We start from the raw sequence: 115,343 nt of genomic DNA on the forward strand, positions 1-115,343 counted from the left end.
TGAAAGGCGTTACTTTAAGAGCCTAACGGGTGTCTAAAATATCCGGGGCGATTCATGTTTATGGTGCGCGAGCATTACGGCGCGAAGATTGCCAACAAGATTGCCCGTATCATGGGGTTCCCCCGCATCGCGAAGGTGGATAGGCGTACTTTCACTCGCCACCTTCAAGCCTCGTCGCGTTTTCGGAACTATCTCATGGATTAGTCAAACGACGGTTTAAGCCAAGCTGTCGTTATATGTCCAGGAACAGCCCTTAGGACTATGTACCCAAGTGTTAACAGTAATAGCTGGAAAATGGCTGATTTCTGTGTGCCGGGCAGTGGCCGTTATGATCAGTAAACTTTACATAACACACATAGGCGGTCATGAGTCTGAGTTTTAAGCCCACGATTCGAGTCATACCGAAAACGTCTAGACTAAAGTAGTCCTGTCATACGTCCGATTGTTTGGACTAGCGAATTCAATGCAGATGAAGCATTTGTAACCGTGTTAAGGCGATCCCAGAATACGCTTTTCGTATCTTCACTCTGCACACCCTCTGGCTTAGACATCTCTTCAGTAAAAATTGCGATATCCGATGCTGCGGCCTGACGCTGCGCTGGCGTTAGGCTCTCATCTATCTCGATGCTACGGCGCAGCTCCGCCAAGACTGATTTTAGCTCGCGCTCAGCGTCAGAGCAGTAGGCATTAACATCCAGCGCGCGTATGTACCCATCCAAAGAGCTGTTGACGACTCCAACCTGACTCTGGATGAACGTTCCACCTGCCACTATATTTGTTACCGGTGTCATCGTCATAGCTACTCGCTGCTCATTGTATAAGTTAATCGCATATTCTAGGTCGTAATGACCGGTTGCTGGTTGATAAAATACGCAATCATGCTCTCGATTAAATAGCTCATGTTCTTGGATCTCATCGGTACGAAGTTCTGTACCGAGTTGCTGAATGAATTCTGGCCTTTCTGCGTAACAGTAAACTGCCACAAATGGAAATGGATCATTGCTCTCTCGGTCTATCACTAGTGCATGATTAAAAGCCTCAGCTTTTTCATCACCTCCAACCCGGGCGGCGAAAGCGATACGAGACTCACGGATTAACAACGAACATGTTGTGCACCTAACCATGGCATTACCTTTAAGTGAAGCAAGCTTAAAACTGAACCCACTTTTCTTTCTTGTAATGTGGCATCGGCAGCCCACTGCAACAAAAACATCGCTAAGATTTCAGACACCGAGGGTACTAACAGGCTCCTCTACTGTTCAACAATGCTATGCTGCGCATTTAAACAACAACGTCTATTTACCAGAATAGACTACGTGCCGAGACTGCGTAATTAATTTCGCATTTCGGCCGAGAGCGGATGCTGAGGAAATGCTGATATAACGTTGTGATGAACGATGATCCTGCTAGACAGCAACTCTACTTAGCACTCTCTCATAGTCATGGCTGAAACTAGAAAGGCAGTTCAAGTCATTTTCGAATTTTACCCTGAAGTCAGCAACCTCCTTGCTTTCAATTTCAAATGTTTTATGAAAATTGGATTCAGGAACAACAATTATTGGTGGTTGTTCATAACTTATAAATTGGTCCGCCGTAATATCAATAATTAAACCAGAATACGAGAGCCATACATGAGTTCGCAACTCTTCTTTACTTCCACCATGAATGCCGTGAACTCGATAGCTATCCTCATGTCCGTTGTCAGTAAGAAATGCTGCCAGTAATAGCGATGCTTCATCACAGCAGGCATGGGGGAAGTTTGTGCAGCCCAGACCTGTTTCAAATTCATTTTTAGGGACACTCACAATTGCATTTCTAAATGCTTTTGCAAGCTGAATAATTGGCTCAATTTCCATTTATGCTCCTTTGCCTAACGTCTTGAATAAGACGCCGATTGGAGCGGTAGCGAAAAATGGTCGGCTTGATTCATTCGTTAGCGCTTTTATGAAACATAGTGACTACTGAAAAATTTGACTCGTATTTTACTTCTATTTTTTCTACAGCCGACATCAAATCCTCGTTTGATATAGTCGAATCTTTTTCTGAAACGATTTTTTGCTCGATAACAACATCTTCACTTATCAACCGAAATCTGCCGTTTTCTATTCCTTCAACCGTACCAGTCAAAACCAAAATCGCCCCAACAACATGGCTTCCAATTGGTGTTGTGACCAAGAATATACACGCTGTCGGTTTTAATGGATCGTAACCACCCCCGTCAACATCAAACTCGACTTTAAACACACTTGGAGCGGCTCCAGAAATACTGTGCATTTGACATATCTGAGAACCATGTCGAGATATTTCTTCCAAAGATATATCAACAATATCATTGACTTCAAAATCGGACAGAATACTAACAGCACATTCTAAAGACTGAAGCTCATCTGAAAAGTCAAACTCCTGTCCGGAGCATCCGACTTGAAGCTCAAGTTTAGGAAGACTTTCGAATAAAAACTCAGCAAATAATTTCTTACCAGAAGAACCAAGCAGGTTTAGCAACTTAACAGCATCCCTAAACTTTTTAACTTCTAGCCGGACGCCTTCTCCTATTGAGAAAGAATAGCTTGCAAAGCCCGTATATGGATTAAAAGTCAGGTCAAAAAATTCACCCTCGACCCTCATCTTTTTTAAAGCATTCGGAACCATCGCATTAAATGGTGAGTTATATAGCTTAGCAATAAATGACAAACCAGGAGACAGCTTATTTTCTTTAAATCGTATCTTACCATCCGCTTTTGGTTTCACATTTGGCATCTCCAATCTTCCACCCTCAGAATCAACAAAAGGGCTTCTGCTTTTTATGCCAAACCGTGTATCAACACCTTTAAAACTTGAAATTTCAACTTGTTCCTCAATTCCCAAAGAGACATCAATTAATGTTTTTAGATTTTCCTCACCATCTGTAGTAAACGTCACTTGAGCGAATCCATTTTCATAACCAGTAGATTCAAGATGAGATTTCTTTGTGGCTATATAATCTTCAATACTGCCGCCAATATGAGATAAAAACCGCTCTTTCATACCTGCGCCATTCAACGACTCAATGGCGTGACTTTCATCATAACTTATAGTCATTTTTCGTTTATTAAAATTATTATCTCTCTCACTCTGGTCTACCTGATGCAGTCTTTTTAAGACCTTGGAAATCAGATTGTCATCAACATGGACAACAAACGCTCTCTGAGCGACCTCCTTCCCGTCGAATTCGATAAAGACAAAAAATGCGGGCATTTGCGCGGTAATCAGTCGCCTTAGATTTGATAAGGTTATGGGTAGTTTTCTTTGGTTCCTATCGGTTGCTTTGACCTGAACTTTGCACTCAAATGCTGACTTATGAATCTCATGAGTTGAGATTCCGGAGCTGAAAGGGAACTCGACAAAAAAATCCCACCCAGTCTTATCTATTTGAGAACCGTTTGGGATCAAGCCAACGTCAGCACACCAAAGACTGAAGGTGCTCTCTCCCATTAACCCTAAATCTCTCATAGTTTCCTTATGACGCTAACAGCGTATTAGACGGCGCGTTCTATGATTGAATGAACGCGCTGGCACTTTTTTCCGACAAATGCAGCCTGCCAGATTCTCCCAAGCCTGTGATCCTTCTGACTACTAAATTCCATTAGGCCGTATAGCCAAAATTCGCGCGCCTGCTGCATTTCCTGGCACGGTCACTTTGGGTCGTAAGCCGGTATTGCATATACCACTTCGCACAAGGCTCCCTCTCCCCTGTAACGCGACTTAGCCTTTCACGCAAAATATTCTTAGCCTTAACGCTAACAGATAAACCTCAGCCCCGTCATTAGTCATTAGCCGCGCATTGCGGTCTTCTGCCACGCCTAGAGCCTGTTCGCTCATAACGCCTTTTAGCTTCCCATCACCAAAGCAAAAAAGCCGATGCCGTGAAGCAACTGCTCACCTCACCTTCATTTCCTTATGCGGAACACGGTAAGCTTGGCGGCAACACCGCTGCTAATGGCTAAAAATCAACGATGACTTCCCATTGGATACTTGGCCCTGGGGCCATTGGTCGCCTGTTGGCGCATTCGCTTTCACCCTTCACTGACGCCATATTGATTGGCCGACGTGCGCTGCCTGAACAACAACACCTGACCACCCCTGAAGGTGAAGAGCGAATTCAGCGGCTGGCGAGCTTTACGGCTGCAGAGCTGACCTCTCACCCACTGCCCACGCCTGGGTTTGTACATATCACCACCAAAGCCATGGCCACCGAGGCGGCGCTTGCCAGCATTGCTGATGTGGTTGCGCCCACGACCCCGCTGGTGCTGTGGCAGAACGGTTTTTTGGCACAGCCGCGTATTACACAAACGTGGCCGGGGCCAGTGCTGTGCGCGACCACTACTCAGGGCGCTTATCTCACTGGAGATGATGGCGTGGTTCACGCAGGGCGCGGGCCGACTTTTATTGGTGATTTAGATAATCAGCACGCGGGATTGGAGAAGGCGTTAGCGGCGCTATTGAGTGAGGCAGGCTTTACCGCAACGGCGGTGAGCGATATACGCCAACGCTTGTGGCAAAAATTGGCGGTGAATGCGGCGATCAACCCATTGGTGGCGCTCAATGGCGTGCGCAATGGTGAGCTGCGCGGTGATGCTTATGCAGGCCGTTTGGCAGCGGTGGTCAAAGAGGTCGCGGCGATTTTAAAGCAGGAAAACATTGCACCACCGAATGGTGGCGAAGGTAAAAACGCGTGGTTGGCGCTGGTGTGGCAGGTGGTGGAGAACACCGCTAACAATAAGGCCTCGATGTTGCAGGATATTGAGGCCAGGCGTCCCACCGAGCGCGGGGCGATTTTAGGGCCGTTGATTGATAGCGCCGAGCGCCATGGCTTGCCGTGTGGGGTGTTGAAGGAACTTAATAGCGAATTGGCTAAATTGGAGGCGGAGTTTTAGGGAACATTTAGTGGCTGAATCATCGCGCGCTAAAGCGCCCTCCCAGAATATTAAATTGCCCTTATTTACTGTGCTGTCAGGGCTGTGCTGTGCCACTTACAACCGCTGCGCCGGTCTGCCATTGCGGGTGCGCTTCGCTTACCACGCACTACAAAATCCGTCTGCTCCATCGCGTATATGCCCGATAAGATCCGTGTATTGAGCCGTTTAGCAAATTGTAGCGCGGGTAACGCATGGCGAGGGACGAGCCATAAGGCACCCGCGATGGTAGCGCATCTCTTAGGCTGTCCCTTACAGACTAGCCAAACACTGCTGCGCCGGGTTGCCATTGCGGGTGCGCTTCGCTTACCACACACTACGAAACCCGTATGCTCCATCGCGTATATGCCCGATAAGATCCGTGTATTGAGCCGTTTGGCAAATTGTAGCGCGGGTAACGCATGGTGAGGGACGAGCCATAAGGCACCCGCGATGGTAGCGCAGCTCTTAGGCTGTCCCTTACAGACTAGCCAAATACTGCTGCGCTGGTCTGCCATTGCGGGTGCGCTTCGCTTACCACGCACTACAAAATCTGTCTGCTCCATCGCATAAATGCACGATAAAGCCCGTGTATTCTGCTGATTAGCAAACTGTAGCGCGCTAAAGCGCCCTCCCTTCATCAGGAAGGGCCGCTATCTACATCACGTTACAGGAATCATCACTACGTTCTGAAAGGCGGGGCGTTCTGCAAGCTGTTGGTACCAGCGCTCCAGGCTGGGGCGCCGCTGCCAGGTTAACCCAATGTTCCATAAATTATAGATAAAAGGCGCTAAGGCGATGTCGCCGAGGCCAAATTCATCGCCGGAAAACCAGGGTTGGCTTTGGTTTGCCAGCGCGTTATCTAGCAGTTCGAATGACCTTTCACAGGCTAGCATTCCGGCATCAATAGCATCGTTATCACGCTCTTCCGGCGGTGTTCTTACGAACCCCTGCAAAATAACGCGGTGCCTGGGCGAAAGCGTATTGTTCGCCCAGTCCATCCATTTCTCTGCCTGGGCGCGCTTGGCGGGGTTATCTACCCATAAGTTACCTTGGCCATACTGCGCAGCCAGGTAGCGGACAATGGTGTTGGATTCCCATAACACGCTATCGGTAGCGTCGTCTTTAAGTAGCGGCACTAGCCCATTGGGGTTCATGGCCAAGTACGCTGAGGTATTGTTGACCCCGTGCTGCATTCCTGCCGGAATTTGCTCAAACGTCAATCCGAGCTCTTCAAGTACCCAGCGTACTTTTTTGACGTTAGTCGAGTTATTGCGGCCCCAAAGCGTAATCATGGCAGTCCTTTTATCTGAGCATACATCTGAGAATAGTGAAGAGAATGAGTTTGCCCGCCCTTGAAGCCAGTGACAAGGGGCGGCTTATGCCGCCCTCTCGCGGGTGCCTCATGTTGATCGTTCCGCGCAAAACTCGTTACCACGCGCTACACCACCACTTGCTCCTCACCATTTTTCATTCACGCCTTAGCCTCACTCCTTATCTTGATAAAACTGCAGCAGGCTGGAGAAGTCGAGTTTGCCGTTGCCACCTGCTTTATGCAGGGTGAATAGCGAACGTGCGGCAGAGCCCATGGGCACTGGTGAGGCACTTTGCTGGCTAACATCCATGGCGAGACCCAGGTCTTTAATCATCAGGTCTACCTGGAAGCCGCCTTGATAGCCCTTCGAGGCGGGGGCATTTTCCATCACCCCTGGGTACGGGTTGTAAACGTTTAGCGCCCAGTTTCCCCCAGAGCTTTGTTTCATTATTTCGGAAAGCACCGCTGGGTCCAGGCCATTTTTCACGCCCATATTGATCGCTTCGCAGGTGCCCGCCATCAGAATGGAAAGCAGCATGTTGTTGCACACTTTGGCCACCTGACCTGCACCGTGGTCGCCGGCGTGGAAGATATTCTTACCCATCACCTCGAGCACGGGCTTAGCCTGTTCAAATTGTGCCGCGCTACCGCCCACAATAAAGCTCAATGTGCCGGCCTGCGCTCCGCCTACACCGCCAGACACAGGCGCGTCGACAAAGCCAACACCTTTCTCAGCGCCAGCGGTAGCCACGCTGCGGGCGGTATCCGCATCGATGGTCGAGCAGTCAATCACCAGAGCGCTCTTTTTGATGACATCAAACAGCGGCTCGTCGCCATCCACATACAGCCCACGCACATGTTTGCCTGCGGGCAGCATGGAAATAATAAAATCTGCGTCGGTGGCCGCTGCTTTTGCAGAGGCTGCTACTTTACAGCCTTGGGATTTAGCTGTTTCCAAGGCTTGTTTAGAAAGATCGAACGCGCGAACGTTAAAGCCCGCTTTCGCCAAGTTGGCCGCCATGGGGCCGCCCATATTGCCTAAACCGATAAACGCAACAGTGGTCATCTTTATTGTCCTTGTTAGAAAATTGATGGGGAAATGGGTTGAAGAAATAGCTTAGTGAAGATCCGCCAGAGGGCTCTTTTGCCACGGCGAAGCCAGCAGCTCATCGATAAAAGTTTGTTCGACGGACGCGACATCTGAGTATTTCCAGGCAGGCTTACCGTCTTTATCGACCAACAGCGCACGTACGCCTTCGGGGAACTCCTGATGGCGGCAACACTGCACTGAAAGCGCCAGCTCAAACTGAAACACCTCAGCCAACGACATGTGCTTGGCACGCTTTAGCTGCTCATCAATCAGCTTCACTGATACGGGGCTGCCGTGGGAAAGCGTTTTCTGCGCTTTGCTGAACCATTTGTCATCACTACGAACCGCCAGTACGGCATCCACGGCTTGCTCAACCGTATCGTGATCCATTAGCTCACGAATCAATGCGGCGGATTTTTGAACCGGCGATTCCAGCTCGGCGAATACCTCTTGAGACGCTTGTTCAAACTCGCGCAGCACGCGATTGACGACACCATGGGCGTCAGTTTGCTTTCCTTCTCCCCAGGTGGCATCCATCAGTTTTTGAGCAAGGTCTGCGCGGTAATGGCTAGCGATCGCACGATCAGCCAGGCCGAGATGAACGGCATCTGGCGCGTTTATTTGGCTGCCGGTCATGGCTAAAAAGCGTCCGGTACCATTTGGCAGGCGGTTTAAAAACCAGCTAGCGCCAACGTCCGGGTAAAGGCCAATCGTCACTTCTGGCATCGCCAGCCGAGAGGTTTCCGTCACGATTCGGTGGCTGCTACCGCTAAGCAATCCCATTCCCCCACCCATCACAATACCGCTGCCCCAGCAAATGACCGGCTTGGGATAGGTGTGGAGCAGGTAATCCAGGCGGTACTCGTGTTCAAAGAAGCGCTCAGGAAAATCTGGTTCGCCGTCACCTTTAATCGCTTTATACAGATTGACGACATCGCCCCCTGCGCAAAACGCTTTTTCTCCGGCGCTATCCAGCAGAACAGCAACAACTCGCTCGTCGGTTTGCCACGCTTTCAAGCGCGGCAGAATTTCTTCAATCATCTTTAACGTCAGGGCATTCAGTGAACGCTCGGCGTTAAGCTTGATCTCGCCAATAACATGGCCATCTTGGGTGGCGTGTTCAGCAAACAGTACGCTACTCATTCCATTGTCCTTGTAGTTGGCTACAGCTCAGAGGCACCATCAGAGAGCACGCGACGGGAAATAATCAGCCGCATGATTTCGTTAGTTCCTTCCAAAATACGGTGTACGCGAGAGTCACGCACATAGCGCTCCATCGGATACTCTTTAATGTAGCCGTTGCCACCATAGAGCTGCAGCGCCTCATCACACACCTTGAAGCCGACATCAGTCGCAAAGCGCTTAGCCATGGCGCAATAGGTAGTGGCATCGGGGTGGCCAGCATCCAGTTTTGTGGCTGCCATACGCACTAACTGGCGAGCCGCGACAAGCTCAGTAACCATATCCGCCATACGAAACTGAAGCGCCTGGAAGTCTGCCAAACGCTTGCCAAACTGCTTACGCTCCAGCATATATTCACGGGCTTTGTTGATCGCCTGCTGGGCGGTGCCGATTGAGCAAGTAGCGATGTTGATACGACCGCCATCCAAGCCTTTCATGGCAATTTTAAAGCCATCGCCTTCGTTGCCTAACAGGTGGTTGGCGGGAACGCGCACATCTTCAAAGGTAATCATGCGGGTTGGCTGACTGTTCCAGCCCATTTTGTCTTCCTTACGGCCGTAACTAATGCCGCTTGCTTTCGCATCAACCGCAAAGGCAGAAACGCCGCTGGGGCCTTCGCCCCCAGTACGTGCCATCACTACCAAAAAGTCGGTGCTGCCCGCGCCAGAGATAAACATCTTGCTACCGTTGAGTACGTAGTCATCGCCATCACGCTTGGCGGTGGTTTTAAGCGAGGCCGCATCAGAGCCTGCATTGGGTTCAGTTAAGCAGTAAGAACCCAGCAACTCGCCAGTGGCGAGCTTTTCGCCCCACTGTTCCACTGCTTCAGAGGTGCCGAAGTCAGCCAGCATCCACGTCACCATATTATGAATGGTGAGATAAGCGGTGGTTGAGGTACAGCCCATGGAAAGCTGTTCAAAAATAATGCTGGCATCTAGGCGGGAAAGACCAAGCCCGCCAACGCGCTCTGGCGCGTAAAGTGAACAAAAACCTAACTCCCCCGCTTTGCGGATAACATCAACAGGAAAGAAGGCTTCTGCATCCCACTTTGCAGCGTGGGGCTCTAACTCGTTCTGGGCGAATGCCCGAGCCATATCGGAAAAAGCGACCTGGTCTTCACTTAACTCAAAATTCATGGCGAATCTCCGCAGCATGCGTCGCTGAACAGCCTTTGAGCAGGCTGGGCAGCTTGGCGTTTGCTATTATCTTTATTAGCCGTTGGCGTTATTGGCAATTGTCTTTACTGGCTATCGTCTTTACTGGCTATCGTCTTTACTGGCAATGTTGACGTTTACGTTAACTTATATTCTTACTCTGACAGGTGCAACCGGCTTAGCTCACTACCTTTGGCGTAGAGGCGTGATTTGGGCAGAAAAAAGGGTGCCCTAGGGCACCCAATCATCGGACAGAACCGGTTATTTGAAATTTTTGCGATACATTTTGGTGAGCTCACCCACAATGCCGCTGCGGAAGCTAAGTACGCAGACAACAAAGATAATCCCCAGAATGACGCTTACCCAGTTACCCAACGGCGACTGTGCCAAAATGTGCTGCAGGCTAACCACAATGCCCGCACCCATAAGGGGCCCAAGCAGTGTGCCTACCCCACCCAGCAGCGTCATTAGGATAACTTCACCCGACATGTGCCAGTGTGCATCGGTTAACGACGCCAGCTGAAACACGACGGTTTTAGTAGACCCCGCTAACCCGGCCAACGCCGCAGAGAGAACAAACGCCAGCAGCTTGTAAGCATCAACGTTGTAGCCCAGCGAAATAGCACGCGGTTCATTTTCACGAATCGCTTTAAGCACCTGCCCAAAGGGGGAATGCACGGTGCGTTGGATTAGCGCAAAACCAAATATGAAGATGGCAAAAACGAAGTAATACATCGCCAGGTTGCTGCTCAAACTGATCACGCCAAACAAGTCACCGCGTGGCACGCCATGCAAGCCATCCTCACCACCGGTAAACGATGACTGAACAAAGACGAAAAACATCAGCTGAGCCAGTGCCAATGTCACCATGGCAAAGTAAATGCCCTGACGCCGGATCGAAAGCACCCCGAATAACAGCCCTAACAGGGTTGCCATTAAGGTGCCCGCAATAATCCCCACCTCTGGCGTTAGCCCTGGATAGCTTGCCAACAAGTAGCCGGTAACATAACCACCGGTGGCTAAAAATGCCGCGTGCCCGAACGAGAGCAACCCCGCATAGCCCAGCAACAAATTAAAGGCGCAGGCAAAAAGCGCGAAGCATAGAATTTTCATTAGAAAAACGGGATAGGCCAAAAAAGGAGCGACTAACCCGATGGCCAAGAGCGCTATATAAAACATGTTACGGCGCATTTTGGCCCGCTTCTGTCGCTCTTTTACGGCTGATGGCGCATTGAGTGCTTGAGAGTCTGCCATGGTTATGCCTCCTTACCGAACAGCCCAGCGGGGCGTAACATGAGCACCAATATCATCACCAAGAAGATCACGGTATTGGAGGCTTCGGGGTAATACACTTTGGTTAAGCCTTCGATGATCCCCATACCCAGGCCAGTAAGAATCGCACCTAGAATAGATCCCATTCCACCAATGACGACCACCGCGAACACCACAATCAGCAAGCTTGACCCCATGGTCGGTGATACAGGATATAGCGGCGCTGCCAACACCCCCGCAAAAGCGGCTAGCGCTACGCCAAAGCCATAAGTAAGCGTAATTAATAGCGGTACGTTTACCCCAAACGCTTGCATCAGCTGGGAGTTTTCAGTACCTGCACGCAGATAAGCCCCCAACCGGGTGCGCTCAATCATAAACCAGGTAAATAGACACATGGCCAGTGCCGCTACCAGCACCCAGGCACGGTAGGTAGGCAGGAACATGAAGCCTAGATTCAGGCCGCCTTGCAGTGCTTCAGGAGTCGCGTACCGCGCACCCGAAACGCCAAAGAAATTTACCAGCGTGCCTTCAAAAATTAGTGCCAACCCGAAGGTGAGCAGCAGTCCATAAAGATGGTCTAAATGGGCAATGCGACGCAGTAAAAAGCGCTCCATTAACATGCCGAAACCACCCACCACCAGTGGCACCAGAAACAGCGCCAGCCAATAGTTGATGCCTAAATAGCGAAAGCCTAGCAGTGCGGCGAAGGCTCCCAGCATGTATTGCGCCCCATGGGCAAAGTTGACGATCTTCAGTAGGCCGAAGATGACCGCCAGACCCAAGCTAAGCAGTGCGTAAAAGGCTCCATTCACAAGCCCAAGCGTTAGCTGGCCCATGAAAACGGCTAATGGCACGCCGAATATCATCGTCATTGTATGACTCTCCTCGCCGTCAAGCGGTTGGTGGCAAGTTGCCACCAACCAGTTCTAACGTCACTTGCGGTTGTTATTCGACTTAGTTTTGAACCAGTTTGCACTGGCTATCAGAGAGCGGACGGTAGGCTTCATCGGCAGGAATGGTGCTGAGGATTTCATACAGATCCCACTCACCGGTAGACTCTTCCGGTGTTTTCACTTGGGCAAGGTACATGTCATGAATCATACGACCATCTTCACGAATGGAGCCGTTACGCGCAAAGAAGTCTTCAATAGGCATATCAGCCATCTGGGCGCGTACAACTTCAGGGTCGTCGGTTCCCGCTGCTTCTACGGCTTTCAGGTAGTGCATGGTGCTTGAGTAGATACCCGCCTGAACCATGGTGGGCATACGGCCAACTTCTTCAAAGTAGCGCTCAGACCATTCACGAGACTCTTCATCCATGTTCCAGTACCAGCCAGTGGTTAGCAGCAGCCCTTGGGTGGATTCCAGGCCTAGCGCGTGAACATCGTTGAGGAAAATCAATAGGCCTGCTAGCTGCTGGCCGCTCTGCGTGAGACCGAACTGGCTAGCGGTGGTGATCGCGTTAACAGTGTCGGCGCCAGCGTTAGCCAAACCAACAATCTTCGCACCAGACCCTTGGGCCTGCAGGATGTAAGAGGAGAAGTCGCTTGTCGGGAACGGGTGACGCACGCCGCCAACAATCTCGCCGCCATTGGCTTCAACTACGTTGGTCACATCTGCTTCCAGCGCATGGCCGAACGCATAATCAGCGGTTAGCAAGAACCAGCTGTCGCCGCCCTGCTCTACGACTGCTTTTGCGGTACCGTTCGCCAGAGGGTAAGTATCGTAAACCCAGTGGATGTGGTTTGGCGTACAGTGTTCATTGGTAATGCTTGATGCCGCAGAACCCGACACAATGCCCAGGCCATTGTTTTCTTCAAGCACTTTAGTGACGGCAATAGACACCGAGGACGCCACTAGGCCACCCACCATGTCGACGTTACGCTGGTCGATCCACTCACGCACCGTGTTAGCACCGACGTCGGCACTGTTACGATCATCAGCACTAAAAATCACGATGGGCGAGCCGTTAACACTGCCACCAAAATCAGCAACCGCCATTTCCATGGCTGTTTCGCCACCTGGGCCAGCTAAGTCACGGTAAGTACCTGACATATCTGCCAAATAACCAATGCGTACCTCATTATCGCTAATTTCAGCGTGAGCGGTTGAGACTGCCATAGTAGAAGCGGCGGCAACGGCGATGCTGGCGGTCAGCGTTTTTTTCATAAAGGTCATGTTCGTCTCCTGGCCCTTGAGGCCTTTGTTGTTGTGTTACGACGTACGAATGAAATACTTACAGAGCGTTTAGTGTTGTTAATGCTGTAGTGCACATACTGCGAAGCTGATGCTGCGTTTATGATCTAGATTGGCGTTATACCCCCAGCATAGTGTTGAGATGGTCTCGACGTGACGGAAGCTGCTCAGCGCTAATCTCTTCAACAATTTGGCCGTGATCCATTACAAAATGGCGATCTGCCAGCGGCGCTGCAAAACGGAAGTTCTGCTCCACCAGAACAATGGTCATACCGCGCTCTTTCAGTTGAATAAGCACTTCGCCAAGTTTTTGCACAATAACGGGGGCTAAGCCTTCGGTAATTTCATCGAGCAGCAAAAGACGCGCACCGGTGCGTAGAATGCGTGCCATGGCAAGCATCTGCTGCTCACCGCCAGAAAGCCTCGTCCCCTGGCTTCTGCGACGCTCGTAAAGGTTAGGAAACATGCCGTAGATTTCATCTAGGCTCATTCCACCAGAGCGAACTGTCGGTGGAAGTAATAAATTCTCGTGCACATCCAAGCTGGCAAAAATACCGCGCTCTTCGGGGCAGTAACCAATACCAAGCCTTGGAATATGGTGCGCCTTCATATTCAGCGTTTCGTTGCCATTAATCACAATCGAGCCGGTGCGACGCCCGACCATATTCATAATGGACTTCAGGGTAGTACTACGTCCCGCGCCGTTGCGCCCCAGCAGCGTAACCAGCTCTCCACGCTTAACATCGAAGTTCACGCCGTGAAGAATGTGTGATTCACCATAGAAAGCGTGCAAGTCTTGCACTCTCAGCATTTCTAGCGTTTGGGAATCGGCTAGCTCGTTGGTTTCATAGGCTTCAGCGGTATTCATACGGCAGCCTCCTCTTCAGCAGCTTCACTGCCCATATAAGCCTCGCGCACTAATGGATTGCGGGAAACCTCTTCATAGTTACCTTCGGCCAACACCGCGCCGCGGGCTAATACCGTAATACGGTCACAAAGCCTGCTAACCACGCTCAAATTGTGCTCCACCATCAAAACGGTGCGCCCTTTCGAGACACGCTTAATCAGCGCGACGATACGGTCAACATCCTCAGCCCCCATGCCCTGGGTCGGCTCGTCCAACAGCATCATCGTAGGATCAAGCGCCAGCGTGGTGGCAACTTCCAGTGCGCGCTTACGGCCGTAAGGCATTTCTACCGTTAATGTATCGGCGTATTCACGCAGGCCTACCTCATCAAGCAGCTCTAACGCACGCTCATTAAGGTGATCTAGCGACTTCTCTGATTTCCAGAAGTGAAACGATGTGCCTAATTGACGCTGTAGCGCTACTCGGACGTTTTCCAGCGCCGTCATGTGCGCAAACACCGCTGAAATTTGAAATGAGCGCACGAGACCCAGCTGTGCGATCTCATTGGATTTCTTGCTGGTAATGGGCTTACCGCGATAAAGAATTTCTCCACGTGTAGGCGGCAGAAACTTGGTTAGCAAATTAAAAACGGTGGTCTTTCCAGCACCGTTGGGACCAATCAGGGCGTGAATATGCCCTTCCTGAACTTGAAGATTAACGTCATCCACGGCGGTAAAACCGCGGAATTCTTTGGTCAGCCCTCTGGTCTCGAGCACTGGCCCATTAAGAACATCGTCTGCACGCATGGAGTGGTAAGCCTCTTTTTGTTCTTGTGTTCGGGTGTTCTTGTATCCGGGTGTTGGGTGCTGACATTTCACCAACTGCGTCACCAAGTGAAACTCGTTAGCCGGCAACACACCCTTACCTGAACGTAAGGTGTAGGTGCAAACTAGCAATCACTTGAGGGGTATTACAATTACAACTTTGGTCTACGCTTCTTTAACGTTTCTTCACATTAACAATCTAAATTATTATTTTTCAATAGCTTATAAAAAAATCAAGGAAAACAAAAAAGCACAACTACTGCTTTACGTTAACGTAAACTTGTTTTAGCCTCATGGTCAGTGTTCCATAGGGACATTCCCCTATCGACGAGAACAATGATCATGAGCAAAACCTACACGATCAGTGAATTGGCCAGCGAGTTCGACGTTACCACTCGAAGCATTCGCTTCTATGAAGATCAGGAGTTACTCCACCCTGCTCGCCGTGGCCAAACACGCATCTACAGCAGCAAAGATCGCGTGCGTCTGAAATTAACGCTACGCGGTAAACGACTCGGCTTTTCCTTAGCAGAAATTCGCGAACTCTTTGAGCTGTGGGATGAAACCCGCAGCGGCAGCGAAAAGCAGTTGCATCTGATGCTAAGCAAAATCAGCGAGCGTAAATCGGCTCTAGAACAACAAATGAAAGACATCACGATGGTGCAGCTGGAACTTGAAAGCGCTGAAATTCGCTGCCGCCAGGCTCTTGAAGAACTCAATGAAAAACCTTCTTTAACGACGAAAAGCTCCCTTTAACAATGACAAGGTGATTGACCATGTTTTCACACTATTCAGAACTCAATTTCGGCCTCGACGATGAACTGAACATGCTGCGCGAGCAGGTCAATGCCTTTGCCGCTAGCGAAATTGCCCCGCGCGCTGCTGAAATCGACCGCAACAACGAATTCCCAAATGATCTGTGGAAGAAGTTTGGCGACATGGGTCTATTGGGGATTACCGTATCTGAAGAAGATGGCGGTAGTGGTATGGGCTATCTTGCCCACTGTATTGCGATGGAAGAGATTTCCCGGGCAAGCGCCTCTGTCGCACTCTCCTATGGCGCGCACTCAAACCTGTGTGTCAATCAGTTAAAGATCAACGCCAGCGCGGCACAAAAAGAGAAATACCTGCCCAAGCTGATCAGCGGTGACCACGTAGGTGCACTGGCAATGTCAGAGCCAGGTGCGGGGTCTGATGTCGTGTCAATGCAGCTACGCGCCAAGCTGGATGGCGATCATTACATCCTTAACGGCAACAAGATGTGGATCACCAACGGCCCTGACGCCGACGTATTAGTGGTGTATGCCAAGACCGACCCGGAAGCAGGCTCTAAAGGCATTACAGCGTTCATTATTGAAAAAGGCATGCCTGGCTTCACTACGGCACAGAAGCTCGACAAGCTGGGTATGCGCGGCTCTAACACCTGCGAACTGGTTTTCCAAGACTGTAAAGTACCGGTTGAAAACGTACTGGGTGAGGTCGGTAAAGGGGTTCGCGTTCTCATGAGCGGTTTGGATTATGAGCGCACCGTTCTGGCTGCTGGTCCCATTGGTATTATGCAAGCCGCCATGGACGTCGTGCTGCCCTACATTCATGAGCGCAAGCAGTTCAACCAGTCGATCGGCGAGTTCCAGTTGGTGCAAGGAAAAGTGGCGGATATGTACACCACGCTGAACGCTTGTCGCGCCTACTTATATGCCGTTGCCGGAGCCTGCGACCGCGGCCAGACCTCGCGTAAAGACGCAGCGGGCGTGATTCTTTACTGTGCAGAGAAAGCCACCCAAGTTGCCCTAGATGCCATTCAGCTGCTCGGCGGCAACGGCTATATCAACGAGTACCCCACCGGTCGCCTTCTGCGCGATGCCAAACTGTATGAAATTGGCGCGGGCACCAGCGAAATTCGCCGGATGCTGATTGGCCGCGAACTCTTCACCGAAACAAAGTAAGGGCCGCGCCATGAGCACACTCTCTACACAGATCAATCCCCGCAGCGACGTCTTTCAAAGCAACGCAGCATCCATGCTGGGGGAAGTTTCTAAGCTTCGAGAATTGACCGCTGCCGTCGCCCAAGGTGGCGGCCCCAAGGCGCGTGAACGCCACGAGAGCCGCGGCAAGCTATTTGTGCGTGACCGTATCGATCACTTAATTGACGAAGGCTCGCCATTTTTAGAGTTTTCCGCCCTGGCAGCCCATCACGTTTACGATAGCGACGTGCCTGCGGCAGGCGTGGTAACGGGCATTGGCCGGGTATCTGGCGTTGAGTGCGTGATTGTGGCCAACGATGCCACGGTAAAAGGCGGTACGTATTTTCCGCTAACGGTGAAAAAGCACCTGCGCGCCCAAGAAATCGCCCGTAAGCACCGTTTACCGTGCATCTATCTAGTCGATTCAGGCGGCGCATTCTTACCCCGCCAGGATGAAGTGTTCCCCGATCGCGATCACTTCGGACGCATCTTCTATAACCAGGCCACCATGTCGGCAGAGGGCATCCCGCAAATAGCGGTGGTCATGGGCTCCTGCACGGCTGGCGGTGCGTATGTACCCGCCATGGCGGATGAATCAATCATCGTTAAAGAACAGGGCACGATTTTTCTGGGCGGCCCGCCGTTAGTGAAGGCGGCCACGGGCGAAAACATTAGTGCAGAAGACCTGGGCGGTGCAGATGTGCACGCCAAAATTAGCGGCGTAGCCGACCACTACGCTGAAAATGATGCCCATGCTCTGCAGTTGGCGCGCGCTTGTGTGTCCCGTTTAAATTGGCAAAAGCGCGGCAAATTAGCCATGCAAGCGCCCAAACCTCCCAAACTCGATCCCAGCGAACTTTACGGCATTGTTGGCACCGACCTTAAAAAGCCTTACGACGTTCGCGAAGTCATTGGTCGAATTGTCGATAGCTCTGACTTTGATGAGTTCAAGCGCTACTACGGCGACACCTTGGTAACCGGCTTTGCACATATCCATGGCTATCCGGTTGGCATCGTGGCGAACAACGGCGTGCTGTTTTCAGAGAGCGCGGTAAAAGGCGCGCACTTTATCGAGCTTTGCGCTCAGCGCAAGATTCCACTGGTGTTCCTGCAAAACATTACTGGCTTCATGGTCGGCTCTAAGTACGAGCATGAAGGCATCGCTAAGCACGGTGCGAAGTTAGTAACTGCCGTAGCGTGCGCCAAAGTACCCAAGTTCACCGTTTTGATTGGCGGCAGTTTTGGCGCAGGTAACTACGGAATGTGTGGTCGCGCTTATGACCCCAACCTGCTGTTCATGTGGCCCAACGCGCGTATTTCGGTAATGGGCGGCGAGCAGGCAGCAGGCGTGCTCTCGCAGGTCAAACGTGAGCAGTATGAGCGCGATGGCCGCGAGTGGAGCAAAGAGGAAGAAGAGGCCTTTAAACAGCCCACTCGCGACCAGTACGAGCACCAGGGTCACCCCTATTATGCTAGCGCCCGCCTATGGGATGACGGCGTCATTGATCCACTTCAAACCCGCGACGTATTAGGGCTTTCTCTAGCCGCGGCCATGAATGCTGAAGTAGAAGAGACGCGCTTCGGCGTGTTCCGGATGTAAGGGCGAACACTATGGCTTACTCAACGCTACTGATCGAAGAAGGCGTGGCGCGCCTGACGTTAAACCGCCCAGAGGTGCATAACGCCTTTGACGACAGCCTGATCGCTGAACTAAACGCCCATCTAGACGAACTGCACGCGCTGGCCAACGCCGGTGACGTTCGGGTGGTGGTGCTTGGCTCTGAAGGTAAGAGTTTCTCTGCTGGCGCTGATCTCAACTGGATGAAGCGCATGGTCGATTACGGCTTGGAAGACAACCTAGCGGACTCACGCAAACTGTCAGCGCTTATGTTCGGGTTAGACACCCTGCCTTGCCCTACCGTTTGCCGAGTTCAGGGAGCGGCCTTTGGTGGCGCGGTGGGTCTAGCCGCCTGTTGCGATCTGGTAATCGCTTCAGATAAAGCTAAATTCTGCCTGTCGGAAGTCAAAATTGGCCTATCGCCCGCGGTGATTAGTCCCTATGTTCAGCGCACGCTTGGCGAACGCCAAATGCGCCGTTACGCACTCACTGCTGAAGTGATGGATGCGCCAACAGCGATGGCGCTCGGCTTGGTTCACCAAGTGGTGGAACACGATGCCTTGGATAGCGCCGTAGACGCCATGCTCGACACCCTGCTGGGTGGCTCTCCACAAGCCCAACGGGCAACCAAAGCACTGCTGGCAAGCGTGGCTCAGGCACCCGACAGCGACGCCACCCGAGAACACACCTGCCAAGTGATCTCCAAACTGCGGGTGAGCCAAGAGGGTCAAGAGGGCTTAGCTAGCTTTTTTGAAAAGCGCCGCCCTGCCTGGACGCAACCGTCTGGCCTTCAAGAACCCAACACTGCTGCGGAGCCACGCTCATGACGCTTGACCTTACTAAATTCGACACGTTGCTAGTGGCCAACCGCGGTGAAATTGCCTGTCGCGTAATGCGCACCGCCCGCCGCATGGGGCTGAAAACGGTTGCCGTTTATTCAGATGCCGATGCCACGGCTCGCCATGTACGCGAGGCCGATGAAGCCGTTCGCTTAGGCCCTGCCGCCGCCCGCGAAAGCTATCTTAATGTTGATGCGGTTATCGATGCCGCCAAACGCACTGGCACTGGCGCCATTCACCCCGGCTACGGCTTTCTTTCAGAAAACGGTGGGTTTGTTAAAGCCCTTGAGCAAGCGGGCATCATCTTTGTTGGCCCCCCTGCGTCGGCAATTGCCGCGATGGGCGATAAATCTGCCGCGAAAGCGCGTATGGCCAATGCGGGCGTACCGCTGGTGCCTGGCTATCATGGTGACGATCAGGATGATGCGCTGCTGCGCAGCGAAGCCGATAAAATCGGTTATCCGGTGATGTTGAAAGCCAGCGCCGGTGGTGGTGGTAAAGGCATGCGCGTGGTTGAAAGCGGCGAAGGCTTTAAAGCAGCGCTTGATGGCTGTCGGCGCGAATCCAGCGCCGCTTTCGGCGACGACCGTATGCTGATTGAGAAATACCTAGTGCAGCCTCGTCACGTCGAAGTACAGGTATTCTGCGACCGCTACGGCAACGGCGTGTATCTATTCGAGCGGGATTGCAGCGTGCAGCGCCGCCATCAGAAAGTCATAGAAGAAGCGCCCGCTCCTGGCATGACGCCCGAACTGCGCAGTGCGATGGGCGACGCTGCCGTTCGCGCGGCAAAAGAAATTGGCTATGTGGGCGCAGGTACTGTGGAGTTTCTGCTCGATGCCGACGGCTCGTTCTACTTTATGGAAATGAATACGCGCCTGCAGGTTGAGCATCCCGTTACTGAAATGATTACCGGCCAGGATTTGGTCGAATGGCAGTTGCGCGTTGCGATGGGCGAACCACTCCCCTGCACACAAGACGAGCTCACCATCACCGGCCATAGTTTTGAAGCGCGCCTGTATGCCGAAGACCCGGAGCAAGATTTCCTACCGGCTACCGGTTTGTTGACTCGCTTCGCCTTGGATTTAGAAGGTGCCGACTTAGATAGCGATCGGGTGCGTTTAGACAGTGGCGTGGAAAGTGGCGATGTGGTTTCCATGCACTACGATCCCATGCTGGCCAAACTGATTGTTCACGGCGCTGACCGGGATGCGGCGCTGGCCACTCTCAACCGCGCTTTGGCGGCGCTGGATGTACAGGGCGTGGTGACGAACCGCGCCTTCCTGCAACGCTTGGCAAATCACCCCGGCTTTAAAAACGTCGAGCTCGACACGCGTTTTATCGAACGCAACGAAGCCACCCTGTTTGCTCCGCGCAGCTACTCTACCGAAGCGTATGCCAGCGCCGCGCTGATCGGCCTGAACCAACTGGCCCAAGAGTGCGAGAGCGACTCTCCTTGGGATCGCCATGACGGCTTCCGCTTGAATGCCCCCCATACCATTCGTATTGCGCTATGTGACCCGGCAAGTGCCCAGGCAGCCGACAGCGACGCAGCGGTGGTGATTGTTGAAGGTAAGCGCGAAAGCGGCGAATCGCTGTGGAATCTGACCATTGGTGATCAAACGTTGACCGCTAGCCTACAATCGCTGACAGGTGATGCGGTCGCCGTCACGCTAAATGGCCACCGCCGCCGTCTACAGGCACGCCGCGATGGCCATATCGTGGTGATGGCTGAACCCAGTGGCGAAACACGCCTCTTCTGGCGACGCATCGATGCCATTGACCACGGTCACCATGAAGCGGAATCAACGCTGACTGCCCCCATGAATGGCACCGTTGTCGCGCTGCTGGTAGAGCCTGGCGCGGCGGTCGAGAAAGGCATGCCGTTGATGGTCATGGAAGCGATGAAGATGGAGCACACCATGACCGCGCCTGCCGATGGTAGCGTGGAGACGTTCCACTTCCAGTCGGGCGATACCGTGAGTCAAGGTGACGTGCTACTCGACTTTGCCCCCAACGAATAGGAGCTAACCGATGGCACTGCCGACGTCTATTAAACTGTTTGAAATGGCCCCCCGCGATGGCCTGCAAAACGAACCGGGCACCCTAGTGCCCACCGCCACCAAAATCGAACTGATCGAACGGCTGGCGAATGCTGGCCTTACCCATATTGAAGCCGCCAGCTTTGTCTCGCCAAAATGGGTACCACAAATGGGCGATGCCAGCGAAGTTATGCGCGGTATTGCCCGCAAACCCGGCGTGGTTTATTCGGCGTTAACGCCTAACCTGAAAGGCCTGGAAGGAGCACTGGCAGCCGGCGTTGAGGAAGTAGCGGTATTTGGCGCCGCTTCTGAGGCGTTTTCTCAGAAAAACATCAACTGCTCGATTGCTGAGTCGCTGACACGCTTTGAGCCAGTGCTTGCGCGAGCCAACGAAGCAGGTGTGCGGGTGCGTGGCTATGTGTCCTGCGTGCTGGGCTGCCCTTATGAAGGGGATATTTCACCGCAAAAAGTTGCCGAGGTAGCCAGCGCACTTTATGAGATGGGCTGCTATGAAATCTCTCTGGGTGACACCATCGGTGTCGGCACGCCGCTAGCCGCTAAGCGGATGATTGAGGCTGCCCGTCAGCAGGTGCCTATCGAGCATTTAGCGGCCCATTTCCATGACACCTATGGCATGGCGCTAGCTAACTTATATGCCGTAATGGAAGAAGGCGTGAGCGTGATTGACGCAGCGACTGCAGGGCTTGGTGGCTGCCCCTATGCCAAAGGTGCATCCGGCAATGTGGCCACAGAAGACGTACTTTACCTGCTGGAGGGGCTGGGCATTAAAACCGGCATAGACCTCCAGGCAGTGATTGATACAGGCGTCTGGATCACTCAGCAGCTTGGTCGCAAGCCCAGTTCTAAAGTCGCGTTGGCCATAAGTACGGTTAGCTAATAATAAATATAGAAGCCAACTGCTTTCTTCCCGTTGAGACAAAAAAAACAGTTCGGAGAGACATCCATGGCATCACCTGCACACACCCTACCTAGCTACACCAGCAGCACCGCAGATAAGCCGCTGCTGGGCATGACCATTGGCGATAAATTTGATCAAATCGCCGCACAGTATCCCGACAACGACGCGCTAATCGCCCTTCATCAGAACATTCATTGGAGCTACCGCCAGCTTCAGGAAGAAGTTAACCGTTGCGCACGTGCGTTGCTGGCCATTGGCGTAAAAAAAGGCGACCGGGTTGCCATCTGGGCACCAAACTGCTGCGAATGGACCCTAACCCAGTTTGCCACCGCCAAGATTGGCGCCATCTTAGTCAACATTAACCCCTCTTATCGTACTCATGAGCTGGATTACGCGCTTAATCAATCCGGTGCGCGCTTTTTAGTCACTGCCAATCAATTCAAAAGCTCTGATTACACCGCCATGCTGTTTGAGCTCGCGCCTGAGCTAAATAGCAGCGCAGAGGGTCAGCTAAAAGCACAAAAGCTACCTGATCTTGAGTGCATCATTAATCTGAGCACTGACAAGCATAGTGGTATGTGGCGCTGGGAAGACTTCATTAACGAAGCCAACAAGGTCAGCCAGACGGATGTTGATGACCTGCAGGCCACGCTACAGTTTGATGACCCGATCAATATTCAGTACACCTCGGGCACAACGGGCTTTCCGAAAGGCGCGACGCTCTCTCACCACAACATCCTCAACAATGGCTTCTTTGTTGCCGAAAGCATGGGCTTTACCAGCGAAGACCGCTTGATCATCCCCGTACCGCTCTACCACTGCTTCGGCATGGTGATGGGTAACCTGGGCTGCATGACCCATGGCGCGGCGATGATTTATCCGGATGAAGGGTTCGACCCCGGTAAAGTGCTAAAAGCGGTACACGAGCAAAAAGCCACCGCGCTTTACGGCGTACCCACTATGTTCATCGCCGAACTAGAGCACCCCGACTTTGCCACTACTGATTTTTCCACGCTGCGCACCGGCATTATGGCGGGTTCTATTTGTCCTGCTGAAATCATGAAGCAGGTCATCGAAAAGATGAACATGAAAGGCGTACAGATCGCCTACGGCATGACAGAAACCAGCCCGGTTTCCACCCAAACCGGCGCTAACGACACCATTGATAAGCGCGTTTCCACCGTTGGCCGCACCCAACCCCACCTGGAAAGCAAGATCGTCGATCCTGGCAACGGCGGCATTCTGCCCCGTGGTGAAATTGGCGAGTTATGCACCCGTGGCTACAGTGTGATGCTAAAGTACTGGAACAATGACAAAGCCACGGCTGAAGCCATTGATGAAGCCGGTTGGATGCATACGGGCGATCTTGCCACGATGGACGAGGAAGGCTACATCCAGATCGTTGGCCGCATTAAAGACATGGTGATTCGCGGCGGTGAGAATGTATACCCTAAAGAGATCGAGGAGTTTTTATACGCCCACCCTGCGATTTCAGAAGTACAGGTCACCGGTGTTCCGGATAAGAAGTATGGCGAAGAGTTAATTGCTTGGGTGAAACTCAACAGCAGCGCAGGAGAAGTCACTGGAGAAGACCTGCGCGAGTACTGCAAAGGCAAAATCACTCACTTTAAGATTCCTCGCTACTTTAAATTTGTTGATGAGTTCCCGATGACGGTAACCGGTAAAATTCAGAAATTTAAAATGCGCGAAATTTCTATCCAAGAGCTTGGGCTTGAGGATCAAAAATAACCCTTTAATTAACGCCGGCCCGTGGTCGGCGTTAATTTTTGTAAGGTATTGAGACACCAACATGTCCACTCAACAGCAGCTAGCAGAGCATTACCACCAAGGGTTACGCGATGACGCTATCCTTAGACAAATTCACACCCATTACCCCGATGGCCCAACGCTTCACCAACTTGCCCCGCTAGACCAGCTACATATCGGTGGTATTGCCGCCTCTAAAAAGCTGCTTAACCTACTTGATCCTTCACAACATACAAAGGTGCTTGATATAGGCTCAGGCTTAGGCGGATTAATGCGTCAAGGGGCAGCGCTAGGTTTTCAACTTACCGGTTTAGATATCACCCACCGCTTTAACGTACTTAATCAGGCACTGACTAACTTATCGGCTTCTCCGGCAAATTCGTCACTTAGCTGGGTTACCGGAGATGCCTGTGAATTACCCTTTCCGGAGAACACATTTGATGCCGTGCTATTTCAGCACAGCCTAATGAACATGCCCGACCCCGCCCGCGTTATTGCCGAAAGCCGACGTGTGCTCCGCCCAGGCGGCAAGCTTGTCATGCATGAAGTCGTTAGTGGTAAAAACTTTGCCGAATTACGCTACCCGGTTCCTTGGGCAGCATCGCCAGAGCATTCACACTTACTTTCGATGACTGAACTGACGGACTTGCTGGCAGCAAACGGCTTTCAGCTCCAGCACAGTGAAGATTGGAGCAGCACTGCGCTTGAGTGGCGTCAGCGACAGCGACAAAAAGAGCAAACGAATACCGTCGCCGTGCTTTCTCCGCAATGGGTATTTGGCGAGCGCTTTTTGAAAATGGGTAAAAATCTGCTAGAAAACTTATCAAATAACGCAATTAATGTGGTAGAAATCAGCGCCCGTTGCTAGGCTGATTAAGATAACTTCCTTAGTCAGGGACACGAGGAACGCCAATGAAACGCTTGGCAAGCACCCTGTTTTGTAGTGTTGCTGGTTCCATGCTGCCATTTATGGGCTGTTTAGCCAGCGGCGGAGATACCGACCTCGCCTATGCGTCTCCCAACAGCGAGTTTATGGCCCTGCGCAATGGTGTTGTTCTAGAAGGCAGCGACTTAAGCAGCCTCGATAGTTACACCACTGGCTTCCGCTTTACGGCCGGCTTTAGTCCATGGCAGTTACCACAGCTGGATATTGGCGCAGAAATTGCCTACCGCGAAAGCGAAGAAGTCCCCATCGCCTCCAATGTTGATCCTATTATTATGGATACTCTCAGCTTAGGCGGAGCGATCGTCGCAGGCGTGCGAATGGGCGCCTTTAGTATTTACGCTAAGTCTGGCCTCACCGAGTGGCGTGGCGAAACCGATCAACCACTGGCCGACGACGGCGGCACCGCCTTCCTGCAAGGCTTTGGCGCCACCATGACCATCAATCGCTTGGAAAGCCGCGTAGAGTACGAACGCATCGACGCTCCCACCCTCAGCCACCTCAATATGTTAAGCGCCTCTCTGCATCTGCCGTTTTAGCGGTTTTCTTCGGATGCCTGTTCAGGCGACGTCCATACGGGTTCTTCAGCTTGATTTGACTCATCCCAACCGTGCCGCATTGACCTACTCAGCGCCTCTTCCAGTTTCATAAACAGTTCGCCGTAACGCGGGCTAAAGCTAATACCCTCCTCAATCTCTTTCCAGGCTTCAAACAGCTCATCTTCATGAGCATTTTCGTGTTGCTCAAACGAGTCGATCATCTGCTTGGCACGCATAGGATGCACACCCATAGCCGTTAACGTATGGCCGCCTAGCTCCAGCGCAGAGTGATAAACCTCTCTGGTTATATCGTCAGCCCCTGCTTCGCGAAGCTGATACCCATGGCCACGGTCAAATGCACGCGCCAATACCCAAACGTTGGGATAGTAATGCTTGACGTGCTTCACCATATCAACAGCACGATCGCGATCATCAATCGCCACTACCATCACTCGCGCATGCGCAATACCCGCGGTTTCTAGAAGATCTGAGCGACTAGCATCGCCAAAGTAGCTTTTAATCCGAATATGGCGGAGGAGTTCAATTTGCTCAATTTCGAGATCCAAAGCCACGATGGGAATGTTATTGGCGCGCAACAAGCGACATACAACCTGCCCAAAACGACCGACACCGGCGATAATCACCGGCGCTTGCTCTTCGATCTTATCGGCATCGCGCGTATCATTTTTAGCTGTTTGGTAGCGCGGCAACACTAAGCGGTCGTAGGCAATAAACAATAGCGGCGTCGCAAACATGGAAAACGCGACAACAAGCGAAAGTAATTGCGATACATCAACAGGAATAACGTTGCTCTGCACGCTGTAAGTTAACAGCACAAATCCGAATTCCCCCGCCTGAGCAAGGCTTAACGTAAACAACCAGCCATTGCTATCGCGGACCCGGAACAACATGGCTAGCCCGAACAGGATAATGCCCTTTACAACAATAACACCAAGCACTAATACCAGCACAGCTGGCCACTGTGACGTGAGTACCTGAAAGTCGATACCAGCCCCAACCGTGATAAAAAACAGACCGAGCAAAAGCCCTTTAAACGGTTCGATGTTGGCCTCGATTTCGTGCTTGAATTCGCTGTTAGCGAGTACGATACCGGCTAAAAAAGCGCCAAGCGCTGGAGACAAATTGACAACCCCCATCAGCGCAGCGATGCCAATGACCAGCATTAAAGCGGCAGCTGTAAATACCTCTCTCAAGCCAGAGGAAACCACATAGCGAAACAGTACTGGCCCAAGGTAATGCCCACTAATAATTACGATCCCGATAGCCCCAACCACCACCAGCCCGTGGAGCCATGCTGGCATACCCTCGACAAGGCTAAGGCTGCTATGTTCAGCATAACTACCACCTTCTCCCATTAGTTCAGGGAGCGCCAATAGTGGGATCAACGCCAACATCAGGATCACCGCGATGTCTTGAAATAGCAGCACCGAAAACGCGCTACGCCCGCCTTCAGTTTTCGTGAGTCCTTTTTCGTTTAGGGTTTGTAGCACAATCGCCGTTGAGGAAAGCGCGAAAATCAAACCGATGGCCAAGGATGTTTGCCAAGCAAGTCCCAGCCACCAAGCAACAGCGGTACCTGCAGCGGCTGTTATCAGCACCTGTAAACCACCCATCCCTATCAGGCTTACCCGCATGGCCCACAACCCTTTTGGGTCGAGCTCCATACCGACTAAAAACAGCATCATCACCACACCAAACTCGGCGAAGTGCTGAATCGTGGTGGTTTCCTGGCCGACTAATCCCAGCATTGGGCCTATCACCACCCCAGCTACCAAATAACCGAGCACCGAACCAAGTCCAAACCGCTTGGCAAGGGGGACAGCGATTACCGCTGCAATGAGATAGATAAACGCTTGAATAAAATAGTCGGTCATCGGGCTTCCTCAAATTAACACGAATGGCTTGACTTCATTGCGTAATAGGATACCGTACTAGTACGCTAGTACAGCAACTTATTTCCTTAATTTTGTGGCAATACGGTGAACTCACTTTATGTCATTTGATGATGACCATCAGGCTGATTTAGTACGCTATTTACTTGCCATTGATTCGCCAGAAGCAATGGACGAGGCACTCGCCAGCTTGTTAACGCCCGCAGAGTACCAAGAAATCTGCAAACGCCTACAGATTTTTAAGCTTTTGCGTGAAGGAGTCCCCCACCGCAAAATCGCTGAAATCCTGGGCGTCGGTATTGCCACGGTATCCCGCGGTTCGCGCGCTTTAACCACATTACCCTCTTCAACGTTACCTTCATCACTACCGTCACCCACTTCACGGACCGATTAATCATGACGACGACTACGCCTGCTTCATCAGGCCCGCAGCCTTTTACGCTGTCGCGCAAGCCTCACTACGTCACCCTGGCGGCGGACTGTGACTTTTTTGCTCTGTTTCAAAAAATTGAACGCCAATTTGATACCTGCTACATGCTGGAATCACTAGGCGAAGATAGCCATATGGCGCGCCACTCGATTATTGGCTTTGACCCTGAGTACACGCTTTACGCCAATGGCAGCACGCTAACTATTGAAGATCGTGACGGTAATGCAAACCACTATCCAAGCGATAACCCTTATGAGCTGCTACGCAGCTTGATTCCGCAGAATATTATTTCTCGTAAGTATGCAGGCGGACTAAGTGGTTATCTTGGTTATGACGCTATGCAGTACTTTGAGCCTTCGTTATCGTTGAAAGCTAGCGACGATTTCGACACGTTTCGATTTGGCCTTTATAAAGATGGTTTGATCCTCGACAAAATGACCGGGGAAGTGACCTATTTTTATTACGACAACAGTCGCTACGAGTTTCTGCAAACCTTGATCGACGCTGAAGATATCCCTCCAGGCTCGTTACACATCACTGCGCTGGGCGACACCATGAGCCGCGAAGAGCACGCCGAAGCGGTGGCCAAGGTGAAGCAGGACATCATCGACGGTAAGGTTTTCCAGTGCGAAGTCGGCTTTAAAAAGCGCTTTAGCATTAAAGGCGATACGCTAGCGCTCTACGATCAGTTGCGCACCATTAACCCATCGCCACAGATGTACTACGTGAAATTTGGCGAGCAGAAGCTGATTGGCGCAAGCCCCGAGCTTCTGTTCAGGCTCCGCCAGGGCGAGATGGAGACCTTCCCGCTGGCAGGCACTACCACTCGTGGCAAAACCCCTCAAGAAGACACGCAGTTAGCTCGTGCGCTACTCAACGATCCTAAAGAGATTGCCGAGCACAATATGATTGTGGACCTACACCGCAACGATATTGGCCGAGTGGCACAATTTGGCACGGTGAAAGTACGTAGCCTGATGGACATCAAGCGCTTTAGTCACGTGCAACATATCTCCAGTGAAATTGTTGGCATTATTGCCGAAGGCGAAGATATGTTTACATCCCTTGCCAGCAACTTCCCTGCGGGTACGCTGACGGGCGCGCCAAAAATCGAAGCAATGAAAATTATCGATGACTTGGAAATTGACGGTCGTGGCCCTTATGGCGGCGCGGTTGGCCAGTTCTCTTTTAATGGCGACTGCACCTTCGCGATTCCCATTCGTACGGTCTTTGTAAACGGTGAAAGCGCTTACGTGCAAACCTGTGGCGGCAACGTGTTTGATAGCAACGCCGAGGATGAATACGAAGAAATTCGCCGCAAATTTGCTGGCACCCGTAAAGCCCTTGCCCCTTTTATGAGCGCGGATATGGACATGGAGAGCCAAGCATGAAGGTGCTAATTATCGATAACTACGACTCCTTCACCTATAACCTGTATCAGTTTATTGGTGAGATTTTAACCACGCAGAAGAACCGCGGCGAGCTGCCCCATTTCGAGATTATTGTTAAGCGCAACAACCAAATCGACTTAAAAGCGATAGAAGCCATGGCGCCTGATCGGATTATAATCTCTCCTGGTCCAGGCTCGCCGGATGATCCGCGTTACTTTGGCGTCTGTGCCGACGTTATCGAGAAACTCGGCAAAACCACACCATTGTTGGGCGTTTGCCTGGGCATGCAGGGCATTGTTCACGTTTTTGGCGGCAAGGTGGTAAAAGCGCCTTTACCGATGCACGGCAAAATCAGTCCGATCAACCACAACAATCGCTCGGTATTTAATGGCGTACCCGACCAGCTTGAGGTGATGCGCTATCACTCATTGATTGCCGACGCGTTCACCCTGCCCGACTGCCTGGAAGTGACCGCAACAGTGGGCGCGCTAGGTGCTGAAAAATTTGAGCAACGCAGCCACTGGCAAACAGTGGGTGAGTTTGAATTGATGGGCGTTAAGCACCGTGATTACCCCATTCACGGCATTCAGTTTCACCCCGAATCGTTTGCCACAGAAGGTGGCAAAGAACTAATTGCTAACTTCTTATTTGCCTGATCCATCAGCTTGTAGGTATACAATAGGTTAGGCGCTAAAGGCGGGCACCCAGGGCTGCCCGCCTTTCTATTTTTACCTAACGCTTCCCTTTCGCCCGACCAACACGGCCTTTACCAACTGGCTTAGCCCCGGCCTTACCTTTTACGCTAGGCTTACCCGCGCCAGCAGCTTTGGCCTTAGGGTGTGGCTTACCCGATGCACTAGCCTTCGGGCCAGTACGCGCTTTTCCGCTGGCAGCTTTTTTGCCCTTAGGTGGCGGTTTGCTGCCAACCGCTTTAGCTCCTGGCCTAGCCGGCTTCTGGTGCCCCTGTTTCTGCCTCCCCTGTTTCTGCTTCCCCTTGGTGGCTGTTTTTTTAGGTTTGTTAGAGCCTGCCCCCGAATTGTAATCAGGCCGTGCCGTCTGGCTCTTGTCAGGAACTGCCTCAGAGCGTTCTGTCAGCGCGACAATCGTATCAATCTCTTTAGGGGTTAAGTCCCGCCAATCACCTAGAGCCAAACCTTGCAGGGAAACATTCATTATTCGTGTGCGAACAAGCTGGGTGACCTCGTAGCCAAAGTACTCGCACATACGGCGAATCTGGCGGTTCAACCCTTGCACCAGCGTAATAGTGAACACAAACGTCGACGACTTGGTCACTTTACACTTTTTAGTCACCTGCCCAAGGATCGGTACCCCCTTCTGCATGCCTGCTACAAACTCATCGGTAATCGGCTTATTGACCGTAACCACATACTCTTTTTCATGATTATTATTAGCGCGCAGGATTTTATTAACCAGGTCGCCATTATTGGTTAGAAAGATCAGCCCCTGTGAGTCTTTATCGAGACGCCCGATGGGAAAGATGCGCGTGCCATGTTTCACGAATTCAACAATATTATCTTTTTCGCTGGATTCGGTGGTACTGACAATCCCCACTGGCTTATTCAGCGCAATAAGCACCAAATCCTCTTCTTCCTGAGGCTCTATCTCCTGACCGTTGACCTTAACCCGATCACCCGGCACCACTTGATCGCCTGTCGTTGCCCGACGCCCATTAATCCAAACGTTGCCTTGTTCAACATAGCGGTCAGCCTCTCGGCGAGAACACAAACCGCTTTCGCTGATGTATTTATTGATGCGGGTAGATTTTCGTAACGACATAAAACGCCATAGGCAAAAGTGTGGTGAAGTGGTTAAGCAAAATTCAAAAGCTAACGTTAAAAGCCTAACTAGAAGCCGGACCCAGGTTGTTTAAGAAACTCTATTTCGGCTGGCGTAGATACCCGGCCCAACACTTCGTTGCGGTGGGGATAACGACCAAAGCGGTCAATGATCGCTTTGTGGCGAATCTCGAAATCCAAGTTATTCTCTAATCCAGGTTGATCAAACAGCTGCATTGCCACCTCATGAATAGCGGCAGACTCACTGTGCATATAAGGCATGTATAAAAAACTACGCTCGACGGGAGCCAGTTCGTTATCCGCCGCTAAAGCAACCGCTTCCTGTGCAAGCGCTAAAGCTAACGCGTCACTGGCGAAGGCTTGCGGGTGGTCACGGTAGATATTTCGAGAAAACTGGTCCAACACAATAATTTCAGCCAGCCTCCCTCGAGCAGTACTGCGCCACTCATAACATTCACAGGCAGCCGCTTTGGTCAGCAGTGGGCCGAAACGCTGGGTAATCTGCTGATCCATCGACGTATCTTTTTTAAACCACTGCGCTGGCGTTAATTCATTAAACCAAAACGACAGTACTGACTGAGCATCCTTTATCATCACGCCCCCAATTCCTAATAAGGTGATGACGACGCCGCCACACATAGTGGCGGCGTACTGTTATTTTTAACCCGTATTGCGTAAACCTGCTGCAATACCTGCCATGGTCACCATGAGCGCACGAGAGAGATCGGCACTAATGGCACCATCGGCGTCCCGATTACGCTGTAGAAGCTCCGCTTGCAAGCCATGAAGCGGGTCGATGTAAGGGTTGCGCACATCAATTGCTTGGCGAATAAGCGGGGTGTTTTCAAGCAGCTTCTCTTGCTGAAGGATATCCAGCACGACGTTTTCAAGCCGCTCAAAACGCTCACGTAGCTTCTTACCCAATGCTTTCAGCGAAGGCTCGTCGACTAGGCGATGCTCATAGTAAGCTGCAATCGCTACGTCCGCTTTGGCCAACAGCATTTCCAACATATCGAGATAGGTGCCAAAGAAAGGCCACTGACTGCGCATTTCTTGCAGCACTTCCCGGCCGCCTGGCTGCTCCAGGCGTCGCGAGAACGCCTCACCGCTGCCCAGCCAAGCAGGTAACATCAAGCGAATCTGTGTCCAAGCAAAAATCCACGGAATCGCGCGTAAGGTTTCCACGCCACCATCCTGGCGACGCTTGGTTGGCCGAGAGCCGAGCGGCAGCCTACCCAGCGCCCCTTCTGGCGTGACAGCACGGAAATACGGGACAAAATCGGGGTCTTCACGCACTACGCCCACATAGGCGGCATGGGCTACTTTCGCCAGTTGGTCCATCTCTTCACGCCACTGAGGCTCCGGTGCGGGCGGTGGCAAGAGCGTCGCTTCCATGACCGCACAGGCGTAAATTTCCATAGAGCGCAGCGCGATATCTGGCTGACCAAACTTAAAGCGAATCATCTCGCCTTGCTCTGTCACTCGTAGGCTACCATTCACTGAACCTGGCGGCTGGGAGAGAATCGCCGCATGCGCAGGGCCGCCACCACGACCAACAGTGCCACCCCGGCCATGGAAAAGCGTCAAATCTACGCCATGCTTGTCACATACATCGACTAACGACTCTTGGGCACGGTACTGTGCCCAGGCAGCAGCAAGCTGTCCGGCGTCTTTAGCCGAGTCTGAATAGCCAATCATGACTTCTTGACGGTCTTTCGCCAGGGCACGGTAACCGGGAAGCGCCAGCAATTGGTCAATGACATCGCCCGCATGGTCAAGGTCGTTCAGGGTTTCAAACAGCGGTGCGATGGGTAGCGTGACTTGGCCACCCACCTCTTTCATCAATAACGCAACGGTTAATACGTCCGAAGGCTCGGCAGCCATGGAGATAATATAAGTACCCAACGCTTCAGCATGCTCTTGAGCAATCACTTTGAAGGTATCGAGCACTTCGCGGGATTCTGCCGAGCACTCCCAACGGCGTGGGATCAGCGGCCGACTTGATTCAAGCTCTGCGAGCAGGAACTCTTGGCGCTGTGCTTCGTTCCAGTCCTGGTAGTGCCCCAAGCCTAGTGCACTGGTGAGTTCTTCCATTACCTGGGCATGGCGACTGGCCTCCTGGCGCAGGTCAAGTTTGGTCAGCGTGACACCGAACACTGCCACGCGGCGCAAGGTATCAAGCAGCGCACCGTTTGCAATGGTATCCAGCCCGACATCACACAGCGAGCGGTAACATGCCAGCAGCGGTGCGTAGAGCTGGTCGCGGGTTTCAATAATTGGCCCGCCGTCATAGTTGCGGCCATCCAGCTCTGCTTTTGCCCAGTCGCGTGTGGCTTCCATTTTATTCAGCAGACGCTTGAGCAGCTCGCGGTAAGGCTCAGCAACTTCTCCCACCTCTGCCTTCAGGGCGCTGTTGGCTTTCCACATGGAAAGCTCGGTTTTCAGCTGCTCAAGATCGCGCAAATAGAGATCGGCGGCCATCCAGCGGCCCAATAACAGCACCTCTCGCGTCACCCGCGCGGTGACATTTGGATTGCCATCTCGGTCACCGCCCATCCAAGAAGCGTAGCGAATAGGCGCGGCATCTAGCGGCAAACGCTCTCCGGCAGTATCGAGTAATAAATTATCCAAATCGCGATGGAAGTCTGGCACTGCCTGCCATAAGGAGTTTTCGATAACCGCGAAACCCCATTTGGCCTCATCAACAGGGGTTGGCCGCTCATGACGAATCTCATCGGTATGCCACGCTTGACTGATCAACTCTTCCAGGCGCCCCTGGGCGCGAGTGCCACGCTCTGGATAGTCCTCAGAGCTTTCAATCGCGGTCAGGCACTCGTCGATAGCATCGTATTTTTGAATCAACGTGCGGCGGATAACTTCTGTGGGGTGGGCAGTCAGCACGAGTTCAACGCGCATACTGGCCAGGGTTTCTACTAATTTACGGGGCGAATTACCCGCCTGCTGTGCACGGCTTAGCAGTTCACCAAGCACTGGCTGGGTACCAGGCTTGTAGTCTTCCACCCGGCGAAAGCGCGCCCGGTAGTGCTGTTCAGCAATGTTGGCAAGGTTCAAAAACTGGTTAAACGCGCGCGTAACTGGCAGCAGGTCGCGTTCGGGCAACTGGCGCAGATACTCAATAAGCTCACGCTGCTGCAATGAATCGCCCTGCCGTCCCCGCTTGGCATGGGCACGAATCGTTTCAATTTTATCAACAAATGACTGGCCTAAATCATCGGCAATCGTACGGCCCAGGCTATCACCGAGAATACGCACGTTATCACGTAGCGATTCGTGTAGGTCGTGACTCATTGGCATGGCCTCCTTACGGGGTCGCATTAGTTGTTAAAAGCTAGTTGTTAAAAATCAGTTGTTAAGGGGTAAGCGTTTTTTCTTGTGCTTTAGCGGCTTGCCAGTGTGTTTCCATTTCATCCAGCGAGGCGTCGGTTAGCGAACGCGCAGCGGCGGCAAGCTCGCGCTCTACGTAGCGAAAGCGGCGCTCAAATTTGGTATTTGTGGTACGCAAGCACTGTTCGGGGTCAGCACCCAATGTGCGCGCTAAATTAGTCACTGCAAACAACAAATCGCCGACTTCTTCTTGAGCGTGCTGTTGGTTACCCTCGGCAAGGGCTTCTTCAACTTCAGCCAGCTCTTCACGGATTTTGTCCAGTACACCGCTGGCATCCGGCCAGTCGAACCCGACCCTGGCGGCACGCTTCGAGAGTTTAGCGGCACGGCTAAGCGCAGGTAGCGTGCGCGGAACATCGTCAAGTACAGAGGGCGTGCTTTGCTGTGAACGCTCAGCACGCTCACCGGCCTTAAGCGCTTCCCAACGTGAATTAACGTGCTGGGTTTGTACGTCCTCGGCACTCACTCCGGGTGGACGCCGTGACGCTAGCGTGCCATCAGGAAATACATGCGGATGACGTCGCAACATCTTTGCGGTCAATGTATCGACGATGTCGTGAAAGTCGAAGCGCTGCTCTTCAGCACCAAACTGGGCGTAATAGACCACTTGGAACAGCAGGTCACCCAACTCGCCGGGCAATTCATCAAAAGCGCGCCGCTCAATAGCGTCAGCAACTTCGTAAGCTTCTTCCAGCGTATGGGGCACGATGCTGTCCCAATCTTGCTTAATATCCCAAGGACACCCCTGTTCCGCATTGCGAAGTACCGACATCAATGTCAGCAGATCCTCTACGCTATAACGCATCAGGCGCCTCCTTTACGGACGTTTTTCTCTGGGTCGGCATTACGTAGACGACGTACTTCCGTCACGTTGGGCAACTGCTGGATACGAGAAAACAAACGGCCTAACGATTCAAGACCGTCGACTTCCAGCGTGATGCGCAGTCGCGCAATCCCCTCGTCAGTATCTGTCAGCGTATTAACAGCTAATACATTAACCTTCTCGTTGCCTAGTAGCCCTGTCACGTCGCGTAGTAAGCCGGAGCGATCCCAGGCTTGAATTTCAATAGTGACGGGGTAACGGGTGTGGGCACGTTCGCCCCACTCTACTTCGATAATGCGCTGGGGCTCTTCCATGCGCAATTGAAGGATGTTGCTGCAATCTTGGCGATGGACGGTGACGCCGCGACCTTGGGTAATAAAGCCAACAATCGGTTCGCCTGGCACTGGCCGACAGCAATTCGCCATGCTGGTTTTTAAGTTACCGACCCCCAGCACGGTGATGTCGCTTTTGGTCGCTTTGCTTGGCTGGCGGCGTGGCTTCGCCAGCAACCGATCCAACTGCTCTTGGTCGTCCGTTTCACCAAACAACTGCTGGGCTTGATGAAGCACTTGGCCGATGCGCAGGTCGCCCGCACCAAGCGCCGCATACATATCGTCGGCGTTTTGGTAGTTAACAGCACCAGCAAGCTTAGCAAGGTCAAGCCCTTCAACATCCAAGCGGCGCATCTCACGCTCGAACAGCGCCCGCCCTTCGTCTAGGTTCTGGTCTCGTGCTTGGTACTTAAACCATGCCTGAATCTTCGCCCGCGCGCGTGAGGTGCGCACATAGCCCAAACTGGGGTTTAACCAGTCGCGGCTGGGGCCGCCTTTGGTGGCCGTTAAAATCTCGACCTGCTGGCCGGTTTTTAACTTATAGGTAAGCGGTACTATCCGGCCGTTAATCTTGGCACCACGGCAGCGGTGACCAATTTCGGTATGCACGCGATAGGCGAAGTCGATGGGTGTGGCAATACGCGGCAGGTCAATGACATGACCATCGGGAGTGAACACATAGATGCGGTCTGGCGCAACGTCGCTGGAAAGACCTTCACGCAGGTCGCCAAAGCCACCCACTTCATCCTGCCACTCAAGCACTTGGCGCAACCAGGCAATCTTTTCTTCATAGCTACGGCTTTTGGCGTTGGTATCATGCCCTTTATATCGCCAGTGTGCGCACACGCCTAATTCTGCTTCGTCATGCATAGCAAAGGTGCGAATCTGGATTTCCAACACCTTATTTTCTGGCCCCATCACCGCGGTATGCAGTGACTGGTAACCGTTTTTCTTCGGGTTGGCGATATAGTCATCAAACTCGTTGGGTACATGGTGCCAACGCGAGTGAACAATTCCGAGTACGGTATAACAATCGGCCACATCAGGTACCAGAATGCGCACTGCGCGCACATCGTGCACCTGGGAAAAATCAATCCGTTTGCGCTTCATTTTGCGCCAGATTGAGTAAATGTGCTTGGCTCGCCCATCGACGTCATAGTGGTGAATATTCTGGGCTTCCATCAAGCTCTTGATGGTTTCCACCACGTCATGAATATAGCGATCACGATCTAAGCGCTTTTCAGCCAGCAGCTTAGCAATCGCTTTGTACTCATCTTCATGCAGATAGCGAAACGATAGGTCTTCAAGTTCCCACTTGATTTGTCCTATCCCAAGTCGATGAGCAAGCGGCGCATAAATATCAGCCACTTCACGTGCGACTTGTAAGCACTTTTCACGGGGCGCATCTTTTACTTGGCGCAAGGCGCAGGTGCGTTCAGCAATTTTGATCAATGCAACGCGTACATCTCCAACCATGTTAACCAGCATTTTGCGCAGATTTTCCTGCTGATTATGCTGGCCCATACCATGGTTGGGCGCTAGTGGGTAGCTAATGGCCGCCATTTGTAAAACGCCATCAATCAGCTTAGCGACCTCTTCGCCAAACCGTTTGGTAACGGCGTCTATACTCAGCAGCCCTTCGCGAACCGCGCGATACAGCACGGCAGCCTCAAGGGTTGCTTGATCAAGCTTGAGCTCGGCCAGAATGTCGGCCATTTCCAGCCCCATTCGAAAACTTGAACCTGGCGAGAGCCACACACGGTGGGTTTGCGGCGCCTCTCGCTCCAACTGTTCAGCAAGCGCGCACGCTTGCAATAGTCGTTCGGGTTCACGTAGGCGCACATCCTCTTGAAGGCGCGCTAACCACTGCTGTATGTCCACCTTTCCGCTTTCGGTAAGCGGCTGGTCTTCACGCACTTTCACCATGACAATCATTCATCCTTTCAGGGTGACGGCTAGCCACTTTCCGTCACCGAGGCTTGATGCAATGGGCAGGCTAGCCCTCGTATTCAAATAGCATCAGCGTTTCCAGGTGAGCAGTGTGTAAAAACATATCGGCCACTGCTACTTGCTTGACGCGATAACCTGCATGCACAAGATGTGCCGCATCGCGAGCAAGCGTTGCCGGGTCACAAGAAATATAGGCCACCCGGGGTACATTGTAACTACCTAATACTTGGCAAGCTGCTTCTGCGCCGCTGCGCGGCGGATCCAGCACAATCGCATCAATTTGCTGATGCTCGCTCAATAGCATTTGCACCTTTTTGGCGTCACTTAAGTCTGCTTGCTGGGCATGCACATCCAGTAGATTAGCATCAGCGTTAGCGGTAATTCGCTCCACCATCGCTGGATTGCCCTCTACAGCAAGCACCTTTGCTCCTGCGGCGGCTAACGGCAAACTGAAGTTACCAATCCCTGCAAAGAGATCTACGAGCTGTTGCCCCGGCGCTGGCTTTAACCATGCTACCACCTGGGCTACCATCTTTTGGTTAACCTCAGCATTTACCTGTAAAAAGTCACCTGGTGAAAAACGTAACGTCACTAGGCTGGATGCTTTATCACCCGACAAACAGTGTTCACTTGTGGGTGAACTCGCTCTTTGAATTCCGAGTTCATCAAGATTAAGCACTTCTTGTAGAACGGGTGTAGCGCCTCCGTGTGCACCATTCCAGTGCAAAACAGGTGTTTCCCGCCCTAACCAAGTGCCGAGCGAGACCTGCTGCTGTTCCGCAAACTGCTGCCAGCGAGCTCTATCTTGATCATGGGCTTTTAACTGACGCACTAGCACGACTGTCGCCTCATCGGTCGCCAGTAATTCGACATGGCCAACGAGACGGGGCGAGGCTAATGTTGCCAGCAGTTGCCGTAACGGAAGAATCAATTTGTTCAGCGCTGGCACCAGCACATGGCACTGCTCAATATCAACTAATCGGTGGCTGTTGGGTGCTCGAAACCCCAGTAGAACATTCCCCTGACCATCTACCCTAACCCCCAAACGGGCGCGACGTCGGTAGTGCTCGCTACTACCATCTAACGCAGCAATAGGACCTAGCGTAAGGCCCTGACGCGCCATTAGCTCGGTGACAACGTCGCGCTTATGCTGGCGTTGTGCAGTAAGATTAAGATGCTGTAAATCACAGCCTCCGCACTGCCCAAAGTAAGCACAGGGAGGCTCAACCCGCTGTTCTGAAGAGGTGAGCCGATTTTTTATATGCGCTTCGTCATACCGCTTGCGCGTCACGTGTATCGCTACATCGACATGCTCACCGGGAAGCGCTTGATCAATAAAGACTGTTTTTCCCTCGACATTATGCGCTACACCACGACCATCATGAGCTAAACGCTCAACCACCAGCGTTGTCGAGATATCATCTTTTGACTCAGTTTTACGGCTTGGTTGGCGAACTAGCCCTGAGTGTCCCGAGGCGGGGCGAGATGGCCGCCGCTTACCCAACATGGCCATCTATAACTCCGGGGCAAATAAGCCTGTGGAAAGGTAGCGATCGCCTCGGTCACAAACGATGAAGACAATGACCGCGTTCTCAGTTTGTTCTGCGATACGCAATGCTCCAGCCAAACTGCCACCTGACGACACCCCGGCAAAAATACCTTCTTCACGAGCCAAGCGGCGCATGTGGGCTTCTGCTTCTTGCTGAGCGATATCAAGGGTGATATCGACCCTTGGTGCTTCAAAAATCGACGGCAAGTACTCTTTTGGCCAACGACGAATCCCCGGGATGCTCGCACCATCCGCCGGTTGCAAACCGACAATTTGGATCGCTGGGTTTTGTTCCTTAAGATAACGAGACACTCCCATGATGGTGCCCGTGGTCCCCATTGAACTGACAAAATGCGTCACTTCACCGCCGGTTTGCTGCCACACTTCGGGCCCCGTTGTGCGATAGTGCGCAAGCGGGTTATCTGGATTGGCAAATTGGTTTAGCGGTTTACCTTCGCCTCTTGCAATCATCGCATCGGCAATATCTCGCGCCTCTTCCATCCCGCCTTCTTTGCTCGCTGACACCAATGTGGCGCCGTAAGCCGCCATCGCCTGCTTACGCTCTTCAGAAGCGTTTTCAGGCATGATTAGCGTCATTTTGTAACCTTTGATAGCCGCGGCCATGGCCAACGCAATACCCGTATTACCCGAGGTTGCTTCCACCAGCGTATCGCCTGGAACAATATCGCCCCGCGCTTCAGCTTCACTTAACATAGAGAGTGCTGGGCGATCTTTCACCGAACCAGCAGGGTTATTACCTTCTAGCTTGGCTAGAAGCGTGTTATTACGACCAGCCGTTATGCGCTTTAAACGAACCAGTGGCGTATTGCCAACCACATCTTCGAGCGTCGGATAATTCATCGTACATTCCTTATCATCACCATTATGCTGCATTATATCGGTGCTGCCGTTAGCTTGACAGGCAACCTCATTGAATCAACGAGCTTCTCTCATGTCTTTAAACACGCGCTTACTCTTTGCGTTACTCGGATTTCCGCTTCTTGTCTATGCCGTCATGGCACTATTGTTGGTGATGCAAAGCGAGACCACCGGCCATGACATGCTAGAAGAGCGCTTAGTTAGCGCCGGTGAATTACTGGCACCAAGCCTGAGTAACGCCATGTTAGATGGCGACCTGCCTCGTTTAGAAGCCATTGCCCGACAGCTTCTGGAGCACAAAGGGTTACGTGCGGTGACGCTTTTCGACGAGCAAGGAAGTCGCTTATTGGTACTGGGATATTCGATACCTCCACCACCTCGCCTAAATGCTCCTAATGCTACGACACTCACCATGGATGAAGCTATTTGGCGTTTACAGGTACCTTTAACCACGTCTTACGGCCAACCATCTAATCTCGCTAATACTGGCTGGCTTGAAGCCGAAATGGACATACGCACGCTTAAACTGGAGCGCTATAAGCTCATTGCCAGTCTTAGCTTAGGCGGCATGCTGCTTGGGCTGCTGCTTTTTTTAGTCGCGTTTGCGATCAGCCGCTACGCTACTCGTCCAATTGAAGAGGCGAACCAAGCGCTTTATCGCCTATCCCGGGGGGACTACCGGCCTTATATGGTGGCTGCCCGCCCTACTGAGTTTCGGCAACTGGCAGAACATATCAATGGGTTAGCGGAACATTTCCGGCAAGCTCAGCATGATATGCAAAGCCAAATCGAGCAAGCGACCAGTGAACTACAAGAGTCCATGGAGACGATTGAAGAGCAAAATATCAAACTCGATCTTGCTCATCGAAGCGCTCTACGCGCGAATGCAGTGAAGTCCGAATTTCTGGCTAATATGAGCCACGAAATCCGCACCCCTTTAAATGGCATCATCGGTTTTTGCCGTTTATTAGGCCGCTCATCTCTCGACGCTCGGCAGAAAGAATGGCTAGAACACGTGCACCGTGCGTGCGATAACCTGTTGATGCTAGTAAATGATGTGTTGGACTTCTCGAAACTAGAAGCCGACCGGCTGACGTTAGAAGAAGTCGATATCGATCTTGTGTCGCTGATGGATGAAGTTGTTGGCCTTCATGCACCTGAAGCTCAACGCAAACGACTGCATTTAGTGGCGATGGTTTATGACGATGTGCCGTCAACGCTTCGCGGCGACCCGCTACGCATCCATCAAGTCCTCAATAATTTGACCAGCAATGCCCTGAAATTTACCCAGAAGGGAGAAATCATCATGCGTGCCATGCTGGACAGTCAGGAGGGCCAGCATGTCGTGCTGCGAATTAGCGTTAGTGACACAGGCATTGGCTTGAACGATAAACAACAAAAGCAGCTATTTAGTGCCTTTTCCCAGGCAGATCCTAGTCACTCCAGACAATTTGGCGGTAGTGGTTTAGGGCTGACGATTTGCAGGCAATTAGTTCAACGAATGGGCGGAGAGATTTCAGTTGATAGCGAGCCTGGAGAAGGTGCGACGTTCTCATTTACGTTGCCGCTACTTGCCGACATGACCAAGGAACGGCCGCAGGAACTCTCACTCGACGGCTCAATTGTTCGTTTACATGAGCCCCATCTACCCACTCGCAATGTGTTGGAACACTTAATGGAACGCTGGGGCGCAACTGCCGTCTCTTTTATTGAATCTGGCAACGAACAGCTGCTACTGCTGAGCCTAGATCATGATGACTTCATCGGTGAGCGAAAGACGTATTGGCAGTCAGTAATTGCTCAAGCGCCCTGCCCAACACTCATCCTTGCAAACGCCACTAGCTTTGAACTGCCTCACTGGGAGCTTCCTAATGGGGGGGATATACTGTGTAAACCATTTACCAGAACTCAATTGGTTGCCACGTTCAAACAACTATTAGAACCTGTCACAACCACTATTTCTGCCAACGCACAAACGATTAAAGTACTTCCTTCGTCAACATTCACGGTTCTGATCGTTGACGATAATGCGCCCAACCGCGAACTATTAAAAGCCATGCTCGAAAATGAGCATATCAACATTGTATTAGCTGCCAGCGGCCAGGAAGCGTTGGATTACGCACGTCAGAACGAAGCAGACATGGTGCTAATGGATATTCGTATGCCTGATATGGACGGTGTTCAAACCACCCAGGCTTTGCGGCGCATTAATAATAGCTGGGCGCGCTGCCCAATTATTGCCGTGACCGCACACGTGCTAAGCGATGAACGTCAGCAGTGGCTTGTGGAGGGTTTAGACGACGTATTGGTGAAGCCTATCAATGAAACTCAGCTGCAACAGCAGTTACAACGCTTCTTGGGTATTACGCTGCCAATCAGTCCGCTGTTACAGGCGACCCCAAAAGCCCCTGCTCTTGGATATACACCCGCCTCGTTATCCGTCATTGACCTTGAGCTGGGTACGCGACTAGCAGGCGGCAACCCCGAGTTCGCCAAACAGCAGCTAAAGCGACTGATCGATAGCCTAAGTGAATGCGAACAGCAAATTCGCAGCGCTTTCGAAGAAAACAACCTGACGGTCTTGCTCGATCATGTTCATGCGCTCAATGGTGCCAGCCGTTACTGCGGAGCACCCGAGCTCGCGCTAACGGTCGAAACGTTGGAGACACGTTTACGCACCGGGGGCTTGGAACAGGCTGAAAATTTACTTGATAAGCTGTATGCCGCCATCAAACGCCTCAGGGAGCAGCGAAGCACCTTGAATCAGCGCTAGTCCGTTAGCGCTCAAGTACTAACGTTCAAGTACTAACGTTCAAGTACTAACGTTCAAGTACTAACGTTCAAGTACCACAAATGCCACCGCGTAATCTGCTTCATCACTGAGCGTTATATGAGTAGCCGAGGCGCCGCTAGCTTGAAATAGACGAAGCGCCTCACCACTTAGCTGCAGGCTTGGCTTACCAAGTGAATCATTGAGAATCTGAATATCGCCCCATTGCATACCGCTTCTCAGGCCAAGCCCAAGCGCTTTAACATACGCTTCTTTCGCCGCAAAACGCTTTGCCAAATAGCTAGCGGGATGACCTTTTGTCTGCCACACAGCTTGCTCTTCAGGGCCTAAAATTCGCTGGGCAAAGCGTGGCCCATGACGCTTTACTGCCTTAGCAAAGCGCTCGACACGGGCGATATCCGATCCAATTCCGACAATCATCTTAGTGGCTACAGCAACCGTCATGCTTGTGTTCGTGCTCATGTTCATGCTCATGTTCATGCTCATGAGCATCTAACGCCGCCATTAGTCCAGCTTCCTGACCAGCAATGATCAAGCGTTTCATTTCTTGAATGGCGTCCTTCAACCCGACAAAAAGAGCTCGAGCAATAATGGCGTGACCAATATTGAGCTCATTAACACCCGGCAGCGCAGCAATCGCCTCAACGTTGTGGTAGTGCAAGCCATGCCCAGCATTAACCACTAAGCCAGCAGAAACAGCGTGAATGGCCGCTGTACTCAGGCGTTCATATTCAGCAATAGCAGCCGTACTGCCAGGTTTTGCTTCTGCATAGGCTCCGGTATGAAGTTCAATCGTTGGTGCCCCTGCACGAATGGCAGCATCAATTTGTGCGTTATCAGGATCGATGAACAAAGACACGTCGCAACCGGCTGCGCTTAAGCGTTGACAGGCATTGGCAATATGATCAAAACCACCCACAACGTCCAAACCACCTTCAGTGGTTAGCTCTTCACGCTTTTCTGGTACTAAACACACGTGCGCCGGGCGTATTTCCTCAGCCAGCACTAGCATTTCTTCAGTGACAGCCATCTCTAAATTCATGCGCGTATTAAGCACTTCTGCCAATAGGCGAACGTCTCTAGGCTGAATATGGCGACGATCTTCACGCAGGTGAACCGTGATGCCATCAGCGCCGGCTTCTTCTGCTAGCAGTGCCGCTTGAACAGGGTCAGGGTAACGAGTACCGCGCGCTTGACGTAGCGTCGCAATGTGATCGATGTTAACGCCTAATAAAATCCTCGGAGGATGCATCACGTGTCTCCAATAAGTGATATCAAGATGCCCACCTAGCGCTGTCGGCGGCGGGCCAAATCGAGCATTAGTTCTCGGGAACGTAAAGCAGTCGCGCCCAAATGAGGCGCAAGTGCTGCCCGCATAACCGCTTTTAATGCACTTGCTAAGCCAACGGGCTGCCAATCGCCTTGATCAATATAGCGCAGCGTGCGGCCTTCGATGCCCTGCTCAGCAGGTACAAAAGCACGGCTTGCTGCATCAAATCGATAACGCGTTTGAGGATCGAGAGCACCGCCATCGTAGGTACAAAAACGCGGCGTTGCCTCAAGCGTCTCCAACAGCGCCCATTCAAAACGTCGCAGCGCCAAGGCGCGGTTTGCCGGTGTTGGCAATGCTTCTAAAAGCGCGCTATAAAATGCAAAAACCTCTGGCGCTGCAAGCTCCAAAGGCAGTAGACGCGTGGCTATTTCATTGGCATATAAGCCGCAGAGCAACCCTTCTCCGGCTAGCAGTGCCGTCTGGCCTCGCGACTCCATCAGCATTAATCGCTTTAGCTCACGCTCGCCGCGCCAAGACACAAACAAAGGGGTAAAGGGTTGCAGCCGTTGACGCGACTTAGAACCTGGCCGCTGCCCTCCATGGGCAACGGCGCGGATACGGCCATGGTTAAGGGTTAACAAATCCACCAGCGCACTGGTTTCACGGTAAGGCCTGCGATGCAGTAAAAACGCTGGCTCTGCCGACATGGAAGCACTCAATCGAGATCGTAGCCCAAGCTCTTTAATGCCCGCTCGTCATCAGACCAGCCGCGCTTCACTTTTACCCATAGATTGAGCATTACCTTGGTACCCAAGGCACGCTCCATATCTAGGCGGGCTTCGCGACCAATGCTTTTAATACGCTCGCCATTCTCACCGATCAAGATAACCTTTTGCCCCTGACGTTCGACCAGAATTAAGGCACTGATATGGGTCACACGCTCGGTTTCACGGAACTCTTCGATTTCCACGGTCATTTGATACGGCAGTTCATCACCAAGCTGACGCATGACTTTTTCACGCACCAACTCAGCCGCCATGAAGCGCAAGCTCTTGTCAGTGATTTGATCTTCTGGGAAAAAGTGAACGCTCTCTGGTAAGTATTTGGCAACTTCCTGTTCGAGCGTATCCACTTGGGTGCCATGCTTGGCAGAAATAGGTACAACCGCAGCAAACTCACGACGTGCACCTACTTCAGCTAACCAGGGTAACAAGTCACTTTTATCGTTTAAGCGATCTACCTTGTTGACCGCTAGGATCACCGGTGCTTTCACGTGCTCAAGCCGCTTTAGCACGGCTTGATCTTCATCCGTCCAACGGGTGCGGTCGATAATAAACACCACACAGTCAACATCACGCAACGCCTGTGTTGCCGCTTGATTCATAAAGCGGTTGATCGCTTTATTGCGGTCTTTTGACATGATGTGCATGCCAGGCGTATCAACATAGATGAACTGTGTCTCTTCTACCGTCTTAATGCCCATTACCTGATGCCGCGTGGTTTGAGGGCGACGCGAAGTAATAGAGATCTTTTGCCCTAGAATCCGGTTCATGAGGGTTGATTTGCCTACGTTGGGCCGCCCAACGATGGCCACGAAGCCGCAGGTTTGACTCATGACTTGTCTCCAGGTGTTTTTTCAAGGTGGAATAGCGCTTCTTCAGCTGCCTGTTGTTCAGCATGGCGGCGGCTGGGACCTTTACCAGTGGTATGCTCGGTTAGCAAATCAATGTAGCACTCCACGGTAAAGGTCTGGGCATGCGCCTCCCCCTTTACAGAGACTACTTCATAGCGTGGCAACGCTGCCTGACGCGATTGCAAAAATTCTTGCAGACGTGTTTTGGGATCTTTTTGTGTATCTTGTAGCGAAATATTTTCAAGCCGCTCGGCGTACCATGCCAGCACACGTTGACGAACTACGTCCATGCCCGCATCTAAATAAATAGCGCCAATCACAGCTTCTACTGCATCAGCCAAAATGGATTCGCGGCGATGCCCGCCGCTCTTCATTTCTCCTGAACCAAGCCGTAAGCATTCGCCGAACTCCATTTCTCGAGCCAACTCAGCCAATGTCTGGCCTTTTACCAAACGCGCTCTAAGACGTGATAACTGTCCTTCCCTAGCCTGAGGGAAACGTTGAAAAAGCGCCTCAGCGATTACAAAATTGACGATAGAGTCACCCAGAAATTCCAGGCGCTCATTGTTACGACCACCGTAGCTACGATGGGTCATGGCCAGTTCCATCAGCGTTGGGTCACCGAAGGTATGGCCGATTCGTCGGCAAAAAGCGGTTAAGGAATTACTCACAGTGCTCCTACGTCGTTGACGTTAACTAATATGACAGCATTAACAATTTCTAAACTATTTTTCATTCAATACGCCGCACGCTGGTAAAGCTAGGCAAGCCACCGTCCCAATGCATCCAAACAGCAAATGCTCTTCCAACAATATTATCTTCAGGAACAAACCCCCAATAACGGCTATCGTTGGAGTGGTCACGATTATCACCCATCGTGAAATAGTGCCCATCCGGAACAACCACTTCACGCATCTGGGGGCCAGGATCACGGGGGTTATTATATATATAGTGGCTAATGCTACCTAATTGCTCTTCCAATAATAGTTGCTGTGGCGAAAGCGCGGGACCTTCTTCAATTAAAGTTTTATTGATGGGTTCACCGTTCACATACAGTTGCTTCCCCTCATAACGAATACGGTCGCCCGGCAACCCTACCACACGTTTAATAAAGTTGACCGACGGCTCTTCTGGAAAGCGGAACACCATCACGTCTCCGCGCTCAGGATCATCAACCTCTAAAAAACGGCTGTGCAGCACCGGTAATCGCAGGCCGTAGGCAAACTTATTCACCAAGATAAAGTCACCCACTTCAAGCGTCGGCTTCATTGATCCAGATGGAATTTGAAACGGCTCAACAATAAAGCTCCGTACGACAAGCACCACCAGCAGAACTGGAAAAAAAGAGCGGGAGTAATCAATCGGCCACGGTTCTTTTAGCAATGTCTCTCGCGTTGTTTCATCCAAGCCTTCCGTGGTAGCTGCTTCAGCAGTGGCTAATCGCTCACGCCGCTTAGGTCTAAACCAAAGCACATCCAGCAAATATACTGCCCCAGAAAGTGCAACGGCGATCACCAGTAGTAATGAAAAATCCATGTGGGGTAAGTATCCCTAGTCGTTTACCTTGAGCACAGCAAGGAAGGCATCCTGGGGAATTTCAACACGCCCCACCTGTTTCATCCGTTTCTTACCGGCCTTCTGTTTTTCCAATAGTTTCTTCTTACGGCTTACATCACCGCCGTAACATTTGGCCGTCACGTTTTTACGCAGCGCTTTGACTGTTGAACGCGCAACAACCTGGCCACCAATAGCGGCTTGAATAGCCACATCAAACATTTGCCGCGGAATCAGCTCTTTCATTTTTTCCACTAGCAAGCGACCACGGTTATGCGCATGGTCACGGTGGATAATGACGGCCAGTGCGTCAACTTTATCGCCGTTGATCAGCACGTCCAGGCGAACCAACTTAGCCGCTTCAAAACGTTCGAAGTTGTACTCAAGTGATGCATAACCACGAGAAATAGACTTCAAACGATCAAAGAAATCCATGACCACTTCTGACATGGGCAGCTCATAGGTTAACTGGATCTGATTACCCAGGAACTGCATATCTAATTGCGTACCGCGGCGCTGCTCACACTCAGCAATCACGTTACCAACATACTCCTGAGGAACCAGAATACTGGCGCGCACGATGGGTTCACGCATCTCATCAACGTCTGCCATATCAGGCAATTTCGAGGGGTTCGATACGTATTGAATCTCGCCGTTTTTCATGGCGAGCTCATACACCACTGTCGGCGCTGTAGTCAGCAGATCAAGATCATATTCACGCTCTAAGCGCTCTTGAATGATCTCCATATGCAGCGTACCCAGGAAGCCGACGCGGAAACCAAAGCCCAATGCATCCGAGTTTTCCGGCTCATACTCAAGAGAAGCATCATTGAGCGCAAGCTTCTCAAGCGCGTCACGAAAGTCTTCGTAGTCATCGGCACTAACCGGGAACATACCTGCATATACCTGCGGTTTCACTTTTTGGAAACCAGGCAAGCGGGGAACATCAGGGGTTTTGGTGTGGGTGATTGTATCGCCCACCGGTGCTCCGTGGATCTCCTTAATGCCAGCGACAATGAAGCCTACTTCACCAGCGCGCAGAATATTGGTCTCTTTGCGAAGCGGTGTAAAGATCCCTACCTCGGTGGCCCCCCAATCACGCCCTGTGGACTTGATGCGGATTTTGTCGCCTTTGCGCAATGTTCCGTCGAATAAGCGCACTAGAGAGACAACCCCAAGATAGTTATCGAACCAAGAGTCGATAATAAGCGCTTGCAAAGGTGCTTCTGGGTCACCCTTAGGAGGCGGAATATCCCGCACTAACCGCTCTAACAAGGCGTCGATGCCGATACCGCTTTTAGCCGACACTTGGCAGGCATCGGTGGCATCCAAACCGATAATTTCTTCGACTTCCTGTGCGACACGATCAGGGTCAGCCTGGGGCAAATCAATCTTGTTAAGTACGGGGAGTACTTCCAAGCCTTGTTCAATTGCAGTGTAACAGTTAGCAACCGATTGAGCCTCCACGCCTTGTGCGGCGTCTACCACCAACAGCGCCCCTTCACAGGCGTAAAGAGAACGCGACACCTCGTAAGAGAAGTCCACGTGCCCAGGCGTGTCAATGAAGTTGAGTTGATAGACTTCACCGTCTGCAGCCGTGTAGTCAAGCGTGACGGACTGCGCCTTGATGGTAATACCACGCTCGCGCTCAATATCCATGGAGTCGAGCACTTGCTCCTTAAGCTCTCGCTCGGTCAAACCGCCGCAGGTCTGAATCAAACGATCTGATAGCGTCGATTTACCATGATCGATATGCGCGATGATGGAGAAGTTGCGTATGTGCTTGAGCTTTCCGCTGGAAACGTCTTGAGACATCGAGTGTGTTCTGCCTTATGGGTGTGCAAGGTGTAGCTGGCTTTATAGAGCCAATATGCGCAGGCAATAAAGATTGCCGCACGACTACTTTGCCAATGTTCGTCAAAAAGATAAGCGCTATTGTAGCGATATGCGCGGGATAGGAACAGCAGTCCGGCGAGAACCGCCGGACTGGAGAGACAATCAGTGGATTACTCTAGACGTAATGCCACAAATAGCGAGCGTCCATCTCGATACAAGCGCAGTGGAATTGCACGATCATCTGGCAGTTCTTCAACAATTCTCAACAGCTCATCTGCCGAAGCAACGCTGCGATGGTCAATGCTGACTAATATATCGCCCACACGCAGCCCCGCTTGCGAGGCAACACTGTCGGGGTCAACCTGACGCACTTCCACGCCACCACCAATATTTAGGCGCTCACGGGTTGCCTCATCAACTTCTACCACAGCCACACCCAGACGAACCTGATTATTGCTGCTCGAACTATCGCTATGACCAGCTTCTGAATCAGGCCAGCTACCCAGTTCAAGCGTTTCGGTCACCTCTTCACCATCGCGCATCAGTGTTAAATCCACATCACTGCCAGGAGCAACGCGACCAATCAGACGCGGTAACGTGCTGGAACGATCAACCTCTTCACCGTTCACTGCAATAATGACATCCCCTGCTTGAAGACCACCTTGCGCCGCGGGCCCATCCGGATCTAGGTCAGCAATCAGCGCGCCAATGGCTTCCTCCATGCCAAACGACTCAGCAAGATCACGAGACACAGGCTGAATCATTACGCCTAACCACCCACGATTCACATGTCCGTCTTCACGAAGCTGGTCAGCCACGTCCATGGCGACATTAATGGGAATAGCAAAAGAGAGCCCCATGAAGCCACCGCTACGCGTAAGTATTTGTGAGTTAATACCGACGACTTCCCCTTCAAGGTTAAATAAGGGGCCACCGGAATTACCTGGATTAATGGCAACGTCGGTTTGGATAAAGGGTACATAAACATCACGAGGCAGCGTGCGGTTAATAGCACTCACAATGCCAGCAGATACAGAATGGTCAAAACCAAAGGGTGAGCCTATGGCAGCCACCCACTCACCGACTTTTAACTCATCGGAGTCGCCCAGATCAAGCACTGGTAAATTGTTGGCATCCACCTTCAGTAGCGCAACATCTGTTTGCGTATCGCTACCCACTAGCTCTGCGGTTAGTTCTCGACGATCGTTTAATCGCACAAGAATTTCATCAGCATCTTGAACCACGTGAGCGTTCGTCAGCACGTAACCATCCGCACTAATGACGAAACCAGAACCAAGTGACTGGCGCTCTTCACTGCGGTTTGGCCCTCGACTAGGGGGAGGCGTAGGAAAACTATCGCCAAAAAAGTGGCGGAATATTTCGGGGATATCCTGGCCACCGAACCCTTGAATAGAAGGCCCAGAGCTACGCTGAATCGTCCTGCTAGTAGAAATATTGACCACACCAGGGGCAGCGTCTTCTACCAATTTGGTAAAGTCTGGCAAGTTCTGCGCGTGGGCATTTTGCCCAACGAACAAAAATACAATAAAGCACAACCAAAGTGCGGAAGGAAAAACCAAGCGCTTCATGCAACAGCTCCTAATCAAGCAAAAGTACTAACCACGTACTAAACACAAGGGAGTGCAACTCTCAGCGAGTTACAGGAGTATTAACTGACCAGACGCGGGCGGAAGCGTTCCACTCGTCCGCGTAGTAGATATTTAAGGATGACGACAGAGCCAATTAACGTACTAAAAAATAGCATCGCACAAACCCCATCACTCGCCCCCATTCCTGACGCCGTACCCGTAATGATGATGGTAAATAGGAGAGGCAATGCATAAACGAGCAGCGCCAGAATATTTACATCACTTTTAGTAACAGTGAACGAAACTGAGCTACCTATTGGATAAAGGCTTGAATATTGCGAGGGCAAACCACCCGGATCAATGACGGTGCGTGGTTGACGGCGAGCTAACAACCCTGCGCCACATCCACGCCCTTCAGCACACTGCTGACAAGCGACACTGCTCGACACATCTACCACTAATCCTGCTCCAGAGTGAGCAATGACGGTGCCTGAGCGTACGATAGCATTGCAATCTGTAGTGTTCACAACGATGTACCTGGTTATTCAAATTGCACTGACTGAACAATGCGCTGCAACAATTCAACAGGCAGCTCGCCGATGCCCACTAATTGCCAGCTCTGATCTCCGACATCAATCAACGACACAGCAGCATTAGATACACCGACTCGATGAAGACCTTCCTCCAACGCTGGCTGACTGGCGGGCGACACAAACACGCTCACCGCCGCTAATCCGTCGCTATACACACGCTGGCCGCTTTGCTGCCCTGGCTCCAATGGCTGCTCGACAAATCCTTCAGGCAGCCAAGTTGCTTGCCAAGGCTGGTCAAGCATCTGCTCATCGGTGGGTCTGGGCACTTCACCACTATAGGCGGTAGGAGAGCGAAGCTGGGTAACTTGGAAGGTTTCAAGGACACGGTCTTGAGCATCGCTAAGCACATGCTTAAGCAATAGTCCTGTCGCTTGATCGATCCACCAAGTATGTTGATATCGCTGGCTATCGATAGGCGAAAAGCGAAGCTCTACAGCATCACGCTCGGCGACTCGTGTTTCATCCTGAAGCGTTATGTCATAGTACTCGGCAACATGCTCTGCCCATGCTTCTGGTGCAGATACTGAGTCAGACTCGCCAGATGGAAACCAAGCTAAATGCCCAGCGATGGAACGGCGCTCAACGCTAACGGACGGACCATCCAAATGCTGCACAACTTGTTGGCGAACGCCATCTCGCACACGGTGGGAGAGCGCCAGCGTTCTAACCCCGATAGCATCAATAGAAACCGCACGCGCTTGAAACTCAAAGCAGTGCCCAGCATAGACACTAGCCACTAGCCACTCATGAGCAGTAGTGAAAGGGGCTTGGCTGGGAGCATCTGCGCAGGAAAGCGATGGGTAGCTATCAGCTTTCAAATGGAGAGGCAGTAAACAGGTGCTCAATACGCACAGGCCAACTGCAAGCCTACCTCTACCTCTCCCGTAAAGATATTTACCTATCACGTTTCCAGCCACGCGGGCCCTCACTTGGTTAAAAAAGTTGGCCAACGCACCTAATATTAACGTTGTCCTAAAGGCTCCGTTACTGAAGAAGAGCGCATTAATGGCATCCAGCTATCACCACTTCCACCGGCAGCACCCTGCGCGTGCTGTTCAAGGTACGTCTTAAGCAGGCGAATCTGGTCAGCATCAATAGCCAGTGTCTGCTGGGCCATATCCCCCTGGGGCGCATGGGGTGTTGAGAACCCAGCGTCGCTGACATTCATAAAGCCGCCTTGTCCAGACTGACCATTCACACGAAACGGCGTTCGTTCAAACATCGGCATTTCTGATGGCGTCATGGAAGCGGGTTGAGAAGCCGCGAGATTAACAGGCTGAACCTGCACACCACTGCCGGACTGGGCAGCAATGCTATCGCCTGCACTCTGCGCGCTACCTGACGTTGTGTTGCCGTTGTTAAAGAACTGCACCCCGGTAATCACCATCAGTGAAACGGCAGCCGCCACCCCGGCACCACGGGCAAAGGAAAGTCCACCAGAACGAGTGGGAATAACCACGGTGTCGTCTTCAAGGGCTGGAGCAGGTTCATCGCGCAATCGATCCATAATGCCAGCGGAAAGATCGATGCTCACATCAACATTTCTTTCACGCTGCATCATGCTGCGCGCCAAATGGTAGCGCCGCCATGTCTCTGCCGCATCAGAATCGTCAGGCAATGACTTCAACACTCGGCGCAATTCAAGCTCGTCACTTTCGCTATCCATCAATGCTGAAAGCGACTCCCGTGTGTTATGACTCATACTTCACACCCTCACACTGTGTTATTAGAAGCGCTGCGGTGGCACTGCTACCCAGTGTTTACCACCACAGCCACTCCACAGGCCAAGACCTCGTTTCAAATCGCCAATTCCTAAACGCTTAATTATCAGCAGATTAAACTGTTTGACTACTGAACATTGAACGTTCACTTGGCGCTTACTCGACCCAATTAAGATCGTCAGGTTCTATGACGCTTCACTTTCCAGACAGTTCACAAAAAATGTAAAAACGTAATCAAATGTGAATTTAAAGCTCTGCTCCTACAGCTCTCTGCCCCTTACTCATCACGACTATTCCGGGCCGTTGTCACTAATGGGCGTATATGCTCATCAACCGCCTCGCGGGCGCGAAAAATACGCGAACGCACGGTTCCTACGGGGCATTGCATCACTTGGGCAATATCCTCATACGCAAGACCATCCAGTTCACGCAGCGTGATCGCTGTGCGTAAATCATCTGGCAGATTTTCGATGGCTTCGTAAACGGCTGCTTCCAACTGATCCCGAGCAATCGATGCCTCTGGCGACTCTGCGTCAGCCAACCGTCCACTTTGGTCAACCATTTCAGCATCGACAATATCCAGATCACTGCCGGGCGGTCTACGCCCCCGAGACACTAAATGATTTTTGGCAGTGTTAATCGCGATACGGTACATCCATGTGTAAAACGCACTTTCCGACCGAAATTTCCCCAGTGCTCGATACGCTTTGATAAAGGCTTCTTGCGCCACGTCTTGTACTTCGGAATGATCGTGAACATAACGTCCGATCAATCCAATAATTTTGTGCTGGTATTTTTTGACCAGTAGATCGAAAGCGCGTGTATCACCTTTTTGGGCACGTTCAACCAACTGCTGGTCTGTTTCACGAGTGCCCATTCACACCCCCCTCCCGCTCGTACGACTTACGCCGAGCGTTATCTCTCTTCGCCCTTTCATGTGGGCCTTCACAGCAAGCAGCATAGTGTCCCTTGGGCATTAGTTAATCTTAATGATGACAGATAATAATGAATGATTCGCTAACCACATTCAGTGTGAAAAAGTATTCAATGGTACTTAGTGTTGCGCGTTCTTAGCGGGGCATCAAGCGCTTACACACACTCCCCCCCTCATTCCGCTCAACTTGACCCACAGCCCCCGCAAATCTTGACCGTGACACTTTTCGTCTAGATCAAGTTCCGTAACAATTGATTTTTACCTGCCTGACACGCCATAGTAGAGCCACTTTTAGTCCATAGCGCACGCACAGGTAGCAAGATGTCAGATCAGCAGGTTAGTAATCTTAACGTCCTTGCACAGGATGTTCTCACCACCCCCGAAGCCCTTAAAGAGACTATTCCGCTGACAGAAGCTGCGGAACGCTCTGTTATTGAGGGCCGCCATACCATCCAAAACATCCTCGATGGTAAAGATCACCGGCTTCTCGTCGTTGTAGGTCCATGCTCCATCCATGATGTCGATGCCGCACTGGACTATGCCCGCCGCCTGCGTAAATTGGCAGATCAAGTGAGCGACAGCCTGTTCATTGTCATGCGCGTCTATTTCGAAAAACCCCGTACCACAGTAGGTTGGAAGGGGCTGATAAACGACCCTCATCTTAACGACTCTTTCGAAATTGATGAAGGCCTCCATATCGCGCGCAAGCTACTTGTCGATTTGGCTGAGCTTGGCCTGCCGCTCGCAACGGAAGCGTTAGACCCGATCTCCCCCCAGTATATGCAAGACTGCATTAGCTGGTCTGCGATCGGCGCACGCACTACAGAATCGCAAACCCATCGTGAAATGGCATCAGGGCTCTCCTGCCCAGTCGGCTTCAAAAACGGCACCGACGGCAGCCTCGACGTCGCTATCAATGCCCTGCAGTCTGTTGCCAGCCCGCATAACTTCCTGGGTATCAACAACGCAGGCCAAGTTGCGATTATCCGTACACGGGGTAACGCTTACGGCCACGTCGTGTTGCGCGGTGGTAATGGCAAGCCAAATTACGATAGCGTCAGCGTTGCTCTGGCTGAAAAAGAGCTTAAAAAAGCTGATCTTTCAGCCAACATTATGATCGACTGCTCTCACGCCAATTCTAACAAAGATGCTGGCCTACAGCCGCTGGTGCTCGAAAACGTCACCAACCAAATCCTAGAAGGCAACAAGTCCATCATTGGCCTGATGGTTGAATCAAACATTGGCTGGGGCAACCAGAAAGTTCCTGCCGATCTTAGCCAGCTAACGTATGGTGTTTCCATCACCGACGCCTGCATTGATTGGGACACAACGGTAGAAACCTTTACCCGCATGAACGACAAGCTTGCACCAGTGCTCGCCCAGCGTATCGCACAGTAAAAAACGGCTAGCAACGCTAGCCATAAGCGCCCCGCAAGGTAATTCGCCTTAGCGGGGCGTTTTTATTGCTACCTTTTATTACGGCATGATTTCTCGCTTGAACGGCGGCAGTGCATCTAGCAACGCCTGGCCATATCGACGCGTAATCACCCGGCGGTCCAACAGCGTAATGACACCGCGGTCGCTCTCCTTACGGATCAATCGCCCACAGGCCTGCACTAGCTTGATTGACGCATCTGGAACGCTAATCCGCATAAATGGGTTACCGCCCTGGCTTTCAATCCATTCGGCAAGCGTAGCCCCCACAGGATCATCTGGCACTGCGAATGGCAGCCGGGTAATCACCACATGGGTGAGATAGTCGCCAGGCAAGTCGATACCTTCAGCAAAACTAGCCAAGCCAAAAATGATGCTCCCATTGCCATCATCGACAGCCGCGCGATGACGCTCAAGCAATTCGTGCTTGGGTAACGCATCCTGCGCTAACACCCGCCCCTTAGCCGCCGCAGGCAAGGCTTTTTCCACTGCTCGCAATTGCGCCCGGGAAGAAAACAGCACCAGTGCAGCTTCGTCGTCTCCCAGTTGGGTCACGAAATTCACAATGGCGCTTTCATGGGCATCACGATCACTGGGATCGGTCGCCTCCTTAGGTACGCGCAGAATGGCATTGGCGTAATCAAAGGGGCTCGGCAACGCCTGATAGCGATAGCGGTTTGCTAGCCCAGCGCGCTCTTGGATTCGCTCAAAACGCCCCAGCGCGGTAAGTGTTGCTGACGTTACTACCGCGCCATGGCAGCGACCCCACAAATGTTTCGCAAGGGTATGCGCCGCGGATACGGGGCTTGCCGAAAACTCAATTTCCGGCTCTCCTGCCACACGACTAAGCGTAATCCAACGAGCACTGGGCGGCGCATTGGCAGCATCCTGCTCACTGAACGCTTGCCATAGTGAATGGGCATCAAGCGAACGCCCATGCAGCAGTGCAATCAGCGGCAACCACGTGTCGGCTTGATCCCTATCCAACCCTGTTTGCTTATCAGGGTCGAGGCTTTCGCGCAGGATATCGCTAATGCTCTCCAGACTGCGTGACAGCGTGGCGAACATAACCAGTAGTTGCTGAGCTTGTTCGCGAAGCGCTTCTGGTACCTGACCCTTTTCAAAACGAAGTTGATGATTAGCTTCTTCATCCGACAAGCCGTTTTCCCGCCCAGCCAGCTGGTGCCCCATGCTAAACACATCGCCCAAAGCGGGCTCTAAGCTATGCAGCAGCTCAGGTAGCCCAGCGAGCAAACGCGCAATCGTCGGCTGAACTGCTAACCCTTGATGCAGATCGGTTAGACTGCTTTTCAGTGTTTTTAACCAACGCAGGCAACCATGCACCGCAAAGCGATGGGCAAAGTGGGAAAGTGCCTTATCCGGCAGGTGGTGGCCTTCATCAAAGACAAAAATGCAGTCAGCGGGATCAGGTAGAATCGCCCCACCCCCCAGTGCTAGGTCAGCAAGAACCAAGTCATGGTTGGCCACGATTATATCGGCATCTTCCAGATCACGCCGGGAACGGAAAAAGGCGCAGGCACCGAAATGACCACAACGACGCCCGGTGCACTGACGATGATCCACCGTAAGCTGTCGCCAATGACCGTCGTCGATCGACGCCGACCATGTATCGCGATCACCTGCCCACTCACCTTTTCCGTAGGCTTCGGCCAGATCCGTGGCTAATAGGGAAAAGTCACTGCTGTGGGATTGAAGTGACTGCTCAAACAGCGACAGTGTCGGGTTCGGCTCAGAGCCTTCTAACGCCTGATCAAGGCGCGCAACACATACGTATCTGCCACGCCCTTTTGCCAAGGCGTAACGAAAGGCAATACCGCTATGACTGGCAAGCGAAGGCAAGTCCTGATTAAGCACCTGCTCCTGCAGTGCCACCGTCGCGGTGGAAACAATCAATCGCTTTCCCTGCGCCTTAGCAATCGGCAATGCGGCAATCAGATAGGCAAGCGTTTTACCGGTTCCAGTACCCGCTTCCAGCACGCACACATGATTATCGTTTGTGCGCTTGCCTTCACTATCCTGCTCAATGCCACCTAGCGTACGAGCGATTTCTGCGATCATCAGACGCTGGCCGTAGCGTGGTGTCAGCTCAAGCTTTTCCACCACGCGACGATAGGCGTCTTGAATATCACTTTTCAGCGCATTATCGAGCATGCGCGTTACAGCATGCCTTCCGGCGGATGTTCGCAGGGCAGCTTACCGTTAATGTAGCGCTCAATTTCTGGTAGCGAGAACGCATCTTCTTCGCCAACAAAACTAATCGAGACGCCTTTGGCACCCGCACGACCGGTACGTCCAATGCGATGAACGTAATCTTCTGGGTCTTCCGGCAGCGTGTAGTTGATCACGTGGCTGACATCTTCAATATGAATACCACGCCCTGCGACATCCGTTGCCACCAGCACTTGGATTTCTCCCTCACGGAAGCTCTCCAAGGTTTTGATGCGCTGATTTTGTGGCACGTCACCAGACAGCATAGCAACACTGACGCCTGCTTTTTTCAGCAAATCATCTAGCTTGCGCACGAGATCACGACGGTTACCAAACACCATCACGCGCTCGAAGCTCTCCTGCGTCAGCAGGTTAACCAACAGTCGCTGCTTGTCGTCATCAGAGACTAGATAAACACGCTGATCGATATCTGCCTGGTTCTCAACGGTGACTTCAATCTCTACATGAGCAGGATCGAGCGTCCATTGACTCGCTAGGCTTAAGATATCGTCGGTGAAGGTTGCCGAGAACAGAAACGTCTGGCGCTCCTCTTTCTTAGGCGTATAGCGAATAATACGTTTCACATCGGGAATAAAGCCCATGGAAAGCATGCGATCCGCTTCATCCAATACCAACACCTCAACTTCGGAGAGGTCAATATCGCGCTTCTGGTGGAAATCCAGCAAGCGACCGGGTGTTGCCACCAGGATATCGATCTTCTTACCCAAGCTGTCGCGCTGCTTTTGATAGTCCATACCGCCGACAACACTGGCCACATTGAGCTGCGTGAAGCGAGCAAGCGCTTTAGCATCTTTTTCAATTTGCAGTGCCAGCTCCCGGGTAGGAGCAATAATCAACGCACGGGGTGCGCCTTGTTTTTGGCCATCAGGGGTCGGCTCTTCCAGAAAATAAGCCATTACCGAGATCAAAAAGGCGGCGGTTTTTCCGGTGCCTGTTTGCGCCTTGCCGACAATATCGCCACCCAGCAACGTGTGACGCAGTGCCTCTGACTGAATAGGCGTGCAGTACTCAAACCCTTGGGCATGAATGGCACGCATTAAAGGCAGCGGTAAATCAAAGTCATGGAAGCGCCACTTGCCGGCAACGGCGGGCACCTGAAACTGACGAAGATCCCAGTTCGATTGACGACGACGCGGCTTCCGACGGCGGCGTTTAGGCTTGCGGTTCTGGGCCGATGCTGTGGTCTGTTCCGACTCGCTCATAGGCTGTGTATCTGTCCATTGCTGTGGATGTTAGGCATCACGAAGTGCGCATTGTACCAGGGGTTGGCGATAAGAGCGCGTCCTGCTGTCGAAGGAGTGCGCTTGCCTGTTAGAATGAGGCATAAATTAACCCAAGGAGCGCGACATGACGCGTAAGAAAAAAACTCGTTCGCTAGCGGATAAGGTAACTATCCGCACTGGTCGCCGCAAAGATTACAAAAAATGGCGCCATGACAACCCTGACCAAGTGGCTCCTTCACGCCGCTTTGTGGCTAAGAAGCAGCAACAACGCAAGCTTCAAGCGGTGCGTAAACTGGCACGCCAGCAAGACGGACAGAATATTGCCATCCATCCTGATAAAGAAGGAGACAACCCTTCAGGAGATCGTTCGTAATGCGTTTGGTCTCGTTTAATATCAATGGCATTCGGGCACGGCTTCATCAGCTTCAAGCGCTGATTGATACGCAGCAGCCAGACGTCATTGGCCTACAGGAAACCAAAGTACACGACAGCGAGTTTCCTCTGGCTGACGTTGAAGCCATGGGCTATCACGTTTTTTATTACGGTCAAAAAGGCCATTACGGGGTTGCCTTAATGTGTCGGCAAAAACCCCAAGCGGTATTTTATGGCTTCCCTGATGATGAGGAAGACGCCCAACGCCGGATGATTGGCGTACGGTTACTAGCCGATAATGGTGAACCGGTCACTGTTTGGAATGGCTACTTCCCCCAGGGTGAAAACGTTGAACACCCAACTAAATTCCCTCATAAAGCGCGCTTCTATCAGCAGTTGGCAAGCCTGCTACAAAACCAGCACCATCCTGAAGAACAGCTGGCGATCATGGGAGATTTCAACATATCGCCGGAAGATCAGGATATTGGTATTGGCGAACCAAGCCGCAAACGCTGGTTGCGCGAGGGCAAAGCCAGCTTTCAGCCTATCGAACGAGAATGGCTTGAAGGTATAAAAGCGTGGGGCCTTAGCGACAGCTATCGACTGTGCCACCCAGATAATAGTGAGTGGTTCAGCTGGTTTGACTATCGCTCAAAAGGTTTTGACCGCGAGCCAAAACGCGGCCTGCGCATTGACTACATTCTGGTGTCTAAACCGCTTGCCGAATGCGTCACCGGTGCAGGCATTGATTATGAACTGCGCGGCATGGAGCGGCCTTCCGATCACGCTCCTACCTGGAGTGATTTTGCGCTGATGCTTTCCCAGACAGACTAAGCACAAACAAGCCAAACACACATACGCCCCTTACGTTATTCGAGGGGCGTCTACCGAGGGCTTGTCACTTCACTCTTCAAAATTCGCCAACCACTGCTCTGCCTGATCATCACCCAGATTCGCCGCCTTGATAAGCGCTTCCTCAGCCTGATCATCTTGCCCCCAGCGGTAAGCCAGCTGTCCATACTGCCGCCAGTCTTCCGCTTGCTGAGTGTTCTCAGCAAGTGCTCTCCAAGCGCTTAACGCCTTATCAACATGCCTCGCCTGCTGCCACGCCCCCGCCAGCAGCCGCAACGTTTCTTCATCACGCGCCAACACACCTTCTTGAATAGCCACTTCCAAGTGTTCACCTGCCCTAGCTGGCGTACCACCCGCTAAATGCAGACGAATTAACGTTAAGCGATCTTCGACCGTGGTGAACTTCCCCAGCTGCCACGCCATCTCCCACACGCCAGCCGCCACACCAGCCTGACCTGCTTGCTGGGCAAGCCCTGCCGCCTGACGCCAAGCATCAGGCTCGCTCTGCGCATTCAAATCACCCACTAGCCAACCGAGAGCTTGCTCGTTTTGTCCCGCATTGCGTAACACCACCGTGGTTAGTGCCTGCTGCGCGTCAGTCAATCCGCCTTTTTGCAGTAGCGGGGACAACCATTCAGCGGCGTCTTCCCAGCGCTCCTCTTCCGCTAATAAGCGAACGAGTCGCCACGCAGATTCATCGTAGTGCGGATTGCCCTTGGACTGGGTTAGCCACTGCTCATATAGCGTGATAGCTTCAGTGCTCTGGTTACCTGCACGACGTAGCGACGCCTCATCACGCAGCCAGCGTAGAATTTGGCTGCTAGGCACGCTAGGGCGCTGTCGTGCGCTGGCTAACTCATCAGCTGCCGCAACGTGATCACCTTGACGCACCAACGCACTCGCGGCGAGTTGATGATAGAGCGCACTCGCCCACTGGTCCGCACGATTGCCGCCAGCGAGGCGCTCTGCCTGGGATCGCGCATGTCGCGTAATACGGTTGAGCACATCGCTATCAGCCTCGCCGCTGGGCTGCTCAGCTAATTGGCTTTGCAACCCATTAAGATCGCGAACAATATCACCCGGCAGCGGTTCGTTCGCGTGCGCCATGACGCTTAGCGCGCTTAATACGGCGATTCCCACCCAACGCTGCATACTCTTTCCTCGACTGGCATTTTCAATGGACTGACTCAACGAACCATTCCAACAAACCATTCCAACAAACCATTCCAACAAACCATTTCAACGAACTATTCCAACGAGCTATTCCAACGAGCTGTTCCAACGGACTAACTCAACGGGCTATCTCAACTGGAATTCAATACGCTGCGTGGCGCGACGAAGCTGCTGACCGGGTTCGAACTGCCAGCGCGCGATCGCTTCGCGGGCTGCGTCTTCAAACACTCGCCTCGGCTGTGCCCGCGTCACGCGAATCGTGCCGTTATCGACGCTACCATCTCGGCGAATAACAAACTCGACCTCCACAAAGCCCTCCATGCCCCGCCGCTGAGCACGCGGCGGATAAGAAGGGTTCACGCGACTGGTCGGAGCAACTTGCCCGACACTGACAGGCTCATTCGATGGCGCGGGCTCTGCCACTGGCGCGGCCTCACGCTGCGCTGTCGAAGGCGCAGGAGAAGGCGCTGCCGTTGCTGCTGGCTGTGGTGGCGCAGGGTCAGGTTGCGGCGCTGGTCGTGGAGACGGCTTCGGCGTGGGTTGCGGGGTGGGTTCGGGAGTAATTTCAGTCAGCTCTGGTAACTCACTCTCCAACTCAACCGGTTCCACTGGCTCGTCAGGAAGCTCTACCTCAGGTAGCGCAATCGTACTCTCAGCGATAGGTGCCGGCGCTGGCATAGGCATCGGCGGCGGTGTTACTGGCGCTGCCTCTGAAGGCGCAGGCGGCGGCGCTTCCTGCTCTGGCGCCATCTCTGGCGCTTCTATCATAGTCATCGACATTGACATTATAGGTTCTTCTGGCGAGCGCTCCGGGGGCGCCACCAGTAGCGCCAACATCCAAAACAAGCCAACGGCTAAGGCAATGCCACCCAGTATCGAGAGGACATGACGAATCATGGTGCACTCCGGCTCGCTGCCACGGCGATCTGGTCAACACCCGCCTGCTTGAGGCGATCCATCACTTCAATCAACAAGCCAGTCGTGGATTCCCGATCGGCCTGGATAACAACGGAGCCATCATCACTCAACATGCCGGCGACCTGCTGGCCAATACGATGCACATCAACTGGCTTTCCATCGACCCAAACAGCCCCCTCCGGCGTCACAGCAATCAGTACCTGTGCGTCGGGGCGCGGGCTTGCCGCTGCCGCTTCGGGGCGTTCAATCTCAACACCGCTCTCTTTAATGAAACTGGTCGTCACAATAAAGAAGATCAGCATGATAAAGACAACGTCCAGCATCGGCGTTAGGTTAACTTCATTACTATCAGCCGTGGTGTCTATGGAACGGCGTCTACGCATCATTCTCCTCCAAGGCACGGGCTAAGCGGTCGTGTAACCGCTGGTCTTCGCGACGAATCACGTGCTCTAAACGACTAATAAACAGCAACCCCACCACAGCAATTGCCATGCCAGTTAGCGTGGGCAGCGTGGCACGGGCAACACCGTCGGCCATGGCCCGCGCCTGATGAGTATCACTAAGAGAAAGGCTATCGAACACGGTAATCATACCGGTGACAGTACCCAGCAAGCCTAGCAGTGGGCATAACGCTACAAGCAGTTTGATCCAGGGCAACGGGCGGCGTAGCTTAGCAACCAGCGCCTCTGTCCAGACATTGCGTAGCGTGCGTGCACTCCAGCTACGGTGATCACTGCGTGCAGCCCAGCGACGAATCAGTTGGCGACGGGCACGCCGCCAACTAAAGCGGTAATACCACCAGCGCTCAATTGCCATCCCAAACACCAGCACGGCAACGAATGCCAGCACCACTAAAACGGCACCACCGGCATCAAGCAGCCGCTCAACGGGCTCAAGCCAAAGAGGTAACGTGGGCATATTAGGTCACCGCTTGCGCATTAGCCGTCGACTGCGCTTCAAGATGGTCAGCTAAGGTGGCACTTGCTTCACCTTCAATGGCCTGGGTAATCAAGCGACTCCGACTCGCTAAGGCTGTCTGAGCAAATAGTAGCGGCACTGCTGTCACAAGCCCCAGCACCGTTGTTACCAGCGCCTGACTGATACCACCCGCCATTAGCTGCGGGTCGCCGGTACCGAACACGGTAATCGCCTGGAAGGTGACAATCATGCCGGTCACAGTACCCAGCAGACCCAGTAGCGGCGCAACGGCTGCCAACAGCTTAACAATCGGCTGGCCACGCTCGATACGCGGTAATTCAGCCAATACCGCCTCATCCAACCTCGCTTCCAGTGCTTCCGGTGTTTGGTGCTTATCCATCTCCTGGAAACGCTGGAGCACGCGACCCAGCGGGTTATTAGCATTCGGTTGATCCAGCGCTTTACGCTGGCGGTGCAGCCGTGCACTGACGACGACCAGGTAAAGGTACTGCGCCAATGCCACTAATAGACCAAAGCCACCCAGCGCTACCACTACGTAACCGACATAACCGCCCTGCTGGAATCGCTCCCAGAGACTTGGCTGCTGAGCAAGAGCTTGCAACACGCTACCTTGGGTAGGATCAATGGCAAATACGCGGCTTTCACCTTGATGATAGGCCGCCAGCACATCACTGATTTCAGCAGGAGTATGCGGCACTTCAGCCAAGCCACCATCATCCTGGCCTTTCCTGAGCAACGCTGTGTCAGTAAACGCTGCAAAATCACCCAAGCGCACAACGCTTCTCGATTCAATCTCGCCACTGGCATCGGCCACCGGTAATTCAAGGCGCTCGGCACGCCCAGTGCTCAGCGTTAGCGTCGCTAAACTGTCCACGACAGTTTCGATTTGTTGACGCTCCAGCACCTCGATCTCATTGAGACGCGGTGGTAACGCATTAGCATCTAGCGTCAACCAGCTATCACTGCCTAGTTCGTTACGCACCTCTTCGCTGTGCCGTGACAGATCCGCCAGTAGCGAGGTGAGCGCTTCGCCCTGCTCTTCCTGGCGCGCGGCCAGCGCTTGAGCCTGTTGCGCTTGTTCCTGCTGTTGCGCAGCTAATGCTACTTTCTGTTCTTCTGCAGCTTGATGCTCAGCCCGCGCCTCTGCTAACGCTTCATCCAGTGCCTCTTGATCTTCAAGGAACGACTGCAAGCGCGCTTGGTCACGCGCCTCAGCGGCTTCGCGAGCTTCACGTAACGAACCAACGCTGTCAGTTTGCGCCATTGCCATACTGCCGCCCAGAAGGCTTGCCAGTAATGCAAAACAGATTATGCTTCTGCGCGCGCCTCGCTGGCGTGTTAACAGACTCATTGCTGGCCCCCTGCGTGGTCGTTAGCAATAATGGAAAGCGGTAGGCGCAGCAGCTCTGGCGTGCGCTGATCGTCAGCAATACGTAGACCGTTACGCACCTCGCGGCGGGCGCTTTCATCAAGTGCCTGCCACTCACCGCTCGCCTTATCCCACATACCCCCTTCTCGACCATCAGGGGTTAGGTAATAAAAGCCGATTCGGCCAATGCGCAAATATTCCACTTCACGCGGATTACCTTCTGCTAATTGCAAACGACCACGCCAGCTATCCACTTCACGGCCATACGCCAATTCAGCACGCCAAGCTTCCAGCAAATTGGCAATGCGCGCCGCACTTTCTGAAGGCTGCTGCTCAGTGGGTTGAACACGCGCCAAACGCTCGGCTTTCAGAAACGGCAGGTCAGACTCGATCCAACTGATTAGCTGCTCTGTCATATCCTGCTCAACAGCAGGCAGCGCGGCGCGCGTGTCGCTTAACGTATCGAGCGCCTGACCAAGGCGCTGCTGGCGCTCGGCTTCACTGGCCAGGCGGCCACTTAAAGCAGCATTGGATGCTTCCATCTGGCGGGTTTCCCGCTCTAGGCGGCGTAGCTCTTCAATCGCTGAACGCGTGGCGTCATCAGCCTCATCAATTTGCTGCTGAAGTGCGGACTGCGCTTGCTGGGCCTCGACACTCTGGGCCGCTTGATCGACTGTCTCATCACTTGCCATTAGCGTACCGCTGACCAGCACTCCGGCAAGCCAGCCTCCATGCAAGGCAAAGAAAGGCCTTTTCAGCACGTTACGTCTCCGTTACTGATTAGCACGTCGCCATTAACGGCGCGCTAGAAACTCATTAGGCATAATGAACGATTTGCGTTTCGTTTAAGCAGTGCATAGCCTAACACTAATAGAATAAATGACAATATTTATCATTAGCATTCAATAGTGCTTCGCTGCAGACCGTCACTCCAGCATAAAAAAGGGCGCCAAGTGGCGCCCTTCAGTAAAGACATAGGGTCTGTAAAAATACAGGTTCAGTAAAAACACAGGGGCAGTAAAATACAGGGAAAGCGCTTCTAAGCAGCAACCACAACATGCTGTTTGGTCAGCGGTGCCAACGGCAGCTTTAATGCCTCTTCGCGGGTTACCCAAACCGTTTCAGCAATCTCCGCCCCAGCATGGACAGGCTGATCAATCACCAGACTGAACAACTGCGCTTCAATCACGGTGTCTGGCTCATTGGCTGCTAAAGCACGCTGCATGCCCAAAGGAAGTAACTGATCACTTGCTATACGTAAGCCAACTTCTTCCTCTAACTCACGGCAGAGTGCCGCTATGGCTTCCTCTCCCTGCTCAATTTTACCGCCTGGTTGCATAAAAAATCGCGTGCCCTGCTTGCGTACTAGTAGCAAGCGCCCTGAAGAGTCGCTCACGACTGCCGCTGCTATTTTCAGCAAATTCTGCGCCTTATCAATATTGCCCGACACTGCTCCCTCCTTGCCTCATCAAGCTATCAACGACGTTGAAAAGCCGCCGATGGTAAGCTTAAAACGCCCAGTCGTCGTCTTCGGTGGCAACGGCCTTACCAATCACGTAGGAAGAACCAGAACCGGAGAAGAAGTCGTGGTTTTCATCCGCACTCGGAGAAAGCGCGGCCATAATGGTTGGATCGACGTCGGTGACGCTGCTGGGGAACAACGGTTCAAACCCGAGGTTCATCAGCGCTTTATTGGCGTTGTAGTGAAGGAATTTCTTCACGTCTTCCGTTAAACCCACCTCATCATAGAGCGATTCGGTGTAGCGCACTTCGTTGTCGTAAAGTTCTAGCAGCAGCTCATAAGCGTAGTCTTTCACTTCTTGCTGGCGCTCGGGCGTGGCTTCTGCCAGCGCTTGCTGGAACTTGTAGCCAATGTAGTAGCCGTGCACGGCTTCATCACGAATGATCAAACGAATCAGATCAGCCGTGTTGGTCAGCTTGGCGTGGCTCGACCAGTACATCGGCAGGTAGAAACCCGAGTAGAACAGAAATGACTCAAGGAAGACGCTAGCCACTTTACGCATTAACGGATCGTCGGAGCGGTAACGCTCAAGAATCAACTCAGACTTCGCCTGCAGCGTCGGGTTTTCTTCACTCCAGCGAAACGCATCATCTACATCCCGCGTCGCGCACAGTGTTGAGAAAATCGAGCTGTATGAGCGCGCATGCACCGATTCCATAAAGGCAATATTGGTATAAACCGCCTCTTCATGGGGTGTGCGTGCATCCTCCATTAATACCGGCGCTCCCACGCTGCTCTGGATTGTATCGAGCAGCGTCAGGCCAGTGAACACGCGAATCGTCAGCTGTTTTTCCTGCTGTGTCAGGGTGTTCCACGATTGAATATCGTTGGAGAGCGGCACTTTTTCCGGCAGCCAGAAATTGCTGGTCAGGCGGTTCCACACTTCCAGGTCTTTATCATCCTGAAGGCGGTTCCAGTTGATCGCATCGACCCGCGATAAGCGTTGCATAGTGGTCATCAGAATTCTCTCACCAACATGATCTAATAAAAGCGATATACGATTACAGCGAGCAGGAGACGCAGCCTTCTACTTCCGTACCTTCAAGCGCGCTCTGGCGTAAACGGATGTAGTAAAGCGTCTTGATGCCCTTACGCCACGCGTAAATTTGCGCTTTGTTGATATCCCGCGTGGTGGCGGTATCAGGGAAGAACAGCGTCAACGACAGACCCTGATCAACGTGTTTAGACGCTTCAGCATAGGTATCGATAATTTTCTCAGGGCCAATTTCATAGGCATCCTGGAAATAATCGAAGTTCGCCTCGTTCAAGAATGGCGCCGGATAGTAAACACGCCCCAGCTTGCCTTCTTTACGGATCTCAATTTTCGCTGCCACCGGGTGAATACTAGAGGTAGAGTGGTTGATATATGAGATAGAACCCGTTGGCGGCACCGCCTGCAGGTTACGGTTATACAGTCCGTGCGCCATTACCGATGCCTTTAGCGCCTGCCAATCTTCCTGGGTAGGTAATGCAATACCGCTACGCTCGAACAAGTGACGCACTTTCTCAGTTTTCGGCAGCCACGCTTGATCTGTGTACTTATCAAAGAAAGCGCCCGATGCGTAGGTGGAGTCTTCAAACCCTGCAAAGGCTTCGCTGTGTTCGATCGCCAGCTGGTTAGACGCACGAATCGCATGGAATGCCACGCAGTAGAAGTAGAGATTGGTAAAGTCCAAGCCCTCTTCCGAACCATAATAAATGTGTTCACGCGCCAGGAAACCGTGCAGGTTCATTTGCCCGAGGCCAATGGCGCGAGACTTGGCGTTACCTTCAGCAATGGAAGGCACACTGCGCAGGTTGCTCATCTCAGAAACCGCGGTCAAACCACGAATGGCAATCTCAACGCTGGTGCCAATATCGCCTGAGTCCATCACTTTAGCGATGTTCATCGAACCAAGATTACAGGAGATGTCCTGACCGACCTGACGATAGCCAAGATCGTCATCGTATTCGGTGGGCGTATTCACCTGGAGAATTTCAGAGCAAAGGTTGCTCATATTGATACGACCGGCAATCGGATTCGCACGGTTAACCGTATCTTCAAACATGATGTACGGATAGCCCGATTCGAACTGTAGCTCGGCCAGGGTTTGGAAGAATGCACGTGCATTGATCTTGTGCTTACGAATGCGCGCATCCGCGACCATTTCATGGTACTTCTCGGTCACGCTGATATCCCCAAACGGCACGCCATAAACCCGCTCAACATCGTAGGGCGAGAACAGGTACATATCGTCGTTGCGCTTGGCCAGCTCAAAGGTAATGTCCGGAATCGTTACGCCCAGCGACAGCGTTTTAATGCGGATTTTTTCATCGGCATTTTCACGCTTAGTGTCGAGAAAACTCAGAATATCCGGGTGGTGAGCATTTAAATAAACCGCACCTGCGCCCTGGCGCGCACCTAACTGATTAGCGTAGGAGAAGGCATCTTCCAGCAGTTTCATAATCGGGATAATACCCGAGGACTGGTTCTCGATACGCTTAATGGGTGCGCCGGACTCGCGGATATTAGTCAACAAGAAGGCAACACCGCCGCCGCGCTTAGAGAGCTGCAACGCGGAGTTAATCGAGCGACCAATCGACTCCATGTTGTCTTCAATACGCAGCAGGAAGCAGGAAACCAGCTCACCGCGCTGCTGTTTACCGCAGTTCAGGAAAGTCGGCGTAGCAGGCTGAAAACGGCCGCTAATAACTTCATCAACCAGTGACTTGGCCAATGCCTCATCGCCACGCGCCAGCGTCAACGCCACCATGCAGACACGGTCTTCATAGCGCTCAAGGTAACGCTTACCGTCGAACGTTTTCAGCGTGTAGCTGGTGTAATACTTGAAAGCGCCCAAGAAGCTCGGGAAACGGAATTTATAGGCGTATGCCTGCTCAAACAGCGCCTTAATAAAGGCAAAGCTGTACTGGGCCAGCATTTCTGCCTCGTAATACTGCTCTTCCACTAGGTAATCGAGCTTCTCTTCCAACGAGTGGAAGAACACGGTGTTTTGATTAACGTGCTGCAGGAAATACTGGCGGGCGGCTTCGCGATCTTTATCGAGCTGCAATTCACCGTTGGCACCGTATAGATTCAACATCGCGTTCAGCGCATGGTAATCCAGGGTACGCGCCTCGGATGCCCCCGCAGTAGGCCGTTTTGTTTCTGCCGAGTTTTTTGTAGCAACGTTGTTAGAAGCTACGTTGTTAGAGACTGAGCTTGACGTTTCCAAAACTCTTCTACTCCTTTGCGGACCTTGGCGACATCGTCGTCAGTGCCAAACAGTTCAAATCGATAAAGCAGCGGCACTTGGCACTTTTGGGCAATGATTCGCCCTGCCAACCCATATGCTTCACCAAAATTCGTATTACCAGCGGCAATAACACCCCGTAAGAGATGTCGATTGTGCTCATCGTTTAAAAATCGGATCACCTGCCCCGGCACTGCCCCTTCGGCATAGCCGCCACCATAGGTAGGTGTCACTAATATGTAGGGCTGTTCTATGCGTGGTGTCGGTTCTTCACGGTTTAGTGGCAGCCGCTGAGCGCTTAAGCCAAGCTTTTGTATAAAACGGTGGGTATTGCCTGACTTAGTGGAAAAATAAACTAAAGAACGATTACGCCCAGCTTCCACATCAGCGTTTTGCATAGCGACGTTTTACGCTAGTGCTTGAATGCGGTCAGGACGAAAACCAGACCAATGATCCTCACCCGCAACCACGACGGGTAACTGACGATAACCCAGCGCTTCCACTTCCTCCTGGGCACCGCTTTCAGCAGTAATATCGATAACGGTATATTCTAGGCCCTGCTTATCCAGCGCACGGTAGGTAGCAGTGCATTGAACACAAGCAGGCTTGCTATAAATTTGGATATCCATGGCTATTTTTTCCTTTTCATAGCGGTGTTTTTCGGGTAGAGCATATCTTGTGCTCGCCCTCTCTGGAAGACACAACGCATACTATATATAGACCATGAGAAAATCAATTCAAGCATATATGGTATTTTTTCATCCACAGGTTATTGACAGCTCGTACCCAATATCATACCCAGCAGCCTCTCAATAGCCGTCTAAAACACCCCTCCCCTAACCACCCCACGAACGCTCTCAATAGCTCTCATTAGGGCCATCACAAGAGCGGCTTCAGAAATAGCTAAACCTTCTCCCAAAAACAAAAAAACCGCTTCTCAATGGAAGCGGTTTTTTTCCAAGGCGCCAACGAGCTTGGCGCCTTTCTCACAGCGCGTGAGTTTAGGCGATAGCCGCCTGATAACGACGCTCAACATCTTCCCAATTGACTACGTTAAAAAAGGCTTCTACGTAATCAGGGCGCTTGTTTTGGAACTTCAGGTAGTATGCGTGCTCCCAAACATCCAGACCCAATACCGGCGTGTTGCCATGCATTAGCGGGCTGTCTTGGTTCAGGGTATTTTCAACGACCAGCTTTTTCTCAGGTGTAACGGAAAGCCATGCCCAGCCGCTACCAAAGCGACCCAACGCTGCTTTCTTGAACGCTTCCTTGAACGCATCAAGACCGCCTAGTTCAGCTTCAATAGCTTTTGCTACATCACCCTGAGGCTGGCCACCGCCATTAGGTGACATCATTTGCCAGAACATAGAGTGGTTGGCATGGCCGCCGCCGTGGTTAATAACGGCTTGACGCTTCTCTTCAGGTACACGATCAAGATTGGCAACCAGCTCTTCTACCGGCACGTCTTCAAGGCCCGTGCCTTCAAGCGCAGCATTCAGACTAGTGACGTAAGTGTTGTGGTGACGAGAGTGGTGAATCTCCATCGTCATCGCATCGATATGCGGCTCAAGTGCGTCATAAGCGTACGGTAATTCTGGAAGTGTATGTGCCATGCTAACTTCTCCTTAAGTGGCTTTTGTTACGTTCACTCAACTAGGTGTGGTCTTACCCCACCTTTTTCAACCATCACGGCTATAATTAATTACCGTGAGCAGCGATTATTGATAACCGATACGTTTTATACCCCAGTACCTTAGTCAACTATTGGCAGTTTATCGAACTCATCGCCAATAAAAAAGCCGACTTCTGGTGAAGTCGGCTTTTAGCCAGTTTAGATTCAGTGGCTTATAGCTTGCTTTCAAGCTCCGGCAGAACCTCGAAGAGATCACCCACCAAGCCGTAATCGGCGACTTGGAAAATGGGCGCTTCTTCGTCTTTGTTGATCGCAACAATGACTTTAGAGTCTTTCATGCCCGCCAAGTGCTGAATAGCACCAGAAATACCCACAGCAATATACAGCTCAGGGGCCACAATCTTACCGGTTTGGCCAACCTGCATATCATTGGGCACAAACCCAGCGTCTACGGCCGCTCGTGATGCACCAATGGCAGCACCCAGCTTGTCAGCAATGCCGTCAAGCAGCTTAAAGTTTTCGCCGTTGCCCATACCACGACCACCAGACACCACTACTTTGGCACCGCCAAGTTCCGGACGGTCGGATTGCGCCAGCTCTTGCTTAACAAAGCTAGACTGACCATTTTCGACCACTACTTCTACCGCTTCTACAGAGCCGCTACCCGTGCTCTCGACCGCATCAAACGCAGTGGTACGCACGGTCATCACTTTCAGTGCGTCGTCGCTTTTTACTGTGGCGATGGCGTTGCCCGCATAAATTGGACGCAGGAAAGTATCAGCACTTTCAACGCCAATCACGTCGGACAGCTGGCTAACATCTTTTAAGGCAGCCAAGCGCGGCAGTACGTTTTTGCCAGTGGTAGAGGCGCTAGCCAACACGTGGGTATAGTCGCCAGCCAACTCAACCAATAGAGCGCCCATTGGCTCGGCAAGCTGATGGGCGTAAACAGCGTTATCGGCAACGCGAACTTTATTGACGCCTTCAAGCTTTGCAGCAGCATCAGCCGCCGCCTGAACGCCTTCACCGGCCACCAGCACGTCAATGTCACCACCAATCGCCTTGGCAGCAGCAACTACGTGAGCGGTTGCGCCCGCTAACTGACCTTCATGAAGGTCGGCAAGTACCAGAATGCTCATGAGATCAGCTCCTATTAAAGCACTTTGGCTTCGTTTTTCAGTTTGTCGATCAATTCATCTACCGAGGCGACTTTAACACCACCTTTGCGCTCTGCCGGGGACTCCACTTTGAGCAGGCTAACCTTGGAGGCCACTTCAACCCCATAATCAGCGGGCGTTTTGGTATCCAGCGGCTTCTTCTTAGCCTTCATGATGTCGGGCAGCTTCGCGTAACGCGGCTCGTTCAAACGCAAATCGGTGGTAACGATAGCGGGCAGAGAAAGCGCTACGGTTTGCAGACCACCATCGATTTCGCGAGTGACGTTGACCTTGTCACCGTCAACAGCAACCTCAGAGGCAAAAGTACCTTGGGGTAGATTGGTCAGCGCGGCCAGCATTTGGCCCGTTTGATTGTTGTCGGTATCGATAGCCTGCTTACCGAGAATCACTAAACCAGGCTGCTCTTCGTCAACAACCTTAGCTAGCAACTTGGCTACCGCAAGCGACTCAACGCGCTCGTCGGTTTCAATATGAATAGCACGGTCTGCCCCAAGCGCTAGCGCGGTGCGCAACTGCTCTTGAGCCGCCTTAGGGCCAACGGTAACGGCCACGACTTCTGTCGCAACACCCTTCTCTTTGAGGCGCACCGCTTCCTCTACGGCAATTTCGCAGAAGGGGTTCATGGCCATTTTGACGTTGGTAAGATCAACGTCAGAGTTGTCCGCTTTCACGCGGATTTTGACGTTATAGTCGATGACGCGTTTAACCGCGACGAGTACTTTCATAGATTCCTCGCTTGGCTTGTGATGGAAGCCGTTAGCTTGTCTCAGCATCGTACCAGCTGATGCTTCTAAAATAGGGGCGACGTGTATTTAAAACGACACCTTAAAAAATTCATGCAAGCGTTTGATAGGTCTGTAAATGAAAAACCCTATCAATTTGCCACAACCTAGTGACTAGCGACAACACCGATTAACTACGGCCTTGGTCGTAGCAGCGATGTAAACTCGATGGATAAATGGTGCTTTTGCCATCGTAGGGGTGACCTTACAGGGGTATTATGCCTATCATGGAGCACAACCAGAAGCAAACGACCGTTTAAAATTAAGGCCATCTTTTTATAAGCTAGTTCTCATAACGCTCATTTGACGTTTGTACAGGCTAGTTTTTGTAAATAATGGCTCTTATGAGAATAAGGAGAAGCCGGGTGGAAAATGTTGAACGCGATGTCATGGACTTCGATGTAGTCATTGTCGGAGCTGGCCCCTCTGGCCTAGCTTCCGCTTGCCGCCTAATGCAACAGGCAAATCAAGCAGAACAAGAATTGACGGTTTGTGTAGTAGAAAAAGGCTCCGAAGTCGGCGCCCATATTCTTTCTGGTGCTGTCTTTGAGCCCCGCGCACTGGCAGAACTATTTCCTGATTGGGAAGAGCGCGGCGCACCGCTTAACACACCTGCCGTTCGTGACGATGTTTATCTATTAAAAGATGCTCAAAAAGCGCAAAAAATTCCTAATGCGCTAGTGCCAAAAAGCATGCATAACACTGGCGGCGATCTTACCCGCTATGTGATTAGCGCAGGCAACCTATGCCGCTGGCTGGCCGAGCAAGCCGAGACTCTTGGGGTGGAAATTTTCCCTGGCTTTGCTGCTCAGGACGTAATTATCGAAGATGGTGCAGTACGCGGCATCCTCATTGGCGACATGGGTGTTAGCGCAGATGGCACTCCCAAAGATGGCCATATGCCAGGCATGGAACTGCGCGCGAAATACACGCTATTTGCCGAAGGTGCCCGCGGCCACTTGGGTAAACGGTTAATCAAAGAGTTCTCACTAGATGCTGGTCGTGACCCGCAGCACTATGGGATTGGCTTGAAAGAACTGTGGGATGTTCCCGCCGACAAACATGAACCCGGACTTGTGCTTCACGGCTCGGGCTGGCCGCTTGAAAAAGACACTCACGGCGGCTGGTTCCTTTACCACGCAGAAAATCAGCAGGTCGTCGTTGGCCTCATTATGGATCTTGGTTATAAAAACCCCTGGCTGTCACCTTTTGATGAATTCCAGCGCATGAAGCATCACCCGGTGCTTAGCCAATATTTAGAAGGCGGCAAACGGGTTGCTTATGGTGCGCGCGCCATTACCAAAGGCGGCTTTAACTGCCTACCGAAAATGACGTTCCCGGGTGGTCTATTGATTGGCTGCGATGCGGGCACGCTGAACTTTGCCAAAATCAAAGGCCTGCACACAGCGATGAAATCCGGCATGGTCGCTGCAGAAAGCGTCTTTGAAGCCATTAAGGGGGGTGATGAAGGTGCTCAGGAGCTAAGTAGCTTCACTGAGAAATGGCAAGCCAGCTGGGCCTATGAAGAGCTAAAAGAGAGCGCAAGCTTTGGCCCTGCTATCCATAAATATGGCACGGTAGGCGGCGGTGCTTACAACTTCGCCAATCAACTACTGGGCAATAAGCTACCCAACGTTCACGACACCACCACCGACCACGGCGCGCTAAAACCTGCAGCCGAGTTTGAAAAAATCACTTATCCGAAGCCCGATGGCAAATTGTCGTTTGATAAATCGACTTCCGTCTTTTTGTCCAACACCAACCACGAAGAAGACCAGCCCTGCCATCTGCGCCTAGCAGATCCAGAGCTGCCGATTCGCGACAACCTGCCAACCTATGCAGAACCGGCCCAACGCTACTGCCCTGCGGGGGTTTATGAAGTGGTAGAAGATGATCAAGGCAAGCCACGCTTCCAGATCAACTTCCAGAACTGCGTGCACTGCAAAACCTGCGATATTAAAGACCCTGCCCAAAATATTACCTGGGTAGCACCAGAAGGCGGCGGCGGGCCTAACTATCCCAATATGTAACCATCCGACTATGTAATCCGCATCACTAGAGTGCCATACGGCGCGGCCAGTTACGCTGGCTGCGCCGGTGGCTCTAAGCACTCAATCGGCGCACGTCGAGCAATGAGACGACGCCGACCCGCCTGTGCGAAGCGCACATCGATAACAGGATCGGAGGGGTTACCTTCTACCGAGGCCACCTCACCTTCTCCAAACACGGCATGCATCAAGCGTTGTCCTGGGTAAAAGTGTGCATCAGCCTGGTAACTTGTCGCCACCTCATTGGCCTGCGGCGCCGCCAGCTCAATATCTGTTCGTCCTAACCGCTCAAGATAGCGCTTCACCAAGCTCGGCGATGTTACCTGCACAGCCGTTACGGGTGTATCTTGGCGCGACAGACATGACGCCACCCGCAAACTATCCTGCCAAGCGCTTTCCGCAATAAAGCGACTAGGCCGATGAACACCACCATCATGCAACACCAGCAGCTGCTCTTGAGCCCGCGTAATCGCTACGTAAAACAGTCGTCGCTCTTCTTCTAACCTCTCATCATTGAGCGGATTGTCTCGACTGTAGTGCGGAAAGTCCTCTTCGTTCACTCCAACAACGGCGACCAACGGCCACTCCAGACCTTTCGCTCCGTGAACCGTGCTAATCAGAACACCGCCAGCTTGGTTCTCTACTGGACGTTCGAGCAGTTCGATAAACGCATCTGGATCTTTCACGCTATCGGCTTGCTCGATAAGCACATCCAATAGACGAACGTCCTCTTCGCCCTTATCGCGTCTTGCCGCTGCTCGCTTTAAGGTTTTTTCCGCTTCGATCGTTTCCACCACATGACTCAGCAGCTTTGCAGGCGGCCAACCACTTAATTTGGGCAGCTCACATAGCAGCGCCCAGCGTTTTTTGAGCGTGCGGCGCTGCAGCGGCTTTAGAGAGGTTAGTACCGGCTCGTGGCGTTCAGGCCAGCGCTGGGTGCTGGCCAGCTGATAAGCGAGCTGCTGAAGCCGCTCACGGGCAACAAAAGGCGTTGGCTGAGAGAGCAAAAGCAAGAGTTGCTCTGGGTCGTGCAGCAGCTCTGGCTGGCGAGACAGTTTCAAATAGCCAGCCAATGCCTGCACGAGAGGGAGTCGGAAAACGAAACGGTCTTCTCGTTGAAGACGAAATGGAATACCCGCCTGCAGTAACGCCAACTGAAATGGCACCGAAAGCGCCCAACTACGCACCAGCAGACTAACATCGCTCAACGCGCGCCCCTGCGCTTGCCAATCGACTAAGGCATCAAGCAGCAGTCGGCTGCCCTGACCAACAGATATATGGGTCTCAGGATTATTAGCATCCGCTAAACAGAGCTGGTCTGGTCGGCGCTGATTAGCCATGATGGCATGGTTTGCGGTTAGCGCCAGCGCGTGGCCATGACGAAACGTGATAGAGAGCGGGTAGTCTGTGGCGCTGCCAAACGTGGCGGTAAAGTTTTCCAGCATGGTGTCAGGGCGTGCGCCCCGCCATTCGTAGATGCACTGATTCGCATCACCTACCGCCATCACATTGGCGCTGGAGCCCGCCAACACCGCCAGCAACCGCTGCTGGGCAGTATTAATATCCTGGTATTCATCAATGATCACATGATCAAGAAAACCTTCCACACGACTGCGCAAGGTCTGTTCAGCTTCTAACACTTGCAGGGGCCGGTAGAGCAAGTCAGCGTAGGTCATGACGCCTTCAACGTGCAACAACCGTTCAGCTTCATCAAATGCTCTGGGAAAGTAGTCAGTATCCGGCTCGTAATTAAGACGCTTGTAAAGTACATCAGCGGATAGCATTTCTGCTTTTACCAGCCCACAGAAGTGAGCAAGCGCTTCTAATCGGTCGCCTTCGATAGCCGCATCGCGACGCTCAACGGCATCGTGAAGCACATTCAAGCTCGCCTGACGCAAAAGGCGCTCTAGCTGCCAATCAGCAGACAGCAGGCGTCTCGGCGCAAGCGCTCCCCAGCGACACAGACTCTGCGTCAACCGATAACCAAGGGAGTGAAAGGTACGCACATCTGGCAATGGCTGCCCTTGAGGCGCCATGTTAATCAGGCGACGTTGAAAATCGTCTCGAGCTGAGCGGTTAAACATCAGCACCAGCATACGCTTCGGCGACACACCAGACGCCAACAGGTGGAGCACCCTTGCCGCCATGGTAGTGGTCTTACCCGCCCCCGCGACAGCCGCTACGCGGGCATGCCCCTCGCGATGATGGACAACGGCTTGCTGTTCAGCGGTTAACTTCACGTCACCTCGCCTGGCATCGCATCATTGGCATTAAACTGACCTAAGACATACCAAGATCCTGCGCTGTAGAGTCGGCATTGGCATTCGCCGTCGTCTGCTTCGCTCAGCGTGGCCTGCTCGACCAATCGATAATACACATTGCGATGCAAGCGAGCCGCTAGCCCAAAGCGCACGGCACACTCAGGAGCAAGGACACCCTCAGGCGTTTTGGAGAGACGAAGCGGGTGCTCTGCATCCACACGAACAACGTCATCGAACTGGGTCGTCAGCCACCAGGCATCATCGTGAAAATCTGCTTCTACCGCCACGAACGGGCAGTCAACCACGGTGACACGCCAACGTTCAACAGGCGTTACCAGGCAATAGCCATCGGCATCGCGTCGTAATAGGCTCGCTAACAACCGTGGTATGGCAAGGCGCTCAAACGGCTTTCCTTCATGCAGCCACGTGCCATCAGCCTGAATAACGATATCAATATCGCCACTAAGTGCTGGCTGCCACTGATCAACGGGGGGAATCGTCGCCGAACCGTTAAATTGCTGCATAAGCCGATCAATATTCATCGCTTACCTCCCAGGCTGTGCTTACAGCCACTTATACCACTAAACCGGACTGCGCCAACGCTTCCTTTACGTTATCAGGTGCATCGGGTACGGCAGCGCGGAACAGATGATAAAAATTGGCGGTGGTTTGCATCGCCACTTCATCAACGCTGATCCCTCGTTCTTTAGCGATACACTCTGCCACCTCAACCACCCAAGCAGGTTCGTTGGGTTTTCCACGATAAGGAACAGGCGCCAAATAAGGGCTATCGGTTTCAATCAGCAGCCGATCAAGCGGCAGTTTTCTGGCCAGCTCTCTAAGCGACGCAGCATTACGGAAGGTAATAATACCCGATAGCGAGATATAGAACCCAAGCCGCACAGCTTCACGCGCCATGTCTAAATCTTCAGTAAAGCAGTGTAATACGCCGCCTACCTCCGGATTAGTGTGCTCACGTAGCAACGCTAACGTGTCTTCTTTCGCTTCACGGGTATGAATAATTACCGGCAGCTCTAGCTCATTGGCCGCAATTAAATGGCGCTTAAACCGCTCGCTCTGAACCTCTACAGGCACGCTGTCCTGATAGTGATAATCCAACCCTGTTTCACCGATGGCGACGGCACCGTACTGTTCAGCAGCATCAACAATATCGCTAACGCTTGGCTCTTTCGGAGCCTGATGAAGTGGATGCAGTCCCGCCGAAATAACCACGTCGTGGTGCTCACGAGCGATTGCCGCCAACCCCGGCATCTCCTCAAGCGTCACCGCAACAGCCAAGAACTGGTTCACATTAGCAGCACGAGCAGCCGCCAGCGTTGCGGCAATATCGCCGTCGTGGGTTAGCTCAGATAAACGGTCTAAATGGCAGTGGGAATCAACAAACATGCAGCTCTCTTAAATTCTCGTAAACAGGTGAAGGGCAGGCTTTGTTCAGTGTTATTGCGGTGCTAACTCGCGGCTATCAAAGCGTAAAGGACGGAGGTGCTTTATCTAATTGGCCAGCCAACAACGTTTCAATGCGATCACGTACTGAGTAGTCCTGCTGGCTGAAATGTACCCCAATACCTGGCATTCGCTGTCCACTCACGCCCTCAGGAGAAACCCAAACAACATGGCCGGAGATAGAAAGACGTTCACTCTCTCCTGGCAGGGTCAGCAATAGATAGACCTGCTGCCCAAGTCGATAAAGCGCTTTAGTCGGGACAAAAATACCGCCTCTATCTAGAAAAGGCATATACGCGGAAAGTAACGTCGGTATATCCGGCATTGTCAAAGAAAGTGCTTTTTGAACCGTCATAACAGCCTCCTTGGCAACAACCCTATTTAGCAACAGCCCTAGGAGCGTAACAGCGCCGACCAGCGTACCAGCCACGCTTCAAGCACTAGCTGAGGGTTCGGGTTAGCGCCGACTGCGAATAAACGGCGCTGCTCTCGAGCATAATCCAGTAATCGGAACCAATCCTGCACCCGTCCATTTTTCATCGCTTGACGGTATAACGGCTCTAAATCAGGGTTATGCAGCACCGTAGTTTCGCCAGACAAGCCCAGCCGGATCAAGTCTTCAAGCCAAGCAATACCGTACCACAAGATGGCATCAATGGCCTGACGATCAAGCCTGGCAGCTTCTGAAACAGGCTCAGCACCACGCACTAACTGCTCGAAACTGTCATGAATTTGATGGCGAAGTGCGCGCTCCTCTGGCGTTGCTAATTCCACTGCCAGCAGCGGCAAACCACCCGACACTCGCCACCAAAAATGTGCTTCGTCGCTGCCAAGTTTTTCAGTCAACCAGCCTTGGCAATCCTCAAAGGGGACACTGGCTAATGGCCACTGCTGACAGCGGGAACGAATCGTGGGTAGCGTGCGCGAAGGCACGTCTGACAGCAGAATAAATAGCGTTTTATCGCCGGGCTCTTCAAGGCTTTTGAGCAGTGCGTTTGCCGCTGCAATATTCATTGCTTCCGCAGGAGAGATCACGATCACACGATACCCCCCCTGCTGCGCGGTTTGCGAAACAAAGCGGTTTACATCACGTATGGGGTCAATGCGAATCTGACGCTTACCCTCTTCGGGAGAAATGCGCATCAAGTCGGGGTGGTAGCCCGAAGCCAGCATGGCACAGCTATGACAGTGGCCGCAGGCTAGCTCGCCAGGCTGGGCGCATAACGTTCGAGCAATCAACGCTTCCGCCAACTGCTGCTTGCCAACTCCGTGAGCACCGCTGATTAACAGTGCATGCGGCAGTCGTCCTTCATTGGTGAGACGAATCAACTGCTGCCACGTAGACTGATGCCAAGGCAGCACTCCCGCTATTGCCATATAGCCACTCGCTCTTCTAGCGCTTGAGCTAGAGACGCCTGGACTTGATCAAGCGCTTGCCCCGCATCAACAATGGCAAAACGCTGGGGGGCGGCAGCGGCACGCTCTAAGTAAGCCCGCCGCACTGCTTCGAAAAAGGTTACTTGCTCTTGTTCAAAGCGATCACGCTGCGTTTGCTGGTCTCTTAAACGCCCTTCAAGACGCTCTTTCGCAGCCTCAGGTGACATATCGAGTAACAGGGTTAGATCTGGGGAGAGACCTTTTTGCACGAACTGTTCCAGTTGCGCAATCCGATCTATCGCAATACCGCGGCCACCACCTTGGTAAGCAAAGGTAGCGTCGGTAAAACGATCACAGATCACCCAAGCACCGCGTTCAAGGGCGGGCACTATTTTTTGCGCTAGATGCTGGGCTCGCGCGGCAAACATTAATAGCAATTCGGCATCGCTGTGCAAGGGCTCATCGAAAGAGGGATCAAGCAGCAATCCTCGAATCGCTTCAGCGCGTGGCGTCCCCCCGGGCTCACGGGTTCGCACAACCTCTATCCCGCGCTCTTGTAGCCATGTCTCTACAAACGCCACGTTAGTAGATTTTCCGACTCCCTCACCACCTTCAAGGGTGATGAAGCGTCCGCGCTTGCTCATTGAAGCCCCTTACTCAGTAAATTCGAAAAAAACACATCGCAGTTAAACAATGACTCAACCTAATTAGCGATTACGAATATAGCGATTAACCGCATTATTGTGCTCACGTAACGTACGTGAAAAATGGTGGGTACCATCACCGCGCGAGACGAAGTAAAGCGTTTCTCCGGGCAGCGGACTCACAGCCGCCTCAAGGGAGGCACGCCCGGGTAAGGCAATCGGCGTTGGTGGCATACCGTCAATCACATAAGTGTTATAGGGAGTCGCCTCACGTAAATCCGCACGCGTAATTCTGCCTTCATAGCGCTCGCCCATGCCATAAATGACGGTGGGATCTGTCTGCAAGCGCATCCCCTTCTCCATACGACGTTTAAAGACGCCTGCAATCTCCCGACGCTCTTCCGGCGCACCTGTTTCACGCTCAATGAGCGATGCCATAATGAGCGCTTCGTAAGGTGTGTCGATGGTCAGGTCATCATCACGCCCGTCCCAGACTTCTGCTAGAATCTGCTCCATGCGGGAAAGCGCCTGACGTAGAATATCAACGTCACTCATACCCAGGTGGTAGCGGTAGGTATCAGGGAAAAACCAGCCTTCAGGAAAAGTCCCCTCTCGATCCAGCAACGACATAATTTCGTCGTCACTTAACTCTGCCGTCCGATTCTCAAGTTTTGGCGCACTGTCCAACAGCTCGCGCATCTGGCGGAACGTCCAGCCTTCGGGAATCGTTAACGGATAAGTGACAACGTTATTGCTCCCCAATAGAGCAATCAGTTCAAGACCGCTCATGCCTGGGGTTAGCTGATACTCCCCCACCCGTAAGCGTGGTACACGCTCAGGTTCAACACGCGCCAATAATTGAAATGCCCAAGCATCTTCAATAAAACCCTGGCTTTCCAGCTCTCGAACGACCTGATTGAACCCAGCACCCGCAGGAACCTGGTAAAGCGCGGGCTCCTCAAGTGTGACAGGTGCCGATAAGCGCTGCTGCCAGTAAGCATAGCCGCCCACAACGGCTGCGAATCCAACCACGACCACGACACCTACGGCAGCTAAAAACCGTTTCACCATGACACCTCAATAATGTTGATAAAATTCTGCCTAACGGGATGTCGGCGAATAGCCAAGTAAGTCATGGCCTATTGCTTGCAGCCTATCTTGGCCTGTCAGCGACCAGGACTGCAGAACTTCACCTGTTTCACTTAACAGCTTATTCACTGGCCACACACCTTGTACCGAGTTAGCTACCCAAAGACGCTCAACTTCATGGATAGCGTTCAGCGCAATAGGGGCTTCCTGTACCACGCCATGATCCAATAATGCCGCTCGCAGCGTACCCGCCACGCCGCACTGCGATAATGGCGGTGTGAAGAGCACTCCTGCTTGCTGCCAAAAGACATTCATACTGGTGGCTTCCACCAGCCAGCCATCAGCATCTCCAAGCAACCCCTCGGCGATGTCGGGATCACTCCACTCCTGGCGCGCGAGTACATTTTCCAATCGATTAAGGTGTTTAATGCCTGCTAAAAGCGGCTGATGCCCCAAACGCAACTGACAAATCCGTACGTTAACTCCCTCATGCCAACGGTCAGCATTTACCACAAAAGGCGTTCTACGGCTAAGCAAGCGAGGTTGAGAGCTATCCGGCGTTGCATACCCTCTCCCACCGCTTCCTCGGGTTAGGATTAGTTTGAGTATTTCAAGCTCGGCGCGAGACGGAGATTGCCAGGTGGCGACCAGCTGCTCCATGGAGGGCAACGGAATATTCAAACGCTGACAGCCCAGCAGTAAGCGTGCGTAATGATAATCCCATAACACAGGGACACCAGCGCGCAGCAGCACTGTTTCAAATACTCCGTCACCATACGCAAGCCCTCGGTCGTCAAACGGCACCTGGGGCATTGGCATTGCGTGTTATACCTTTTTAAACAGCAGTGAACCGTTGGTACCACCAAACCCAAACGAGTTTGAGAGCGCTATTTCAATGGGCATCTTCCGCGCGGTGTGCGGTACGTAATCAAGATTACAGCCTTCCTGTGGGTTATCCAGGTTAATGGTCGGCGGCGCAATCTGGTCTCGAATAGCCAGAATACTAAACACCGCTTCAACCGCTCCTGCAGCACCTAACAGGTGGCCAATCATTGATTTGGTAGAGCTCACGGCAACCTGCTGAGCTGCGCTACCAAGCACTTTTTCAATCGCCCGACTTTCTGCTAAGTCACCCGCTGCGGTAGACGTGCCATGCGCGTTAATATAATGCACATCCGCTGGATCAATACGCGCATCTTTAATGGCATTGCTCATGGAAAGTGCAGCACCACGCCCATCTTCCGGCGGCGCCGTCATATGATAGGCATCATCACTCATACCAAAGCCTGCAAGCTCTGCGTAGATGTTGGCACCACGCGCTTTAGCGTGCTCGTACTCTTCCAAAACAAGCACACCCGCACCGTCTGACAGCACAAAGCCGTCACGATCAGTATCCCACGGGCGACTCGCCGCCTGAGGGTCTTCATTGCGAGTAGAGAGCGCTCGCGCGGCCGAAAACCCGCCCAACCCTAATGGGGTAGTGGCCATTTCCGCACCGCCACAGATCATTACATCGGCATCGCCGTATGCAATCGTGCGAGCACTGTAGCCAATATTATGGGTACCCGTTGTACACGCTGTGGTAATCGCGATATTCGGGCCTTTGAAGCCGTGCTGAATCGCCATGTTGCCAGAAATCATATTAATGATTGAACCTGGCACAAAAAACGGCGAGACGCGGCGTGCGCCACCCTTATTCAGCGCATTATGGTTATGTTCAATCATCGGCAAACCACCAATGCCTGAACCAATAGCCACCCCAATGCGCTCAGCATTCTCTTCGGTACATTCAAGCCCCGAGTCCTGAACGGCCTGGGCTCCTGCCGCCATGCCGTACTGGATAAACAAATCCATCTTGCGTGCGTCTTTAGGGTTCAGATAGGGGCTAATATCGAAATTTTTAACCGATCCTCCAAAACGCGTGTTGAAGCCACTTGTATCAAAGTGCTCAATCGGCGCTATGCCACTTTTGCCGGCGACAATATTTGCCCACGACTCATTAACACTGTTACCCACTGGGGTCACCAGGCCTAACCCAGTTACCACTACCCTTCTTCGCGCCATTAGCTTTCCTCCAGGCATCCATGGTGACACGACCCATCTGGGTCATTTGCTGCAGAAATTCGGTGACTAGTATAACGGAGATTGAACGTTATATTCATTGTGACAACAAAGCAAAAAAGCCGCCCCTACTCAGGACGGCTTTTCATACGGGTGGGTAAGCACCCCACCCTGGTTCACTGCTTCGACTCAACCCTTACTGATGGGCGTTTACGTAGTCGATAGCTTCTTGAACCGTGGTGATTTTTTCAGCTTCTTCGTCAGGAATTTCAGTATCAAATTCCTCTTCAAGCGCCATCACCAGTTCAACGGTGTCAAGAGAATCAGCACCCAGGTCTTCAGTAAAAGAAGAGCTATTCTGGATATCTTCTTCTTTAACGTTCAGGCGCTCTGCCACAACTTTCTTAACGCGCTCTTCAATAGTACTCATCAACGTACTCCAGTCGTTCACATTAGCCGTTTTTGATAACCAGCCATTTGGAAACCGCAAGCCAAAAGCTGCGGGGTAGTTTATAGACGCCCTTAAGCTGACGCAACCGCCAAACCTAAGGCCATCAACGCATATTCATGCCGCCGTTAACGTGTAGCGTTTCGCCAGTGATATAACCTGCAGCATCACTTGTCAAAAACCCAACGGCAGCGGCAATTTCCTCAGGCCCGCCTAAACGCGAAAGAGGAATTTGCTTAAGCAGCATTTCATGCTGCGCTTCAGGCAACGCTTCTGTCATATCCGTTGCAATAAACCCAGGCGCAACCGCATTAACCGTAATAGCACGGGAAGCGACTTCACGCGCTAAAGCACGACTAAAACCTTCCATTCCTGCTTTGGCGGCGGCGTAGTTAGTTTGGCCTAGGTTACCCATCGTTGCCACTACAGAACTTATCGACACGATACGCCCAAAGCGCGCCTTTGTCATACCACGCAGACATGCCTTACTAACGCGATAAACAGATTTGAGATTGGTATCCATCACGGAGTCCCACTCATCCTCTTTCATGCGCATTAACAAATTGTCACGGGTAATACCGGCATTATTGACCAAAATCGTGGGCGCACCAAAACGTTCGCCAATTGTTTTGAGCACCTGATCAATACTCTGCTGATCAGTAACATTAAGGCACATACCTGCACCTTCAATGCCATGCTCTTTTAGATCCGCATCAATTTTTTCAGCACCCGATTCGCTAGTGGCAGTTCCCACCACAATACGTCCTTGACGCCCAAGCTCATGGGCAATGGCTCGCCCAATACCTCGGCTAGCACCAGTAACTAGTGCAACTCTTCGTTCTTGAGTCATAACGTTCTTCCTTCAACCTAACTAAGCAAGGGTAGCGGAAAATAGTGACTTATCACGCACCATTTTTCACGCACCACCCGCCGACGCCTCACGTGCTAACTCAAGGGCTGAATCCAGGCTATCAGGATCATTTACCGCCAACCCTTTGGCACTACGCACAATGCGCTTATTCAATCCGGTAAGCACTTTACCAGGCCCACATTCAATGAACACATTAGCACCTTGCTCGACCATCGCTTCAACGCAAGATGACCAACGAACGGGCTGATACAACTGCTCGATTAAGCGCGTACGCAATGTCTCAATATCAGCATGGGCTTGCGCATCGACGTTTTGGATAACCGCATAACGAGGGGCACGCAGCTCAATTTTTTGCATAGCCTCGGAAAGTCGCTCAGCAGCTGGCCGCATTAACGCACAATGGGAAGGTACTGACACCGGCAGTGAAAGCGCTCGCTTGGCTCCCGCTTCCTGGCAGGCTGCGATAGCACGCTCCACGGCATTTTTGCCACCTGCGATAACAACCTGCCCAGGCGAGTTGTAATTAACGGCAGATACCACTTCTCCTTCAGCCGCTTGGGCACAGGCCGCTTCAACTGCGCTATCGTCAAGCCCCAGGATCGCCGCCATGCCACCTTCTCCTGCAGGGACAGCTTCCTGCATGGCTTCACCACGCAGGCGAACAAGGCGCACGCCTTCAGCGAACCCCATCACTCCAGCGCAAACCATAGCACTATATTCACCAAGACTATGGCCGGCCATGACACTTGGGCGAGGCCCTTCCAACTCTTGCCAGATACGCCAGATAGCTACGCTGGAGGCAAGTAGTGCCGGCTGAGTGCATGCCGTCGCATTCAACGCTTCTTCTGGACCTTCCTGGACGACTTTCCACAAATCGTAGCCCAGAGCGTCTGACGCTTCCTCAAATGTAGTTCCCACCACACTGTAGCGCTCGGCTAGCTCTCGCAACATTCCAAGTTGCTGAGAGCCTTGCCCGGGAAAAATGAGGGCAAGGGGTTGAGACATGTCGTTCACCTTTGCTCTTGTAGGCATTTGCTCAGTTGAGCGATAAGCGTGCTATTGGCGCCGTTGCTAAAACAGCTTTTGGCACATACTGCTACCACCAATAGCCCGCAAAAATATATAACGTCTTATTATCTACTGCGCTGATAGCGCTCAAGAACACGACCAGCGCGCTGCAATTCGTACAGGCAAATCATGCTCCACTTCTTGCAATGCACGCTGAATTGCATAATAAAAACCATCCGCTTGGGTGCTGCCGTGGCTTTTCACCACAATACCCTGCAACCCCAAGAGGCTGGCCCCATTATAACGTACAGGGTCTAGCTCCCGCTTAAGCCTCTTCAGTACAGGCCTGGCCAGTATACTTGCCAAACGCCCACTCAGGCGTGATTCAAACGCCATTTGTACACGTTCCACCAACATACGAGTCAAGCCTTCACTGGCTTTCAACGTGACATTACCAACAAAGCCATCGCAAACCACGACGTCAAGATCACCCTGAAAAATATCCCCACCCTCGGCATAACCAAGGTAATCAAAGCTTAAATCGCTGGCACTTTCACGCAGCAAACGATCCGCTTCGCGCACACTCGCACTTCCTTTCGTGGCTTCAGACCCCACATTCAACAAGGCAACACGAGGCCGCCTAATGCGATCCATACACTGAGCCATGGCGGCACCCATCATGGCAAAATCAAACAGCCTGGATGCAGGCGAATCTACATTTGCCCCTAAATCAAGCAAATAACAGCGTCGCCCTCCACGCGCGGGGATTGCAGTACTGATTGCCGGCCTGGAGATACCAGGCAACATACCAAGTTCGCGCCTCGCTAAAGCGACCAAAGCTCCGGTATTTCCCGCACTCACGCCTGCAACCGCTTCACCTGAAGACAGGCTACGCAGCATACACGCCATGCTGGTAGCGCCTCCGCGGCGCATTGCCCAGGCAGCAGTTGCCGCTTGAGAAACGCTTTCTGGAGCATCGGCTGCCACCAAACGTGACGTTGCCGCAGCCAAAGGCTGCGGCAAACGCGAAAGTTCAGCATCAATCTGCTGACGCGGACCAAACAGAGTTAATGCTAGGTCGGGGCGTTCAACAACCGCCCTTGCGGAGCCTTCGATAATGGCACGGGGGCCTTGGTCACCCCCCATTACATCAATCGCTAGGCGCACACAGCACCCACCCTGTTTTGCCGCTCATAAAAGCGCTAAGGCTTAAACTTCGACCACTTTACGACCGCGATAGAAACCGTCGGGAGAAACGTGGTGACGCAGATGAGTAGTACCGGTTTCTTTGTCCTGAGACAGAGTCGGTGCGCTCAGCGCATCGTGGCTACGACGCATACCGCGCTTGGAACGAGTTTTACGGTTCTGTTGAACTGCCATGGGTGTTTACTCCAAGGTAATTAAGGTAAGTGATGCTTACTTTTTGCCTTTCAAAGCGCCACTGCTTTTCAAAGCATTAAGCACTGCGAAAGGGTTCTTGGCCGGAGCGGAGTCTTCCGCCGTGCCTTCGGTCTTGCTGACCAGCTGCTCCGCCGAGACATGGCATTCGGTCTCATCGTGATAGACCACCTGCGGCAAGCTAAGGATAAGTTCATCCTCTATTACCGTCAGCAAGTCCAGCTGTTCATTTTCCACCAGCACCGGCTCATGACTAGCAGGTAGCTCGGCAGCCAAAGCTTCGTCTGCAATCATTCCTAATAAGAAATCACTGGAAACGTCTTGGCTTAGCGGCACTAGACAACGGCGACAAGGCAACGCCAGGGTCGCTTGCAAATGGCCACGAATTTCGCGACGGCCTTGGGCATCAACGCCAAACTCGAGTACGACATGACAGTCGCCGGTTTGGTCACCTGCTTCTTCAGCTAGGCGTGGCAGCTTGTTCAGCGCCACAATGCCTTCTAGTCGTTCGCGGCGGGCTGCAAGCTTATAAGGCTCAACCCGGCTGGGGATTTGTGAGGTCAACATAGGCGCGCAATGATAGGCACTCGCCCCCCTGCTGTCAAAGCTGTCGGTGCAATTCTTACGAGATTATCTCCCAAAACCACGTAAATAGGCAGGCTAACAAGGTTTCGTTACACTCGCTTGAACGCCGATTAATGCTCAACCAGACCTATTAAGGAGAACACTGTGCCTCAAACCAATAACGCGCCACTTGTCCTGGCATCAAGCTCTCGCTTCCGCCAAGCGCTACTGGACAAGCTATTACTGCCCTATCAATGCTGCTCTCCAGACATCGACGAAACGCCCTACCCTAATGAAACGCCCAATGCCTTAGTGCACCGTTTGGCGCTCAGCAAAGCCAACGCCGTTGCTGAGCGCTTCCCCAACCATTGCATCATTGGCTCTGATCAAATAGCTCTGTTTGAGGGCGACATTCTAGGCAAACCTCATACAGAAGAGCGCGCTCGGGAGAATCTGGCACGCTTTTCTGGCCAAAAAGTGACTTTCTTGACGGGCTTAGCATTAGTTGATACCCGCCACCAACGGCATCACGTCCATATCGAGCCGTTTGAGGTGTTCTTTCGCTCACTGAGCCAGCAAGAAATTGCACGGTATGTTGCCCTTGAGCAACCTTTAGACAGCGCTGGCAGCTTCCGCATGGAAGGACTGGGGATTAGCTTGTTTGAAAAACTCGAAGGCCGAGACCCAAACGCACTCATAGGGCTTCCACTCATCGCACTATGCGACATGCTTCGCCAAGCAGGCATGAACCCACTCGGCGACGCTTAGTCGTTACTGAGCCTGAAAGCGCAAAGGAGCATGCGCATGCTGACGCCCTAGCACTTCAGCAGCTGTTTGAGTAAAGCGGCGTGTCAAACGCTCGAAGGGGTCTAAGCTAGGCGTATAGTTTTCCCATTCAGCATCGCCTACCTGCTCACGAGCGACTTGTTCAAGACTGCCCAGCTCATCTATCAAACCTAGCTCTAACGCTTGCTCACCGCTCCAGATAAGCCCTGAGAAAATCTCAGGGCTATTGCTCAAACGATCACCACGCCCTGCCTTCACATCGTCTATAAACTGCTCATGGGTTTGAGTCAGAACACCCTGCCAGAAATCAGCAGCCTCTTCATCAAGCGGCTGAAAAGGATCCAAAAAGGCTTTGTTTTCACCGGCAGTCATTACGCGACGCTCTACGCCAATCTGGTTGATCGCTTCCTGAAAGCCAAAGCCAGCATAGATAACACCAATAGAGCCAACTAAGCTTGCACGGGACGCCACGATGCTATCGGCAGCAGAAGCAACGTAGTAAGCGCCGCTCGCACCAATATCCTCTATCACGGCAATAATAGGCTTGTCGCCCTGATCACGCAGCCGCATAATTTCGTCGTAAATACGCTGCGATTGCACAGGGCTTCCACCAGGACTATCAATGTGCAGCACAACAGCAGCAGCCCCCCCCGATGACCATGCACGATTCAAACCTTTAATGATGCGTTCAGCATTTGCTGGTGCATCACTGGCAATCACACCATGCACTTCCACCAGTGCTACGTGGCTCTCGGTGGGCAATGAGGCCGTTGGCTCAGCGAGAAACACGCGGTATAGCACTGTTGTTAACGATACCAATACAATCGCCAGCAACATCAAACGAAAGAACAGTTTCCAGCGCCGAGTTCTGCGCTGTTCCGTTAAAACACCGCCAACCCAGCGGTCCATCATTTCCAACTGCGCTAACCGCTGGCGCTCGCGCAGTATTTCGGCATCATCACTCTCCGCTCCCGGTAGCGGTTGCTTTTTGGCCTGCTGGACAACCTCTGGCCCATCAGTCCAACGGTCACCACTCTCCTGGCCAGAAAAACCATCACCCGCCTGAGAGCCACCACCATTACCACTTTCATCGCGCTGCTGCTCATCACTCATATACGATTCCTAGTGTTCGCTTGATCGTACAACCACTACTCTCAGTGGCTGTTAACGCCACTAACCGTGAAGCCAGTCGAACAGGCTATCTACATCATCCGCCAGCCACACAGGCTGGCTAGCCGCTAACCGAGCGGGGGCATGCACACCGTAAGTAACGCCTACACGATCCATATTAATAGACCTTGCCATCTCAAGGTCATACTCGGTATCCCCCACCATCACAGCACGCTCAACGGGCACTTTTAGCTCTTCGAGCAGTTCAAGCAGCATCTGCGGATGAGGCTTAGAACGTGTTTCATCTGCTGTTCGACTGGCATTAAACCAACCACCTGACTCTGTTTCGGCAAAAACCCGATCTAGACCACGACGACTCTTCCCCGTCGCCACCGCCAAACGCTGATAAGGACGCTCACGCAGACGAGCAACTTGCTCTTTAACGCCTTCAAAAAAAGGCATGGGCGTCGAATCACCATGAACGAAATGGTAGGCATAGCGTTGACGCAAGCGCTCGGCCTGAACCGCTTCAATACCAGGACATAACGTCGCTATCGCCTCAGGCAGGCCCAAGCCAATAATATTCTCGATAGCACTGACGTCTAACTCATTCCACTCGGCATCAGAAGCAGCTGCCTGCATGCAGGCGACAATTTTCGGCACGGAGTTCATCAATGTGCCATCCCAATCAAAGATAATTAGCTCATAGCGCATGTCGCTTCCTTATTTACGAGCGCGTTTTAACGTTTCTTCTAATGCCTCAGGCAGCGGCGCTTTCACCGTAACGGGTCGACCATTGCCAGGTTCAGGAAACGTTAATGCACGGGCATGAAGAAATAGACGCCCCAAGCCAAGGCGCTGCGCCATATGATTACTTTCGCGGGTACCGTATTTATCGTCGCCCAATAAGGCGTGCCCAGCATGAGCCGCATGGACACGAATCTGATGAGTGCGGCCAGTCACAGGCTCCGCCTCTATCAGCGTGACCTTTTCAAAGGTTTCCACTATCGAAAAGTGAGTCCGTGAAACCTTGCCATTTGGATCTACCCGCACTCGCCTTTCACCGTTACCCGCATCAAAGCGGTCTAAGCGGGCACTCACATAGCTCTTCCGAGCAGGCCAGCGCCCAGCCACTAACGCCAAGTAGCGCTTGTCCATTGCATGCTTTTTCAGCGATTCGTTAAGTGTGACGAGCGCATCACGAGATTTTGCCAACAGTAAGCAGCCCGATGTATCACGATCCAATCGGTGGACAAGCTCTAAAAAAGTAAGGTCATCGCGCACTTGCCGAAGCGCTTCAATGAGGCCAATTTTGACGCCACTTCCGCCATGGACTGCCAATCCGGATGGTTTGTTAATCACCATCCAATCGGGTCCTTCCATAATGACGCTACCAATTAACAAATCACGTAAGTTGTCACTCACCTCTTTAACCGCTTCTCTCGGTGCTAATCGCAGCGGCGGCACACGCACCAGATCACCCGCTTGAAGTCGATAATCTACTTTGACGCGTTTTTTATTAACCCTTACTTCGCCTTTCCGCACAATGCGATAAATCAATGCACGAGGAGCACCTTTTAAACGCGTCATCAGAAAATTATCGATTCGCTGACCTGCTTGTTCCGGGGCGATATCCACCCACTGTACTTCCCGCCCTTCGGACATTAACGCTCACTCCTGGTGTGATCTAATAGCGACAGGCTAAAAACGGCATTCTAGCGTAGACCAATGCGCATTGCGTCAATTGCTGGTAGTTGTCTTTACTGTTATATTCCAAAACGTTCAGCGGCCAAGTGTGGCTTACCCGTAAACAGACACGTCGTAACGGGAGTACTACCACGCTTGCCAAGCGCCTGCCCGACAAACACGCAGGCCAGAGCACAGGCAAAATGGCGTAGTGTACGCATTACCCACACGCCTTACGTACTGGATATACAGTTACTCTGTCGCATGCTTTTTGACGGCAGAGACACTTTTGCTTCGCCCGCAATGGCAGGCAATTGAATTAACAAACGTCACGCCCCAAGCAGCCTATCCTGTTCGTCACAAGGTGACGCTTGACTTGGGGCGCCAAGTTCAACGCTGTGCCGATGACCGGCGTTGACGAATCGATGAATGCCAGGTGTTGGCGGTGTCAGCAGAGCCGGATGGACGTGACAGCCACCGAAACATGTTCTGCCTCCGCCACGTACTCAACGCCCTTACGGCCGGGTCGGCATGATTGCCTTCCCGGCTTAATGCGTCAGCATAGCAATGCGCCGAGCACAAGCACGCAGCACCCAGCGATTCGTCTACGCCACGCCCAGACGGCTCGTCGGCTCGCAATGCTATGTGAGACAATATGAAACGGATGCTGATTAACGCAACCCAGCCAGAAGAGCTGCGGGTTGCGCTGGTAGACGGGCAACGCCTTTACGATTTAGACATCGAATCTGGCGCTCGAGAACAGAAGAAAGCCAATATTTACCGGGGTAAAATCACCCGGGTAGAACCTTCCCTTGAAGCCGCTTTTGTTGATTTTGGCGCCGAACGCCACGGTTTCCTGCCACTAAAAGAAATTTCCCGCGAATATTTTATCAAAGATGTGTCTGGTCGCCCCAGCATCAAAGAGGTGCTGAAAGAGGGCCAGGAAGTCATCGTCCAAGTTGATAAAGAAGAGCGTGGCAATAAAGGGGCAGCACTGACTACCTTTATCAGCTTAGCGGGCCGTTTTCTCGTTCTGATGCCGAACAATCCCCGTGCAGGCGGCATTTCACGCCGCATTGAAGGTGATGACCGCAGCCAGTTGAAAGATGCCATGGGCCAACTGACAGTGCCAGACAAAATGGGCCTGATCGTTCGCACCGCCGGTATCGGCCGTAGCCCAGAAGAGCTGCAGTGGGACTTGGATTACCTCGTCCAAGTGTGGGAGTCCATTACCACTGAAGCTGGCAAGCGCTCAGCCCCATTCCTGATTTACCGCGAGTCTAATGTCATTATCCGCGCCATGCGCGATTATCTACGCCAAGACATTGGCGAGGTGTTAATTGACAGCCCCGAGATTCATGCAGAAGCACTGGGCTTTATTCGTCAGGTAATGCCCTCTTACCAGCAGAAAATTAAACTCTACGCCGATGAAGTTCCGCTTTTCTCGCGTTTCCAAATTGAGTCGCAAATCGAAACTGCTTACCAGCGCGAAGTAAAACTTCCTTCTGGGGGCTCCATTGTTATCGATCACACCGAAGCGCTGGTCTCTATTGATATCAACTCTGCCCGGGCTACACGTGGCAGCGATATTGAAGAAACCGCGCTGCAAACCAACTCTGAAGCAGCCGATGAGATTGCTCGACAGTTGCGCCTGCGTGATATCGGTGGCCTCGTCGTTATCGACTTTATCGATATGGGCCCTGCGCGCAATCAGCGCGAGGTTGAAAATCGCATGCGCGATGCCCTGAAGCTGGATCGTGCTCGCGTTCAGATTGGTCGGATTTCTCGCTTTGGCTTAATGGAAATGTCACGTCAGCGGCTGCGCCCCTCGCTAGGCGAAACCAGCGGCGTTGTTTGTCCGCGCTGTAACGGCCAAGGCACTATTCGCGATGTTCGCTCGCTTTCGCTTTCTATCATGCGCCTGATTGAAGAAGAAGCTATGAAAGAGCGCAGCGCACAAATCCGCGCCATTCTTCCAGTACCTGTCGCGACCTACCTACTGAATGAAAAGCGCAGCGTTCTAGCAGACATCGAATCACGTCAAGGCGTACGCGTAGTTCTACTGCCGAATCCCGAAATGGATACGCCGCATTACGACGTTCAGCGACTACGTGATGACCACCTAGACGATGATGAAAGCCTGACGCTATCCAGCTTCGAGCTTTCGACTGATACTGAAGTAGGTAAAGAACCCGATCCTAGCTTCACTCCGCCCGCCATGCGCGCTGAAGCAGCGGTTAAAAGCGTTGTACATAACGCACCAGCGCCCGCCTCTCTTCAGACTGAAGAGAAGGCAGAGAGAGCTGCCAAAGCAGATAAAGCCGTTACAGCGACTCCCCCCTCCACTGAAGAGCAACCCAGTGTGATTGGCCGCTTTATCAGAGGCTTCGCCAAACTGCTAGGCGGTGAAGATACCAGCACGAGCCAGCCTGAACCGGAGGCTCCTGTTGCCCGCAAGCAGCCTGAAAGAACGAGCAAAAATCGCTCACAGCGCAGCGAAAGCAAGCCAAAGCCTGCCCGTGAACGTGGCGAAAGTGCCAGCAGAAACGAGCAACGCAGTCAGCAACAATCGAGCAATCAACAGCCGAGTAACCCGCAGCCTAGCCAACCGCGCAACGCTGATAATAACGACGACGCTAACGATAAACGTAGCGGTCCTAGTCGTACTCGCAACCGTCGACGCCACCCTCAGCAAGACGATGCCAAGCTCCAGGACAATGATCAAAAGAGCAGTCGTCAAAAAGAGCAGCAGACAAACCTAGCGGCTAAAGAGTCACCTAAAGATGAGGCGGCTAAACCTACTGCTCAACCAGAAAATCGTCGCGACAAACCACGTGATGCCAAGCCGAAAAACGAAGCTACCCGTGAGTCTGCATCACAAACGGACGACAAACAGGATGACGGCAAGCCGAAACGCACGCGTAACAATCCGCGCAACCGCACGCGTAAACAGGCCGTTAATCCTCAAGCCGAAGCGGAACAGCTGAAACTGCAAGCCGCAGCGGCTGAAGCTCCCTCTGCAGACGCTCCTTCTGCTGAGGCTGCTGTTGAATCACCTGCTGTTGAAGCGCCTGCTGTTGAAGCGCCTGCTGTTGAAGTGAACAGCAGTAAAGCAGCGCCGGCCAGCCCCTCTTTACAAGATGGGGCCAGTACAACAGCTGCACCAACCGCCGAAGCAGTGACTGAAGCGCCTGAACCAGCTGTAGAGGAATCAGCAGCTGCCGATGGAACAACGGCTGAGCGCCCTGCCGAAAAGGCGGAGAAAGCACGCAAGGCTACGCGCCAGCTTCGCCAACCTCAGCAAGCGGCAGAGAAAGCGGAACCTGAAGCAGAGGAACGTGTAGAGAAAAGCGCTGAGGCCAAACCTCAACAGCCAACTGATGACGCAACTGCTGCTCAAGAAGCGCCCCAAGAGGCGGCTAGCGGTTCGTCTGAGGTTGTGAAAGCTGATGCGGGAGTAGAGCTGGAGGAAGAGAGTAGTTCAAACGTGAAAGAGCTTGATACCGCCAACAGCGAATCAGTACGCTCACGTGGCGAAGAAACTGCAAAAGAGACTGACAAGCCCCAGCAGTCGGCATCTCAAGCTGCTGAGTCTCAAGAACTTGTGCGTCAGGAACCTGTATTGTCTCAAGAACCGCAGGAGACGGCACAAGAGACATCCGCAGACGCCAACACACATGCAGAAGCGCCGAAAGCTGCTGAGACTGCTGAGACTGCTGACAGTGACGCTAACACTCAGACACTCTCGCAAAGCGTAGCAGCTAGCATTGAAGCAAGCTCACCAGAGTTTGCTGAACAGCCGGAAGCACCTTCTTTAGACAAGGACGCAGTGAGTAACACACCTGCTTCAGACACGACAGCTGCGTCAGAAACTGTTTCAAAAGCCGCTTCAGAAACCGCGAATAACAGCGCTGCTGCTCAAGAAGGCACAGAGCAGCCTACATTGGCGACTAATGAAGAGGTTCAAACGCCCTCACCAGAGGCCCCCGTTGAAACAGTGGCACCTGAAGAAGCAAAGCAAGCGCCTGCTGCTTCTACCCAAGACGAGGCACCTAAGCCACGTCGCCGCCGTCGTCGCGCTCATAACGATCCTCGTGAACTGCGCAAACAAGCACAGAACACGACTAATGAGTGATCGCTAGCACTCGACACTAGCACTAAAAAACCCCGCTAAGCGGGGTTTTTTTATGCTTGTACCAAGCGTGGCTCAGGCTCTAACTCAACACCAAATTGATTATAGACCTTGTGGGCAATATGCTCTGCAAACTGCAGTAGCTCACACCGATCACCACCGCCAAAATGCACAAGCACCAAGGCCTGCCGCGCGTGAACACCGAAAGCCCCTTGCCGAATCCCTTTCAACCCACACTGATCAATCAACCACCCCGCTGCCAGCTTGCTTTGACCGTTAACCTGCGGAAAATATGGCATGCTAGGGAATGCCTGTAGCAAGCGCGATAACTGATCGCTGTTAACTAGCGGGTTTTTAAAGAAGCTACCCGCATTTGCGAGCACCTGAGGGTCCGGCAGTTTTTCCTGACGAATAGCACACACTGCTTGAGCCACCGCCAAGCAATTCGCCGAAGCGGCTACTCGGGCAGCTAAATCTCCATAACCCAGTCTTGGCAGCGGCGTTTTTGATAGCCGCAGCGCCAACTGAGTAATAACGACTTTATCCGCTAGCGATTTTTTGAAGATGCTATCTCGGTAACCAAATTGGCAAGCATCGGCGCTTAACCAACGTACATTACCCGACGCCAACTCTACTACCTGCACCCCTACCAGAACGTCTTTAAGCTCGACACCGTATGCACCAATGTTCTGTACTGGCGCTGCGCCGCAATCACCGGGAATCAGCGCTAAGTTTTCAATGCCCCACAGGCCGCGAGCCGATAGCGTCATTACTAACGAATGCCAATTAACGCCAGCTCCCACATGAGCAACAACAGACTCTCCGCAACTTTCTAGCCACCACTGCTGCATAGCAGGCCGAATCGCAATGCCTTTCAGCTTAGCGGGAAGCAGCACATTACTGCCACCTCCCAAGAGCGTAATGTGCCACTGCTTAGCAACGGCTTCACGCACCACATGCTGGAGTGCACTTAGCGTTTTAGGGGCAACATACCGCTCCGCCTGACAGGGTAAACGCAGCGTGTTCGCGGAGGTTAAATCGACTGACTGGCAACGACTAAGCAGATCATTATTACTTCTTTCACAACTCGTGATTTCACAACCTGTCATTTCTCAGCCCGTCATTTCTCAGCTGGGCAATTAGCCCTGTAGAAGCCGCCTCAATTAAATTCAGGACATGTTCAAAGCCCTCATCACCACCGTAATAAGGGTCAGGCACTTCAGCATCAGGCAAGTCGGCAAAATCTAGCAAGAGCCCTACATGGGCACGACTGGTACTCGGCTGTAGCGCTCGCATTGCCTCGAGGTTGTCGCGATCCATGCCTAGCACATAGTCGAACTCAAGAAAGTCACTGGCGCTTAGCTGACGAGCGCGCAAATGACTAATATCGATACCACGCTGTAAAGCAGCTACCTGGGCACGGCTGTCTGGCGCTTTTCCGACATGCCAGTCACCTACACCACAAGAGTCAACGCTGATATGACGATTTAAGCCAGCCTCTTCAACAGCGTGCCAAAAGACGCCTTCGGCCGTTGGCGAACGACAAATATTGCCCAAGCAGACAAATAGGACGCGCTTCATTCGCTTCCACCTTCACTTTCACTCGCCAGAAGCGCTCTCACCCTGGCTAAGTCTTCCGGCGTATCCACACCAGGAGGATTGATAGTGCTGGCTAGCGCAACTTGAATGGCATAGCCATGCTGTAGCGCGCGCAGCTGCTCTAGCTGCTCCAACTGCTCAAGGCTCGACGGCGCCAGCTCACGGTAAGCGGCAAGAAAACTGGCACGGTAGGCGTATATACCAATATGACGCAACCATGCATCGGTGGCTAAAAGCGCGGGTTGGACTTTAAATTGCTCTCGATCCCAAGGAATGGGAGCACGAGAAAAGTACAGAGCACGCCCCTGCAAGGAGCGAACAACTTTGACGACGTTAGCGTTAAATAACGTTTCAACATCAGTAATAGGCTCAGCAAGCGTCGCAATGGCCGCTTCTCGATCTTCGGCTAAACGCATCGCCACTTGGTCAATTAAGGCCGGTGGGATAAGCGGCTCATCGCCTTGCACATTCACCACTAAAGTGTCGTCGCTTAGCCCGAGCTGCTCTGCCACTTCGGCCAGTCGGTCGGTACCAGAAGGATGATCCGCGCGAGTCATAACGACATCCGCACCGTAGGGCAACATCGCATCACGTATACGAGGATCGTCAGTTGCTACCACGACACGACTTGCTTGGCTTTGACAGGCTATTCGCCAGACATGGGCAACCATAGGCTCACCCGCGATATCCAGCAGTGGCTTACCCGGCAAGCGGGATGAGCCAAAACGCGCGGGAACAACTGCAATAAATTCGGTCTTAGCGACTGACATTACACCTCTCCGGTACGACCAGGCGAGATAGGTAACTTTTCATCGGCATCCATCGCGCGCGCCTCTTCAGGAAGCATCACAGGGATGCCTTCTTGAATAGGATACGCCAAACCGTCGTAGTGGCAGCAAAGCTCCTGGGCTTCACGATTATACTTGAGCTTGCCATTGCAAAGCGGGCAAACCAGCATTGCCAGTAGTTCTTTATCCATCGGTGTATCCCTTTTCAGAAAGCGCTGACAATTTAGCTGCCAGCCAGTGTTCAAACTCTGGTGGAAGCACGGCTTCTACCTCTAGCACCCAGCTATCGGGTGGCGCTAACGCTTGGCACTTCACTGCGTCTTTGGCGGTCATCACAACGGGGCGCTGATGACTAAAACGGAAAGTCTGGTCATCAAAACGCTGATGATCTGCTAGCGGACGCATCTCGCCGTCCAAACCTAAACTGCGCAGCGTATTAAAAAAACGCTCAGGATGGCCAATTCCCGCCACAGCATTCACAGGTAGCGTAAATGGCAGAGGGGTAAGCGGCATACGTTTACCATCCTGCACTCGGCGCCAGCTTAGCGGCGCTAGTTGCATCGATACTCCCTCTATAGGCAGAGGGCGACACTGCTGACCATTAATAATCACAGCATCAACTTGAGCCAATCTACTGGGTGATTCTCTCAGCGGCCCAGCAGGTAAGCAGCGCCCATTCCCTAACCCCCTGGCTCCATCAACAACAACCAACTCAATATCACGTCCTAACGCCAGATGCTGTAACCCATCATCACTGACAATAATGTCGCACCCACTATCAACCAGGGCTTGAACGCCTCGTGGACGGCGCGGATCAGCCACGACCGGGCAGCCCGTTTGTTGCGCCAACATTAATGGCTCATCGCCGCTTTGCGCAGGGTCAGTGATTGCGGTTACCAGTAACGGATAGTGCGATGCTTTACCACCGTAACCACGGGTAATAATACCTGGCGACCACCCTTGCCTTACTAGCCAGTTGACCAGCCATGCCACTAGCGGCGACTTGCCAGTTCCACCAAGGGTAATATTACCCACCACGATAACGGGTACGGATGCTTTAACAGCTAGCTTTTTACCAGCATGGTAGTGAGAGCTACGGCGCGTCATAAGATAACGGTATAAAGCACCCAGCGGATACAGTGGCGTTAGCCATTTGCTTCCGTGATAGGCCGCCTTAAGCCAACGTTGCTCCAGGCTCATTCACTCTCCTGAAACTGGAGCTGATGCAGTGCCGCGTAGGCCCCTCCCGCATCTAGCAACGCCTGGTGGGTACCCTGCTCAATAATGCGCCCTTGATCCATCACCAAAATACGGTCAGCCCGTTCGATGGTGGATAGACGGTGGGCAATGACCAATGTGGTACGCCCTTCACACACATGCTCCAGCGCTTTCTGGATATAGCGCTCGGATTCGGTATCCAGTGCCGATGTCGCTTCGTCCAGGATAAGAATAGGTGCATCTTTAAAAATCGCCCGAGCGATTGCTAGGCGCTGGCGCTGGCCACCGGATAACATCACACCGTTTTCACCTACCACCGTTGCATAGCCCTGAGGCAACTTCTCAATAAACTCACTGGCGTAAGCCGCCTGAGCAGCCGCTTCAATAGCGGCTGGGTCTGGGTTAGTAACGCCATAGCCAATGTTGTCAGCAATGGTTGCATTAAATAGCGTGACTTGTTGCGATACCAATGCAATATGCTGGCGCAAAGGGCCTAACGCATAATCACCGGCATTCACACCATCAATCAAAATGCGCCCTTCGCTGGGCTGATAAAAACGCGGCAGCAGGCTGACCAAGGTTGATTTACCGCTGCCAGAGCGGCCAACAATCGCCACTAACTCACCCGGTGCAACGCTTATATTAATATCGTGCAATACATTAGGCTGATCATCAGCGTAGCGGAAACTGACATTATCGATCACCACGCTGCCTGTTAGCTGATGGGGAATTGTCTTACCTTCATCCTGTTCAGGAGTCAAATCAAGCAAGCCAAATAGCTCAGAAGCCGCCGCAATGCCTTTTTGAATCTCACTATTCACTTCTGTGAGCTGGCGCACAGGCTTGATCATTAGCGCTGCCGCGGTAATAAAGGCAACAAACTCTCCCGGCGTCATGTTTTCCATAAGCGCAGGCGCCATGGCAAGCCAAACCAGAATAGCCATGGAAATCGCTACCAGCATCAAAATCACAGGTGAGCTCACGGCACGCGTCATCGCCTCTTTCATACTTTGACGACGATTTTCTTCACTTACTCGTTCAAAGCGCTGTTTTTCATACTCCTCAGCACCATGCGTGCGCACGACGCGATAGCCGGAGAGCGCTTCAGAAGCGACGTGAGTAACATCTCCCATAGAGTGCTGGATACGCTTAGAGATACGCCTAAAACGCTTACTAACGTACCCCACTACAACAGAGATCACTGGTGTTACACCTAAAAAAAGCAGCGTTAACATCCAGTTAGTCCAGAACAAATAGCTAATCAACCCAATAACAAATAATCCTTCACGAAGAATAATGGTAACCGCGTTGGTAGCTGCACCCGCTACTTGCTCCACATGATAAGTCACCCGCGATACCAAATGGCCGCTGGAATGGTGATCGAAGAACCGCCCAGGTAGGTGTAGTAAATGAGCAAACACATCACAGCGCAGCGTATGAATCACATAGCGCCCCACATACGCCATAAAGTAGGTACTTAAAAATGTCCCTAGCCCTCGCGCCGCAAACATAATCACGACAAACAAAGGCAAAAAGAAACGAAAGGCAGCATCAGGGTTCTGGATGCCATCAATCAATCGCTTCATCATTTCGGCCAATGCTGTACTCGATGCAGCATAAATAACAAACCCTATTATCGCTAACGCGAATGCGCGCCAGTGAGGTTTGACGTAAGTTAATAATCGCTTGTAGAGAACCCAACCTGAATCAGTCACACGCGCTCCCGGCCATAGTGTGCAGTTGCGAGAATTCTACCTTATGGTGACGCGCATCAACACCGCTTACGAACGCCCTGTTGCTTTCGCATGGGAATGATCTGAATTGGCTGAGTCGCTGTGAGGCTAAATTCGAGAGCGCCATCCTGGGCGGTACTCCACAAGCAGCTCTGTTGTTGCCGAAAGCGGCGCACTACCGCGTCGACCGGATGGTTAAAGGGATTATCTTTCCCGGCACTAAAAATGACATGCCGAGGACGGCTTACTTGAACGAACTGAACACCCGAACTTGTGTTGCTGCCATGATGCCCAGCCACTAACACGCTAATCGGCATAGTAACATTCGCTAAGATTCTCCTTTCGATGTCCTTGCCCGCATCTCCCGTGATCAGCAAACTCTGCTCACCTACGCTTACCTGAAGCACACAGGAGCGATCATTTGAGGACAGTACATTATCTCCCTTTGGGGGCCATAACATCTTGTAGTCAATGCCATCACGCCGCCACTGCTGTCCTTGAACACACTCTGTACTAGCAACAGGCAGAAGCTCTCCATGGGGAGCCCACCATTGCGTTATTTGATGGTCTTTTAAGAGCGCACTAATCCCTCCCGCATGGTCTGTATCGGCATGACTGACAATAACGTGATCGAACGATTGACCTGGAGGCCAAAGAGTTTGCAATGGCATAAAACCACTGCGAAAGCGAGGTCCTGTGTCGTACAGCAATCGATAGTTGGCGCTACGTAACTCAATCAGCTGGCCTTGCCCGACATCATAAACAATGACGCGTAGCTCACCTTGGTTAAGCTGCTCATCCGCTGACCACCACGGAAAGCTTAACAGTAGCAGGGTCGCGCCAATACGTAGCCACCCCGGAACATTAGGAAGCCCCCAGCACAGCGACATTAATAACAGTGCACCTACCAACGGGAATACCAATATTGACGGTGGCTGCCAAAGCGGCGCCCACTGCACGGTAATGACTAGCAACTGATGAAAAATCTGCAGTGCCTGCTCAAAACACCACCACACAAAAAGCCCTATTCCAGGCAGTGGCGATAGCACCCACCCCAATAACGCACTGGGTACCATGACGGAGCTGACCCAAGGTACAGCAACAAGATTAATCAGCGGGGCCGCAGGGGCAACTCTGCCAAACGCCACCAGCACTGCTGCCGCCATCAGCGGTGCGATGAGTAGTTGAGAACGCAGTAGCGCCCAGCACCACCCTTTGAGCCCTTGTGGGCGGGGGCGGCCTTGCCAAATAATAATCAACCAACCTACCGCAATAAACGATAGCCATAGACCAGGCCGCCACGGTGCAAGCGGATCAACCACTAACACTATCCCAAGTGCAAGCCACCAACCTTGCCAAGCTCCTGGTGCATGCCGTCCGCTAAGCACCCACAAGCCTAACAGCGTCATGATCATAGCTCGCATGGCAGGAGGCGCTAGTCCAGCTAACATGGCGTACCCCACAGCCGCCGCTCCTGCTAGCCACCAGGGCCAAACACGCAGACGCCAATTGGTAGGCGTCATCAGCCTGGCACTAAAACGAGCCAGCAGCAGCACAAATGAAGCGACAAGCCCAACATGCAATCCAGAGATAACCACTAAATGCGTCGTACCTGTTGCGTTGAGTAAGGTCCAATCTTCTTGAGACAACTGCTCACTATCACCCAGCGTTAGCGCCGCAAGCCAGCGTCGAGTTCGCTCATGCAACGGTTGGCTAGACAGCGTTTCAATTGCTTTCTGACGAAGTGTTTGCGTAGCCCCCGACAAGCGTTCCGGCGTAGGCTCTTGCCGCACATAGCCCGTTGCATGTATGCCTTCGCGCCACAACCACTGCTGGAAATTAAACGTATGTGGGTTAGTAAAGCCACTGGGAGGGCGGAGCCGCAGCGTCATCCGCCAACGCTCCCCAACGAGGTAGCGTTGGTTGCCATAGGCACTTACTCGCACGCTACGCAGTGCGCTACAGCTCGGAAGCCCTTCAGGAGAGAGGCAGGATTCAACTGCCAGACGTATGCGTGACGACCCCGCTTCCGTTTGAACATTGATTACTCGAGCCTGCAGAGTGACATCTTCACCACTGAGCCCAGATGGCAAACGGTACCCCCACTCTTGCTGCACGCTGATAAAAACCCAGCTTGAAATAACCAACCAAATTAATAAGCTACGGCGAAAAACAACCCCGAAAAGCGCCACCACCAACACACTAGGCAAGAGAACCTGTAGATGCGCTTCAGGACCGCTTAACCACGCTGCTAGCGCACCCATCAATGCTGCCAAGGCAGCAGGTAGTGCAGCGCCTAATTGCATATCCCCTCCTTGGAACTGGGTCATTCATACCCACGCCATAGCCGAAGCACGCTGCTATATGGATAATAGGATATACCAATTGAAAGAGTACCTGACATGCCGCGCCGTTTCCTGCAGCGCTACATGCCAAAACCCGACACATTAAGGCGACAGCGCTCACTACGCTTTATTGCGCCGTTAATTGCGGATCCTGGGTTATGGCTTTTAACACGTCGAAGCGTCGCAAACGCGTTCAGCGTGGGGCTTTTTTGCGCCATGCTGCCTATACCGTTTCAAATGGTAGTTGCAGCACTAGGGGCAAGATTTAGCCGTTGCAACCTGGCACTTTCAGTAGGGTTGGTGTGGATTACGAACCCGCTCACCATGCCGGTTATTTTTTATTTTAATTATCGGATTGGCACGTTTCTGTTAGAAGCACCAGTAAGGGAGGCGCCATCGCGCATATCAACACCCTGGATTGCAGAACAAATGCACGACATCCTGCCACCGCTAATGCTTGGATCATTAATTTCTGCCTTACTATTAGCCATGATTGCCAATATCGTCATACGGCTAATTTGGCGCTGGCATGTTTCCCATCACTGGAAGCGCCGCCGCCTGAAGAGACGGCAGCGCCGAGCTTGTATTGAATCAGAGTTCGACGACTAACCCCCTAGGGTATTAGTCGTTGTTCTGCTCAATTAACTGCCCACTATCCAGCCTTAATACCCGATCCTGATGGGCAGCCAAACTGACATCATGAGTCACAATAACAAACGCGCAGGCGCTCTCTTTAGCCAATTCGTCCATAAGCGCTAATATGGTACTTGCCGTGGTTTGGTCAAGGTTCCCAGTAGGCTCATCCATCAGCACAAGACTAGGGTCTGTCACTAACGCACGAGCAATGGCCACCCGCTGACGCTCACCACCCGAAAGCTCGCCAGGCTTATGATCAGCCCGCGCCTTCATGCCCACCCGCTCAAGCAGCTGCATAGCGCGCTGCTCCGCTGCCTTTTTAGACTGGCCACGAATAATTAACGGCAGCGCGGCGTTCTCTACCGCAGTGAACTCAGCTAGCAAGTGATGAAACTGATAGACAAAGCCGATATAGCGGTTTCGAAAACGGCCTAGTGCCGCTTCGTTAAGACCGGCTAACGGCTCACCAGCAATCACTACGCTACCAGCGCTAGGCCGATCAAGCCCTCCCAGCAGGTTTAACAGCGTTGTTTTACCCGAGCCTGAGCTCCCTACAATGGCAACACGCTCTCCAGCATGTACCTTAAGCTCAAGCTGATCTAATACGGTAAGATCTTGAGGGCCTTCGCTATATACCCGTGTCAGGCTGTTACATTCCAACATAACTGTTGTTGAGTGCTGTGTACTTGAGGTCATCGTTGCTTCCTTATTCATAACGCAGTACATCGGCAGGCTGAACCCGAGCGGCCCGCCAAGCGGGATAAAGCGTCGAGAGGAAGGTCAGACCAAAGGCAGCGATGACAATATCACGCACATCACCCCACTGCAGTTGAGAGGGCAAGTCACTAATAAAGTAAACCCCGGCATCCAAGAACTGAATACCGAAAGTTGTTTCAAACCAACTGATCAAATCAGAGATAGTCAGTGCCAGGAGAACACCCACAGTAACGCCAATCGCAATACCTATCAGACCGATGGTGAGCCCTTGCACGATAAAAATCCCCATGATCGAACGTGGGGTGGCGCCTATGGTTCGTAAAATGGCAATATCCGCTCGCTTATCGGTCACTACCATCACTAGCGTAGACACTATATTAAACGCGGCAACGGCAATAATGACCGTAAGCAGCAATGCAATCATGCGCTTTTCCATCTGTATCGCTTGAAATAGACTGCCATGGGAAGCAGTCCAATCCGTACCGCGGTACCCTGCGCCAAGTTCGTTAACGATCGCTTGCGTTTCACTGCCAGCCACGAACAGGTCATCTAGTTCCAGCCGTAGGCCACCCACCGCGTCGCCCAGGCGCGCTAACGTTTGCATATCTTCAATATTGGCATAGGCCAGATTAGCGTCTAAATCAGCGCCTACACTAAAGATACCGCTAACAGTAAATCGCTTGAGTCTTGGAAAAACCCCCGCAGGCGTAATCGATGCCTCTGGAACAAGTAGCGTGACGCGATCACCTACCCCAACGCCCAACCGACGTGCCAGCATAGACCCCAGCACTACGTTCCACTCACCAGGCACCAGATCAGAAAGCTGACCTTGGCGCATATGCTCACCAATAATCGACACTTGATCTTCCCAGTCTGGATGGATGCCATTCACCATAGCGCCTTGGTTTCTACCACCCGCTGAAAACATTCCTTGCTGTTCAACATAAGGCGCTGCACCAATGACTCGCTCTCGCTCAACAAGCTGTTCTGCTAACGCCTGCCACTCAACTAACCCTGCTTGTGATTCAATTTTAGTGTGAGGCACCATTCCCAAAATTCGAGTACGGAGCTCGTGATCAAAACCATTCATCACCGACAGCACAAGAATGAGCACTGCCACGCCAAGCATTAACCCCAGCATTGAAGTTAGCGAAATAAATGAAATAAAGTGGTTCCGGCGTTTAGCGCGCACGTAGCGCAGCCCCACCAGAAAAGGCAAACGATCAAGCATGGCATCATTCCTTAGTAATAAGCGTCCATGGTACGGTTTTTTTAGCATGGGTGCATGTACGAACGCTGCGTTAGAGTAACAAGTCTGCCTACCGTTCCCTCAAGCACGGTAACGCTTGCATGTTGCTAAGCAAGCCCCTAAATTGCGCCCATTCTTCTTGTCGTTAGGGCAAGGATTTTTTCGACTATTAAGAGCATTCGTGACGTTGGCTAACAAGACTTACCGTTTATTGCCCGAGTGGTACCCCCAAGACGGCTTGCAACTGACTTGGCCCCGCCCAGACGGCGACTGGGCACCGCTGTTATCGCGCATCGAAGCAACAATTGAGCGTATCGTGATTGCCACGACACGTTATCAGCGCGTGTTAATCAGCGTTCCTGATGACACCACCCAGCGCCGCTTGGCTGAGACGTTTGAGGCCTATGGCATTGCCCAACAACAACTGATGCTCATTGTCGCTCCCACGGATGACACTTGGGCCCGAGACCATGGGCCGATCACCGTGGTGGACGAAGCGCAGCAGCCACTCATGCTGGATTACACGTTTACTGGCTGGGGCGGTAAATTTCCTGCCGAGCATGACAATCGCCTCACTCAGTGGCTGGATGATGCAGGGGTGTGGACCTGCCCCATCGCTCCACGCAGCATGGTGCTAGAAGGCGGCGCGATTGAAACCGACGGAGAGGGCACACTGCTAACCACTGAGGCCTGCCTACTGAACCCCAACCGCAATCCGTCGCTTTCGCGTACGGATGTTGAAGCCCAGTTAGCGGAAGATTTTGGCGTCGATCGAGTCCTATGGCTAGCAAATGGGCATCTTGAAGGTGACGATACTGACAGTCATGTTGATACGCTCGCGCGCTTTTGCAATCCCTCTACCATTGCGTATGTCCGCTGCGATGACTCCACTGATCCTCACTATCCAGCGCTAAACGCAATGGAGCAAGAGCTCATGGCGTTTCGCCAGCGCAACGGCGAGCCCTACCAATTAATTGCTTTGCCGTGGCCACAAGCCTGCTTTGATCCTGAAGATGGTCATCGTCTCCCGGCTACCTACGCTAATTTTTTAATTATCAATAATGCCGTACTGGTGCCCACGTACGGCGATCCCGCCGATCTGGTCGCGCTGCAAGCGTTGAGTATTGCCTTTCCAGAACACACCCTGATTCCTATCGAGTGTAATAGCGTCATTCGTCAGCATGGCAGCCTTCACTGTTTAACCATGCAGCTACCGAAAGGCACCCTTGCCCCTGCGCTTAGTCAATCCTAAGGAGCCATCATGTCTAACAGCTTAACCGTCGGTATTGTTCAACAGCCAGCGTGGCCAGATAAAGCACGTAGCCTTGCTGCCAGCGAAGCAGGCATACGCTCAGTTGCTAGCCAAGGCGCACAATTAGTGTTGCTTCAGGAGCTGCATGCCACGCACTACTTTTGCCAGTACGAAGACCCTGCACTGTTTGATTTGGCTGAACCACTAGACGGCCCTACTGGTCAGCACCTGGCCGAATTAGCCAAGGAGTTGAATATTGTGCTGGTGGGGTCGCTGTTTGAAAAGCGTGCGGCAGGGCTTTACCACAATACAGCCGTCGTTTATGACCGCGCAAAAGGACGTGTAGGACAGTACCGTAAAATGCACATCCCAGATGATCCGGCCTTTTACGAAAAGTTTTACTTTACCCCTGGTGATTCTGACGACGGACGTGGCCAAGGCTTCACGCCTATTGACACCTCTGTTGGGCGGCTAGGTATTCTGGTTTGTTGGGATCAATGGTACCCGGAAGCGGCACGCTTAATGGCACTAAGTGGTGCGGAGCTGCTTCTCTACCCCACGGCCATCGGCTGGGATCCAAGTGATGATGACGCTGAAAAAGCCCGCCAGAAAGATGCTTGGACAATTATACAGCGCTCCCATGGCGTCGCTAACGGGCTGCCCGTGCTGGTCGCTAACCGAGTCGGCTTTGAACCCGACCACTCTGGCGTTGGTAACGGCATTGCGTTTTGGGGAGGAAGTTTTGTATGCGGCCCACAGGGAGAAATGCTAGCGCATGCAGGTGAAGAGACGCAGCAACTAGTCGTCAACATCGATATGGCGCGTAGCGAGAACACTCGGCGTATTTGGCCTTATTTGCGCGACCGCCGCATTGATGCTTACGGTGACTTAACACGCCGCTATCGCGATTGATAACCCACTCGCTAGATAACCAATCTCGACTGATAAAAACACAAGCTGGTAAAAACATAAGCTGGTAAAAACATAGACGCCTGCTCTCATCGAGAGCAGGCGCAGCGTTCAAAATGCTAACGTGTGGCGATTGGCTTTGGCTTTACTTCCAAAAATCACGAATAGACGCAATTCCCTGAGCGCCAACAGCGCGTGCATGGTTAGCATCAAAACGTGTCATACCACCCAGTGCAAATACCGGCATACCAGCACGTTCCACTAGCTGCTGGAAGTCATGCCACCCCAGTGGCGCCACTTCAGGATGCGAAGGCGTAGTGCGCAACGGCGACAGCGTGACAAAATCACAACCCAAAACCGCAGCCTGAGAAAGTTGCTTTTGATCGTGAGTCGACGCCGAGAGCCATTTATTTTCTGCAATCGGGCGACGCTCAAGGTCCATTAACCGTGCGCTGGTTAAATGAATACCGTCAGCATCAACAGCGTCAAGTAGTGCAGGCTCTCCATTCAGCAACAGCTTCGCATCGTACTGACGGCAAAGGCGCAGCGCGCGCTCAGCACGGGCAATGTATGCCGCTTCATCAAGATTTTTTGCCCGCAGCTGTACGAGTCTGACACCATCTTCACTAAGCGCTCTTTCTAACAAGCTATCGAAACGCTCTTCGTCAGCTTCTTCGCCGGTAATCAGGTAATCAGTGGGCAACATCACCGCACGCAAAATAGGCAAGTTAGCGGCAGGGAAAGGATAGTTCACCAACTCTTCCATAGGCACCCAGCGCACAGCCTGCCCCTCGCGGCCAAACGGCTCACCTGCAAACTCTTGGACTTGCCAAACATCTAGCAGGATGTGCTTATCAGGATACTCATGATGAACGCGGATAAGTGGCCGAGCCCGTACAATCTCGACGCCAAGCTCTTCGTGAAGCTCACGCTTGAGACCTTCCAACCCTGTTTCATAAGGCGCCAGCTTGCCCCCAGGAAACTCCCATAGGCCGCCTTGATCGACATTAGAGGGCCGACGCGCAATCAGCACCCGCTTCTGATCGGCGCTGATCATTGCAGCCGCCGCGACATGAACTCGTCGTTTTACCATTACACTCATTACGTCTTTACCCACTTTTTGCGCGCCGCCCTAACCAAAGACGACGCTATCTCGCTGCATTAGCACGTCACTGCAACTGTTTTGGCTACTTTTCAGTGCGCTTCAGCTACGGTAATCCGCGTTGATAGTCACATAGTCATGAGATAGGTCCGAGGTCCACACAGTGGCACTCTCTTCACCACGGCCCAAATTAATGCGAATGATGATCTCTTCCTGCGCCATGACAGCGCTGCCCGCTGCTTCTGTATAACTGTCGGCACGGCCGCCCTGTTCAACCAAGCGAACGTCACCTAAATCAATCACGACTTGATTAACATCGAATGCCTCAACCGGCGCGCGCCCAACAGCGGCTAGAATACGCCCCCAGTTAGCATCAGAAGCGTAGAGCGCAGTCTTCACCAGCGGCGAATGAGCAACGGTAAAAGCGACATCCAAGGCTTCCTGCCGAGTGGTCGCTTCATCCACCTGGAGCGTCACAAACTTAGTTGCCCCTTCACCATCACGAATAATCGCTTGAGCAAGCTCGGTCATGACGCATTGCAGCGCATTGCGGAAAATGGCCACCTGCTCTTCATTTTCGATGCGAGCGCCGGTACCTGTCGCTGCCAACATGCACGCATCGTTGGTTGATGTATCGCTATCGACAGTGATGCAGTTAAAGGAGTGATCTACCGTTTCACGTAACAAACTTGCTAACAACGGCTGCGCAATCGCCGCATCCGTTACCACAAAGCCCAACATGGTAGCCATATTAGGCTTAATCATGCCTGAACCTTTGGTAATACCGTTGATCGTGACCTGCTGATCGCCAATTGAAACGGTTGCCGTTGCGCCCTTGGCACGGGTATCCGTGGTTAGAATTCCCTCACCCGCTTGCTGCCAAGCAAGGCTAGTATCCGTTAAGGAATTTAGCGCATGGGGTATACCGGCAAGCAGGCGCGTCATGGGCAGAGGTTCACCTATCACGCCGGTTGAAAAGGGCAAGACCTGGCTTTTATCAACGCCCATTTGCTCAGCAAGCGCTTCACAGCTGGCATAAGCATCCTGCAAGCCTGATGCGCCAGTACCAGCATTGGCATTGCCAGTATTTACCAGCCAGTAGCGAGGCACACGCCCTGCGCTTGTACACGCTTCAAGATGCGCTTTCGCAACGACCACTGGGGCAGCGCAAAACGCATTACGAGTAAAAACCCCAGCTACCGTGGCAGTTTCAGGTAGCTCAATCACCACAACATCACGGCGATCCGGCTTTTTAATACCTGCCATTGCACTACCCAGGCGCACCCCATTAAGGGGTGGCAATTCCGGAAAAGCAAGATTTCCCACCGCCATGTTTTTCTCCTTTGCGCTCAATTTCGCCACGCGTGATTAGCTTAGTTTTCCGCAGCACTGCTTATATTTTTTACCGGACCCACATGAGCACGGATCATTGCGCCCTACTTTCGGTCCTTCACGACGCAGCGGACGACCATCAGTCCCTGGCGCTTCCTGTGAAACATCGTCCTGCTGGGCATTAGGGTCGTCGTGGCGGCTTGCTGCTGTCGCACGTTCACGTACTGACTCTTCACGGCGCTTTTGCTCTAACGCATCAACCTCTTCAGGCTGACGGACCTGAACATGGCTTAAAATACGCGTAACGTCAGCTTTGATGTTCGTTAGCAGATGCTGGAACAACTCGAAGGACTCTCGCTTGTACTCTTGCTTAGGGTTCTTCTGGGCGTAGCCACGCAAATGAATGCCGCGACGCAAGTGATCCATCGACTGAAGATGCTCTTTCCAACGGGTATCCAATACCTGGAGCATTACTTGCTTTTCAAAACGGCGAATCAACGTGGCACCAGCAGCCTCAATTTTGGCTTGATACGCATCGCGGTGCATCGCTTGTAAACGCTCACGCAGCTTCTCTTCACTGAAGCGCTCATCCTCTGCCGCCCACTGGGTAACAGGAGCATCAAGATTGAATTCAGTTTTAAGATGCGCCTCTAACCCAGGCAAATCCCACTGCTCAGCCAGGCTCTGAGGTGGCACATAATCACTGATGGCATCTTCCATGACTTCTTCACGAATACCGATAACGGCGTCGGAAACCTCATCAGCGGAAAGAATTTCATTTCGCTGTTCGTAGATAACTCGGCGCTGGTCGTTAGCGACATCATCGTATTCGAGCAACTGCTTGCGGATATCAAAGTTACGCCCCTCTACTTTTTTCTGGGCGCGCTCAACAGCGTTAGACACCATCTTGTGCTCAATCGCCTCACCGCGTTCTAGCCCGAGAGCCAGCATCAAGCGCTTCACTCGGTCAGAACCAAACAAACGCATCAAACTGTCTTCTAACGAGAGGAAGAAGCGTGTAGAGCCTGGGTCACCTTGACGTCCCGCACGACCACGCAACTGGTTATCAATACGACGGGACTCATGGCGCTCAGAACCAATCACATGCAAACCACCCGCTTCTAAAACACCGTCATGACGCTTCTGCCACTCCGCCTTGAGAGCATCAATCTGTTCTTGGGTAGGATTTTGCAGCTTAGCTGCTTCTGCTTCCCAGTTCCCCCCCAGGACGATATCGGTACCACGACCCGCCATATTCGTTGCAATAGTAATGGCGCCAGGACGACCTGCTTGAGCGATGATTTCTGCTTCGCTTTGGTGCTGTTTAGCATTCAGCACATTAAACGCCAGGCCAGCTTCGCGCATAAGGCGAGCTAGGTACTCAGAGGTTTCAATCGAAGCAGTACCGACTAGAACAGGGCGTCCCGCTTCGGTTTCGGCCCTCACATCTTTAATAATCGCTTCGTATTTCTCTTCCGCACTCAGATAAACCAAATCATTCAGATCTTTACGAGCAAGCGGTCGGTTCGTTGGAATGACGACCACATCCAGGCCATAAATTTGCCGAAATTCGAACGCTTCGGTATCAGCGGTGCCGGTCATACCTGCGAGCTTTTCATACAAACGGAAATAGTTCTGGAAAGTAGTCGATGCCAGTGTCTGGCTCTCTCGCTGAACCGTCACCCCTTCTTTCGCTTCAACCGCTTGGTGAAGCCCTTCTGACCAACGGCGTCCCGGCATACTACGCCCAGTATGCTCATCAACGATGACGACCTGGCCTTCAGATACGATGTAGTCAACGTCTAAATGATAAAGATGCCGTGCGCGCAGCGCGGAATGCATATGCTGAAGCAAGTTTAGGTTTTGTGCGGCATAAAGCGATTCGCCCTCGCCCAACAGCCCTTCGGCACGCATTAGCTCTTCAACTTTGTTATGCCCCTGCTCGGTAAGCTCTACCTGCTTTTGTTTTTCATCAAGCAGGAAATCTCCCGTGACCGGCGCATCACTGTCCTCAGAGGCTTCACCTTGCTCTAACTGTTGAGCCAGGCGATTCACAATGCCATACAAATCAGTGTTTTCATCCACTGCGCCTGAGATAATTAACGGCGTACGGGCCTCATCAATTAAAATAGAGTCAACTTCATCGACAATGGCGTAATGCAGACCACGCTGCACTTTATCCTCAAGCGCGAATGCCATGTTGTCGCGCAGATAGTCGAAACCAAACTCATTGTTAGTGCCGTAAGTGATGTCACACTGATAGGCATGGCGCTTCTCTTCACCCGTTTGACCAGCATAGATAACGCCTACCGATAGCCCAAGAAACTCATACAAGGGCCGCATCCACTCAGCATCACGGCGAGCAAGGTAGTCGTTAACGGTGACAACATGCACACCCTTGCTTGGCAGCGCATTTAAATAGACGGCAAGCGTCGCCACCAGGGTTTTACCCTCACCGGTTTTCATTTCCGCAATACGGCCACGATGCAACGCCATGCCACCGACCATCTGGACGTCAAAGTGGCGCATTTTCATTACCCGCTTACTGGCCTCTCGCACGACGGCAAACGCTTCGGGCAATAAACTATCAACAGACGCGCCTTCTGCTAATTTTTGACGGAGCAGCCCTGTTTTTGCCTGCAACTCAGCGTCACTCACCCCTTCAAGCGCTTGCTCTAAAACGTTAATACTGAGCACACTTTTTTGCATGCGTTTAACGTCGCGATCATTTTTAGAGCCAACGACTTTACGTAACAAATTATTAATCATGAAAGTTCCAAATCTTCACGAGCGCTCCATTCAGGCGCGCCCTTTATATAAGGCAAATAAGGGTAAATTTAGTAAACGGACAGCTGAGCTGGCGGGCCACGAGGGGTCAGCACATCAATCGCGGCAACCAATCGACGTGGGATATGAAGAAAGTAGCGGGAACAGTGCAAGACGACAGGATGGATACGCGCTTTTTTTCTTACCCAGCGGCGCAGCGCAAAGCGCTTCTTAGCGATCCATTCAGATTGGGCACGCAGCATTGCGGGTACCCAAAAGCAGATGATGACGCCGCGTTCACCACTACGAAATGCATCTGAAGGATGTAAACTAGCAGGTAACAAACAGCTCACTAAGAGGCCTGCCAGCCACCAACGCGCTAGGCCATTTCGGCGTTGCCGCCGCGGCGAAGCAGACAAAACATCTGGCGTTGATGACATGCTGTGGACTGGCTCCCGAGCGTGTTAGGCTCTATCAATTAAAAGACAATACAGAACGCTGGTGGCAACCGTGAGTGTGGCGCAGCCAGCAACGTTCCAGGAATCAAGTTAATGAGTATAAAGGTTAAGCGATCCCGCGCACAGCCCATTACCCAACTGCTGACCAAGTCGGGCAGCGCTGGACAGCTTATGCGACAGTCCCGCTTAATTGATCAGGCTCAGCGTCATTTACGCGCCCACCTTCCTGAAGCAATGCGTGAGCATATTTTCGTCGGGGGCTTTCGGGACGGCCGATTGACGTTAATAAGTGGCCAAGCAAGCTGGTTAACGTGGTTACGCTATGAACAGCCGCGATTGCTAACCCTACTGCATCAATTGCCAGGGTTTGAAAGCGTTACCGGCTTTACCCTGAAAGTGCGGCCCGTTCGGCCAATTGAAAGCCCCAAACGCTACACGCGCACCCTCTCAGAAAATGCAGGAAAAACGCTGACCGAATGCGCTAAAGACACTGACAACCCCTCACTTAAAAACGCCCTGGAGCGCCTTGCGGCGCATGCACCTAATCATTCAGATGACAAACATTCATAGCCACGTATTGCCAGTGCCAATACGCAAAAAGCACCGCTAAAGCGGTGCTTTTTACTATTGCTGTATGCTTACTCACCCGCCCAACAAGCGTTCAATCTATGCCATTGCAGGTGCCGAGTAAGAGATAGGCGCAACCGCTTTATCTTCTTCAAAAGTGACGATTTCATAGGCGTCGGGCTGCGCCAATAGCTCGCGGCACAACTGGTTGTTGAGCGCGTGTCCCGATTTAACACCCTGGAACTCGCCAATCAAACTGTGGCCCAGCTGGTACAAATCACCAATAGCATCCAGCACTTTATGCTTGACGAACTCATCGTCGTAACGCAGACCACCTTCGTTCACGATGCGGTAGTCATCCACAACAATAGCATTATCTAAGCTACCACCAAGCGCAAGATTATTGGAGCGTAAAAATTCGAGATCGCGCATAAACCCGAAGGTACGTGCACGAGAAACCTCTTTAACAAACGACGTCGTTGAAAAATCGATCAACGCAGTTTGTTTTTGCTGCTCAAACACAGGGTGATCAAAGTCAATTGCAAAAGAAACTTTAAAGCCTTGATGCGGCAAAAAAACGGCTTCTTTATCGCCATCACTGACGGCAACGCGGCGCTTAATTCGAATGAATTTCTTAGGCGCATCTTGCTCTAAAATGCCCGCCGACTGAATTAAGAACACAAAAGGGCTGGCGCTGCCGTCCATGATAGGCACTTCAGGCGCACTTACATCGACATAGGCATTATCAATGCCCAATCCAGCAAATGCCGACATCAAATGCTCGACCGTCGCGACTTTCACACCCTTGTAAGAAAGAGCAGTGCATAATGTGGTGTCTTCCACCAATTCGGCACGGGCCGGTACGTGAACCACAGGCTCCAGGTCGGTCCGGATAAACACAATTCCGGTATTAGCTGGCGCCGGGCGCAAAGCCAAGTGGACTTTTTTGCCAGAGTGCAGACCCACTCCGGTAGCGCGAATGACGTTTTGTA

At 52.4% G+C, this 115,343-nt stretch carries 105 protein-coding genes (1 of these 105 running past the window's edge); 24 read left to right on the forward strand and 81 right to left on the reverse strand.

Going from position 1 to position 115,343, the window contains the following annotated elements; genetic code table 11:
- Positions 1–416: 416 nt before the first annotated feature.
- The 3 genes from JFC11_RS07085 to JFC11_RS07095 all read right to left on the reverse strand — a co-directional run bounded on the left by JFC11_RS07085 (position 417) and on the right by JFC11_RS07095 (position 3,489).
- Entirely contained in the window at positions 417–1,100 is a 684-nt protein-coding gene (locus tag JFC11_RS07085) for a hypothetical protein (RefSeq protein ID WP_198349086.1), read from the reverse strand.
- A gap of 306 nt (positions 1,101–1,406) precedes the next feature.
- Positions 1,407–1,856 (reverse strand): hypothetical protein, encoded by a 450-nt coding sequence (locus JFC11_RS07090; protein WP_198349087.1) that lies wholly within the window; start codon positions 1,854–1,856, stop codon positions 1,407–1,409.
- Positions 1,857–1,926: 70 nt separating this feature from the next.
- The gene (locus JFC11_RS07095) at positions 1,927–3,489 is read right to left on the reverse strand and encodes a hypothetical protein (RefSeq protein ID WP_198349088.1); all 1,563 of its coding nucleotides are present in this window, start codon (positions 3,487–3,489) and stop codon (positions 1,927–1,929) included.
- A gap of 503 nt (positions 3,490–3,992) precedes the next feature.
- On the opposite strand from JFC11_RS07095, the gene JFC11_RS07100 reads away from it, so the two are divergent.
- Entirely contained in the window at positions 3,993–4,913 is a 921-nt protein-coding gene (locus JFC11_RS07100; RefSeq protein ID WP_198349089.1) for a ketopantoate reductase family protein, read from the forward strand.
- A 680-nt stretch (positions 4,914–5,593) separates the two neighbouring features.
- Here JFC11_RS07100 and JFC11_RS07105 read toward each other — a convergent pair.
- The 9 genes from JFC11_RS07105 to JFC11_RS07145 all read right to left on the reverse strand — a co-directional run bounded on the left by JFC11_RS07105 (position 5,594) and on the right by JFC11_RS07145 (position 14,793).
- Positions 5,594–6,226, reverse strand: a complete 633-nt coding sequence (locus JFC11_RS07105) for a glutathione S-transferase family protein (RefSeq protein WP_198349090.1) — start codon at positions 6,224–6,226, stop codon at positions 5,594–5,596.
- A 192-nt stretch (positions 6,227–6,418) separates the two neighbouring features.
- Entirely contained in the window at positions 6,419–7,339 is a 921-nt protein-coding gene (gene mmsB, locus JFC11_RS07110; protein WP_319618842.1) for a 3-hydroxyisobutyrate dehydrogenase, read from the reverse strand.
- Positions 7,340–7,363: 24 nt separating this feature from the next.
- On the reverse strand, positions 7,364–8,479 hold the full coding sequence (locus JFC11_RS07115) for an enoyl-CoA hydratase/isomerase family protein (protein WP_198349092.1): 1,116 nt from the start codon (positions 8,477–8,479) through the stop codon (positions 7,364–7,366).
- Positions 8,480–8,499: 20 nt separating this feature from the next.
- Positions 8,500–9,654 (reverse strand): acyl-CoA dehydrogenase family protein, encoded by a 1,155-nt coding sequence (locus JFC11_RS07120; RefSeq protein WP_198349093.1) that lies wholly within the window; start codon positions 9,652–9,654, stop codon positions 8,500–8,502.
- Between the two features lie 279 nt (positions 9,655–9,933).
- Positions 9,934–10,926 carry a branched-chain amino acid ABC transporter permease gene (locus tag JFC11_RS07125; RefSeq protein WP_038485111.1) on the reverse strand — a complete coding sequence of 331 codons (993 nt, stop codon included), beginning with the start codon at positions 10,924–10,926 and terminating at the stop codon, positions 9,934–9,936.
- 2 nt (positions 10,927–10,928) lie between these two features.
- A complete protein-coding gene (locus JFC11_RS07130; RefSeq protein WP_038485114.1) occupies positions 10,929–11,816 on the reverse strand; it encodes a branched-chain amino acid ABC transporter permease in 888 nt (295 codons plus the stop codon).
- Positions 11,817–11,898: 82 nt separating this feature from the next.
- Positions 11,899–13,122 (reverse strand): ABC transporter substrate-binding protein, encoded by a 1,224-nt coding sequence (locus JFC11_RS07135; protein ID WP_038485117.1) that lies wholly within the window; start codon positions 13,120–13,122, stop codon positions 11,899–11,901.
- Positions 13,123–13,258: 136 nt separating this feature from the next.
- On the reverse strand, positions 13,259–14,008 hold the full coding sequence (locus tag JFC11_RS07140; RefSeq protein ID WP_038485120.1) for an ABC transporter ATP-binding protein: 750 nt from the start codon (positions 14,006–14,008) through the stop codon (positions 13,259–13,261).
- A complete protein-coding gene (locus JFC11_RS07145; RefSeq protein ID WP_038485123.1) occupies positions 14,005–14,793 on the reverse strand; it encodes an ABC transporter ATP-binding protein in 789 nt (262 codons plus the stop codon). The genes JFC11_RS07140 and JFC11_RS07145 overlap by 4 nt, the downstream gene beginning before the upstream one ends.
- Before the next feature lie 360 nt (positions 14,794–15,153).
- Between JFC11_RS07145 and JFC11_RS07150 the strand changes: the two genes are divergently transcribed.
- The 9 genes from JFC11_RS07150 (at position 15,154) to JFC11_RS07190 (ending at position 25,442) form a co-directional block, all read left to right on the forward strand.
- Positions 15,154–15,567 carry a MerR family transcriptional regulator gene (locus tag JFC11_RS07150; RefSeq protein ID WP_009724565.1) on the forward strand — a complete coding sequence of 138 codons (414 nt, stop codon included), beginning with the start codon at positions 15,154–15,156 and terminating at the stop codon, positions 15,565–15,567.
- Positions 15,568–15,587: 20 nt separating this feature from the next.
- Entirely contained in the window at positions 15,588–16,757 is a 1,170-nt protein-coding gene (locus JFC11_RS07155; RefSeq protein WP_038485126.1) for an isovaleryl-CoA dehydrogenase, read from the forward strand.
- Between the two features lie 10 nt (positions 16,758–16,767).
- On the forward strand, positions 16,768–18,375 hold the full coding sequence (locus JFC11_RS07160; protein WP_038485129.1) for a carboxyl transferase domain-containing protein: 1,608 nt from the start codon (positions 16,768–16,770) through the stop codon (positions 18,373–18,375).
- Between the two features lie 11 nt (positions 18,376–18,386).
- Positions 18,387–19,220: an enoyl-CoA hydratase/isomerase family protein gene (locus tag JFC11_RS07165; protein WP_198349094.1), complete on the forward strand. Its 834-nt coding sequence runs from the start codon at positions 18,387–18,389 to the stop codon at positions 19,218–19,220.
- Positions 19,217–21,256 carry an acetyl/propionyl/methylcrotonyl-CoA carboxylase subunit alpha gene (locus JFC11_RS07170; RefSeq protein WP_198349095.1) on the forward strand — a complete coding sequence of 680 codons (2,040 nt, stop codon included), beginning with the start codon at positions 19,217–19,219 and terminating at the stop codon, positions 21,254–21,256. The genes JFC11_RS07165 and JFC11_RS07170 overlap by 4 nt, the downstream gene beginning before the upstream one ends.
- A gap of 10 nt (positions 21,257–21,266) precedes the next feature.
- On the forward strand, positions 21,267–22,172 hold the full coding sequence (locus JFC11_RS07175) for a hydroxymethylglutaryl-CoA lyase (protein WP_198349096.1): 906 nt from the start codon (positions 21,267–21,269) through the stop codon (positions 22,170–22,172).
- Between the two features lie 66 nt (positions 22,173–22,238).
- Positions 22,239–23,942: an AMP-binding protein gene (locus JFC11_RS07180; RefSeq protein WP_095603109.1), complete on the forward strand. Its 1,704-nt coding sequence runs from the start codon at positions 22,239–22,241 to the stop codon at positions 23,940–23,942.
- 61 nt (positions 23,943–24,003) lie between these two features.
- Positions 24,004–24,828 (forward strand): class I SAM-dependent methyltransferase, encoded by an 825-nt coding sequence (locus tag JFC11_RS07185; protein ID WP_038485143.1) that lies wholly within the window; start codon positions 24,004–24,006, stop codon positions 24,826–24,828.
- Positions 24,829–24,872: 44 nt separating this feature from the next.
- A complete protein-coding gene (locus JFC11_RS07190) occupies positions 24,873–25,442 on the forward strand; it encodes a hypothetical protein (RefSeq protein ID WP_198349097.1) in 570 nt (189 codons plus the stop codon).
- Here JFC11_RS07190 and JFC11_RS07195 read toward each other — a convergent pair.
- Positions 25,439–27,337, reverse strand: a complete 1,899-nt coding sequence (locus tag JFC11_RS07195) for a monovalent cation:proton antiporter-2 (CPA2) family protein (RefSeq protein WP_198349098.1) — start codon at positions 27,335–27,337, stop codon at positions 25,439–25,441. The genes JFC11_RS07190 and JFC11_RS07195 overlap by 4 nt on opposite strands.
- A 118-nt stretch (positions 27,338–27,455) precedes the next feature.
- Here JFC11_RS07195 and JFC11_RS07200 point away from each other — a divergent pair, with 118 nt between their 5' ends.
- Genes JFC11_RS07200 through JFC11_RS07210 form a run of 3 tightly spaced genes read left to right on the forward strand, consistent with a single transcriptional unit; the run spans position 27,456 to position 29,832 of the window.
- Complete coding sequence (locus JFC11_RS07200) at positions 27,456–27,749, forward strand: Trp family transcriptional regulator (RefSeq protein ID WP_038485152.1); 294 nt, start codon at positions 27,456–27,458, stop codon at positions 27,747–27,749.
- A 2-nt stretch (positions 27,750–27,751) separates the two neighbouring features.
- Positions 27,752–29,176, forward strand: coding sequence for an anthranilate synthase component I family protein (locus JFC11_RS07205; protein ID WP_198349099.1), 1,425 nt, complete (start codon positions 27,752–27,754; stop codon positions 29,174–29,176).
- Positions 29,173–29,832 (forward strand): anthranilate synthase component II, encoded by a 660-nt coding sequence (locus JFC11_RS07210; RefSeq protein WP_198349100.1) that lies wholly within the window; start codon positions 29,173–29,175, stop codon positions 29,830–29,832. Before JFC11_RS07205 ends, JFC11_RS07210 begins: the two co-directional genes overlap by 4 nt.
- Before the next feature lie 76 nt (positions 29,833–29,908).
- Here the strand turns inward: JFC11_RS07210 and rluF are convergent, their stop codons facing one another.
- The 7 genes from rluF to cysM all read right to left on the reverse strand — a co-directional run bounded on the left by rluF (position 29,909) and on the right by cysM (position 39,913).
- Positions 29,909–30,973, reverse strand: coding sequence for a 23S rRNA pseudouridine(2604) synthase RluF (gene rluF / locus JFC11_RS07215; RefSeq protein WP_198349101.1), 1,065 nt, complete (start codon positions 30,971–30,973; stop codon positions 29,909–29,911).
- A 68-nt stretch (positions 30,974–31,041) separates the two neighbouring features.
- Entirely contained in the window at positions 31,042–31,587 is a 546-nt protein-coding gene (locus JFC11_RS07220) for a DUF924 family protein (RefSeq protein WP_198349269.1), read from the reverse strand.
- Between the two features lie 66 nt (positions 31,588–31,653).
- The gene (ppc, locus tag JFC11_RS07225; protein ID WP_038485165.1) at positions 31,654–34,302 is read right to left on the reverse strand and encodes a phosphoenolpyruvate carboxylase; all 2,649 of its coding nucleotides are present in this window, start codon (positions 34,300–34,302) and stop codon (positions 31,654–31,656) included.
- Between the two features lie 61 nt (positions 34,303–34,363).
- Entirely contained in the window at positions 34,364–35,203 is an 840-nt protein-coding gene (mazG, locus tag JFC11_RS07230; RefSeq protein ID WP_038485168.1) for a nucleoside triphosphate pyrophosphohydrolase, read from the reverse strand.
- Complete coding sequence (gene relA / locus JFC11_RS07235) at positions 35,203–37,479, reverse strand: GTP diphosphokinase (protein WP_198349102.1); 2,277 nt, start codon at positions 37,477–37,479, stop codon at positions 35,203–35,205. The genes mazG and relA overlap by 1 nt, the downstream gene beginning before the upstream one ends.
- Before the next feature lie 70 nt (positions 37,480–37,549).
- Complete coding sequence (locus JFC11_RS07240) at positions 37,550–39,016, reverse strand: 23S rRNA (uracil(1939)-C(5))-methyltransferase (RefSeq protein WP_038485171.1); 1,467 nt, start codon at positions 39,014–39,016, stop codon at positions 37,550–37,552.
- Positions 39,017–39,913: a cysteine synthase CysM gene (cysM, locus tag JFC11_RS07245; protein WP_089037860.1), complete on the reverse strand. Its 897-nt coding sequence runs from the start codon at positions 39,911–39,913 to the stop codon at positions 39,017–39,019.
- 91 nt (positions 39,914–40,004) lie between these two features.
- On the opposite strand from cysM, the gene JFC11_RS07250 reads away from it, so the two are divergent.
- A complete protein-coding gene (locus JFC11_RS07250) occupies positions 40,005–42,704 on the forward strand; it encodes an ATP-binding protein (protein ID WP_198349103.1) in 2,700 nt (899 codons plus the stop codon).
- 60 nt (positions 42,705–42,764) lie between these two features.
- On the opposite strand, the gene acpS is transcribed toward JFC11_RS07250, so the two are convergent.
- From acpS to rpoE, 12 genes are all read right to left on the reverse strand, one after another.
- Positions 42,765–43,142 (reverse strand): holo-ACP synthase, encoded by a 378-nt coding sequence (acpS, locus tag JFC11_RS07255; RefSeq protein ID WP_038486891.1) that lies wholly within the window; start codon positions 43,140–43,142, stop codon positions 42,765–42,767.
- Between the two features lies 1 nt (position 43,143).
- Complete coding sequence (pdxJ, locus tag JFC11_RS07260) at positions 43,144–43,974, reverse strand: pyridoxine 5'-phosphate synthase (RefSeq protein ID WP_198349104.1); 831 nt, start codon at positions 43,972–43,974, stop codon at positions 43,144–43,146.
- 35 nt (positions 43,975–44,009) lie between these two features.
- Positions 44,010–44,702 carry a DNA repair protein RecO gene (recO, locus tag JFC11_RS07265; RefSeq protein ID WP_038485182.1) on the reverse strand — a complete coding sequence of 231 codons (693 nt, stop codon included), beginning with the start codon at positions 44,700–44,702 and terminating at the stop codon, positions 44,010–44,012.
- An 8-nt stretch (positions 44,703–44,710) separates the two neighbouring features.
- Positions 44,711–45,610, reverse strand: a complete 900-nt coding sequence (gene era, locus JFC11_RS07270; protein ID WP_095603119.1) for a GTPase Era — start codon at positions 45,608–45,610, stop codon at positions 44,711–44,713.
- The gene (gene rnc, locus JFC11_RS07275) at positions 45,607–46,299 is read right to left on the reverse strand and encodes a ribonuclease III (RefSeq protein ID WP_009722084.1); all 693 of its coding nucleotides are present in this window, start codon (positions 46,297–46,299) and stop codon (positions 45,607–45,609) included. The genes era and rnc overlap by 4 nt, the downstream gene beginning before the upstream one ends.
- A gap of 61 nt (positions 46,300–46,360) precedes the next feature.
- Positions 46,361–47,164 (reverse strand): signal peptidase I, encoded by an 804-nt coding sequence (lepB, locus tag JFC11_RS07280; RefSeq protein ID WP_038485188.1) that lies wholly within the window; start codon positions 47,162–47,164, stop codon positions 46,361–46,363.
- A gap of 15 nt (positions 47,165–47,179) precedes the next feature.
- Positions 47,180–48,997, reverse strand: a complete 1,818-nt coding sequence (gene lepA, locus JFC11_RS07285; protein WP_038485191.1) for a translation elongation factor 4 — start codon at positions 48,995–48,997, stop codon at positions 47,180–47,182.
- A 191-nt stretch (positions 48,998–49,188) separates the two neighbouring features.
- Positions 49,189–50,607 carry a DegQ family serine endoprotease gene (locus tag JFC11_RS07290; RefSeq protein ID WP_038485193.1) on the reverse strand — a complete coding sequence of 473 codons (1,419 nt, stop codon included), beginning with the start codon at positions 50,605–50,607 and terminating at the stop codon, positions 49,189–49,191.
- 80 nt (positions 50,608–50,687) lie between these two features.
- Positions 50,688–51,134 carry a SoxR reducing system RseC family protein gene (locus JFC11_RS07295; protein ID WP_120386796.1) on the reverse strand — a complete coding sequence of 149 codons (447 nt, stop codon included), beginning with the start codon at positions 51,132–51,134 and terminating at the stop codon, positions 50,688–50,690.
- A gap of 14 nt (positions 51,135–51,148) precedes the next feature.
- The gene (locus JFC11_RS07300) at positions 51,149–52,045 is read right to left on the reverse strand and encodes a MucB/RseB C-terminal domain-containing protein (protein WP_231657091.1); all 897 of its coding nucleotides are present in this window, start codon (positions 52,043–52,045) and stop codon (positions 51,149–51,151) included.
- Between the two features lie 116 nt (positions 52,046–52,161).
- Positions 52,162–52,902 carry a sigma-E factor negative regulatory protein gene (locus JFC11_RS07305; protein WP_120386795.1) on the reverse strand — a complete coding sequence of 247 codons (741 nt, stop codon included), beginning with the start codon at positions 52,900–52,902 and terminating at the stop codon, positions 52,162–52,164.
- Positions 52,903–53,198: 296 nt separating this feature from the next.
- The gene (gene rpoE / locus JFC11_RS07310) at positions 53,199–53,798 is read right to left on the reverse strand and encodes an RNA polymerase sigma factor RpoE (RefSeq protein WP_038485199.1); all 600 of its coding nucleotides are present in this window, start codon (positions 53,796–53,798) and stop codon (positions 53,199–53,201) included.
- A gap of 378 nt (positions 53,799–54,176) precedes the next feature.
- Between rpoE and JFC11_RS07315 the strand changes: the two genes are divergently transcribed.
- Positions 54,177–55,253, forward strand: a complete 1,077-nt coding sequence (locus JFC11_RS07315) for a 3-deoxy-7-phosphoheptulonate synthase (protein WP_038485201.1) — start codon at positions 54,177–54,179, stop codon at positions 55,251–55,253.
- Positions 55,254–55,331: 78 nt separating this feature from the next.
- Here JFC11_RS07315 and dinG read toward each other — a convergent pair whose 3' ends face one another.
- Positions 55,332–57,461 (reverse strand): ATP-dependent DNA helicase DinG, encoded by a 2,130-nt coding sequence (gene dinG / locus JFC11_RS07320; RefSeq protein WP_038485204.1) that lies wholly within the window; start codon positions 57,459–57,461, stop codon positions 55,332–55,334.
- Positions 57,462–57,466: 5 nt separating this feature from the next.
- Positions 57,467–58,741, reverse strand: coding sequence for an ATP-dependent RNA helicase RhlB (rhlB, locus tag JFC11_RS07325; protein ID WP_038485207.1), 1,275 nt, complete (start codon positions 58,739–58,741; stop codon positions 57,467–57,469).
- Positions 58,742–58,886: 145 nt separating this feature from the next.
- Here rhlB and JFC11_RS07330 point away from each other — a divergent pair, with 145 nt between their 5' ends.
- Both JFC11_RS07330 and xthA read left to right on the forward strand, forming a co-directional pair.
- The gene (locus JFC11_RS07330; protein WP_038485210.1) at positions 58,887–59,135 is read left to right on the forward strand and encodes a hypothetical protein; all 249 of its coding nucleotides are present in this window, start codon (positions 58,887–58,889) and stop codon (positions 59,133–59,135) included.
- The gene (gene xthA, locus JFC11_RS07335; RefSeq protein WP_038485213.1) at positions 59,135–59,968 is read left to right on the forward strand and encodes an exodeoxyribonuclease III; all 834 of its coding nucleotides are present in this window, start codon (positions 59,135–59,137) and stop codon (positions 59,966–59,968) included. Before JFC11_RS07330 ends, xthA begins: the two co-directional genes overlap by 1 nt.
- Positions 59,969–60,037: 69 nt before the next feature.
- Here the strand turns inward: xthA and JFC11_RS07340 are convergent, their stop codons facing one another.
- The 14 genes from JFC11_RS07340 to JFC11_RS07405 all read right to left on the reverse strand — a co-directional run bounded on the left by JFC11_RS07340 (position 60,038) and on the right by JFC11_RS07405 (position 72,676).
- Entirely contained in the window at positions 60,038–61,177 is a 1,140-nt protein-coding gene (locus JFC11_RS07340) for a hypothetical protein (RefSeq protein WP_319618615.1), read from the reverse strand.
- 108 nt (positions 61,178–61,285) lie between these two features.
- The gene (locus JFC11_RS07345) at positions 61,286–62,056 is read right to left on the reverse strand and encodes an energy transducer TonB (protein WP_038485219.1); all 771 of its coding nucleotides are present in this window, start codon (positions 62,054–62,056) and stop codon (positions 61,286–61,288) included.
- Entirely contained in the window at positions 62,053–62,460 is a 408-nt protein-coding gene (locus JFC11_RS07350) for an ExbD/TolR family protein (protein ID WP_038485222.1), read from the reverse strand. Before JFC11_RS07350 ends, JFC11_RS07345 begins: the two co-directional genes overlap by 4 nt.
- Positions 62,453–62,995, reverse strand: a complete 543-nt coding sequence (locus JFC11_RS07355) for a MotA/TolQ/ExbB proton channel family protein (protein ID WP_089037770.1) — start codon at positions 62,993–62,995, stop codon at positions 62,453–62,455. The genes JFC11_RS07350 and JFC11_RS07355 overlap by 8 nt, the downstream gene beginning before the upstream one ends.
- A gap of 1 nt (position 62,996) precedes the next feature.
- Positions 62,997–64,367 carry a MotA/TolQ/ExbB proton channel family protein gene (locus JFC11_RS07360; RefSeq protein WP_198349105.1) on the reverse strand — a complete coding sequence of 457 codons (1,371 nt, stop codon included), beginning with the start codon at positions 64,365–64,367 and terminating at the stop codon, positions 62,997–62,999.
- Entirely contained in the window at positions 64,364–65,146 is a 783-nt protein-coding gene (locus JFC11_RS07365) for a DUF3450 domain-containing protein (protein ID WP_038485231.1), read from the reverse strand. The genes JFC11_RS07360 and JFC11_RS07365 overlap by 4 nt, the downstream gene beginning before the upstream one ends.
- A gap of 278 nt (positions 65,147–65,424) precedes the next feature.
- Positions 65,425–65,835, reverse strand: a complete 411-nt coding sequence (locus JFC11_RS07370; RefSeq protein ID WP_051626496.1) for an NUDIX hydrolase — start codon at positions 65,833–65,835, stop codon at positions 65,425–65,427.
- Positions 65,836–65,893: 58 nt separating this feature from the next.
- Positions 65,894–66,865: a class 1b ribonucleoside-diphosphate reductase subunit beta gene (gene nrdF / locus JFC11_RS07375; protein ID WP_038485235.1), complete on the reverse strand. Its 972-nt coding sequence runs from the start codon at positions 66,863–66,865 to the stop codon at positions 65,894–65,896.
- Positions 66,866–66,908: 43 nt separating this feature from the next.
- Positions 66,909–69,122, reverse strand: a complete 2,214-nt coding sequence (nrdE, locus tag JFC11_RS07380) for a class 1b ribonucleoside-diphosphate reductase subunit alpha (RefSeq protein ID WP_084183738.1) — start codon at positions 69,120–69,122, stop codon at positions 66,909–66,911.
- On the reverse strand, positions 69,089–69,538 hold the full coding sequence (gene nrdI, locus JFC11_RS07385) for a class Ib ribonucleoside-diphosphate reductase assembly flavoprotein NrdI (RefSeq protein WP_051626497.1): 450 nt from the start codon (positions 69,536–69,538) through the stop codon (positions 69,089–69,091). The genes nrdE and nrdI overlap by 34 nt, the downstream gene beginning before the upstream one ends.
- A 9-nt stretch (positions 69,539–69,547) precedes the next feature.
- Positions 69,548–69,769 (reverse strand): glutaredoxin-like protein NrdH, encoded by a 222-nt coding sequence (nrdH, locus tag JFC11_RS07390; RefSeq protein WP_009722061.1) that lies wholly within the window; start codon positions 69,767–69,769, stop codon positions 69,548–69,550.
- Between the two features lie 372 nt (positions 69,770–70,141).
- Complete coding sequence (locus tag JFC11_RS07395; RefSeq protein ID WP_198349106.1) at positions 70,142–70,753, reverse strand: superoxide dismutase; 612 nt, start codon at positions 70,751–70,753, stop codon at positions 70,142–70,144.
- A 232-nt stretch (positions 70,754–70,985) separates the two neighbouring features.
- Positions 70,986–71,912 (reverse strand): electron transfer flavoprotein subunit alpha/FixB family protein, encoded by a 927-nt coding sequence (locus JFC11_RS07400; RefSeq protein WP_038485241.1) that lies wholly within the window; start codon positions 71,910–71,912, stop codon positions 70,986–70,988.
- A gap of 14 nt (positions 71,913–71,926) precedes the next feature.
- Entirely contained in the window at positions 71,927–72,676 is a 750-nt protein-coding gene (locus JFC11_RS07405) for an electron transfer flavoprotein subunit beta/FixA family protein (protein WP_038485245.1), read from the reverse strand.
- A gap of 422 nt (positions 72,677–73,098) precedes the next feature.
- On the opposite strand from JFC11_RS07405, the gene JFC11_RS07410 reads away from it, so the two are divergent.
- Complete coding sequence (locus JFC11_RS07410; protein WP_198349107.1) at positions 73,099–74,763, forward strand: electron transfer flavoprotein-ubiquinone oxidoreductase; 1,665 nt, start codon at positions 73,099–73,101, stop codon at positions 74,761–74,763.
- 50 nt (positions 74,764–74,813) lie between these two features.
- Here JFC11_RS07410 and JFC11_RS07415 read toward each other — a convergent pair whose 3' ends face one another.
- The 15 genes from JFC11_RS07415 to JFC11_RS07485 all read right to left on the reverse strand — a co-directional run bounded on the left by JFC11_RS07415 (position 74,814) and on the right by JFC11_RS07485 (position 87,969).
- Entirely contained in the window at positions 74,814–77,021 is a 2,208-nt protein-coding gene (locus JFC11_RS07415; protein ID WP_198349108.1) for an ATP-dependent helicase, read from the reverse strand.
- Positions 77,018–77,584, reverse strand: coding sequence for a DUF1285 domain-containing protein (locus tag JFC11_RS07420; protein ID WP_198349109.1), 567 nt, complete (start codon positions 77,582–77,584; stop codon positions 77,018–77,020). The genes JFC11_RS07415 and JFC11_RS07420 overlap by 4 nt, the downstream gene beginning before the upstream one ends.
- A gap of 31 nt (positions 77,585–77,615) precedes the next feature.
- A complete protein-coding gene (locus JFC11_RS07425) occupies positions 77,616–78,449 on the reverse strand; it encodes a TatD family hydrolase (protein ID WP_038485258.1) in 834 nt (277 codons plus the stop codon).
- 76 nt (positions 78,450–78,525) lie between these two features.
- Entirely contained in the window at positions 78,526–78,861 is a 336-nt protein-coding gene (locus JFC11_RS07430) for a PilZ domain-containing protein (RefSeq protein ID WP_095603132.1), read from the reverse strand.
- 38 nt (positions 78,862–78,899) lie between these two features.
- Positions 78,900–79,883 carry a DNA polymerase III subunit delta' gene (locus JFC11_RS07435; RefSeq protein ID WP_198349110.1) on the reverse strand — a complete coding sequence of 328 codons (984 nt, stop codon included), beginning with the start codon at positions 79,881–79,883 and terminating at the stop codon, positions 78,900–78,902.
- Entirely contained in the window at positions 79,874–80,527 is a 654-nt protein-coding gene (gene tmk, locus JFC11_RS07440) for a dTMP kinase (protein WP_198349111.1), read from the reverse strand. The genes JFC11_RS07435 and tmk overlap by 10 nt, the downstream gene beginning before the upstream one ends.
- A 63-nt stretch (positions 80,528–80,590) precedes the next feature.
- Positions 80,591–81,598, reverse strand: coding sequence for an endolytic transglycosylase MltG (gene mltG / locus JFC11_RS07445; RefSeq protein WP_038485269.1), 1,008 nt, complete (start codon positions 81,596–81,598; stop codon positions 80,591–80,593).
- A gap of 30 nt (positions 81,599–81,628) precedes the next feature.
- Entirely contained in the window at positions 81,629–82,435 is an 807-nt protein-coding gene (gene pabC / locus JFC11_RS07450; RefSeq protein WP_038485272.1) for an aminodeoxychorismate lyase, read from the reverse strand.
- Between the two features lie 6 nt (positions 82,436–82,441).
- On the reverse strand, positions 82,442–83,680 hold the full coding sequence (gene fabF, locus JFC11_RS07455) for a beta-ketoacyl-ACP synthase II (protein ID WP_038485274.1): 1,239 nt from the start codon (positions 83,678–83,680) through the stop codon (positions 82,442–82,444).
- Positions 83,681–83,873: 193 nt separating this feature from the next.
- On the reverse strand, positions 83,874–84,107 hold the full coding sequence (gene acpP / locus JFC11_RS07460) for an acyl carrier protein (protein ID WP_008956801.1): 234 nt from the start codon (positions 84,105–84,107) through the stop codon (positions 83,874–83,876).
- A gap of 124 nt (positions 84,108–84,231) precedes the next feature.
- On the reverse strand, positions 84,232–84,975 hold the full coding sequence (fabG, locus tag JFC11_RS07465) for a 3-oxoacyl-ACP reductase FabG (protein WP_038485281.1): 744 nt from the start codon (positions 84,973–84,975) through the stop codon (positions 84,232–84,234).
- 66 nt (positions 84,976–85,041) lie between these two features.
- A complete protein-coding gene (gene fabD, locus JFC11_RS07470) occupies positions 85,042–86,001 on the reverse strand; it encodes an ACP S-malonyltransferase (RefSeq protein WP_095603137.1) in 960 nt (319 codons plus the stop codon).
- Between the two features lie 150 nt (positions 86,002–86,151).
- On the reverse strand, positions 86,152–87,171 hold the full coding sequence (plsX, locus tag JFC11_RS07475) for a phosphate acyltransferase PlsX (RefSeq protein WP_198349112.1): 1,020 nt from the start codon (positions 87,169–87,171) through the stop codon (positions 86,152–86,154).
- Positions 87,172–87,213: 42 nt separating this feature from the next.
- Complete coding sequence (gene rpmF / locus JFC11_RS07480; RefSeq protein WP_009099300.1) at positions 87,214–87,384, reverse strand: 50S ribosomal protein L32; 171 nt, start codon at positions 87,382–87,384, stop codon at positions 87,214–87,216.
- A 36-nt stretch (positions 87,385–87,420) separates the two neighbouring features.
- A complete protein-coding gene (locus tag JFC11_RS07485; RefSeq protein ID WP_038485316.1) occupies positions 87,421–87,969 on the reverse strand; it encodes a YceD family protein in 549 nt (182 codons plus the stop codon).
- A gap of 162 nt (positions 87,970–88,131) precedes the next feature.
- On the opposite strand from JFC11_RS07485, the gene JFC11_RS07490 reads away from it, so the two are divergent.
- Positions 88,132–88,734 (forward strand): Maf family protein, encoded by a 603-nt coding sequence (locus JFC11_RS07490; RefSeq protein ID WP_120386780.1) that lies wholly within the window; start codon positions 88,132–88,134, stop codon positions 88,732–88,734.
- Positions 88,735–88,737: 3 nt separating this feature from the next.
- Here the strand turns inward: JFC11_RS07490 and sppA are convergent, their stop codons facing one another.
- From sppA to JFC11_RS07510, 4 genes are all read right to left on the reverse strand, one after another.
- Positions 88,738–89,865 carry a signal peptide peptidase SppA gene (gene sppA / locus JFC11_RS07495; RefSeq protein ID WP_198349113.1) on the reverse strand — a complete coding sequence of 376 codons (1,128 nt, stop codon included), beginning with the start codon at positions 89,863–89,865 and terminating at the stop codon, positions 88,738–88,740.
- Between the two features lie 60 nt (positions 89,866–89,925).
- Positions 89,926–90,576, reverse strand: coding sequence for an HAD-IA family hydrolase (locus tag JFC11_RS07500; protein ID WP_198349114.1), 651 nt, complete (start codon positions 90,574–90,576; stop codon positions 89,926–89,928).
- Positions 90,577–90,585: 9 nt separating this feature from the next.
- Positions 90,586–91,527, reverse strand: a complete 942-nt coding sequence (locus tag JFC11_RS07505; RefSeq protein WP_198349115.1) for an RluA family pseudouridine synthase — start codon at positions 91,525–91,527, stop codon at positions 90,586–90,588.
- Positions 91,528–91,628: 101 nt separating this feature from the next.
- Positions 91,629–91,769 carry a hypothetical protein gene (locus tag JFC11_RS07510; protein ID WP_167457118.1) on the reverse strand — a complete coding sequence of 47 codons (141 nt, stop codon included), beginning with the start codon at positions 91,767–91,769 and terminating at the stop codon, positions 91,629–91,631.
- A gap of 434 nt (positions 91,770–92,203) precedes the next feature.
- On the opposite strand from JFC11_RS07510, the gene rne reads away from it, so the two are divergent.
- Complete coding sequence (rne, locus tag JFC11_RS07515; protein ID WP_198349116.1) at positions 92,204–95,683, forward strand: ribonuclease E; 3,480 nt, start codon at positions 92,204–92,206, stop codon at positions 95,681–95,683.
- Positions 95,684–95,733: 50 nt separating this feature from the next.
- On the opposite strand, the gene murB is transcribed toward rne, so the two are convergent.
- Genes murB through JFC11_RS07550 form a run of 7 tightly spaced genes read right to left on the reverse strand, consistent with a single transcriptional unit; the run spans position 95,734 to position 103,324 of the window.
- Positions 95,734–96,789, reverse strand: coding sequence for a UDP-N-acetylmuramate dehydrogenase (murB, locus tag JFC11_RS07520; RefSeq protein ID WP_232482821.1), 1,056 nt, complete (start codon positions 96,787–96,789; stop codon positions 95,734–95,736).
- On the reverse strand, positions 96,776–97,261 hold the full coding sequence (locus tag JFC11_RS07525) for a low molecular weight protein-tyrosine-phosphatase (protein ID WP_038485335.1): 486 nt from the start codon (positions 97,259–97,261) through the stop codon (positions 96,776–96,778). Before JFC11_RS07525 ends, murB begins: the two co-directional genes overlap by 14 nt.
- Complete coding sequence (kdsB, locus tag JFC11_RS07530; RefSeq protein ID WP_198349117.1) at positions 97,258–98,049, reverse strand: 3-deoxy-manno-octulosonate cytidylyltransferase; 792 nt, start codon at positions 98,047–98,049, stop codon at positions 97,258–97,260. The genes JFC11_RS07525 and kdsB overlap by 4 nt, the downstream gene beginning before the upstream one ends.
- The gene (locus tag JFC11_RS07535) at positions 98,049–98,258 is read right to left on the reverse strand and encodes a Trm112 family protein (protein ID WP_038485341.1); all 210 of its coding nucleotides are present in this window, start codon (positions 98,256–98,258) and stop codon (positions 98,049–98,051) included. Before JFC11_RS07535 ends, kdsB begins: the two co-directional genes overlap by 1 nt.
- Positions 98,251–99,267, reverse strand: coding sequence for a tetraacyldisaccharide 4'-kinase (lpxK, locus tag JFC11_RS07540; RefSeq protein WP_198349118.1), 1,017 nt, complete (start codon positions 99,265–99,267; stop codon positions 98,251–98,253). Before lpxK ends, JFC11_RS07535 begins: the two co-directional genes overlap by 8 nt.
- A complete protein-coding gene (gene msbA, locus JFC11_RS07545) occupies positions 99,264–101,000 on the reverse strand; it encodes a lipid A export permease/ATP-binding protein MsbA (RefSeq protein WP_038485347.1) in 1,737 nt (578 codons plus the stop codon). Before msbA ends, lpxK begins: the two co-directional genes overlap by 4 nt.
- 56 nt (positions 101,001–101,056) lie before the next feature.
- Positions 101,057–103,324, reverse strand: a complete 2,268-nt coding sequence (locus JFC11_RS07550) for a DNA internalization-related competence protein ComEC/Rec2 (protein ID WP_198349119.1) — start codon at positions 103,322–103,324, stop codon at positions 101,057–101,059.
- A gap of 96 nt (positions 103,325–103,420) precedes the next feature.
- Between JFC11_RS07550 and JFC11_RS07555 the strand changes: the two genes are divergently transcribed.
- Entirely contained in the window at positions 103,421–103,972 is a 552-nt protein-coding gene (locus JFC11_RS07555; protein ID WP_198349120.1) for a DUF2062 domain-containing protein, read from the forward strand.
- 12 nt (positions 103,973–103,984) lie between these two features.
- On the opposite strand, the gene JFC11_RS07560 is transcribed toward JFC11_RS07555, so the two are convergent.
- Positions 103,985–104,695 (reverse strand): ABC transporter ATP-binding protein, encoded by a 711-nt coding sequence (locus JFC11_RS07560; protein ID WP_198349121.1) that lies wholly within the window; start codon positions 104,693–104,695, stop codon positions 103,985–103,987.
- A gap of 10 nt (positions 104,696–104,705) precedes the next feature.
- On the reverse strand, positions 104,706–105,947 hold the full coding sequence (locus tag JFC11_RS07565; RefSeq protein WP_198349122.1) for a lipoprotein-releasing ABC transporter permease subunit: 1,242 nt from the start codon (positions 105,945–105,947) through the stop codon (positions 104,706–104,708).
- A 199-nt stretch (positions 105,948–106,146) separates the two neighbouring features.
- Between JFC11_RS07565 and JFC11_RS07570 the strand changes: the two genes are divergently transcribed.
- Positions 106,147–107,217 (forward strand): agmatine deiminase family protein, encoded by a 1,071-nt coding sequence (locus JFC11_RS07570; protein WP_198349123.1) that lies wholly within the window; start codon positions 106,147–106,149, stop codon positions 107,215–107,217.
- A gap of 9 nt (positions 107,218–107,226) precedes the next feature.
- Positions 107,227–108,129 carry a carbon-nitrogen hydrolase gene (locus JFC11_RS07575; RefSeq protein WP_198349124.1) on the forward strand — a complete coding sequence of 301 codons (903 nt, stop codon included), beginning with the start codon at positions 107,227–107,229 and terminating at the stop codon, positions 108,127–108,129.
- 142 nt (positions 108,130–108,271) lie between these two features.
- On the opposite strand, the gene JFC11_RS07580 is transcribed toward JFC11_RS07575, so the two are convergent.
- The 4 genes from JFC11_RS07580 to JFC11_RS07595 all read right to left on the reverse strand — a co-directional run bounded on the left by JFC11_RS07580 (position 108,272) and on the right by JFC11_RS07595 (position 113,766).
- Positions 108,272–109,219, reverse strand: a complete 948-nt coding sequence (locus JFC11_RS07580; RefSeq protein WP_038485369.1) for a Nudix family hydrolase — start codon at positions 109,217–109,219, stop codon at positions 108,272–108,274.
- A gap of 111 nt (positions 109,220–109,330) precedes the next feature.
- Complete coding sequence (argJ, locus tag JFC11_RS07585) at positions 109,331–110,560, reverse strand: bifunctional glutamate N-acetyltransferase/amino-acid acetyltransferase ArgJ (RefSeq protein WP_038485373.1); 1,230 nt, start codon at positions 110,558–110,560, stop codon at positions 109,331–109,333.
- A gap of 36 nt (positions 110,561–110,596) precedes the next feature.
- Positions 110,597–113,329 carry a preprotein translocase subunit SecA gene (gene secA / locus JFC11_RS07590; RefSeq protein WP_198349125.1) on the reverse strand — a complete coding sequence of 911 codons (2,733 nt, stop codon included), beginning with the start codon at positions 113,327–113,329 and terminating at the stop codon, positions 110,597–110,599.
- A gap of 68 nt (positions 113,330–113,397) precedes the next feature.
- Positions 113,398–113,766, reverse strand: a complete 369-nt coding sequence (locus tag JFC11_RS07595) for a hypothetical protein (RefSeq protein WP_038485379.1) — start codon at positions 113,764–113,766, stop codon at positions 113,398–113,400.
- Positions 113,767–113,877: 111 nt separating this feature from the next.
- On the opposite strand from JFC11_RS07595, the gene JFC11_RS07600 reads away from it, so the two are divergent.
- Positions 113,878–114,354 (forward strand): DUF721 domain-containing protein, encoded by a 477-nt coding sequence (locus JFC11_RS07600; protein ID WP_038485381.1) that lies wholly within the window; start codon positions 113,878–113,880, stop codon positions 114,352–114,354.
- Between the two features lie 96 nt (positions 114,355–114,450).
- Here JFC11_RS07600 and lpxC read toward each other — a convergent pair whose 3' ends face one another.
- On the reverse strand, positions 114,451–115,343 hold the 3' portion of the coding sequence (lpxC, locus tag JFC11_RS07605; RefSeq protein ID WP_038485384.1) for a UDP-3-O-acyl-N-acetylglucosamine deacetylase. Its footprint extends 19 nt past the window's final position; the window shows 893 of its 912 coding nt (coding positions 20–912); its start codon lies beyond the right edge, outside the window; it ends in the stop codon at positions 114,451–114,453.

The sequence above is a fragment of the Vreelandella alkaliphila genome, from assembly GCF_016107625.1.
In the GTDB taxonomy this organism is placed as follows: Bacteria; Pseudomonadota; Gammaproteobacteria; order Pseudomonadales; family Halomonadaceae; genus Vreelandella; species Vreelandella alkaliphila.

What these genes read in the sequence shown, in the direction of transcription:
- JFC11_RS07125 (WP_038485111.1), bottom strand. Translation starts at nt 10,926, where the DNA reads ATGGCAGACTCTCAAGCACTCAATGCGCCATCAGCCGTAAAAGAGCGA.
- JFC11_RS07305 (WP_120386795.1), bottom strand. Translation starts at nt 52,902, where the DNA reads ATGAGTCATAACACACGGGAGTCGCTTTCAGCATTGATGGATAGCGAA.
- tmk (WP_198349111.1), bottom strand. Translation starts at nt 80,527, where the DNA reads ATGAGCAAGCGCGGACGCTTCATCACCCTTGAAGGTGGTGAGGGAGTC.
- JFC11_RS07210 (WP_198349100.1), top strand. Translation starts at nt 29,173, where the DNA reads ATGAAGGTGCTAATTATCGATAACTACGACTCCTTCACCTATAACCTG.
- JFC11_RS07525 (WP_038485335.1), bottom strand. Translation starts at nt 97,261, where the DNA reads ATGAAGCGCGTCCTATTTGTCTGCTTGGGCAATATTTGTCGTTCGCCA.
- JFC11_RS07435 (WP_198349110.1), bottom strand. Translation starts at nt 79,883, where the DNA reads ATGGCAATAGCGGGAGTGCTGCCTTGGCATCAGTCTACGTGGCAGCAG.
- JFC11_RS07160 (WP_038485129.1), top strand. Translation starts at nt 16,768, where the DNA reads ATGAGCACACTCTCTACACAGATCAATCCCCGCAGCGACGTCTTTCAA.
- mazG (WP_038485168.1), bottom strand. Translation starts at nt 35,203, where the DNA reads ATGCGTTATAGCGTAGAGGATCTGCTGACATTGATGTCGGTACTTCGC.
- JFC11_RS07200 (WP_038485152.1), top strand. Translation starts at nt 27,456, where the DNA reads ATGTCATTTGATGATGACCATCAGGCTGATTTAGTACGCTATTTACTT.
- JFC11_RS07190 (WP_198349097.1), top strand. Translation starts at nt 24,873, where the DNA reads ATGAAACGCTTGGCAAGCACCCTGTTTTGTAGTGTTGCTGGTTCCATG.
- sppA (WP_198349113.1), bottom strand. Translation starts at nt 89,865, where the DNA reads ATGAGTGATGAGCAGCAGCGCGATGAAAGTGGTAATGGTGGTGGCTCT.
- JFC11_RS07120 (WP_198349093.1), bottom strand. Translation starts at nt 9,654, where the DNA reads ATGAATTTTGAGTTAAGTGAAGACCAGGTCGCTTTTTCCGATATGGCT.
- JFC11_RS07115 (WP_198349092.1), bottom strand. Translation starts at nt 8,479, where the DNA reads ATGAGTAGCGTACTGTTTGCTGAACACGCCACCCAAGATGGCCATGTT.
- nrdH (WP_009722061.1), bottom strand. Translation starts at nt 69,769, where the DNA reads ATGGATATCCAAATTTATAGCAAGCCTGCTTGTGTTCAATGCACTGCT.
- recO (WP_038485182.1), bottom strand. Translation starts at nt 44,702, where the DNA reads ATGTCGGCAGAGCCAGCGTTTTTACTGCATCGCAGGCCTTACCGTGAA.
- lpxK (WP_198349118.1), bottom strand. Translation starts at nt 99,267, where the DNA reads ATGAGCCTGGAGCAACGTTGGCTTAAGGCGGCCTATCACGGAAGCAAA.
- JFC11_RS07425 (WP_038485258.1), bottom strand. Translation starts at nt 78,449, where the DNA reads ATGTTTGTTGATTCCCACTGCCATTTAGACCGTTTATCTGAGCTAACC.
- JFC11_RS07430 (WP_095603132.1), bottom strand. Translation starts at nt 78,861, where the DNA reads ATGACGGTTCAAAAAGCACTTTCTTTGACAATGCCGGATATACCGACG.
- JFC11_RS07550 (WP_198349119.1), bottom strand. Translation starts at nt 103,324, where the DNA reads ATGCAATTAGGCGCTGCACTACCTGCTGCCTTGGCAGCATTGATGGGT.
- JFC11_RS07135 (WP_038485117.1), bottom strand. Translation starts at nt 13,122, where the DNA reads ATGACCTTTATGAAAAAAACGCTGACCGCCAGCATCGCCGTTGCCGCC.
- kdsB (WP_198349117.1), bottom strand. Translation starts at nt 98,049, where the DNA reads ATGTCAGTCGCTAAGACCGAATTTATTGCAGTTGTTCCCGCGCGTTTT.
- cysM (WP_089037860.1), bottom strand. Translation starts at nt 39,913, where the DNA reads ATGAATTATCCGACGCTCGAAGATGTGGTTGGCAATACGCCACTGGTT.
- JFC11_RS07500 (WP_198349114.1), bottom strand. Translation starts at nt 90,576, where the DNA reads ATGCGCTATGAGCTAATTATCTTTGATTGGGATGGCACATTGATGAAC.
- JFC11_RS07100 (WP_198349089.1), top strand. Translation starts at nt 3,993, where the DNA reads ATGACTTCCCATTGGATACTTGGCCCTGGGGCCATTGGTCGCCTGTTG.
- fabG (WP_038485281.1), bottom strand. Translation starts at nt 84,975, where the DNA reads ATGACTCAAGAACGAAGAGTTGCACTAGTTACTGGTGCTAGCCGAGGT.
- JFC11_RS07505 (WP_198349115.1), bottom strand. Translation starts at nt 91,527, where the DNA reads ATGTCCGAAGGGCGGGAAGTACAGTGGGTGGATATCGCCCCGGAACAA.
- JFC11_RS07205 (WP_198349099.1), top strand. Translation starts at nt 27,752, where the DNA reads ATGACGACGACTACGCCTGCTTCATCAGGCCCGCAGCCTTTTACGCTG.
- dinG (WP_038485204.1), bottom strand. Translation starts at nt 57,461, where the DNA reads ATGCTCGATAATGCGCTGAAAAGTGATATTCAAGACGCCTATCGTCGC.
- JFC11_RS07195 (WP_198349098.1), bottom strand. Translation starts at nt 27,337, where the DNA reads ATGACCGACTATTTTATTCAAGCGTTTATCTATCTCATTGCAGCGGTA.
- JFC11_RS07290 (WP_038485193.1), bottom strand. Translation starts at nt 50,607, where the DNA reads ATGAAGCGCTTGGTTTTTCCTTCCGCACTTTGGTTGTGCTTTATTGTA.
- acpS (WP_038486891.1), bottom strand. Translation starts at nt 43,142, where the DNA reads ATGATTGTCGGAATTGGATCGGATATCGCCCGTGTCGAGCGCTTTGCT.
- fabF (WP_038485274.1), bottom strand. Translation starts at nt 83,680, where the DNA reads ATGGCGCGAAGAAGGGTAGTGGTAACTGGGTTAGGCCTGGTGACCCCA.
- lepB (WP_038485188.1), bottom strand. Translation starts at nt 47,164, where the DNA reads ATGGATTTTTCATTACTACTGGTGATCGCCGTTGCACTTTCTGGGGCA.
- mltG (WP_038485269.1), bottom strand. Translation starts at nt 81,598, where the DNA reads ATGGTGAAACGGTTTTTAGCTGCCGTAGGTGTCGTGGTCGTGGTTGGA.
- JFC11_RS07560 (WP_198349121.1), bottom strand. Translation starts at nt 104,695, where the DNA reads ATGACCTCAAGTACACAGCACTCAACAACAGTTATGTTGGAATGTAAC.
- argJ (WP_038485373.1), bottom strand. Translation starts at nt 110,560, where the DNA reads ATGGCGGTGGGAAATCTTGCTTTTCCGGAATTGCCACCCCTTAATGGG.
- JFC11_RS07175 (WP_198349096.1), top strand. Translation starts at nt 21,267, where the DNA reads ATGGCACTGCCGACGTCTATTAAACTGTTTGAAATGGCCCCCCGCGAT.
- pabC (WP_038485272.1), bottom strand. Translation starts at nt 82,435, where the DNA reads ATGCCAATGCCCCAGGTGCCGTTTGACGACCGAGGGCTTGCGTATGGT.
- JFC11_RS07170 (WP_198349095.1), top strand. Translation starts at nt 19,217, where the DNA reads ATGACGCTTGACCTTACTAAATTCGACACGTTGCTAGTGGCCAACCGC.
- JFC11_RS07575 (WP_198349124.1), top strand. Translation starts at nt 107,227, where the DNA reads ATGTCTAACAGCTTAACCGTCGGTATTGTTCAACAGCCAGCGTGGCCA.
- rne (WP_198349116.1), top strand. Translation starts at nt 92,204, where the DNA reads ATGAAACGGATGCTGATTAACGCAACCCAGCCAGAAGAGCTGCGGGTT.
- JFC11_RS07315 (WP_038485201.1), top strand. Translation starts at nt 54,177, where the DNA reads ATGTCAGATCAGCAGGTTAGTAATCTTAACGTCCTTGCACAGGATGTT.
- JFC11_RS07395 (WP_198349106.1), bottom strand. Translation starts at nt 70,753, where the DNA reads ATGGCACATACACTTCCAGAATTACCGTACGCTTATGACGCACTTGAG.
- JFC11_RS07345 (WP_038485219.1), bottom strand. Translation starts at nt 62,056, where the DNA reads ATGATTCGTCATGTCCTCTCGATACTGGGTGGCATTGCCTTAGCCGTT.
- ppc (WP_038485165.1), bottom strand. Translation starts at nt 34,302, where the DNA reads ATGAGTCACGACCTACACGAATCGCTACGTGATAACGTGCGTATTCTC.
- JFC11_RS07145 (WP_038485123.1), bottom strand. Translation starts at nt 14,793, where the DNA reads ATGCGTGCAGACGATGTTCTTAATGGGCCAGTGCTCGAGACCAGAGGG.
- JFC11_RS07240 (WP_038485171.1), bottom strand. Translation starts at nt 39,016, where the DNA reads ATGGCCATGTTGGGTAAGCGGCGGCCATCTCGCCCCGCCTCGGGACAC.
- rluF (WP_198349101.1), bottom strand. Translation starts at nt 30,973, where the DNA reads ATGTCGTTACGAAAATCTACCCGCATCAATAAATACATCAGCGAAAGC.
- JFC11_RS07105 (WP_198349090.1), bottom strand. Translation starts at nt 6,226, where the DNA reads ATGATTACGCTTTGGGGCCGCAATAACTCGACTAACGTCAAAAAAGTA.
- nrdI (WP_051626497.1), bottom strand. Translation starts at nt 69,538, where the DNA reads ATGCAAAACGCTGATGTGGAAGCTGGGCGTAATCGTTCTTTAGTTTAT.
- relA (WP_198349102.1), bottom strand. Translation starts at nt 37,479, where the DNA reads ATGGTGAAAGTGCGTGAAGACCAGCCGCTTACCGAAAGCGGAAAGGTG.
- JFC11_RS07580 (WP_038485369.1), bottom strand. Translation starts at nt 109,219, where the DNA reads ATGGTAAAACGACGAGTTCATGTCGCGGCGGCTGCAATGATCAGCGCC.
- secA (WP_198349125.1), bottom strand. Translation starts at nt 113,329, where the DNA reads ATGATTAATAATTTGTTACGTAAAGTCGTTGGCTCTAAAAATGATCGC.
- JFC11_RS07095 (WP_198349088.1), bottom strand. Translation starts at nt 3,489, where the DNA reads ATGAGAGATTTAGGGTTAATGGGAGAGAGCACCTTCAGTCTTTGGTGT.
- acpP (WP_008956801.1), bottom strand. Translation starts at nt 84,107, where the DNA reads ATGAGTACTATTGAAGAGCGCGTTAAGAAAGTTGTGGCAGAGCGCCTG.
- JFC11_RS07165 (WP_198349094.1), top strand. Translation starts at nt 18,387, where the DNA reads ATGGCTTACTCAACGCTACTGATCGAAGAAGGCGTGGCGCGCCTGACG.
- era (WP_095603119.1), bottom strand. Translation starts at nt 45,610, where the DNA reads ATGAGTCAAACCTGCGGCTTCGTGGCCATCGTTGGGCGGCCCAACGTA.
- JFC11_RS07535 (WP_038485341.1), bottom strand. Translation starts at nt 98,258, where the DNA reads ATGGATAAAGAACTACTGGCAATGCTGGTTTGCCCGCTTTGCAATGGC.
- JFC11_RS07185 (WP_038485143.1), top strand. Translation starts at nt 24,004, where the DNA reads ATGTCCACTCAACAGCAGCTAGCAGAGCATTACCACCAAGGGTTACGC.
- murB (WP_232482821.1), bottom strand. Translation starts at nt 96,789, where the DNA reads ATGACAGGTTGTGAAATCACGAGTTGTGAAAGAAGTAATAATGATCTG.
- JFC11_RS07220 (WP_198349269.1), bottom strand. Translation starts at nt 31,587, where the DNA reads ATGATAAAGGATGCTCAGTCAGTACTGTCGTTTTGGTTTAATGAATTA.
- rpmF (WP_009099300.1), bottom strand. Translation starts at nt 87,384, where the DNA reads ATGGCAGTTCAACAGAACCGTAAAACTCGTTCCAAGCGCGGTATGCGT.
- JFC11_RS07600 (WP_038485381.1), top strand. Translation starts at nt 113,878, where the DNA reads ATGAGTATAAAGGTTAAGCGATCCCGCGCACAGCCCATTACCCAACTG.
- nrdF (WP_038485235.1), bottom strand. Translation starts at nt 66,865, where the DNA reads ATGACCACTATGCAACGCTTATCGCGGGTCGATGCGATCAACTGGAAC.
- JFC11_RS07510 (WP_167457118.1), bottom strand. Translation starts at nt 91,769, where the DNA reads ATGCGTACACTACGCCATTTTGCCTGTGCTCTGGCCTGCGTGTTTGTC.
- JFC11_RS07330 (WP_038485210.1), top strand. Translation starts at nt 58,887, where the DNA reads ATGACGCGTAAGAAAAAAACTCGTTCGCTAGCGGATAAGGTAACTATC.
- JFC11_RS07090 (WP_198349087.1), bottom strand. Translation starts at nt 1,856, where the DNA reads ATGGAAATTGAGCCAATTATTCAGCTTGCAAAAGCATTTAGAAATGCA.
- rhlB (WP_038485207.1), bottom strand. Translation starts at nt 58,741, where the DNA reads ATGAGCGAGTCGGAACAGACCACAGCATCGGCCCAGAACCGCAAGCCT.
- xthA (WP_038485213.1), top strand. Translation starts at nt 59,135, where the DNA reads ATGCGTTTGGTCTCGTTTAATATCAATGGCATTCGGGCACGGCTTCAT.
- JFC11_RS07400 (WP_038485241.1), bottom strand. Translation starts at nt 71,912, where the DNA reads ATGAGCATTCTGGTACTTGCCGACCTTCATGAAGGTCAGTTAGCGGGC.
- JFC11_RS07155 (WP_038485126.1), top strand. Translation starts at nt 15,588, where the DNA reads ATGTTTTCACACTATTCAGAACTCAATTTCGGCCTCGACGATGAACTG.
- JFC11_RS07250 (WP_198349103.1), top strand. Translation starts at nt 40,005, where the DNA reads ATGTCTTTAAACACGCGCTTACTCTTTGCGTTACTCGGATTTCCGCTT.
- rpoE (WP_038485199.1), bottom strand. Translation starts at nt 53,798, where the DNA reads ATGGGCACTCGTGAAACAGACCAGCAGTTGGTTGAACGTGCCCAAAAA.
- JFC11_RS07565 (WP_198349122.1), bottom strand. Translation starts at nt 105,947, where the DNA reads ATGCTTGATCGTTTGCCTTTTCTGGTGGGGCTGCGCTACGTGCGCGCT.
- JFC11_RS07485 (WP_038485316.1), bottom strand. Translation starts at nt 87,969, where the DNA reads ATGTTGACCTCACAAATCCCCAGCCGGGTTGAGCCTTATAAGCTTGCA.
- JFC11_RS07350 (WP_038485222.1), bottom strand. Translation starts at nt 62,460, where the DNA reads ATGCGTAGACGCCGTTCCATAGACACCACGGCTGATAGTAATGAAGTT.
- pdxJ (WP_198349104.1), bottom strand. Translation starts at nt 43,974, where the DNA reads ATGCATCCTCCGAGGATTTTATTAGGCGTTAACATCGATCACATTGCG.
- JFC11_RS07360 (WP_198349105.1), bottom strand. Translation starts at nt 64,367, where the DNA reads ATGAGTCTGTTAACACGCCAGCGAGGCGCGCGCAGAAGCATAATCTGT.
- JFC11_RS07150 (WP_009724565.1), top strand. Translation starts at nt 15,154, where the DNA reads ATGAGCAAAACCTACACGATCAGTGAATTGGCCAGCGAGTTCGACGTT.
- JFC11_RS07405 (WP_038485245.1), bottom strand. Translation starts at nt 72,676, where the DNA reads ATGAAAGTACTCGTCGCGGTTAAACGCGTCATCGACTATAACGTCAAA.
- lepA (WP_038485191.1), bottom strand. Translation starts at nt 48,997, where the DNA reads ATGTCTCAAGACGTTTCCAGCGGAAAGCTCAAGCACATACGCAACTTC.
- JFC11_RS07595 (WP_038485379.1), bottom strand. Translation starts at nt 113,766, where the DNA reads ATGTCATCAACGCCAGATGTTTTGTCTGCTTCGCCGCGGCGGCAACGC.
- JFC11_RS07180 (WP_095603109.1), top strand. Translation starts at nt 22,239, where the DNA reads ATGGCATCACCTGCACACACCCTACCTAGCTACACCAGCAGCACCGCA.
- JFC11_RS07140 (WP_038485120.1), bottom strand. Translation starts at nt 14,008, where the DNA reads ATGAATACCGCTGAAGCCTATGAAACCAACGAGCTAGCCGATTCCCAA.
- JFC11_RS07355 (WP_089037770.1), bottom strand. Translation starts at nt 62,995, where the DNA reads ATGCCCACGTTACCTCTTTGGCTTGAGCCCGTTGAGCGGCTGCTTGAT.
- JFC11_RS07555 (WP_198349120.1), top strand. Translation starts at nt 103,421, where the DNA reads ATGCCGCGCCGTTTCCTGCAGCGCTACATGCCAAAACCCGACACATTA.
- JFC11_RS07420 (WP_198349109.1), bottom strand. Translation starts at nt 77,584, where the DNA reads ATGAATATTGATCGGCTTATGCAGCAATTTAACGGTTCGGCGACGATT.
- JFC11_RS07130 (WP_038485114.1), bottom strand. Translation starts at nt 11,816, where the DNA reads ATGACGATGATATTCGGCGTGCCATTAGCCGTTTTCATGGGCCAGCTA.
- fabD (WP_095603137.1), bottom strand. Translation starts at nt 86,001, where the DNA reads ATGTCTCAACCCCTTGCCCTCATTTTTCCCGGGCAAGGCTCTCAGCAA.